The organism is Bradyrhizobium sp. 604_D8_N2_3, assembly GCF_051810765.1.
GTDB classification, from domain to species: Bacteria; Pseudomonadota; Alphaproteobacteria; order Rhizobiales; family Xanthobacteraceae; genus Bradyrhizobium; species Bradyrhizobium barranii.
Map to the genome: position 1 here is coordinate 220,621 of NZ_JBPWPM010000002.1, position 115,343 is coordinate 335,963.

At 59.8% G+C, this 115,343-nt stretch carries 95 protein-coding genes and 20 pseudogenes (1 of these 115 running past the window's edge); 64 read left to right on the plus strand and 51 right to left on the minus strand.

The annotated features are described in order from the left end of the window. The 5 genes in view from virB9 to AB7245_RS45910 are tightly spaced (each overlapping or abutting the next) and all read left to right on the plus strand, a layout consistent with a single transcriptional unit that may run on beyond the window. Positions 1-522: the 3' portion of a P-type conjugative transfer protein VirB9 gene (gene virB9 / locus AB7245_RS45890; RefSeq protein ID WP_162478998.1), read on the plus strand. The gene continues 360 nt to the left of window position 1, outside the view; the window shows 522 of its 882 coding nt (coding positions 361-882); its start codon lies off the left edge, out of view; its stop codon occupies positions 520-522. After that, complete coding sequence (gene virB10, locus AB7245_RS45895; protein ID WP_439035914.1) at positions 503-1,648, plus strand: type IV secretion system protein VirB10; 1,146 nt, start codon at positions 503-505, stop codon at positions 1,646-1,648. The genes virB9 and virB10 overlap by 20 nt, the downstream gene beginning before the upstream one ends. Continuing rightward, on the plus strand, positions 1,645-2,676 hold the full coding sequence (gene virB11 / locus AB7245_RS45900) for a P-type DNA transfer ATPase VirB11 (protein ID WP_439035915.1): 1,032 nt from the start codon (positions 1,645-1,647) through the stop codon (positions 2,674-2,676). The genes virB10 and virB11 overlap by 4 nt, the downstream gene beginning before the upstream one ends. Then, entirely contained in the window at positions 2,642-4,588 is a 1,947-nt protein-coding gene (locus AB7245_RS45905; RefSeq protein WP_439035916.1) for a type IV secretory system conjugative DNA transfer family protein, read from the plus strand. The genes virB11 and AB7245_RS45905 overlap by 35 nt, the downstream gene beginning before the upstream one ends. Next, complete coding sequence (locus tag AB7245_RS45910) at positions 4,572-5,750, plus strand: LPD7 domain-containing protein (RefSeq protein WP_354098412.1); 1,179 nt, start codon at positions 4,572-4,574, stop codon at positions 5,748-5,750. Before AB7245_RS45905 ends, AB7245_RS45910 begins: the two co-directional genes overlap by 17 nt. Before the next feature lie 79 nt (positions 5,751-5,829). Here AB7245_RS45910 and AB7245_RS45915 read toward each other — a convergent pair whose 3' ends face one another. The 3 genes from AB7245_RS45915 to AB7245_RS45925 form a co-directional block, all read right to left on the minus strand. After that, positions 5,830-6,126: a hypothetical protein gene (locus AB7245_RS45915; RefSeq protein ID WP_439035917.1), complete on the minus strand. Its 297-nt coding sequence runs from the start codon at positions 6,124-6,126 to the stop codon at positions 5,830-5,832. 85 nt (positions 6,127-6,211) lie between these two features. Then, a complete protein-coding gene (locus AB7245_RS45920) occupies positions 6,212-7,228 on the minus strand; it encodes an LLM class flavin-dependent oxidoreductase (RefSeq protein ID WP_439035918.1) in 1,017 nt (338 codons plus the stop codon). 96 nt (positions 7,229-7,324) lie between these two features. Beyond that, entirely contained in the window at positions 7,325-8,938 is a 1,614-nt protein-coding gene (locus tag AB7245_RS45925; protein ID WP_439035919.1) for an AMP-binding protein, read from the minus strand. A gap of 669 nt (positions 8,939-9,607) precedes the next feature. Between AB7245_RS45925 and AB7245_RS45930 the strand changes: the two genes are divergently transcribed. Further along, a complete protein-coding gene (locus AB7245_RS45930; RefSeq protein ID WP_439035416.1) occupies positions 9,608-10,642 on the plus strand; it encodes an IS110 family transposase in 1,035 nt (344 codons plus the stop codon). 692 nt (positions 10,643-11,334) lie between these two features. Here the strand turns inward: AB7245_RS45930 and AB7245_RS45935 are convergent. Both AB7245_RS45935 and AB7245_RS45940 read right to left on the minus strand, forming a co-directional pair. Beyond that, positions 11,335-11,772, minus strand: coding sequence for a cupin domain-containing protein (locus AB7245_RS45935; protein WP_439035920.1), 438 nt, complete (start codon positions 11,770-11,772; stop codon positions 11,335-11,337). 900 nt (positions 11,773-12,672) lie between these two features. Beyond that, positions 12,673-12,864 carry a hypothetical protein gene (locus AB7245_RS45940; RefSeq protein ID WP_439035921.1) on the minus strand — a complete coding sequence of 64 codons (192 nt, stop codon included), beginning with the start codon at positions 12,862-12,864 and terminating at the stop codon, positions 12,673-12,675. A gap of 1,000 nt (positions 12,865-13,864) precedes the next feature. Between AB7245_RS45940 and AB7245_RS45945 the strand changes: the two genes are divergently transcribed. After that, the gene (locus tag AB7245_RS45945; protein ID WP_439035922.1) at positions 13,865-14,569 is read left to right on the plus strand and encodes a Crp/Fnr family transcriptional regulator; all 705 of its coding nucleotides are present in this window, start codon (positions 13,865-13,867) and stop codon (positions 14,567-14,569) included. 232 nt (positions 14,570-14,801) lie between these two features. Here the strand turns inward: AB7245_RS45945 and AB7245_RS45950 are convergent, their stop codons facing one another. Further along, a complete protein-coding gene (locus tag AB7245_RS45950) occupies positions 14,802-16,172 on the minus strand; it encodes a transposase (protein ID WP_439035923.1) in 1,371 nt (456 codons plus the stop codon). A 543-nt stretch (positions 16,173-16,715) separates the two neighbouring features. Further along, positions 16,716-18,056, minus strand: a complete 1,341-nt coding sequence (gene nhaA / locus AB7245_RS45955) for a Na+/H+ antiporter NhaA (RefSeq protein WP_439035924.1) — start codon at positions 18,054-18,056, stop codon at positions 16,716-16,718. Positions 18,057-18,658: 602 nt separating this feature from the next. Here nhaA and AB7245_RS45960 point away from each other — a divergent pair. Together AB7245_RS45960 and AB7245_RS45965 are read left to right on the plus strand one after the other, a co-directional pair. Further along, complete coding sequence (locus AB7245_RS45960; protein ID WP_439035925.1) at positions 18,659-20,104, plus strand: DUF1254 domain-containing protein; 1,446 nt, start codon at positions 18,659-18,661, stop codon at positions 20,102-20,104. Positions 20,105-20,316: 212 nt separating this feature from the next. Next, a complete protein-coding gene (locus AB7245_RS45965; protein WP_439035926.1) occupies positions 20,317-21,078 on the plus strand; it encodes an IS5 family transposase in 762 nt (253 codons plus the stop codon). 444 nt (positions 21,079-21,522) lie between these two features. Here AB7245_RS45965 and AB7245_RS45970 read toward each other — a convergent pair whose 3' ends face one another. Next, positions 21,523-22,947, minus strand: a complete 1,425-nt coding sequence (locus AB7245_RS45970; RefSeq protein ID WP_439035927.1) for a PLP-dependent aminotransferase family protein — start codon at positions 22,945-22,947, stop codon at positions 21,523-21,525. 324 nt (positions 22,948-23,271) lie between these two features. Between AB7245_RS45970 and AB7245_RS45975 the strand changes: the two are divergent. The 3 genes and pseudogenes from AB7245_RS45975 to AB7245_RS45985 all read left to right on the plus strand — a co-directional run bounded on the left by AB7245_RS45975 (position 23,272) and on the right by AB7245_RS45985 (position 25,667). Continuing rightward, positions 23,272-24,082, plus strand: a pseudogene (locus AB7245_RS45975) (alpha/beta fold hydrolase). A gap of 81 nt (positions 24,083-24,163) precedes the next feature. Beyond that, the gene (locus tag AB7245_RS45980; protein WP_439035928.1) at positions 24,164-25,150 is read left to right on the plus strand and encodes an MBL fold metallo-hydrolase; all 987 of its coding nucleotides are present in this window, start codon (positions 24,164-24,166) and stop codon (positions 25,148-25,150) included. A 79-nt stretch (positions 25,151-25,229) separates the two neighbouring features. Beyond that, positions 25,230-25,667 (plus strand): DsrE family protein, encoded by a 438-nt coding sequence (locus AB7245_RS45985; RefSeq protein ID WP_439035929.1) that lies wholly within the window; start codon positions 25,230-25,232, stop codon positions 25,665-25,667. A gap of 116 nt (positions 25,668-25,783) precedes the next feature. On the opposite strand, the pseudogene AB7245_RS45990 reads toward AB7245_RS45985, so the two are convergent. Further along, positions 25,784-26,768 (minus strand): annotated as a pseudogene (locus tag AB7245_RS45990) (IS630 family transposase). A 169-nt stretch (positions 26,769-26,937) separates the two neighbouring features. On the opposite strand from AB7245_RS45990, the pseudogene AB7245_RS45995 reads away from it, so the two are divergent. Next, positions 26,938-27,260 (plus strand): annotated as a pseudogene (locus AB7245_RS45995) (alpha/beta hydrolase); the annotation flags it as partial. 453 nt (positions 27,261-27,713) lie between these two features. On the opposite strand, the gene AB7245_RS46000 reads toward AB7245_RS45995, so the two are convergent. From AB7245_RS46000 to AB7245_RS46010, 3 genes are all read right to left on the minus strand, one after another. Then, on the minus strand, positions 27,714-29,225 hold the full coding sequence (locus tag AB7245_RS46000) for a GMC family oxidoreductase (RefSeq protein WP_439035930.1): 1,512 nt from the start codon (positions 29,223-29,225) through the stop codon (positions 27,714-27,716). Positions 29,226-29,267: 42 nt separating this feature from the next. Continuing rightward, positions 29,268-30,218 carry an alpha/beta hydrolase gene (locus AB7245_RS46005; protein ID WP_439035931.1) on the minus strand — a complete coding sequence of 317 codons (951 nt, stop codon included), beginning with the start codon at positions 30,216-30,218 and terminating at the stop codon, positions 29,268-29,270. Between the two features lie 440 nt (positions 30,219-30,658). Then, positions 30,659-31,579, minus strand: a complete 921-nt coding sequence (locus tag AB7245_RS46010) for a LysR substrate-binding domain-containing protein (RefSeq protein ID WP_439035932.1) — start codon at positions 31,577-31,579, stop codon at positions 30,659-30,661. A 143-nt stretch (positions 31,580-31,722) separates the two neighbouring features. On the opposite strand from AB7245_RS46010, the gene AB7245_RS46015 reads away from it, so the two are divergent. The 9 genes and pseudogenes from AB7245_RS46015 to AB7245_RS46055 all read left to right on the plus strand — a co-directional run. Continuing rightward, the gene (locus tag AB7245_RS46015; protein WP_439035933.1) at positions 31,723-32,340 is read left to right on the plus strand and encodes an isochorismatase family protein; all 618 of its coding nucleotides are present in this window, start codon (positions 31,723-31,725) and stop codon (positions 32,338-32,340) included. A gap of 142 nt (positions 32,341-32,482) precedes the next feature. Further along, entirely contained in the window at positions 32,483-32,998 is a 516-nt protein-coding gene (locus AB7245_RS46020; RefSeq protein ID WP_439035934.1) for a hypothetical protein, read from the plus strand. A 91-nt stretch (positions 32,999-33,089) separates the two neighbouring features. After that, complete coding sequence (locus tag AB7245_RS46025; protein ID WP_439035935.1) at positions 33,090-33,494, plus strand: DUF302 domain-containing protein; 405 nt, start codon at positions 33,090-33,092, stop codon at positions 33,492-33,494. 318 nt (positions 33,495-33,812) lie between these two features. Next, positions 33,813-34,763, plus strand: a complete 951-nt coding sequence (locus AB7245_RS46030) for a helix-turn-helix transcriptional regulator (protein ID WP_439035936.1) — start codon at positions 33,813-33,815, stop codon at positions 34,761-34,763. Positions 34,764-34,870: 107 nt separating this feature from the next. Continuing rightward, positions 34,871-36,226 carry an FAD-binding oxidoreductase gene (locus AB7245_RS46035; RefSeq protein ID WP_439035937.1) on the plus strand — a complete coding sequence of 452 codons (1,356 nt, stop codon included), beginning with the start codon at positions 34,871-34,873 and terminating at the stop codon, positions 36,224-36,226. 150 nt (positions 36,227-36,376) lie between these two features. Then, entirely contained in the window at positions 36,377-37,612 is a 1,236-nt protein-coding gene (locus AB7245_RS46040; protein ID WP_439035938.1) for a cytochrome P450, read from the plus strand. Between the two features lie 104 nt (positions 37,613-37,716). Beyond that, positions 37,717-38,235, plus strand: a complete 519-nt coding sequence (locus tag AB7245_RS46045; RefSeq protein WP_439035939.1) for an LLM class flavin-dependent oxidoreductase — start codon at positions 37,717-37,719, stop codon at positions 38,233-38,235. Between the two features lie 169 nt (positions 38,236-38,404). Next, entirely contained in the window at positions 38,405-40,960 is a 2,556-nt protein-coding gene (locus AB7245_RS46050; RefSeq protein ID WP_439035940.1) for an ATP-binding protein, read from the plus strand. 232 nt (positions 40,961-41,192) lie between these two features. Continuing rightward, positions 41,193-42,151, plus strand: a pseudogene (locus AB7245_RS46055) (IS3 family transposase); the annotation flags it as partial. Positions 42,152-42,432: 281 nt separating this feature from the next. Here the strand turns inward: AB7245_RS46055 and AB7245_RS46060 are convergent. The 3 genes and pseudogenes from AB7245_RS46060 to AB7245_RS46070 form a co-directional block, all read right to left on the minus strand. Next, the gene (locus AB7245_RS46060; protein WP_439035941.1) at positions 42,433-42,819 is read right to left on the minus strand and encodes a VOC family protein; all 387 of its coding nucleotides are present in this window, start codon (positions 42,817-42,819) and stop codon (positions 42,433-42,435) included. Positions 42,820-42,823: 4 nt separating this feature from the next. Then, positions 42,824-43,060, minus strand: a complete 237-nt coding sequence (locus AB7245_RS46065) for a hypothetical protein (protein ID WP_439035942.1) — start codon at positions 43,058-43,060, stop codon at positions 42,824-42,826. A 1,120-nt stretch (positions 43,061-44,180) separates the two neighbouring features. Next, positions 44,181-44,704, minus strand: a pseudogene (locus AB7245_RS46070) (IS5/IS1182 family transposase); the annotation flags it as partial. 330 nt (positions 44,705-45,034) lie between these two features. On the opposite strand from AB7245_RS46070, the gene AB7245_RS46075 reads away from it, so the two are divergent. Beyond that, positions 45,035-45,316 carry a hypothetical protein gene (locus AB7245_RS46075; RefSeq protein ID WP_082757289.1) on the plus strand — a complete coding sequence of 94 codons (282 nt, stop codon included), beginning with the start codon at positions 45,035-45,037 and terminating at the stop codon, positions 45,314-45,316. 37 nt (positions 45,317-45,353) lie between these two features. Next, entirely contained in the window at positions 45,354-45,587 is a 234-nt protein-coding gene (locus AB7245_RS46080; RefSeq protein WP_162478990.1) for a hypothetical protein, read from the plus strand. A gap of 522 nt (positions 45,588-46,109) precedes the next feature. Here the strand turns inward: AB7245_RS46080 and AB7245_RS46085 are convergent. Then, positions 46,110-46,433: a hypothetical protein gene (locus AB7245_RS46085; RefSeq protein ID WP_085400065.1), complete on the minus strand. Its 324-nt coding sequence runs from the start codon at positions 46,431-46,433 to the stop codon at positions 46,110-46,112. Positions 46,434-46,776: 343 nt separating this feature from the next. Next, a pseudogene (locus tag AB7245_RS46090) lies at positions 46,777-46,892 on the minus strand (MBL fold metallo-hydrolase); the annotation flags it as partial. Between the two features lie 293 nt (positions 46,893-47,185). On the opposite strand from AB7245_RS46090, the pseudogene AB7245_RS46095 reads away from it, so the two are divergent. The 3 genes and pseudogenes from AB7245_RS46095 to AB7245_RS46105 all read left to right on the plus strand — a co-directional run. Beyond that, positions 47,186-47,410 (plus strand): annotated as a pseudogene (locus AB7245_RS46095) (MFS transporter); the annotation flags it as partial. A gap of 1,170 nt (positions 47,411-48,580) precedes the next feature. Then, the gene (locus AB7245_RS46100) at positions 48,581-48,925 is read left to right on the plus strand and encodes a hypothetical protein (protein ID WP_144030596.1); all 345 of its coding nucleotides are present in this window, start codon (positions 48,581-48,583) and stop codon (positions 48,923-48,925) included. Between the two features lie 216 nt (positions 48,926-49,141). Then, positions 49,142-49,603: pseudogene (locus AB7245_RS46105) on the plus strand (transposase); the annotation flags it as partial. Here the strand turns inward: AB7245_RS46105 and AB7245_RS46110 are convergent. The 3 genes and pseudogenes from AB7245_RS46110 to AB7245_RS46120 all read right to left on the minus strand — a co-directional run. Beyond that, positions 49,590-49,816 (minus strand): annotated as a pseudogene (locus tag AB7245_RS46110) (IS110 family transposase); the annotation flags it as partial. The pseudogenes AB7245_RS46105 and AB7245_RS46110 sit on opposite strands and share 14 nt — an antisense overlap. 116 nt (positions 49,817-49,932) lie before the next feature. Further along, complete coding sequence (locus AB7245_RS46115) at positions 49,933-50,226, minus strand: hypothetical protein (RefSeq protein WP_354100387.1); 294 nt, start codon at positions 50,224-50,226, stop codon at positions 49,933-49,935. Positions 50,227-50,393: 167 nt separating this feature from the next. Beyond that, on the minus strand, positions 50,394-50,552 hold the full coding sequence (locus tag AB7245_RS46120) for a hypothetical protein (protein ID WP_187387704.1): 159 nt from the start codon (positions 50,550-50,552) through the stop codon (positions 50,394-50,396). Positions 50,553-50,608: 56 nt separating this feature from the next. Here AB7245_RS46120 and AB7245_RS46125 point away from each other — a divergent pair. Next, positions 50,609-51,238, plus strand: a pseudogene (locus tag AB7245_RS46125) (transposase); the annotation flags it as partial. Between the two features lie 62 nt (positions 51,239-51,300). Then, a pseudogene (locus AB7245_RS46130) lies at positions 51,301-51,723 on the plus strand (tetratricopeptide repeat protein); the annotation flags it as partial. A gap of 306 nt (positions 51,724-52,029) precedes the next feature. Here the strand turns inward: AB7245_RS46130 and AB7245_RS46135 are convergent. Then, positions 52,030-54,393 (minus strand): PAS domain S-box protein, encoded by a 2,364-nt coding sequence (locus AB7245_RS46135; protein ID WP_354132703.1) that lies wholly within the window; start codon positions 54,391-54,393, stop codon positions 52,030-52,032. Between the two features lie 218 nt (positions 54,394-54,611). On the opposite strand from AB7245_RS46135, the gene AB7245_RS46140 reads away from it, so the two are divergent. From AB7245_RS46140 to AB7245_RS46150, 3 genes are all read left to right on the plus strand, one after another. Next, the gene (locus AB7245_RS46140) at positions 54,612-54,782 is read left to right on the plus strand and encodes a hypothetical protein (RefSeq protein ID WP_439035943.1); all 171 of its coding nucleotides are present in this window, start codon (positions 54,612-54,614) and stop codon (positions 54,780-54,782) included. 82 nt (positions 54,783-54,864) lie between these two features. After that, the gene (locus tag AB7245_RS46145) at positions 54,865-54,990 is read left to right on the plus strand and encodes a hypothetical protein (RefSeq protein WP_256375132.1); all 126 of its coding nucleotides are present in this window, start codon (positions 54,865-54,867) and stop codon (positions 54,988-54,990) included. A 336-nt stretch (positions 54,991-55,326) separates the two neighbouring features. Then, a complete protein-coding gene (locus tag AB7245_RS46150; protein WP_085398671.1) occupies positions 55,327-55,596 on the plus strand; it encodes a hypothetical protein in 270 nt (89 codons plus the stop codon). A 9-nt stretch (positions 55,597-55,605) separates the two neighbouring features. On the opposite strand, the gene AB7245_RS46155 is transcribed toward AB7245_RS46150, so the two are convergent. The 4 genes from AB7245_RS46155 to AB7245_RS46170 form a co-directional block, all read right to left on the minus strand. Next, positions 55,606-55,836, minus strand: coding sequence for a DUF6894 family protein (locus AB7245_RS46155; protein WP_439035944.1), 231 nt, complete (start codon positions 55,834-55,836; stop codon positions 55,606-55,608). Between the two features lie 48 nt (positions 55,837-55,884). Next, complete coding sequence (locus AB7245_RS46160; RefSeq protein ID WP_014494431.1) at positions 55,885-56,085, minus strand: hypothetical protein; 201 nt, start codon at positions 56,083-56,085, stop codon at positions 55,885-55,887. A gap of 353 nt (positions 56,086-56,438) precedes the next feature. Continuing rightward, positions 56,439-56,669: a hypothetical protein gene (locus AB7245_RS46165; protein ID WP_439035945.1), complete on the minus strand. Its 231-nt coding sequence runs from the start codon at positions 56,667-56,669 to the stop codon at positions 56,439-56,441. A 1,047-nt stretch (positions 56,670-57,716) separates the two neighbouring features. Next, on the minus strand, positions 57,717-57,908 hold the full coding sequence (locus AB7245_RS46170) for a hypothetical protein (protein ID WP_439035946.1): 192 nt from the start codon (positions 57,906-57,908) through the stop codon (positions 57,717-57,719). Between the two features lie 622 nt (positions 57,909-58,530). Between AB7245_RS46170 and AB7245_RS46175 the strand changes: the two genes are divergently transcribed. Continuing rightward, complete coding sequence (locus AB7245_RS46175) at positions 58,531-58,893, plus strand: hypothetical protein (protein ID WP_085398674.1); 363 nt, start codon at positions 58,531-58,533, stop codon at positions 58,891-58,893. Positions 58,894-59,826: 933 nt separating this feature from the next. Then, positions 59,827-60,120, plus strand: a complete 294-nt coding sequence (locus tag AB7245_RS46180) for an ATP-dependent DNA ligase (RefSeq protein ID WP_341850584.1) — start codon at positions 59,827-59,829, stop codon at positions 60,118-60,120. A gap of 262 nt (positions 60,121-60,382) precedes the next feature. On the opposite strand, the gene AB7245_RS46185 is transcribed toward AB7245_RS46180, so the two are convergent. Next, positions 60,383-60,547, minus strand: a complete 165-nt coding sequence (locus AB7245_RS46185) for a DUF2934 domain-containing protein (protein WP_371441352.1) — start codon at positions 60,545-60,547, stop codon at positions 60,383-60,385. Positions 60,548-60,914: 367 nt separating this feature from the next. On the opposite strand from AB7245_RS46185, the gene AB7245_RS46190 reads away from it, so the two are divergent. Further along, positions 60,915-61,799, plus strand: a complete 885-nt coding sequence (locus AB7245_RS46190) for a universal stress protein (RefSeq protein ID WP_162478982.1) — start codon at positions 60,915-60,917, stop codon at positions 61,797-61,799. A 363-nt stretch (positions 61,800-62,162) separates the two neighbouring features. Here AB7245_RS46190 and AB7245_RS46195 read toward each other — a convergent pair whose 3' ends face one another. Further along, on the minus strand, positions 62,163-62,579 hold the full coding sequence (locus AB7245_RS46195) for a hypothetical protein (protein WP_144030598.1): 417 nt from the start codon (positions 62,577-62,579) through the stop codon (positions 62,163-62,165). 314 nt (positions 62,580-62,893) lie between these two features. Between AB7245_RS46195 and AB7245_RS46200 the strand changes: the two genes are divergently transcribed. Together AB7245_RS46200 and AB7245_RS46205 are read left to right on the plus strand one after the other, a co-directional pair. Continuing rightward, entirely contained in the window at positions 62,894-63,532 is a 639-nt protein-coding gene (locus AB7245_RS46200) for a hypothetical protein (RefSeq protein ID WP_439035947.1), read from the plus strand. Positions 63,533-63,798: 266 nt separating this feature from the next. Next, positions 63,799-63,972 carry a hypothetical protein gene (locus tag AB7245_RS46205; protein WP_179945624.1) on the plus strand — a complete coding sequence of 58 codons (174 nt, stop codon included), beginning with the start codon at positions 63,799-63,801 and terminating at the stop codon, positions 63,970-63,972. Between the two features lie 188 nt (positions 63,973-64,160). Here AB7245_RS46205 and AB7245_RS46210 read toward each other — a convergent pair whose 3' ends face one another. The 5 genes from AB7245_RS46210 to AB7245_RS46230 form a co-directional block, all read right to left on the minus strand. Beyond that, a complete protein-coding gene (locus AB7245_RS46210) occupies positions 64,161-64,361 on the minus strand; it encodes a hypothetical protein (protein WP_085398676.1) in 201 nt (66 codons plus the stop codon). A 234-nt stretch (positions 64,362-64,595) separates the two neighbouring features. Next, the gene (locus AB7245_RS46215) at positions 64,596-65,627 is read right to left on the minus strand and encodes an ATP-dependent DNA ligase (RefSeq protein WP_439035990.1); all 1,032 of its coding nucleotides are present in this window, start codon (positions 65,625-65,627) and stop codon (positions 64,596-64,598) included. Positions 65,628-65,662: 35 nt separating this feature from the next. Continuing rightward, complete coding sequence (locus AB7245_RS46220) at positions 65,663-67,168, minus strand: FAD-dependent oxidoreductase (protein WP_439035948.1); 1,506 nt, start codon at positions 67,166-67,168, stop codon at positions 65,663-65,665. Between the two features lie 58 nt (positions 67,169-67,226). Then, the gene (locus AB7245_RS46225) at positions 67,227-68,120 is read right to left on the minus strand and encodes a DUF72 domain-containing protein (protein ID WP_439035949.1); all 894 of its coding nucleotides are present in this window, start codon (positions 68,118-68,120) and stop codon (positions 67,227-67,229) included. Positions 68,121-68,541: 421 nt separating this feature from the next. Then, positions 68,542-68,973 carry a pyridoxamine 5'-phosphate oxidase family protein gene (locus AB7245_RS46230; RefSeq protein ID WP_038953432.1) on the minus strand — a complete coding sequence of 144 codons (432 nt, stop codon included), beginning with the start codon at positions 68,971-68,973 and terminating at the stop codon, positions 68,542-68,544. Positions 68,974-69,191: 218 nt separating this feature from the next. On the opposite strand from AB7245_RS46230, the gene AB7245_RS46235 reads away from it, so the two are divergent. The 5 genes from AB7245_RS46235 (at position 69,192) to AB7245_RS46255 (ending at position 73,389) form a co-directional block, all read left to right on the plus strand. Continuing rightward, positions 69,192-69,410 carry a hypothetical protein gene (locus tag AB7245_RS46235; RefSeq protein ID WP_063982882.1) on the plus strand — a complete coding sequence of 73 codons (219 nt, stop codon included), beginning with the start codon at positions 69,192-69,194 and terminating at the stop codon, positions 69,408-69,410. Between the two features lie 796 nt (positions 69,411-70,206). Next, entirely contained in the window at positions 70,207-70,410 is a 204-nt protein-coding gene (locus tag AB7245_RS46240; RefSeq protein WP_439035950.1) for a hypothetical protein, read from the plus strand. 826 nt (positions 70,411-71,236) lie between these two features. Then, positions 71,237-72,280 carry an AI-2E family transporter gene (locus AB7245_RS46245; protein ID WP_439035951.1) on the plus strand — a complete coding sequence of 348 codons (1,044 nt, stop codon included), beginning with the start codon at positions 71,237-71,239 and terminating at the stop codon, positions 72,278-72,280. Positions 72,281-72,325: 45 nt separating this feature from the next. Then, positions 72,326-72,544, plus strand: coding sequence for a response regulator (locus AB7245_RS46250; RefSeq protein ID WP_161495746.1), 219 nt, complete (start codon positions 72,326-72,328; stop codon positions 72,542-72,544). A 323-nt stretch (positions 72,545-72,867) separates the two neighbouring features. Beyond that, positions 72,868-73,389: a YciE/YciF ferroxidase family protein gene (locus AB7245_RS46255; protein WP_085398682.1), complete on the plus strand. Its 522-nt coding sequence runs from the start codon at positions 72,868-72,870 to the stop codon at positions 73,387-73,389. Here the strand turns inward: AB7245_RS46255 and AB7245_RS46260 are convergent. The 4 genes and pseudogenes from AB7245_RS46260 to AB7245_RS46275 form a co-directional block, all read right to left on the minus strand. Then, positions 73,386-73,724 (minus strand): annotated as a pseudogene (locus AB7245_RS46260) (hypothetical protein); the annotation flags it as partial. The gene AB7245_RS46255 and the pseudogene AB7245_RS46260 overlap by 4 nt on opposite strands. Positions 73,725-73,744: 20 nt before the next feature. Beyond that, a complete protein-coding gene (locus AB7245_RS46265) occupies positions 73,745-74,593 on the minus strand; it encodes an IS3 family transposase (RefSeq protein WP_283019028.1) in 849 nt (282 codons plus the stop codon). Continuing rightward, positions 74,542-74,892: a transposase gene (locus AB7245_RS46270; RefSeq protein ID WP_063981905.1), complete on the minus strand. Its 351-nt coding sequence runs from the start codon at positions 74,890-74,892 to the stop codon at positions 74,542-74,544. The genes AB7245_RS46265 and AB7245_RS46270 overlap by 52 nt, the downstream gene beginning before the upstream one ends. Before the next feature lie 382 nt (positions 74,893-75,274). Next, positions 75,275-75,635, minus strand: a pseudogene (locus tag AB7245_RS46275) (hypothetical protein). Between the two features lie 517 nt (positions 75,636-76,152). Between AB7245_RS46275 and AB7245_RS46280 the strand changes: the two are divergent. Beyond that, entirely contained in the window at positions 76,153-76,395 is a 243-nt protein-coding gene (locus AB7245_RS46280; RefSeq protein WP_063982903.1) for a DUF6894 family protein, read from the plus strand. A 426-nt stretch (positions 76,396-76,821) separates the two neighbouring features. On the opposite strand, the gene AB7245_RS46285 is transcribed toward AB7245_RS46280, so the two are convergent. The 3 genes from AB7245_RS46285 to AB7245_RS46295 all read right to left on the minus strand — a co-directional run bounded on the left by AB7245_RS46285 (position 76,822) and on the right by AB7245_RS46295 (position 80,318). Further along, entirely contained in the window at positions 76,822-77,091 is a 270-nt protein-coding gene (locus AB7245_RS46285; protein WP_063982904.1) for a hypothetical protein, read from the minus strand. Between the two features lie 892 nt (positions 77,092-77,983). Beyond that, on the minus strand, positions 77,984-78,265 hold the full coding sequence (locus AB7245_RS46290) for a c-type cytochrome (protein ID WP_049808111.1): 282 nt from the start codon (positions 78,263-78,265) through the stop codon (positions 77,984-77,986). Between the two features lie 118 nt (positions 78,266-78,383). Beyond that, the gene (locus tag AB7245_RS46295; protein WP_439035952.1) at positions 78,384-80,318 is read right to left on the minus strand and encodes an AI-2E family transporter; all 1,935 of its coding nucleotides are present in this window, start codon (positions 80,316-80,318) and stop codon (positions 78,384-78,386) included. Positions 80,319-80,813: 495 nt separating this feature from the next. Here AB7245_RS46295 and AB7245_RS46300 point away from each other — a divergent pair. Further along, positions 80,814-81,941: pseudogene (locus AB7245_RS46300) on the plus strand (TAXI family TRAP transporter solute-binding subunit); the annotation flags it as partial. Between the two features lie 593 nt (positions 81,942-82,534). Continuing rightward, positions 82,535-83,074 (plus strand): annotated as a pseudogene (locus tag AB7245_RS46305) (transposase); the annotation flags it as partial. 5 nt (positions 83,075-83,079) lie between these two features. On the opposite strand, the pseudogene AB7245_RS46310 reads toward AB7245_RS46305, so the two are convergent. Continuing rightward, a pseudogene (locus tag AB7245_RS46310) lies at positions 83,080-83,475 on the minus strand (NYN domain-containing protein); the annotation flags it as partial. Further along, positions 83,358-84,029 (minus strand): DUF6894 family protein, encoded by a 672-nt coding sequence (locus AB7245_RS46315; protein ID WP_439035953.1) that lies wholly within the window; start codon positions 84,027-84,029, stop codon positions 83,358-83,360. The gene AB7245_RS46315 and the pseudogene AB7245_RS46310, both read right to left, overlap by 118 nt. A 1,092-nt stretch (positions 84,030-85,121) precedes the next feature. On the opposite strand from AB7245_RS46315, the gene AB7245_RS46320 reads away from it, so the two are divergent. Beyond that, the gene (locus AB7245_RS46320) at positions 85,122-85,406 is read left to right on the plus strand and encodes a hypothetical protein (RefSeq protein ID WP_162478977.1); all 285 of its coding nucleotides are present in this window, start codon (positions 85,122-85,124) and stop codon (positions 85,404-85,406) included. A 197-nt stretch (positions 85,407-85,603) separates the two neighbouring features. Here AB7245_RS46320 and AB7245_RS46325 read toward each other — a convergent pair whose 3' ends face one another. Then, positions 85,604-87,160, minus strand: coding sequence for an ISL3 family transposase (locus AB7245_RS46325; protein ID WP_135217323.1), 1,557 nt, complete (start codon positions 87,158-87,160; stop codon positions 85,604-85,606). Positions 87,161-87,332: 172 nt separating this feature from the next. Here AB7245_RS46325 and AB7245_RS46330 point away from each other — a divergent pair, with 172 nt between their 5' ends. Together AB7245_RS46330 and AB7245_RS46335 are read left to right on the plus strand one after the other, a co-directional pair. Continuing rightward, a complete protein-coding gene (locus AB7245_RS46330) occupies positions 87,333-87,683 on the plus strand; it encodes a transposase (protein WP_063981905.1) in 351 nt (116 codons plus the stop codon). After that, complete coding sequence (locus AB7245_RS46335) at positions 87,632-88,480, plus strand: IS3 family transposase (RefSeq protein WP_283019028.1); 849 nt, start codon at positions 87,632-87,634, stop codon at positions 88,478-88,480. Before AB7245_RS46330 ends, AB7245_RS46335 begins: the two co-directional genes overlap by 52 nt. 626 nt (positions 88,481-89,106) lie before the next feature. Here the strand turns inward: AB7245_RS46335 and AB7245_RS46340 are convergent. Next, positions 89,107-89,490 carry a DUF1236 domain-containing protein gene (locus tag AB7245_RS46340; protein WP_231145605.1) on the minus strand — a complete coding sequence of 128 codons (384 nt, stop codon included), beginning with the start codon at positions 89,488-89,490 and terminating at the stop codon, positions 89,107-89,109. A 1,739-nt stretch (positions 89,491-91,229) separates the two neighbouring features. On the opposite strand from AB7245_RS46340, the gene tnpA reads away from it, so the two are divergent. The 3 genes and pseudogenes from tnpA to tnpC all read left to right on the plus strand — a co-directional run bounded on the left by tnpA (position 91,230) and on the right by tnpC (position 93,614). After that, positions 91,230-91,661, plus strand: a complete 432-nt coding sequence (gene tnpA / locus AB7245_RS46345; protein ID WP_063980519.1) for an IS66-like element accessory protein TnpA — start codon at positions 91,230-91,232, stop codon at positions 91,659-91,661. Then, positions 91,658-92,014, plus strand: coding sequence for an IS66 family insertion sequence element accessory protein TnpB (tnpB, locus tag AB7245_RS46350; protein WP_063980520.1), 357 nt, complete (start codon positions 91,658-91,660; stop codon positions 92,012-92,014). Before tnpA ends, tnpB begins: the two co-directional genes overlap by 4 nt. Positions 92,015-92,136: 122 nt before the next feature. Further along, a pseudogene (tnpC, locus tag AB7245_RS46355) lies at positions 92,137-93,614 on the plus strand (IS66 family transposase). 1,094 nt (positions 93,615-94,708) lie between these two features. Here the strand turns inward: tnpC and AB7245_RS46360 are convergent. Beyond that, positions 94,709-95,002, minus strand: coding sequence for a hypothetical protein (locus AB7245_RS46360; protein ID WP_439035954.1), 294 nt, complete (start codon positions 95,000-95,002; stop codon positions 94,709-94,711). Positions 95,003-95,453: 451 nt separating this feature from the next. Here AB7245_RS46360 and AB7245_RS46365 point away from each other — a divergent pair, with 451 nt between their 5' ends. The 5 genes and pseudogenes from AB7245_RS46365 (at position 95,454) to AB7245_RS46385 (ending at position 99,581) form a co-directional block, all read left to right on the plus strand. Beyond that, positions 95,454-95,630 carry a hypothetical protein gene (locus AB7245_RS46365; RefSeq protein ID WP_439035991.1) on the plus strand — a complete coding sequence of 59 codons (177 nt, stop codon included), beginning with the start codon at positions 95,454-95,456 and terminating at the stop codon, positions 95,628-95,630. 810 nt (positions 95,631-96,440) lie between these two features. Next, positions 96,441-96,776 (plus strand): hypothetical protein, encoded by a 336-nt coding sequence (locus tag AB7245_RS46370; protein ID WP_354100429.1) that lies wholly within the window; start codon positions 96,441-96,443, stop codon positions 96,774-96,776. Between the two features lie 2 nt (positions 96,777-96,778). Continuing rightward, a pseudogene (locus tag AB7245_RS46375) lies at positions 96,779-97,300 on the plus strand (ATP-dependent DNA ligase); the annotation flags it as partial. A 215-nt stretch (positions 97,301-97,515) separates the two neighbouring features. After that, positions 97,516-97,887: a hypothetical protein gene (locus AB7245_RS46380; protein ID WP_354100430.1), complete on the plus strand. Its 372-nt coding sequence runs from the start codon at positions 97,516-97,518 to the stop codon at positions 97,885-97,887. Positions 97,888-99,203: 1,316 nt separating this feature from the next. Continuing rightward, the gene (locus AB7245_RS46385) at positions 99,204-99,581 is read left to right on the plus strand and encodes a hypothetical protein (RefSeq protein WP_354100431.1); all 378 of its coding nucleotides are present in this window, start codon (positions 99,204-99,206) and stop codon (positions 99,579-99,581) included. A gap of 101 nt (positions 99,582-99,682) precedes the next feature. On the opposite strand, the gene AB7245_RS46390 is transcribed toward AB7245_RS46385, so the two are convergent. Together AB7245_RS46390 and AB7245_RS46395 are read right to left on the minus strand one after the other, a co-directional pair. After that, entirely contained in the window at positions 99,683-99,982 is a 300-nt protein-coding gene (locus AB7245_RS46390; protein WP_439035955.1) for a hypothetical protein, read from the minus strand. Between the two features lie 317 nt (positions 99,983-100,299). After that, entirely contained in the window at positions 100,300-101,358 is a 1,059-nt protein-coding gene (locus tag AB7245_RS46395) for a tripartite tricarboxylate transporter substrate binding protein (RefSeq protein ID WP_354132596.1), read from the minus strand. A gap of 743 nt (positions 101,359-102,101) precedes the next feature. On the opposite strand from AB7245_RS46395, the gene AB7245_RS46400 reads away from it, so the two are divergent. After that, entirely contained in the window at positions 102,102-103,505 is a 1,404-nt protein-coding gene (locus AB7245_RS46400; RefSeq protein ID WP_354132597.1) for an FAD-binding oxidoreductase, read from the plus strand. A 414-nt stretch (positions 103,506-103,919) separates the two neighbouring features. Here the strand turns inward: AB7245_RS46400 and AB7245_RS46405 are convergent, their stop codons facing one another. Beyond that, a complete protein-coding gene (locus AB7245_RS46405; RefSeq protein ID WP_354100436.1) occupies positions 103,920-105,323 on the minus strand; it encodes a PLP-dependent aminotransferase family protein in 1,404 nt (467 codons plus the stop codon). A 225-nt stretch (positions 105,324-105,548) separates the two neighbouring features. On the opposite strand from AB7245_RS46405, the gene AB7245_RS46410 reads away from it, so the two are divergent. The 6 genes from AB7245_RS46410 to AB7245_RS46435 all read left to right on the plus strand — a co-directional run bounded on the left by AB7245_RS46410 (position 105,549) and on the right by AB7245_RS46435 (position 110,884). Continuing rightward, positions 105,549-106,556, plus strand: coding sequence for an RES family NAD+ phosphorylase (locus AB7245_RS46410; protein ID WP_354100437.1), 1,008 nt, complete (start codon positions 105,549-105,551; stop codon positions 106,554-106,556). A gap of 57 nt (positions 106,557-106,613) precedes the next feature. Next, the gene (locus AB7245_RS46415) at positions 106,614-107,255 is read left to right on the plus strand and encodes an HD domain-containing protein (protein WP_439035956.1); all 642 of its coding nucleotides are present in this window, start codon (positions 106,614-106,616) and stop codon (positions 107,253-107,255) included. Positions 107,256-107,339: 84 nt separating this feature from the next. Next, on the plus strand, positions 107,340-108,578 hold the full coding sequence (locus AB7245_RS46420; RefSeq protein WP_354100439.1) for an MFS transporter: 1,239 nt from the start codon (positions 107,340-107,342) through the stop codon (positions 108,576-108,578). A 26-nt stretch (positions 108,579-108,604) separates the two neighbouring features. Beyond that, complete coding sequence (locus tag AB7245_RS46425) at positions 108,605-109,309, plus strand: glutathione S-transferase family protein (RefSeq protein ID WP_354100440.1); 705 nt, start codon at positions 108,605-108,607, stop codon at positions 109,307-109,309. A gap of 41 nt (positions 109,310-109,350) precedes the next feature. Then, positions 109,351-109,785 (plus strand): cupin domain-containing protein, encoded by a 435-nt coding sequence (locus tag AB7245_RS46430; RefSeq protein ID WP_354100441.1) that lies wholly within the window; start codon positions 109,351-109,353, stop codon positions 109,783-109,785. A gap of 142 nt (positions 109,786-109,927) precedes the next feature. Further along, positions 109,928-110,884, plus strand: a complete 957-nt coding sequence (locus AB7245_RS46435; protein ID WP_439035992.1) for an NADP-dependent oxidoreductase — start codon at positions 109,928-109,930, stop codon at positions 110,882-110,884. A gap of 446 nt (positions 110,885-111,330) precedes the next feature. Here the strand turns inward: AB7245_RS46435 and AB7245_RS46440 are convergent, their stop codons facing one another. The 4 genes and pseudogenes from AB7245_RS46440 to AB7245_RS46455 all read right to left on the minus strand — a co-directional run bounded on the left by AB7245_RS46440 (position 111,331) and on the right by AB7245_RS46455 (position 114,525). Beyond that, positions 111,331-111,705: a hypothetical protein gene (locus AB7245_RS46440; RefSeq protein WP_354100443.1), complete on the minus strand. Its 375-nt coding sequence runs from the start codon at positions 111,703-111,705 to the stop codon at positions 111,331-111,333. Between the two features lie 130 nt (positions 111,706-111,835). Then, positions 111,836-112,273 carry a DsrE family protein gene (locus tag AB7245_RS46445; protein WP_439035957.1) on the minus strand — a complete coding sequence of 146 codons (438 nt, stop codon included), beginning with the start codon at positions 112,271-112,273 and terminating at the stop codon, positions 111,836-111,838. Between the two features lie 54 nt (positions 112,274-112,327). Further along, positions 112,328-113,298: pseudogene (locus tag AB7245_RS46450) on the minus strand (MBL fold metallo-hydrolase). Positions 113,299-114,177: 879 nt separating this feature from the next. Beyond that, positions 114,178-114,525 carry a hypothetical protein gene (locus AB7245_RS46455; RefSeq protein ID WP_354100446.1) on the minus strand — a complete coding sequence of 116 codons (348 nt, stop codon included), beginning with the start codon at positions 114,523-114,525 and terminating at the stop codon, positions 114,178-114,180. A gap of 297 nt (positions 114,526-114,822) precedes the next feature. On the opposite strand from AB7245_RS46455, the pseudogene AB7245_RS46460 reads away from it, so the two are divergent. Next, positions 114,823-115,128, plus strand: a pseudogene (locus AB7245_RS46460) (LysR substrate-binding domain-containing protein); the annotation flags it as partial. Between the last annotated feature and the right edge of the window lie 215 nt (positions 115,129-115,343).

The window sequence follows — 115,343 nt, forward strand, 5'->3', positions numbered from 1 at the left end:
ACGCTTGCGGACAGTTATTTCGTCGTCCGCTTCGCCTATCCCGGTGACGAGATTGAGCGCCGACGCATGGAAGCGGCCGCGCGTGGCGCCGAGCGGGAAGGCGCGCTGATCGAGCAGACCTTCGACTTGCATCATGCTTATGGGGCACGCAACTGGCGGTTTTCGGCGCAGGGATCGATCGACCTCGAGCCGGAAGCCGTGTTCGATGACGGCAAGGAGACCACTTTCCGCTTCGCGGGCAACCGCGAAGTTCCAGCGATCTACCTGATCAACTCAGACGGCTCGGAAAGCCTGGTGCCCAAGGATGTCCGCGGCGAGCTCGTGGTCGTTCATGCCACAGCAAGAGAGTTTCGTCTGCGCAAAGGAGGCAACGTGCTCTGCATTTTCAACGAGGCGTTCGATGCGGTGGGAATCAACCCCGGTACCAATACCACCAGCCCCTCGATCGAGCGGCGGGCGAAGAAATCACCTCCATCCCTGAAGTCAGATAGGCGGGCGCGACATGACCGAGCATCACGATGAGACGATTGCCGGCGACCGCGGCATTACCCCTGTGGGAGGCGGGGACAATGGTCGAACGGCGATGCTCAAGCGCGGCTTCGGCGCGCTGGCGCTTACCGCTTTTGCCTTTCTGATCATCTGGAGCACCTGGAAGAGAGATAAGCCGGTGAGCGATTTCGCACGCAAGCTGATGATTAGGCCGGCGGCGGCGTTCGAGCCCGCACCGGAACCGCCGTCTGCACCGATCACCACGGCTTCAATTGCAGCCACGCCGGTCGGGGCCGCGCCAGCGGCGCCGGCACCCGCCTCCGACCAGCTCCTGGAGAGCGCGCGGCGGGCGCCGGTGCTCGCTTATAATCGGCCGATTTCTTCCGGGCGCCCCGCCCGCGATAGCGCCACTGGAAGCGTCCTGACCGAGCCCTATGAGTTTGGACGGGGCGAGCCGCGCAACGATCTTGCCGACAAACTGAAGCCCACCCCGATCGAGGGCGTGCGCGCCGCGCGGCTTCCCAACCGCAATCTGCTGGTCACCCAGGGTACTTCAATTCCGTGCGTACTCGAAACCGCGATGTCCTCAGACGTGGCCGGCTTCGTCTCCTGCGTCGTCATACGCGACGTGATGTCGGATTCCGGCAACGTGGTGCTCATGGAAAAAGGCACGCAGGTGGTTGGCGAGTATCGCGGGAATGTCCGGCGAGGCTCAAAACGCCTGTTCGTGCTGTGGACCCGCGCCAAGACGCCAACAGGGGTGATTGCAGCATTGTCCTCGCCGGCCACAGATGCGCTGGGCCGTGCCGGCTTCGACGGCGACATTGACACCCACTTCTTTGAGCGGTTTGGCTCGGCGCTCCTGCTCTCAATCGTCAGCGATGCCTCATCGATCGGTCGTCAGCAGATGCAGGACGGCTCCATCCAGATTAACAACACCGCGGGGGCCACGAACACCGCCGCCGCCATTGCTGTTGAGCAGTCGATCAACATCCCGCCGACGCTGAACAAGAATCAGGGCGAGCTCGTCGATATCTTTGTCGCGCGCGACGTCGATTTCTCCTCGGTCTATCAACTTCGGCGAATTGAGACCCGGACCCAGATTCTCGACCGCACCATCCCTGGTGGCATCGTGGCCCCGGCTCTGGTGACGAAATGAGCGCGGGTGCATCGAGCGAACGCGACGGTGGCCGCCTGGTCCTGGAGCGCTATCTGGAGCCGCTGGCACCATACCTGGCGGACAAGACCCTGTCCGAAATCGTCATCAACCGCCCCGGCGAGATCTTTGTGGAAGGGCCGGGCGGTTGGACCCGGCATGAGGCGCCGGCTTTGACGCATGCTTATCTGTCGCATCTGGCGACTGCCGCCGCCGGTCACACCCGCCAGGACATCGGTCCGGAGCATCCGGTCATCTCTACCAGTTTGATCGGCGATGAGCGCTGCCAGATCGTGGTGCCCCCGGCTGTCCCGGCCGGGACGATCAGCCTGACAATCCGCAAGCCATCGACCCTGACCATGACGCTTGACGCCTTCCAGCAGGCAAGTCTGTTCGACGAGGTCCGTATCACGGGGAATGAGCTCCGCCCGGACGAGCATCGCTTGCTTGCCTTGAAAGAAGCCGGCGCCTGGCGCGAGTTTCTCGAGCTTGCGGTACGGACCCGCCGCAACATTCTCATTTCTGGCGCAACCGGTTCCGGCAAGACCACCCTGTCCAAGGCGCTGATCGCGGCGATTCCGTCGCATGAGCGGCTCATCACGATTGAGGATACTGCCGAGCTTGTCATTCCCCATCAGAATTGCGTGCGGCTGCTCTATGCCAAGGACGGGCAGGGCGTCGCCAGGATTGGAGCGCGCGAACTGCTCGAGTCGTGCTTGCGGATGCGGCCAGATCGGATTCTGCTGCAGGAGCTGCGGGATGGGACGGCGTTCTTCTATTTGAGGAACGTGAACTCGGGACATCCAGGATCGATCACGACGGTCCATGCCGACAGTGCCCGGCTTGCCTTCGAGCAACTGACCTTGCTGGTGAAGGAAAGCCCGGAAGGCCGTGACCTTCATCGCGACGATATCCGCTCGCTCCTGCTGCTTCTCGTCGACGTCGTCGTCCAGATGCAGAAGCGAGACGGCCGGTACCGCATCTCGGAAATCTATTATGACCCCGTTCGCAAACGCGACCACGCCCACTAGGTTCGCGCTCGGTACTGCGCTTGCGGTCGGCGCCATCGGGCTGTTTCTGCTGGTCGCCTCAAATATTCTGCTGCTCGGGCTCAGGCATCACGACGGAGGCATCCATTGGTCCGAGATCGCCACGGGCTGGCCCCGGTACGGCACGGACCCACGCTTTGACCGCTGGCTGACGCTCTCAACTCTAGCCGGGGTGATAGTCGTCTTTGGCCTGCTCGGCGCTATCCTCCGGCAGCGTCCTCTGCCGCTTCATGGCAGCGCCCGTTTCGCCTCGGCGCGCGAGATCAAGGCCGCTGGCCTGCGATCCAAGGAGGGCGTGCTGCTCGGCCGCAAAGACGGCGCGCTGCTCTGTTTCGGGGGATCCGAGCATGTCCTGGTTTACGCCCCAACCCGCGCCGGGAAGGGCGTTGGCTATGTCATTCCTAACCTACTCAATTGGCCGGATTCAGTTGTCGTGCTGGACGTGAAGAAAGAGAACTGGGATCGTTCGGCGGGATTTCGTGCAGCGCATGGGCAGGAGGTCTATCTGTTCGACCCTCTCGAGGAGAGCGGCCGCACGGCACGCTATAATCCACTAGGTTATGTGCGCAGCGATCCCGCCGATCTCTATGACGATCTGCAGCGCATCGCGGTGATGCTGTTTCCGGCGGAAAGCCGGGGCGACCCATTCTGGTTCGAGGCGGCACGTTCGGCCTTTGTGGCGATCGGAGGCTACGTCGCGGAAACGCCTGGCTTGCCCCTGACGATCGGCGAGATTCTGCACCAGCTGTCTGCGGCCAGCGACTTCAAGTCTCATTTCGAGAAAATCATCTCCGCTCGCAAGTCAGGCCCGTCGCCACTGTCGCGGCATTGCATAACGGCATTAAACGACTTCCTCGCCGCTTCCGAAAACACCCTGAGCTCGGTGCGCAAGACAATCACGGCGAGGCTCGGTCTCTGGCTCAACCCGCGCATCGATGCGGCGACATCGACGAACGATTTTGATTTACGGCAGCTGCGGCAACGACCGATGTCGATCTATCTCGGGGTCACGCCAGACAATCTCGACCGCATGGCCCCGCTCCTCAATTTGTTTTTCCAGCAGGTGGTCGATCTTAACACCCGCGAACTGCCGGAGCAGAACCCCAAACTCAATCGCAAGGTGCTGCTCTTGCTCGATGAGTTTCCAGCGCTGGGTAATGTCAACGTGCTCGCGAAAGCAGTGGCTTTCATCGCCGGATACGGCATTCGCCTCCTCACTGTAGTTCAGAGCCCCGCGCAGCTGCGCGCGATCTACGGGGTCGATGCCGCGCGCAACTTCATGACCAATCACGCCGTCGAGGTCGTGTTTGCACCGAAAGAACAGGACGTGGCGAATGAGCTCTCGGAGCGTATCGGCTACGAGACCGTGAACGCGCGCAGCCGCAGCGGACCAAAAGGGCTGGCGATGCGCTCGACTAGTGAGACGATCTCCGAACATCGTCGCGCCCTGATGCTGCCGCAGGAACTAAAACTTCTCCCGAGATCCAAGGCCTTCATTCTTGGCACCGGTATTCCGCCCATCATCGCCGACAAGATCATCTACTACGAAGACAGGCGTTTTCTAAAGCGATTGCTGCCGGCGCCCGTTCCGCGGATGCCCAAAGGGCGTTCAAATGCGCTGCTCGACGCCGAAATCAAGGAACTGCGCTCCGAGATCGCCGAATTGCGCGCGGTATTCCGGACGCGCCCCTTGACCGACGAGGAGGTGGCCGACCCCTCCGCCATTCCTGCCGGCGCCAGTTTCGACTTTGGCGACGTGGACGTGGACCTCGAGGGGCTCTCCGAGGAAGAGTTAAAGGCCTGGACCCTGAACTACATCGACGCCCAGGCCATTCCGCCGGCGCGACGGTCCGGCCGCAAACAGACCGGGCAGCAGCATGAACGACAAGCGTGACAACGGCGAGGACTTCAGCCTTGAACGGCAAGATCGCACAGGGCGCGATTCGGGAAGAAACGAACCGGGCGACCAGGCGGAAGCGAAGTCAAAGTCGGCTGCCAGGTCGTCCGCCGCGATAGTTGATGACAATGCGCTCCCCGAGCGTATCAGTCGCAAATATTACGTCATTTCAAATGAGACCGGAAGAGACCGGCATAGCGGGGAAACGCGCTTCTATGCCGACGAACGTGGCGAGTATCTGGCCTTCAAAATCACGGAAGATCGACTGGTCACCCGGCTGGCCGCAGCGGAAGTAATCCGGGACATGGTCAGCGTGGCACAACATCGCCAATGGGAGGCACTTCACGTCCGCGGCTCCGCGGAATTCCGACGCGAGGTCTGGCTTGAGGCTGGTACCCGCGGAATCGAAGTGCAGGGGTATCAGCCGACTGATCTCGATCGGCAGGCGCTGGCTGATCGGCAAGCCGTCTGGAACCGAACACGTCCTCGCGCGCATCAGGAGGAGGTTCGTTCAGCTTTTGACAGGGACGAGCCCTCGGCAAGAGTCGACTACGACAAAGGCGTTTCGGGACGTTTGATCGAGCTCGGCCGGGCACCTTACGGCAATCGGAACAACGCCGAGATGTCGACCTACTTGGCTCTCGAGCTCGACAATGGCCAGCAGCATAAAGTGTGGGGCGTGGGTCTGGAAAAGGCGGTCGCAGACAGCAAGACAGGGCCGGGCGACCGAGTCCAAGTGCGCCGCGAGGGCGTCGAACGCGTCCTTAAAGATATCAAGATCATCGACGCAGCAACCGGAAATGCACGGTCCGCGCGCCGGCAGGTGCCCCGCAACCGCTGGCGTGTGACGGCGGAGAAATTCCGCTCGGCCGATCGGCAGACGGCGGCGCGTGATGCCGATTTGATCGCGGCACAATCGAAGATGGTCATCATTGAGAAGCTGGTAGAACGCGCGTTTCCGGAGGACGAGCGGGCGCGGCGAAACATCATGGAAGCGGTCAAGGACCGCATTGCCGGACATCTCGCGCGGGGACATTCGTTCGCGCGCGCGACGGTGGCAGAACCGATTCAAGATCGACATCGATCCGAGAGCGATAAAGTCGATGTCAGGCGAAACCAGACTGGCGGGCGCGAGAGATTTCAGGAAAGGGAACGCTGAGGGCATGCCAGAGAAAGTCGTCGGATCAAAAATCGCGAGTTTGACTCCCACTCTCTCCGCCATATAGGCCGAAAAGCCCTTATTGTTCAGCGCTTTCTGAAACCGCTTGTTTCATGGCCCATATCCCGGCCCATACTTCCGATCGGACGGGAAAGAGCCTTTTGCTTCCGCTCTTATTCCCTAAAGGTTGACGTTTTTGCCCCTCGATTACCATAAAGAGCTTGTCTTCGGTCGACGAGATATGAGCAGGCGCGCCGAAACCAGGCTTGATAGTCATGTCGATGACAGTGAACGGGCTGGGGAAGGGGTTGATGATCTTGGCGGCTATTCCTGCGAATTCCGTCGTTTCAAATTCCGTGGTGACACCAGGTTTCATTTTAGCTCCAAACGTCAGCAAAAGGTAGCAATTGCCTGACGAGAATTGTGTGGGAGAGGTCGACGAATTCGGAACTCCCACATGCTCAGCCAGTGGTTGATCTCGCGGGCTCACGGGTGATGTTCCTGCAGATGCGGGCAACGATCTCGTAAGAGCGGCGGGCAGCAGCGGGGTCGCGGATCAGCGTGACGACCATCAGTTCGTCGGCCAGCGTCTTTCGCACCATTGCCTCGATACCGGATCGCACCGTCTCCGGCGAGCCCACGATAGCATAGGGCAGGTCTTGCTCAGGCGTTGCCGCTGCAGTGGGTGTCGTGACCTTGTCCGTCGCCAATGGCACGCTTGTCTTGCGAAACCACTGCATCAGGATCGGCCGGATCGATGCCAGCAGATCCTGGGCTTGAGTATCGGTCTCCGCAGCAATGATGAAGGCGGAAACCATCGTATAGTCGCGCTGCAGGGTTTTGGAAGCTCGGAAATTCTTGCGATAGGTGTGCAAGGCGACCTGCAGGTCATCGGGCGCAATATGGCTCGCGTAGGAGAACGGCAGGCCAAGCGTTCCGGCCAGCGCCGCCGACGATGTTGACGATCCCAGAAGCCACACTGGAACATCGAGACCTCGCGCAGGGACGTACGCAGCGTCGTCCGCCTGCCGCTCACCGAGCAGCGCCAGAAGCTCGTCGAGGTCGCATTTGAATCGATCGCGCGCATCGGGCGGCTTGCGTAGCATCCGGAATATCTCCGAATCCGCACCGGGCCCGCCCGTCGCGCGCCCGATCCCGAGATCAATCCGACGGGGATGCAGCCCCGCCAGCGTCCCGAACTGCTCCGCAACGACCAGCGGCGAATGGTTGGGCAGCATCACCCCGCCGGAGCCAACGCGGATCAATCTCGTCACGCTGGCGATGTGTGCGAGCAAGACGGCCGGTGCTGCATTGGTTAGGCGTGGGACATTGTGATGTTCGGTAAACCAGAATCGCCGATAATCCAACGACTCGGCCAGCTGTGCCAGCTCGACGGTTCGGCGCAGCGAATCGCTTACCGTCTCGCCGTCACGCATTGGCGAGAAATCGAGGACCGATATCGGGAGCGGCGTGCCCATGGAAAGCTCCTTCTTACGTGTCTCTTACGTGTGTAAAGCGGCGTCGTAACCATGCTGCGCATTCGCGCGGCAGAAATCGAATTCATCCCAAGTGCGTCACGGGACCTTCTCTGCAAAGTGAAGTTTGCGAAGAACGTACTTCTGAATCTTGCTGGATGCGGTCTGCGGAAATTGGTCGACGAACCGCCAGATACGGGGGACCTTGTAAGAGGCCAGGCGTTCTCGACAGAACTCCGACAATTCCTGCTCGGCGACCTCATACCCCGGCTTGGTCTGGACAAATCCGACGGGCACTTCGCCCCATTCGCGGTCCGGAATCCCGACGATCGCGGCTCCCATTACGGCGGGGTGGGTATACAGAACGTCCTCAATTTCGCGGGGATAGATATTCTCGCCGCCGCGGATGATCATCTCCTTGCGCCGACCTTGCACGCGGCAATAACCGTGCTCGTCCAGACTCCCCAGATCGCCGGTGTGAAGCCAGCCTTCGAAATCGATTGCCGATCGCGTCGCTTCGGGATTGTCGAAATAATCTTTCATGATGGAATATCCGCGAGCGCAGATTTCGCCGATCTCTCCGACCGGCAGAATCGCGCCGGTTTCAGTACTGACGATCTTGATCTCGGTTTGCGGCATGGGCCGGCCGACCGTTGAAACCCAGTCAGGGTGAGGATCGTCGGGCAGCGTATGCGTCAAATACGGAGAGGCCTCGGTCTGGCCAAACCCGATCGCAACCTTTACGCCCTTCGCTCGAGCCCGACGCACCAGTTCTGGAGGAACGGGCGCGCCGCCGAGCGTGACTAGCCGCCAGGATGATAGGGTTCTCTGTGCAATGGATGGAGAGTCGAGTATCCGAATGAGCATGGTCGGAACGCAGAGCATGATGGTGCCGCGCTCTTGCTCGAACAAGCTCAGCATAAATTCGGCATCGTACCCCGGCGGCAGAACTTGGGCACCGCCCGTCTGCAGAGCACCGAGCGTGCAAAGCCCGCAACCGGCGGTGTGAAACATCGGCATCGGATTGATCCAGATGTCTTGCGGCCCCGCTCCGATCGTCCGCGCATAGATGCGCCCGTTATTCGCCAGATTACGATGGGTCAGGCGCGCTCCCTTGGGTGTACCGGTCGTTCCGGACGTGTACTGTATTTGAGCGACATCGGCGGCCTTGACTGACGGCAATGCTGTTCGCGCCTCGCCGCTCTTCAGGAACTCCGGCCATGAGGACAGGGCGATGACCTCGCGGAGATCTGGAAGTGTGTCACGGGCAGCATTGACTGCCTGCACAAGGTTCCGGTTCCTGTAGACATCCTGAACGATAATGCCGCGCGCCCGCGATTGTCTTAGGACGAATGCGAGCTCTTCGCCGAGATACGCAGGGTTAACGGTGACGAGCGTCAGACCCGCCAGAGATGCGCCGAGTTCAATCATTACCCACTCCGGGCGATTGGCCGCCCAGATCGCAACGTGTTCGCCTGAAACAAAACGGAGCAATAGTGCCCGCGCGACCTTCTCCGATTCCGTAAGCAACTCCTCGAACGTCCATCGACGACGCGTCTGCTCCTCCGAGGTTCCGTCGATTAGGGCCGTGCGGGTTCGCCATGTTGATGTGGCTGCGCGCAGCGCATCACCGATGGAGATGTCCAGAACAGGCTCGGCCGGATCGGCTGGCCAGTACGACGAGCCCGGTGGAATGTTACTCACCTCTGGCATGTCGCCTCCCCACCACGGGCGATCAGCACGCAATTATAACCTGCATGGTTCTTCATCGCGCCACTGTAGGGAGACGGCGGTTACAGCTTGATTGCAGATCGGCGGGAAGTGGTTACGTTTGCAATGCTGTGAAACGGCGCCGAACAGTGACCTCCGCAAAAACAAAATCGTTCAATCGCTTAATCGGCGCGCATCGTGCGTGGCCCGCCTTCGTACGATCGCGGCGACGCATTAGCCGCCTATTATTAGGTATCGGATTCTGCGCTTCTGAATGCATGTGCGGCGAAACAAACGATAAAGTCGCCTTATGTCACGGTGGTCTATGAAGAGAGTTAGAGAGAGTTTCCTATGACAGGTAGAACGATCGGTAAACAGGCAGTAATAATCGGCGCAGGCATGAGCGGTTTAGCTGCAGCCGGTGCGCTGTCAACCGCGATTGTGTCCGATTTTTGGTTTTGGCGCACACCGTTGCATCGGCGGAGCACTTGCGCGCGACGAACTTGAGGAAATCTCAGCTTGATCACCGCTCGAAATCTGCAAATCCAACTAGATGCCGTAATGGGCCCTGCTCCGTGCAAGGGGGCATGATGGTGGCTGTCCCCCCCGATAGATGATGAAACGGGGTCACGACTTGAGTCGGCCCCAAGCATCTGGAGACGGAGGACAGCCGTGGAGAATTATGCCGGAATTGACGTGTCGTTGGAACTGTCGAGCGTATGCGTTGTGGATTCCCAGGGTAAGATCCTGAAGGAGGCGAAGGTCGCAAGCGAACCCGACGCCTTAGTCGAATTTTTCGAGACGCTTGGCTTTGCAGTGAATCGGATCGGGCTGGAGGCTGGGCCACTGTCGCAATGGCTGCATGCGGGGCTGCAAAGAGCAGGATTCGAGACGGTTCTGCTGGAAACACGGCATGTGAAGGCAGCATTGTCGGCGATGACAGTGAAGACGGATCGCAAGGATGCACGCGGAATTGCCCAGTTGATCCGGATGGGATGGTTCCGCGCGGTGCACGCAAAGTCGATAGGGGCTCAAGAGATCCGAGCGCTGCTGGTTGCGCGCAAACAGCTTCTTGGGCGACTTATCGATGTGGAGTTAAGTATCCGCGGGATTTTGCGTGGCTTTGGGCTGAAGGTTGGCCCGGTGACGCGGAAGAATTTCGAAGCGCGGATCCGAGAGTTGGTTGCGGGTCAGGCGACATTGGAACGCATTGCCATAGCGATGCTTTCGGCACGATCGGCCTTGAAGGCAGAGTACGGAAGGCTACACAAAGCTGTGCTGGCAACGGTGCGTGACGATGCGGTCTGTCGCCGGCTCATGACAGTGCCAGGTGTTGGTCCCCTAGTGGCGATTACCTACAAATCGGCGATTGATGATCCTCATCGCATTGTAAAATCGAAGGCGGCAGGCGCGCTGTTCGGGCTCACGCCAAAGAAATACCAATCGGGAGAAAAGGACGTCACGGGCGGGATCACGCTGGCCGGCGACGAGATAGTGCGTACGGTGTTGTATGAGGCCGCCAACGTTCTGCTATCGCGCATCACGCGATTCTCAAAACTTAAGCGCTGGGGGATGGACGTCGCCAAGCGGCGAGGCTCGAAGCGCGCAAAAGTCGCCTTGGCACGCAAGCTCGCAGTGATCCTGCATCGAATCTGGGTCGACGGCACAACTTACCGATGGACCGACGCGGCCCCGATCGCAGCATAGAACACGAGGAGAAGAATTGGAATGCAACCGGGCTGAACTGAGCCTGGTGCCCGAAGTCCCGTCGCCGGGACGGTGGATCCGGTGAAGCCGTTACACGCCCAGTGGCCGTCTTCTGACGGACCACGCGTATCTAGATAGGCTCACCGCTCCCTCTGACAGCATGATGTGGCGGCCAGGCGTTGACCACGGACAGAAGCATGAGCTCGGCGGCGTGACATTCACTCGGGAGGCTTGACATCATCGGGCCCATTACAGAAGAGCGTGTACTCATAAATCGAGGTTCGTGAGCGAGCCCGACGCATGTCCGCTATCCGGCCTATTGCAGACTCAATCCGGACATCGCCTCAAGTCCGAAAAGGGGCCAGAAGCGGAAGTCGCCCCGGTGTAAACAGGTGAGCGGGATGGGAGCGAAGGCTTGACCTTTTCTCTGCCTCGAAGCTGAAGCATATCTCGGCTAGCCGCCGCGCGAGTACTTCCCCCGCGCGGTGGTTAGGCCCGGCACCGGCTTACGGACGGCGACCGGGCCGCCTCTGAGTGGTGCGATAGAAAAGCTGTTGTCTGTCGATTTTGTTGCCCGGCGATCGAGGGCCAATCTCCGACCTAGCGTCTAAGCCTCCTGGGGCAAATGCTTGAGCACGCCTATCGGTATTCTGCACCATATTTGAGACCAATCGCGTTGATCTGCTCCCGCGTCAATTCCTTTCGAGGTTCGCCCCGTCGGCTGCAGGTTGCGCGGAAGAAACCGTCGAGGCCCGGGGGGCCATGATCCACAGCAGAACCAGTTCCTGATCTGGACTACTGAAACCATGCCACGTGTTCTTGGGTATGAAAATCGTTCCGCCTCTTTCGCAACGATGACGCACCTCGTTGAGGGTGACCGTGCCGCTGCCTTCCAGGACGTAGAAGGCTTCATCCCTGTCGAGGTGCCGGTGAACCGGAATGCCCGAGCCCTTGGGTAGCTGCTGCGTGCCCAGGCCAAGACTATGAGATCCCGTCACGGGGTCGAGCTTGATGAAGATGTTGCCGCCATCGCGAAAATGGATCAGGTGTTCACCCTCTTCGGCGCCAAGCACATAGCCCGGCGGCGTCGGCTTGTGCGACTTCGCCTCGATCTCCTTGCTGTTTGGCATCGCGCGCTCCATTCGCCAATACTCATCGATGAAAACGCTACAATAGCAGAACGCTGCGCCACGAGCGACGGCTAGCCAAAGGCGGCTTTGGGTCAGAAGCGTCGGTTTGGCCGCGAGCGCGCGATGTCCGGTCTGGCCCCGACTACGGTCGTGCTGAACGTCGCCTCCATCTTCGCCTACGGGCCAACAGGCGACATTGGGGGATGAAGGAGGCTGCCAATTGAGGCATTGTTACTCTATGGCCGATGCGCGTATTGTCGACTTTTGCTCATCAACCCTGTGGCAGCGGGGACAGGAAAACACGTGGATGATTTCCGTTGGCTCTACGCCCACCAACGTGGAACGTGACCACCTCATCTCGAGCTGGCAGTCAGGGCAGATCGGCGACTCCAGCTGCTCTAACGAACGCCTAAGCCTGTCCACCATGGAAGCGACTTCTTGGTTGCGCGTGTCCCTCTACAATGCATAAACCCGTGTTGGTTCCTAATCAACAAATTAGGATACTTCATTGCCGGCCAAACGTCGGCTGGGGGCACGAGTCCGCTCTTGTCCTGACCTCCGTTAGCAGGCATGGGATTCATTGCGGTGAGCCAGACGCAGACTTCGAGCTCAATCTCACAAGCGCCATTAAGGGCATCGGAGTTTGCTGGTCTCGGTTGGACGGAAGAAACCGTGTGGGGGCCACCCAACGCTTAGCTCGAAGGTCGCCTTTGGGTCTTGGCTGTGTGAAAACGCCAGGACACTAGGCGGCGATAGAACAAGTTATTCGCTCAAGACCGTCTTCGCGGTCAGACGCGCAAGCGATTGAACTTAGAGAACGAACTGAAGAATGTAATTCTAGCCGAGTTTCGATCTTTCGTGTTTTCACACAGCCAGGGGCAGATGCTGACATTCGGGGTTTCAGTGGGTGGTGATCGCCGGTATCGAACTGATCACCCCCATGTCCTCGCGTCGAACTGTGACGGAGCGGCCAGTCTCTTCAGCGATTTTGCGGGCCACTTTTAAGGCGACATCTTCATCTGTGTATTCAAGCACAATGATGCTGCCTTTCCCCGAAAAAGCGGCGGGGTTCGACACATCGATGATGATCAACGGCGCCTTTTGGTTCATCATGGATTTAGGACGAGCAAAGCCGCCAAGACGGCCGAAAAAATGAACAGTCCAAAAATGGCGACTTGAAATACGCGCTCAACTGTCACTGCGCCCCCTCCCGGCAAAAGCTGTACGGCCTGCGAAACGCAGAAAGGGGGCGTTGGTTCCGACGGTTAGTTCGGTACTCGCGTCACTCCTTCGTTCGATCATCGCCATCTTATGCTCGCAGTCTAGATCGGCCCGGCTACGGATACGGCCGTCCGGCTCCATCAAATAGGCGCGATCCTCGTTCATTTGGGCGAGGCAAGCCCCGGAGAGGTTAGCCACTCGTTGATGTGCGAAGCTGTTTCGGCTTGTCGCGCCCGGCGTAAAAGCAACTCGCGAGCTTTACTACCCGGAAGCTGCTTTTCAGCCGCTTCTTTGAACTGCCGAGCCTCCGCCGCTAGACGCTCTTCAAAGGTGGTTTGGTGTTTTGTACGCTTCCCTATCTGACCCATGGCGCACACTCCGCAACAAAATAAATAGCCAATTCTAAGCGCGTTCCGCCTTCGTCCTCTGTCCCGTACCCGACATTTCAATTCAAGCCACTGTAGATTTTTATAACTGGCCGCTGAAGCGCTTGGCTTAGATGCGGTGGCGGGCACTAACGAGGCAGAAGCTCGAATCTGACTGGGTGCGGGCCGCCAGCTTCAGGACGCGCTGAGCAATCTCAGATTCTAGGGTTTGGGATTTGGAGCCATCCGATAGATCTGCCCAAGCTTCATCGAGCGCCCTTCGGAGGATAATCAAGGTTTCAGGATCATATTGGGCCATCGCGGCGCCTCCAAAATTCCATCCCAATCCCTGATCCCGACGCCTGTCGGTTGAGTTCCCGACACACCTAAAAGAAAGCTCTCGCTATCACCAAGCAAAGGCCTAGGGTGTCCGCATTAGCGGCAGTCTTTCTGGGCGCCGCTGACTGAGAGTTCTCTGCGCTCCCGCCTGTACTCGGGAGCATGACATGCGCAATTCCGGCAATTTGCTCTTGGCCTCTCTGTCCGAGAGTGACGCCACGGCCGTTAGGCCACACCTGAAATCCGTATATCTGGACCATGAGAAGGTTCTGTTTGAAGCGGGAGCCACGGTCACGGACATCTACTTCCCGACTGGGGCGATTATCTCGCATGTGGTGGGTCTCTCCTCTGGAGAGATAATTGAAGCCGCGATGGTCGGTAAGGATGGGGTAGTCGGCGCATTCGCCGCTCTTGGCGGGAACATTCCCGTCAATCGAGCCATAGTCCAACTCGCCGGGCCCGCGCTGACGTGCAAAGTGAGTGAACTCAGAAGCGCGGTGCTTCAAAGTCAATCCTTGCTATCGACGCTTTTTCGTCATGAGCAGACGGTCTACGCGCAGGCAAGCCAATCGGCTGCTTGCATGGCAGCCCATCAGGTGGAGGCGAGACTTTGCCGATGGCTGCTCCGAGCAAGGGATCTAGCGGACACCGACAATCTGCATTTCACCCAGGAATTTCTCGCCGAGATGTTGGGCGTCAAGCGAACCAGCGTGACGTTGCATGCCCGAACGCTTCAACAGGCTGGAATGATAAAATATTCGAGGGGCCAAATACAGATCACCGATCTAGAGGGCCTGCAGGAAACCGTCTGCGAATGCTACGGGACCGTTAAATCGTACTACCAAGCATTGCTCGGGCCGCAGGCGGCGTAATCCTTCCCCCTTGGTTGCACTTCCGCTTCGGGTCAAAAGCGGCGCTCGGCCCAACGACCCGTAACGTCGCGTCTTCCCCGGATAGCGGAAGTGGCGGCGGCTCTTGCGGTATTCGGCTTAGGGCCGATTTTGTTGCAAAAGTCGGCAGTGACTGGTGATGTGGCTCGACCATTTCACTTGGGGTAACGGGGTTTGGTCCCGCGACCCGGACACTCTCTACGCAACTTTTACGCTACGCAGTACACAGAGCCTGAGCGGGTGGCGGTCGCGCAACCAGCGATGCGAGCCGCCGTAGGTTCTGAGCAATAGCGGCCAGAACAAACTCGTCCTGAGCGCCTCGTGGACCACGTAGTCGGAGCCGACCGAGCTTCAGGATACGCTTCAAGTGTGCGAACCTCATCTCGATCTTCTTGCGCTCATGCCGCGACTGCTCGAAGCCCTTGGTGCCAGCCAACGACCGGGCCACGTCTCGAGCGTGCTCATGGATATCGCGTGGGATCTTGCGTGATGGTTCCTTTGGGCAGCACTGCGGTTTGAGCGGGCATGCATTGCAGTCGAGCTTGCTTGCGCGATACAGAAGGGTCTTGCCCTCGTGCACGGTACCGCTCGTCCCAAGCCGCTTTCCGCCCGGGCAGTCGTAGACGTCGCTGGTCGGGTCATATCGAAAGTCGCTGCGCGAGAAGGTGCCGTCATCCCGCTTCGACTTGTCGAACACGGGGATATGTGGCGCGATGCCTTTCTCCTCGACCAGCCAGTTCAGCATCGGAGCTGCCCCGTAGGCGGTATCTCCGATCAGCCGCTCCGGCTTGAGGCCGAAGCGCTCCTCTGTTCGCTCGATCATGGTCTTCGCCGCCCCGACCTCAGCCTGGCGAATGGAGCGGGAGGCCTCGACATCAACGATGACGCCGAACTTCACGTCGATGAGATAATTGTCGGAATAAGCGAAGAATGCCGGCCCCTTGTGAGCCCCAGTCCACTGCGCCGCGGGGTCGGATGGCGAAACGAACTTCGGGACAACATCGCTGGCGGCACCCCACGCCGTATCGTCAAGGGTCGCCAGATACTCCTTCACCGCGCGGCTCGACCTCGCTGGATCACGATCTCTCCGCCAGTCCTGACCTGCGATCGAGCGTTGCTTGTTGGCATCAGCCTGGATCAGGCTCGCATCGACTGCAAAGCCATCGCCGCCAACCAGGCCGGCCGCAATGCACCTCTCGACGACTCGCTCGAACATGTGGCGAAATACGTCTCCCTCGCGGAAGCGCTCGTTGCGGGCGCGCGAAAACGCCGAATGATCCGGGATGGCGTCCTCGATCCCGAGCTTGCAGAACCAGCGATAGGCAAGGTTCACCTGCACTTCACGACAGATCAATCGCTCCGAGCGGATCGCAAAGACATATCCCACGACCAGCATCCGGATCATCAGTTCCGGATCGATCGACGGGCGACCCATGGACGAATAATGAGGTGCTAGTTCACTGCGAAGCCAGGACAGATCGAGAGCAGCGTCGATCTTCCGCACCAAATGATCTTCAGGAACCGCGTCGCCAAGATGAAACTCGTAGAACAGTTGACCTTGGTCACTCTTCACACGGCCCATCATGGATCGACCTCGCCGAGATTCGCGTCAACACAACGGAATCACGGTTCGCGGCTCGTCTCAACCGACTTTTGCAACAAAATCGGCCAACAGCCGACATCCCAAACATCGCACACAACTCTCAACCGAAAATGAAATAGAGAAGGTAGAGCGAGTAGCCGATCGCAAGGAGGCCCGCCACTCCTGTAAGCCAGAATAGAAGTTTATCATCTTTCATTGATGATCTACCGGCGGATTAAATCTTTGGCGAGATGGCGGAGCCCGATAGAGCCGATTCCGACGAACAACGGGAGCAGACAGTCTGACCTCCCCGCTTTGGGTCGAAACAAGCCGAATAGCGGCAGGACCTTCTATGTTGACGCTAGCATATTTCTGCGTGGCCGAAATGAGACCTTCCACGGCGGATTTATTGTACGAGGAATGTTTCGGATTTAGGTGCAAGCCAGTTTCTACGATCATCACTTGGGTAACCCCGGAGGGCAGAATCTCGACGGCAAACGATACACAAGATACGTGGGGATCTTTGAAAGACATTTGAGCCCGCTTTCACTGACGTCGCACGTAAGTGGCGCCCCAGCCAAGGCCGAGTGTGGCGGCGACAAGCGAACCGAAGAGGACGCCCAGTTTCGCCGCCCTCAATAATCCTTCATCGGAGAAGGCGAGCATCGAGATGAAGATCGACATGGTAAAACCGATGCCAGCCAGCAGGCCGACCAGACAGACGCCACCCCACGAAACTCCAGGAGCAAGGCGACACCAGCCCATTCGTACCGCGACCCAAGTCGCACCGACGACGCCAAGCGGTTTTCCAGCGACCAAGGCAAGCGCAGTGCCCATCATCACCAGGTGGCCCCCTGCGGAGAGATCAGTGCCGGTTAAGCTGACGCCGGCATTCGCTAGCGCGAAGATCGGCATGACGCCGTAAGCCACCCACGGATGCATTGCCATCTGCACCCGTGACACCGGCGGCAATAACTCGCGGTGAGCTACACGAAGGTCTCGCAGCGGTTGCTCCAACAGATGCGGATCCCTCGCTTTCACCGCATCGCTGCTTCGTAGCTGTTTCAGCACTCGCGACACAACTTCCAGCGGCGGCTCCCGCATCCGTATGGTGCGTGCCGGAGTAATCAACCCGAGCACGACACCCGCAAGGGTTGGATGGATCCCGGCTACCGTGAACCCGATCCAAACCAAAGAGCCGGGCAATACGTAGAACGGCGCAGAACCGATGCCGATGCGCTGAAATCCTAAAGCCGCGAGAACGCCAATTGACGCGATGATGAAACCGCTAGGCTGAAGACTGGCGGTGTAGAACAGGGCAATGATCAGCACCGCAATGATGTCGTCGATGATCGCCAGAGCAAGCAGGAACACACGCACATTGACCGGGATCTTTCGTCCAAGTAGCGCGAGCACTCCGACTGCAAAGGCGATGTCTGTCGCGGTCGGCACGGCCCAGCCCTGCGCTCTAGCCGGATCGCTGTTGAGGCTCAGATAGATGAGCGCCGGAACGATGACGCCACCAGTCGCGGCGACCAGCGGCAGAATGGCTTGGTCGAGTCTGCTCAGTGCGCCTTCATGGACCTCGCGCCGTATCTCCATGCCCACGACGAGGAAGAAGACGGTCATCAGTGCGTCGTTGACCCAGAAATGCAACGACCGGGAAAAGCCGTATTCGCCGACACCGATTGTGAGCGGAAGGTTCCAGAAGGCGTGATAGCTATGCTCGAACGGAGAGTTGGCCCAGATCAGTGCAGCGGCGGCGGCAACGAGGAGCACGGCACCGCTGACAGCCTCAACATGCAGGTATCGATGGAAGGTGCTGAGGGCCTGCTCCGCCAGCCGCTGGGCTTTCGGCAGATCGTCAAATGAAGGTCTATCATTCATGGGGCGCACGCCTTCCGCGTGGCGGCCCGACCATCGCTTAGCCTGTCGCTGCTCTATGCAGCGAGCACCCTAATGCCATTATACATCGTGGTAATGCCAATTCAACCTTGGAAGAAGGCGCCTGTTAGACTTCGGTCATATTGGTCGAAGCTGACTTTGCTCTAAGATCGCCTAATGCGGGGAATGATTATCTTCATGGTGGCCGTCTTGGCCTTGGCGCTCGCATTCTCGTCGAGAACGCATCAGTTGGTCATCCACCCGACGATGCCGCTTCCTCCCGTAAACGTGCCAGCCAACTAAGGGCAGCCCTCCTGCTTCCTTTTGCGTGCGGATTGGCGAAGCGGCATGTCGTCTTTGGGTCAATCGCGTCGGTTTCGCGCTCGGCTGCAAACATTCCGGTCTGCCCCCATCAGCCGACATGTAGTTGTACCGCGTCAACGGCGCGATGGGCCAACAGAGGTCATGGCACGCTTGGTTTTAGAGTGCAATTAATGGTATGCTTCAAAGATTAAGGTCAACTTGGCGTCGTGTTGAGCCGCTGAATTTTCCTTACGTTCGACGAGCGCTTGTCTCCCCTTTTGAACCAAAGTGAGGAGTTCGCCATGAAATCGACCCGACGATCATTCGTAAACGGCGCGGCTGCGGCCAGCTTGGCATTCACAGTCCTCAACGGAATGCCCCTGCCTGCAAACGCACAAGCAGTCACTCCTGAGGAAGCGCGGCAAATCGCCGAGGGCGCATATATCTACGGCTATTCGCTCATCACGACCGATGTCACCCGGGTTCAGATGAGCAATGTGCCAAAGGTTGAAGGGGTTACGGCGCCGACCGGACAGTTCATCAACATTCCGCGCTATCCGCCGGCCGATTATCGTGGCGTTTCGGCGCCAAATGCGGACACACTCTATTCTCTTGGTTGGCTCGACCTCACTGAACCGCAGGTGTTCAGTCATCCAGATATGGGCAATCGTTACTATTTGTTCGAGTTGACCGACCTTTGGATGTCGGACTCCGAGTCATCGCCGAGCAGACGCACGGCTGACGGCAAGGCCGCCAACTACCTGTTCACCGGCCCTGGCTGGAAGGGCGAGGTACCGGCAGGCATGAAGCAGTTCCCCATGGCGACGCGCTACATGGTCATTCTGGGCCGAACTTATGCCGATGGCACCGAACAGGATTACAAGGCAGTCAACGAGTTGCAGGCACAGTACAAGATCACGCCGCTTTCCTCATGGGGCAAGTCGTATACACCTGTCGCGCCGCCGGTGAATCCGAATCCCGGCTTCAGCATGACCGATAAGCCGCAACCGGTCATCATAACTATGGGAACAGAGGGATATTTCAATCTCTTGGCGACGCTAATGGGTGGGGATGCACCGCCAGCGGCGGGAGATGGCCCCATCCTCGCGAGCATGGCGAAGATCGGTATCGTACCCGGCAAGCCGTTTGAGATGAGCAAGCTCGATCCCGCTGTGCAGGCTGCACTGAAGGACATTCCGCAATCAGCCCTGAAGAAAATTGAAGACAACAAGGCAGCCTTGGGCGGGATCATCGACGGCTGGGTGGTGACAAAGGGACTAGGTACCTACGGCCCCGACAGCTACATGACGCGCGCTGTGGTGGCGGCATTCGGTTGGCCCGCCAACCAGCAGCGGGATGCAGTCTATCCCTACACGGAGACCGATTCGACGGGACAGAAGCTGACGGGCGCAAACAAGTACACCTTGACCTTCGCCAAGGACGCGACGCCGCCGGTCAACGGCTTCTGGTCAATCACCATGTACATGATCGACCAGGGCTGGTGGTTCGTTCCCAACCCGCTGAACAAATTTACCGCCAGCCTGCGCGACAATCCAAAGTTCAATGCCGATGGTTCGCTGACGATTTACTTCCAGAATGAATCGCCGGGTAAGGACAAGGAGGCGAACTGGCTTCCGACTCCGAAGGGCGAGTTCATTCCGATGCTGAGGATGTACTGGCCGAAGAATGAGTCGCCTTCGATCCTGAACGGCTCGTGGAAGCCCCCGGCGGTGCAAAAGGCGAGCTAAACTTGTACCGCGCTGGCGCCAACGCACCGGTGCGGTATTTCCCAACTGCGCAGTTAAATCGGAGACAAATTCGACGTCCGAGTTGGGTCATTAGCGTCGTTTTTGACATATCTGCAGCATGTCCGCTATCCGGCCCATCTCGGACCTGCAATACGGCGTTGCAAACAGGGAGATAGGCGTGATTCAAGCTCCCGAACCGGGGGCCTCGAATCATGAGATACGAACTCACCGACTTTGAGTGGACTGCCATCAGGCCGTTCCTTCCGAACAAGCCGCGCGGCGTACCGAGGGTCAACGACCGACGTGTCCTCAACGGCATCTTCTGGATATTGCGGTCAGGCGCGCCATGGCGCGATCTGCCCGAGAGCTTTGGGCCTTACACGACCTGCTACAACCGGTTCGTTCGTTGGCGGATGGCTGGCATCTGGGACTTGATCATGGAGGCCCTCGCCGAAACCCATGACGGCTCCGTCCAGATGATCGACACTTCCATTGTCCGCGTCCATCAGCACGGCGGTTGCGCGGGAGGGGGCGAAGCAAGGCTGATGGGCCGGTCGAGAGGTGGGCTAACGACCAAAATACACGCTTGCGTCGATACCAACGGAATGCCCGTTCGCCTTGAACTGACCACCGGTGAGGCCCATGACAACCGGCTCGTCACCGAGCTACTGTCTGATCTAAAATCAGGCGCGATGTTGCTTGCTGATCGAGGATACGACGCGGACTGGATCAGAGCATTCGCCGTTGAACAGGGTGCGTGGGCCAACATTCCTCCGAAGCGAAATCGCAAAGACCCAATTTGTTTTAGCCCATATCTGTACCGGGCTCGCAATTTGGTGGAGCGCTTCTTCAACAGGATCAAGCAATGCCGGCGCGTCGCTACTCGGTATGACAAACTCGCCGCAAACTACCTTGCCTTCATCAAGCTCGCAGCCATTCGGGTTTGGCTACGCGTTTATGAGTCCACGCCCTAAATGCGGCGCGAAGATCAGGGCCATTACGGAATCGATCGCTGCGGGTCTCTCCGAAGCGGTGACACGGAGGACTGCACTCTAATTGTTGCATAGCGCCTTGGCCCCGATCCGTGTTTCCATCGCCTTGCGCAGCTCGGCAGCCGCCTCGAAATTATGGGCGATCCGTCCGCGCTTGCGAAGCCACGTGACGGCCGGCCTCGTCCATCAGCTAAGTCTTTGAACTAGGACTTGGGATTGCTTCGACCTGCGAGATGACTTTCGTGGCCCGTTCGGTATTGGGGCGCCCAACCGATCCGGCATCGAATGACGGCACTGCCTCGTGAGCGCAAGCGACCTCGTCCTTTCGGCGAAAGCGATTTAAGCGGACACCACCAACTATCGACGTCCGTTAAGTACCAAGCAGCAACGCGACTCTCGCTGAGCAACAAAAGGCACTATACGATTCTACCGCATCAGATCAGCACTAAGGCGGCCCAATGTCCGCACCGCATTCACAGTCGATTTGACATCAAAATGGCCATAGTTCAGGCGGACAAAATTCTTGTATTTTCTTTTAACTGAAAAAAGAGGTCCGGGGGCGATGCTGATCCCTTCCGCCAAGGCCAGTTGGTGCAACCGCAATGCGTCGATCGACTTTGGCATTTCGACCCAAAGCATATAACCGCCTTGGGGCTGCGTGAGCCGGCAGCCCGCAGGAAAATGCGTCGTCACGGCCTGCGTCATGGCTGCAAGTGCTTCCGTTAGACGTTGCCTAAATCCGCGCAAGTGCCGCTCATAGCCACCGTATTTCAGGTATTCTGCCAGGGCAGCCTGCGGCAACGATGATGTTGAAATGGTACTGATGAACTTCAAACGCTCGACTTCCGACTTAAACCTGCCGGGTATGACCCAGCCGATGCGGGAGCCCGGCGCGAGACATTTGGCAAAGGACCCGCAGTGTAAGACGAGCCCTGACCGATCAAAGGACTTGGCCGGTCGAGGTTTTGTTTTGCCGAAGTAGAGTTCCGCATAGACATCATCTTCGATGAGGGGAGTGTTGGTTTTTGCCAGCATAGCAACCAATTCCCGTTTCTTCTCATCCGGCATCGACGCTCCAAGTGGGTTCTGGAAATTCGACATGGCGAGGCAGGCTGCCACATCAAGGGTATCCAGCGCATTTTGCAACGAGACAAGATCAATGCCGTCGCGGGGGCTCGTCGCGATCTCAACCACCTTCATCCCCATTCGCTCAATCGAGAGCAGAGACGAGTAGAAGGTTGGCGACTCAATGGCAATGATGTCGCCCGGTTTTGCAACGGCATTCAGGCTGAGATTGATGGCCTCCATAGCGCCACAGGTTATGACGATATCCTCGGGTGCGATGTCTACTCCCGCTTCCGCGTAGCGCAACGCAATGAGCCGACGCAATTCAACGTTGCCCGGCGGCAAATCTCTTACGCTGCTCCACACGGGCAATCGGCGTGCCGCATCGGCCGCCGCCTTATTCAGCTTCTCGGTGGGAAAGTGTTCGGGACTTGGGAAGGCCGATCCTAAAGGCACGATTTCGGGCCGCTTGATTGCCTCAAGCACGTCGAACACCAAGTTGGCAACGGTGACCTCTGTACTCGCCGTTGGAGGCGATGACATCACAGGCTCTGCGGCCGGCCGTGACAGACGTGAGCGCACGTAGTAGCCGGACCTCGGCCGTGCCTCGATGAGACCGTAGTCTTCGAGCCGTGCATAAGCGTGCATTATGGTCCCCAAACTGGCTCCGCATTTTTCACGCGTCTCTCGCAGCGAAGGCATACGATCGCCGGGCCGCAGCACGCCACGCTCAATCAGGCTGCTCAGCGTTCGCACAATATATTCGTGTCGATACGTCTCAGACATATCCGCCTTTCTGAAAGCCCCACAACGGTATCTGTTCCACTAGAAACTTGCATAACTGACTCAGTCTGTCACCCATCTGCATCTGTGTAAGGGCCAACGTTGCTGATTATGTGGTTGCGCTGGATCCGTGGATACACGTGAGATCAGGCTCTGATCTCGACCGGAACATAGTGGACTCAAAGGTTGAGATCGATGAGCTTAAGCGCCGAAGCTGGTGAAGCATTCGCCACATTCGAATGGGCGAACCCACGCGGAACAATCAAAAGGACAGTCGGTACAGATCTCCGCCGTTGAAGACGGAAATCGTAAACAGAGTGAATCGACATGCCGTATGTCGAAACCGAAGACGGTACCCAGATTTTCTATAAGGACTGGGGTCAAGGAAAGCCTATCGTCATTCATCATGGCTGGCCATTGAGCGCCGATGACTGGGATACGCAAATGCTGTTTTTTGTCCAGCGGGGATACCGAGTCATCCGTGGCCATGGGCGTTCAGGCCAGGTTTCGGACGGCCACGATATGGATCACTACGCTGCAGACGCGGCCGCAGTTGTAGACCATCTGGCTCTGCGCGATGCCGTCCACATTGGGCATTCCACCGGAGGAGGAGAGGTGACGCGCTACGTTGCGCGCCATGGCAAGGGTAGGGTCGCCAAGGCGGTATTGATGTCGGCCGTGCTACCGATCATGGTGGAAACGCCGAACAACTCGGATGGTCTGCCCATCGAAGTATTCGATGGGCTGCGCGCGGGCCTCACGGATAATCGCGCCCAGTTCTATCGCGACGTCGCGTCCGGTCCGTTTTACGGGTTCAATCGGCCCGGCGCGAAACCGCTGGAGGGCGTCATCGCGAATTGGTGGCGCCAAGGCATGATGGGGGGCTAAGGCGCATTACGAGGGCATCAAGGCCTATTCCGAAACTGACTTCACCGAGGACCTGAAGGTCATCGCAGTGCCAACGCTCGTGATGCACGGAGACGACGATCAGATCGTGCCATACAATGACGCTGCCCTGTTCTCGGCGAAGCGCCGTAACCGCGCGACGCTGAACATCTCTCCCGGGTTCCCCCATGGAATGCTCACCACCCATGCTGATGTGATCAATCAGGATCTTCTGGCGTTCATCGAGGCATAAAACTAGGCGCGCCAAGGAGCAGCAGCGCAGCAAGGACGACCGCCACCCTGGAAACCATCCAATCTATCAGAGGAGTCTCCGATGTCCGTGCGCACCCCGCAGACACTGTCACGACGCAGCTTTTGCATATGCTGCGCCGTCGCCGCCGGTCTCGGTACGAATCGTGACTGGTTGAAGCCCGCCGAAGCGTTCGCCGAAGCACGCAACATCGTCGATACGATCCGTGACTCCGCCGCGACGATGCCCATCGAGATTCACAAGCTGCGCGGCAATGTCGCGGTCATCGAGGGCTCTGGCGGCAACATCGCCGTTCTGACAGGCGGAGACGGCAAGCTGTTCGTCGACGCCGGCATTACCGCTACCCGCCCGCGCATCCTGGAGGCTGTCAACAGCCTTAGCCGCGATCCCATCAAGCATCTTATCAACACTCACTGGCACTTCGACCACACGGACGGCAATCAGTGGCTAAGTGAGGAAGGCGCTGCCATTCTGGCTCACGAGAACACGCACAAGCATCTGCTTTCCACCCAGAGAGTCGCGGACTGGGACTACACGTTCCCTTCGCCGCCCTTGGCCGCGGTGCCGACCGAGGTGTTCTCTTCGGACAAGCGCATCACCATCAACCGCTCGACCCTCAATTTGAAGCACTATGGCCCCGCGCATACGGACAGCGACATCTCGGTCAGCTTCGCCGAGGCGGAAATCCTCCATTGCGGGGACACCTATTGGAACGGCATCTATCCGTTCATCGACTATTCGACCGGCGGCAACATCGACGGGATGATCAAGGCGGCTCAGCAGAACATCGCCGCCGCCGGAAGCAAAACCATCGTCATCCCCGGCCACAACCTGCCCAACCGTGCCAGTGCCGTGAGCAACAAGGACGAGCTGATCGCCTATCGCGACATGCTCGTCGCCATCCGGGATCAAGTCGCAATGCTCAAGCGCTCGGGCCGCTCGCTCGATGAGACCATCGCGGCCAAGCCAACCGAACAATTCGACGCGAAATGGGGCCAGTTCCTGATCACGCCCGCCTTGTTCACCAGGCTGGTCTATGAGGGCGTCTGATACCCTCAGCGCGAGCGCCCACGCTATCGCCTTCGCTTCCGAGGAAGCGCAACAATTCAAACCTGACAGGAGCCTTGACATGTCCGTGCCCGAAAAGCCGCTTCACATCGACATCCCGGTCAAGCTGTCGGATGTGAAGATCGTATTCAGCATCGGCGCCCTACAGTTCGAGGGAGACCTTCCGGCTTCGATCTTTCACATGCAGCTCATTAAGAACGACATCGCGGGTTGGAGCGCGACCTCGGAGATTGTCGCAGTCTTCCATACGAATGCTGGGCATGTGACTCTGCACGACACGGCGTATAACGCGGATCGCAACATTGCGACGGGCAATCCCTACAAGGATCTCATTTCCGGTCTGCAGAAGCGCGGCGTGAAGGTTGAGCTTTGCGGCGCGACCGCAAAGGCCCACGGTTGGGGAAACGAGGACTTGCTTGCGGACATCAAGGTCAATACGGATGCTATGGCGAGAACGTCACAGCTCGTCCAGCAAGGATTCGTGAAGATCACGGAGTAAGAAGCAAAGATCGATGTGAGCACAACTCCGCGACCCCGCAAACCAATGCCTTCAGAACTAGTCACGTGAATCTAAAAGTCGCCACATAAAGTCTGCTAGGCATTGTGGCAGAAGCGTTAGACGGAAGCCAAAATCTGGTCTGCGGACTTGGTCCATTTGAAGTGTGAACACCTCGCTGGATCTGCTTTCTGGTGAGCTCAGCGAACCAGCGCTCGACCTGATTGATCCATGACGCGGAAGTCGGCGTGAAATGGACGTGATAATGCGGCCGGCGGGCGAGCCACGCTTTGATCTTAGGCGTCTTGTGGGTGGCGTAGTTACCCATGACGATGGACATCGAGCCCTTCAGGGATTTGAGCGTCGATCTCTTTGAGGAACTTCAAGAACTCAACTGCCCGGTGGCGCTTGTAGCATTTGCCTATGACGAACCCCGAGGCGACATCGAGCGCGGCAAACAGCGAGGTCGTACCATGCCGCACATAGCTGTGCGTGCGACGTTCCGGTACGCCAGGCATCATTGGCAAGACCGGTTGCTCGCGATCAAGTGCCTGGATCTGACTTTTCTCATCGATGGTGAGGACAAGGGCTCGGTTCGGCGGGGACAGGTAAAGGCCGACGATATCGCGTACCTTGTCGACGAACAGCGGATCGCTCGACAGCTTGAATGTCTGGCTACGGTGCGGCTGCAGGCCGAACGCCGTCCACATTCGGCGGATCGTGGTGTGAGAAAAGCCAGTTTCCGCAGCCATCGAGCGGATCAACCAGTGCGTCGCGTCGCGCGGCGTCGTACGCAATGTCCGCTCGATTACCTCAGCAACCTGATCGTCGTCGATGGTTCGAGGGCGGCCAGGGCGGGCTTCGTCAAGCAGGCCAAGCGATCCTTCAAAAATCGGCGGCGCCACTTGCCAACGGTGTGTTCATGGATGCCAAGTTCGGCAGCCACCGACTTGCTTGGCAAGCCATCCACCGCAGGATCGCGCGGCAGCGCTCAGATAGCGATCGGGCAACGCGATGACGACGAACTTGCCTCTCCAAGTACGCCCGCTCCCGCGGACTAAGCACCGACGGCGCGATCGGCCGGCCTCGCTCACCATTCGCCACGAGCTCTCTCCTCTGTAGAGAATCGAGCTATCAACTAATGTGACGAACTTGCGTTACAGATGACTAGATGCGACGCGCGGCCATTTGCGTCGCTGGCATTGCTGAATGCAGGCCAGGCGATGGCATCAAGACTGTCCCCTCCCAACCAATGATCAATGGAACAGGCATCATGATGATGCACAGACGCACTTTTTACACCGCTAAGGCGCAGTAGCTTCGCTGATCTCCACTCGCGGCATGGCCGCAGATGCCTCCGCCGAAGGCCCGCGCCGTCGCGCTCGTGCGGGGCTCTTCGCCGGCGGGGCGTGCTCGTTCGAAGTCATCGCCCCACTGAAGGCACAAGGGCTTCAATGCTACCTCCGTGCAAAATCCGCTGGCCATGCTGCCTGAAGCAGTCGCTTTGGCAGAGCGCGTGCTGGCACGGCAAGACGGCCGACGGTCCTGGTAGGTCATTCCTTTTCTGGCATGATCGTCACCGAAGCGGGGGTGCATACGGCCCGCATTGTCTTTGACGCGTGGATCGAACCATGGCATGCGATGAAGACGCGCCGCGCCGTTGCAGCGTGATGGTGATGTTGTTATTCGGTTCGTGGAAGCCATCTAGATTCTGAATGTCGTCCCCGGGGCATGCCTCGCCGCTCGACGATGAGTATATTCGAGGCGAGCTTGCCATGGGGCACCGCGTGAGAAGCTCACGCCTGGCCTCTGCCGCCAACCTACCAACGAAAACGTATTAGCATCGCAGGTAGCATCGTTCGCTGAGGGCGCTGGTGCATCTCTTACCTAGGCCGAGGAAAAGTGGCAGGAGAGCTCGCCGATCCGCGCGCCGAAACGGCCGATGTGCTGGTCCTCGAGTACTCGCGGGCCGGAGCGGCGGCGCTGCCGGCGCGGAGGGGCGCGCCAGAGGAGACGACGATGCTCGACGGCTGCGAGATGACATAGGGGTCAGAAGTGCCGGCTGAGGGCTTCCGCGATCATGATGGTCGTGATGTTCGTCGGCGCCGAGACGGTGTCCGGCATGATCGACGCGTCGATGACGTGCAGGCCATCCGTTCCACGTACCGCGCCCTTCGCATCGACGACGGCGCCAGGGTCCGCGCGACCGCCCATAGGAACGGACGAGGTCGGGTGAGAATATCCGTCGACAGACGCGATCACCGCCGCCTCCAGCGCGTCGTCATCCTGTACCTCGTTGCCGGGCGTCATCTCGCGTTCGACCACCTCGCTGAACGGCGCCGTTCTTCCGATTTTGCGCGAGAGGCGCACGGCCTCCATCATCCGGCGCAGGTCACTTCGATCTCGGAAGAAGTTGAAGCGGATGAGCGGCATAGCGCGCGGGTCGCGGCTCGCCAGGCGGATTGATCCGCTCGATTCAGGAAGCGTGACCGAGCAGGCAAGGACGATCGCCCCTCCGGTCGGGCTTTGCGCTGGATCGAATATGTGCGTACCGGAAATATGCAGATCAAGTTCGGCGGGCCCAGCCTTGCTGGATCTGGTCCAGATGATGGCGCCCGCGGCCGGCGCCATCGACTTCGCTTCCGGCTTCAGGGCGTAGATGTTGTAGTAGAACGGATGCTCTTTCAGCCGCGCGCCGACCGGGGCATTGACGAGGACGGGAATGCCGAGTTCCTGCAGATGTGAGCGCGGACCGATCCCCGAGCGCATGAGAATCGCAGGGCTACCGTACGCGCCGGCCGACAGGATCACCTGTCCGGCCGCTATCGTATCTTCGTTCGCGAGACGAACGCCGGTCGCCCTGCGGCCGCCGAAGACGACGCTGTCGACCTCGACGCCACCCATGATCGTCAGGTTCGGTCGGCGGCGCACCTCGTCGGTGAGGTAGGCCATACCCGTGTTGATGCGCTTGCCGTCGACCACGTTCAACAGATAAGGTGACACACCGTGTTGCTCCGCTCCGTTGAAGTCGCTTACGCGTGCCAAGCCGCACGCTTCAGCGGCGAGCACAAAGGCTCGCATCGACGGAGTATTCTCTTCCATCGTCCGCTGTCGGATCGGAAAGGAGCCTGAACGCCCGTGCCAGGCATCGTCCCCTGTGGGAGTGTTCTCCATCGCCTTGTAGATCGGCAGAACGTCGTCGAAGGACCAGCCCTCGATCCCGTGCGCACTCCAGCGCGCGAAATCGGACGGTCTGGCGCGCATCGCGACCGCAGCATTGATGGCTGAACTGCCCCCGAGCACCTTGCCGCGAAGCGCCGTCACATCGTGACCGAGTCCGACGTGATCCTGGGTGTGGTAACCCCAGTCGTGCGTCTGGTCGCCCCCGACGCGGTTCGCGTTCGCTATCACGTCCGGATATTCCGTAGGCGCGTATGTCTTACCCGCCTCCAGCAGGAGAACACGCCTCGCGCTGTCCTCGCTCAGGCGGCTCGCGAGCACGGCGCCTGCGGATCCGCCACCTACGATGACGACGTCGGGCGATTTAGGCTCCTTGACCATAACACGTTCCTTTTTCCTGATGGATGACCCCGCGAGGGAATGTCATCGGCCGTCGAAAGCGTCGCGAAGGAATCGGGTTGCGCGATCGAGCGCGACGCGGCTACTTTCGAGATGTGCGACGTCGAGCTGGAAGACGTGATGCATCCCTTCGAATATCTCGAGCTCGACCGAAACTCCGGCCTGCGTCGCACGGTCGGCATATTGCCGGGCGTCGTCGAGCAGGCGCTCATCAGTACCCACCTGAATGAGAAGTGGCGGCAGGCACCGCAGATCGCCGTAAAGGGGCGAGGCGAGGGTATCGCGGGAATCCGCGACGCCGAGGTACTTGTGCGCGCAATCCTTCAGGTATTCGTAGCCGATCAACGGATCAGCGACGGCCGGATTCTTCATCGATGCGCCCGTGAAAGCCAGATCCGACCACGGCGAGAAGACCACGCCTGCGATCGGCGCCGGGCCATGGGGCTTCTTGGTCAACTCTGCCAGCGTCACGAGCGTCAGACCGCCGCCCGCCGAGTCGCCGGCAATCGCTATTCGGTTCAGGCCTTGTGCGACCAGCCATCGCCAGGCCTCTATAGCTGCTTCCGGAGGCGCCGGCACCGTGGCCTCCGGAGCCAGCGGGTAGTCGATGACGAGCGTCGGAATCCGTGCGCGGCTGACGATCTGGCTGACGAAACCCTGGTATGCTCTCGCGGAGCCCTTCACGTATCCGCCGCCATGCAGGAAGAGGATGGCCTCGCCGGCCTCGGCCTGTTGTGGATGAACCCACCACCCCCGCACGCTGCCTTCGTAGACCGCCTCGAGATCAACATCATGGGTCAGGGGGCTGGCAGAAATGAAGGCGTCGTAGATCGCCCTCGGCTCGGCGCTCGCCGTCCCCCAGAAGTCCGCGAAGCGCTCGCGTAAGGCGCGCTCACGGTCACGCTCGTCCGTCGAAATTCGAACGAACTCCGTCTTGCTCTGCTGATAATTCCTCAATCCGGGAGCTGACATCATTAATTTCCTCTCCAGAAGCTTAAACACGTAGCAAGGGGGCATTTGGGAGAAGTGGCAGGTCGGGATGCGGCCGAGCTTGCCGTCGGCGCAGGAGGCGGACATCCCGTGCGCGTCACAAGCGTTCCGCGGTTGTCGGCTCGGATTCCAGCGCGAGGGTCTCAGGTCGGCGCCGTCATCACGAAGTCGTCCGCTATCTACAACGGATCTATCCGCCGATCATCGCTTCCAAGACTTGATCTGCGGTAAGCCGTTTCCGATCGATGCGGGCCGCCGAGACGATCTTGCCCAACGTTTCGGAGAGACACGTCCAGCTCAATTCCGGCAATATGTTCATCGCTCATGCTCCAGACGAATTTCGTCTTCGACACGCATCTAGGAGCAAAGCCCGACAGCTGAACAGATGCCAAATTTGGAACCTAGCGTACGACAGGCTGGACGACCTACATCAGGACGGCTTTCGGAAATTCCGTGACCAGATGATCAAGGAAGGCCCGAACCGACGGCAGCAGTCCCTGCCTGTACGGAATGAGCGCCGTAATCGTGGAGTCGCCGGCGATCCAGTTCGGCAATACCCGCCGCAGGGCTCCGGATTTGACCGCAGTGCGGCAGATGTAACCGGGCAACGCCACGATCCCGAGACCTCTGATTGCTGCTTCCTGGAGCCCGATCTCGTCGTCGCTCAAGAGCCTCGGCGTCAGCGGCATCACGACTTCATTCCTCGCCTGGTTCGCCTGGCGGGCAGGGCGCAATCGCCAGACCGGGTCCACGCCGGGTCTCATCATGAAGAGCGAAGGATGATCGCGGAGATCCTGAGGCTTCTCCGGTTCTCCGTTCGCGGCGAGATAGTCGGATCCTGCGAACAAGAACCAGGGGGCCGGTGCGAGCGTCCGCTTGACAAGGTTGGAATCGGGGAGCGGGCCGGAATGGGCCCTGATGGCGATATCGAAGTTCTCACCAACAATATCGACCGGCCGGTCGATGGCATGCACCACGATGTTCACCTTCGGATACTGTATCAGGAAGTCGCTGATAATGCCGGTCATGGCGAACTGCATGGTCGCCACGCCACCCGTACACCGTATCGTGCCGCTCGGTTCGCTCAGCCGATGCCGGACGGTATTCTCGGCCAGTTCCGCCTCCCGCAGCACCGCGACTGCGTGCCGGTAGAAGTCCTCACCTGCATCGGTCATCCCAAACTTGCGCGACGTCCGGTTGAGCAGCCGTACGCCAAGACTGCCCTCGAGCTGCTGGACGCGGTGACTGAGCGTCGATTTGGGGGTCCGCAGAGTTCGACTCGCGGCCGTGAAGCCGCCCCTGTCGACCACCTGCACGAACAGAAAGAAATCGTTCAGATCCAGCATAGGTCCGTCGTCCAACCATTGGGACGCTGGGTTCGGATTTTGATGACTTTTGGATCGAGCGTCCAGTGGGTAGCTCTAAGTCGTCACTCCAGAGCCGGCTTCGCCCGGTTTGGGAACCGAATAGAACTAACCAGGAGGACCTAATGCCCAGCCGAACCTATGAACCGCTCACCGCTGAGAACGCCGCTCTTGTACTGGTCGATCAGCAAATTGGTCTGATGACCGGGGTCCGGGACATCTCGATCGGGGAGCTCAAGCACAACGTGGTGGCTCTTGCCAAAGCCGCGAGGGCGCTCAAGCTGCCTATCGTCGTCACGACGACCGCGAGCGACAGCATGTGGGGACCGATCTTCCCCGAACTAGTCGAAGCGTTGGCCGGTGTCGAGGTCATCGATCGTCCATGGGTGAACGCCTATGACTGCCACCTCGTCGTCAACGCTATCGCGGCCACCGGGCGGAACAAGCTGATCTTCGCCGGCATCTCTCTTGAAGTGTGCGCGGCCTTCGCGGCGATGACGGCCGTGGCTCGTGGATCGGACGCGTACGTAGCCGTCGATGCTTGCGGAACGTTCAGCGAGACCAAGCGCCAGGCCGGATTGCTGCGCATGATGCAGGCCGGCGTCGTCGTGTCCGATTACGCCACGTTGATGGTCGAGATCCTCAAAGACAACAGCCGGCCGGAGGCCGGCCTCGTGTATGGCGCGCTCGACATGCCTTGGGCAACGCTCGTTGCCCAGTTTGCAGGCGGCATGCGCAAGTGAGCGAAGCCGAGGCGGTTCGACGCGGCTGCAGGTGGCACCTTGAACCGCGTCGAGGCGCTCTGTATGCGGCTCGATCAATGCCGTCGCCTATTCTACCCGCACATTCGAACACATTCAGTCTGAGTTCTTTGGAGTAACCATCATGGAGGCGGCAATTGCGCGATGGCGGGTGCTGGATAAGTCGTCCGGTCCTTTTTCCGAGATCTTCGGCAATATGCCGGCCAGCTATTTCGGAATTGTACTGGGCCTTGCAGGCCTGGGCAATGCTTGGCGGGGAGCCGAGCGGACCTGGCAACTTCCCAAGTTCATCGAGGACTGGATCTACTTGATTGCCGGTGTTGTCTGGGCGGTGCTCGTTGTCATCTACGTGCTCAAGGCGTTGCTCATGCCCGACAAATTGCCGGCGGTGGCCGCGCATTTCCAAGGCTGCTTCATCGGACTCGCAGGTGCAGCGACCATGCTGGTCGCCGGAGGACTGGCTCCGGATGCGGAGACGAGCGCTTGTGTTCTTTTCGGGATCGGCTTCGCTTCCATCCTGTGTTTCGCCCTGCGGCCCACGGCTGCTTATCGCGCTGCTGATATCGGGAAGATGTTTGATGTGCTGCAACGGAGGAGCTGCGGCCACCAAGAGCGCGCCGTGGAAAGCGAGATCGACTAACCCGAAACCCTCGAGGAAACGAGAATTGCCAACCACAAGGACTGTCGTCTTTGTGTTGATCGCAACGACGTCGTTATCAGGAGAGCATGCAATGGCCGCTGATGGATTGATCACGCTGCGCAGCAGCTTTGGCCCAGAGGAAACGATGAGCCGGTTTGAGGCGGAGGTCCGTGCCAAGGCCATGACGATATTTAGCCATATCGACCACACCGCTGGCGCCGCCGCGGTCGGGCTGCCGCTGCGGTCGACGGATCTTCTGATCTTCGGTGCGGCTAAGGTCGGAACTCCGCTGATGCGATCGGCGCAAACAATCGGCATCGACTTGCCGTTGAAGGTGCTGGTCTGGCAGGATGAGGCCGGCAACACCATTCTTTCCTATAATGATCCTGCCTTTGTCGCAGATCGGCATAGTATCGGTGAAACCGCCAAGCCTGTCATCGAAGCGATGACGCGCGTGCTGAAGAAGATGGCCGCAATGTCGACAACGGCTCCGTAAGATCAGCGGGACAGTGGCGAGGCGCGCCCCGGCCTTGGAATCCCCGCGCCAATATCGGATCGCCGCGATTTGACTTGCCGCGATGTCTCTCATCGTCTGAGCGACGCAAAGTGCTAGGATCGAATTTCATAGCCTCACTATCCTCTCGCCTTTCTGTGAATGATTGTGCAGGCGTGCACCCGCACGGACACACGTACGACTCATCACGCCCGTTAGCAGTAAGGCAGAAACGCACAACGAGTTGAGTTCATCGGGTCTTAGCCTCCGCTATCATCCGATTGCGTCGTGGTCTCGGCGACGCTGATATCGGAGATGAATGTGTCGCAAGTCGATTTCGAGGAAGTTTTAAGTCGCGCCGGCATGCAGGCCCGAGGAGGAAATCTGACCCAGGCCCCATGGTCAACCGATGTTGGCAACGTAGCGTGGGCAGGACGAGGTATGGGCATCTTCGTAGTCGATTGGGCGAATTCGAGAACCGTCGAACTGAAGGCGTTGGCAAGGAAGGACGTGATCGTATGTACTGCTGTACTCAATCAGGATGGAGCCTGGACGGACTTCGCCGTCGGCAATAGTCGTTTTGATGCGAAGGGTGCAGATATGACGATGGTCTTCGTGCCGCAACACGAGCGCTTCCAATTTGCAACGAGTGTTTCGCGAGGTCTCAAGGCCGTTACTGTCGTCGTCAACCTGATGGCCATGATGAAAGCTCGTGGCCTTCCTGCTGCGACATTGCCGGACTCGCTTCTGCGCATGATCCGAGGGCGGAAGATCGCGATGGAGACGCTCGACTCCGGTCATTTTGGCGCGATCGCAAGGGACGTTGCTGCCCGACGTGCCATGTTTCCGTCTCTCGCGACGCTCTATTATGAGGCCAAGACGTTTGAGCTGGTTTCCGCTCTGTTGAGCGAGGTCTCCCGACGCGATGCTTTGCGCGCGGGTGCCTTCGATCCGGGCATTCTTGATCGGTTGGGCTTGGTGAAGCAGATCATCGACCGGGAGCCGCATCGCATTTTGGATGTTGATGATCTCGCGCGCGTTGCCGCCATGAATCGAACCAAGCTCCGATCCGCCTTCAAGCAGGTCTACGGCACGACACTATCCGGACATCGCACAACACTCATGCTGCAACGGGCCGACTGTGCTCTCAAAGAAGCAGGAGTAAGCGTTAAACAGGCGGCCCGCCATGCGGGCTACAGTACGACTTCCAGTTTCATCGTCGCCTATAAGCGGCAATACGGAGTTTGCCCAGGAATCGTCCTGCCAGATTGAATACTGGGTCGCGAAAGGCTGCGGCGCCAACGATCCATCCTGCGATCTTCGACACCGTCTTCCGGTATTTCTCGACCGTCGTACAATCACAGCCGGGAGTTCGAAGTATGGTGCAGAGTGTTAGTCGATCTGAACAATCGGTGCACGATCTACAAACCCAAATGCAAGGCCGGGTCATCGCGCGAGGAGACGAGGGCTACGACAGCGCTAGACGGGTATGGAACGGCGCGGTGGATCACTATCCGGTTGCGATTGCCCTCTGCGAAAGCGTGGAAGACGTGCAAGCGGCCGTGCGAACAGCGCGTGCCCATAACATGCCAGTATCGGTTCGTAGTGGTGGATACGACGTTACCGGTCGTTCGGTCCGGTCGGAAGCAGTCGTCATCGACCTGTCTCAGCTGAACCACGTCCATATCGAGGGGCAAATCGCGACTATTGCCGGGGGCACCACGGCCGCCAAAGTTATCGCTGCCGCGACCGCGAGCAACCTCATTGCCGTCACGGGCTGGAACGGTTTGCCGGGAATGACCGGATTGACGACCGTCGGCGGTTATGGCCCTCTGATTGCAAGCCACGGACTGGCGTTGGACAACCTGACTGGCGCCGAACTTGTCATTGCCGACGGGCGACGTCTCACCGTCGATCACGATGAAAACCCGGACCTGCTTTGGGCCCTTAAGGGCGGTGGAGGCAATTTCGGCGTAGTCACGTCGATGAAAGTCCGCTTGCACCGCGCTCGCCGGGTTCTGGGCGGCATGATTTTGTTTCCATGGGGTGAAGCCGAGACAGTGCTGGGCCGGTATGCCAAGGCAATAGCATCTGCCGACATCAAACTGTCAGTCGTTATCGGGTTCATTTCTCTACCGGACGGCAGCCCGGCGCTATTCTTGGCGCCAGCGTGGACGGGGGAGATATCCGACGGTGAAATCGCAATGGAGGTTCTGAAGCGCTGCGGTAAGCCCATGCACGTGCAGATCGCTTCAATGAGCTATCAGGATTTAATTCAGAGCTTTGATGCGCGTGTGGAGAACGACCGGTGCTATGCAGTCGAGAGCCGCTGGATTCCGAAACTCAATCCAGAGACGGTCTCTGCGTTGATTGCAGGTGGCACCAGTCGAACGTCGCCATTCTCGACCATCGTCCTTCAGCATTTCCGTGGCCTTCCCACGCAAATCCCGCCGGACAACACCGCCTTTGGACTGCGACGTGAACATGTCATGGTTGAGATCATAGCGTGTTGGGACCCTGCTACTGGTGACGGCTCCGTCCACAAACGCTGGGCACGCGATCTTAGTCAGAAGTTAGCTCCGATGTCGTTGCCGGGCGGCTATCCCAACCTTCTGGGCCCGCAGGCTCAGGACCAAATCGCTCACGCTTACGGCAACAACCTCACGAGACTTCAGGCGGTGAAGCGTCGTTTCGATCCGGATAACTTCTTCTCAGCGACGCCTCTAACCGTCTGATCGAGGCGGCGACGTTGTGGTGGCGGCCGAAGACGGGCTCACAGAGCCCTTATTTCCGAGCGGCGAAGGCGACGAAATCGCGACCGTGAGCGGGCTGTCGGGCTCGAACTGTGCTTTCGCGATCGAACACTCGAACTAAGGAGACTGATGGTGGAGAATTTTGCGGCGACGGGGTCGGGGAGCCTGCATGGCGCAGCGCTCCCGGTCCTCACCCTCAAGCAACTGGATGTGGATCCGCATGGTGTCTTCCGCCAGTACCGAAAGGATCACGCTGTCGTGCTGCACGAGACTGGCGGATATTTCGTCTTGCGTTTTGCCGACGTCGACCGGTTGGGAAAGGATCCGCGAGCCGGCGCGAGCGGAACGAGCTTTCCGGAGGCTTTGGGCGTCAGCAGCGGAGCGATATTCGATCTCTTCACATATAGCATGATAACAGCCGACGGTGATGTCCATCGGCGTCGCCGCGCGCCATTTTCGAGACTATTTGCCCCCCGCACAATCAATGAGATGCGTAAGAGCATTCGCCGTACGGCAGATGATCTCATTGGCGAGCGTTACGGGCGGGGCGAGATGGACTTCTTCGGCGAGTTCGCCTCCGAAATGCCTGCCCGCATGATTGCCGACCTTTTGGGACTTCCGAGGCAGGACATTCCGAAATTCACCCTGCTGGTCTATGAGGTGACGAAAATCTTCAGCTTCGGATTGAAACCGGACGAGCTCGGTGAGATCGAGAATGCCATACGGCAGTTGCGTGACTATGTAGACAAGGTTCTCGGGGAACGTCGCCGCAGGCCACGCGACGATTTCCTGTCGGCGTTCCTGGCTGCAGCTACCGAAGCCGGGGAGCTGTCGCCAGAGGAGATGCTTTACCAGGTTATGCCGCTGATCATCGGCAGTGCCGATACGACGCGGGTGGCGATCACGATGCAACTCGCCCTACTGCTTCAGCATCGCGAGCAGTGGGCAGCGGTCTGTGATGATCCTTCATTGGTTCCGGCTGCCGTCACTGAAGCAATGCGGTTTGAGCCTAGCGCTGCCGGGACCGCGAGGCTTGCGCGCGAGAATATCGACGTTGGCGGGAGTGTAATACCGGCCGGTCAACTTGTAGTGCTTTCGATCATGTCGGCGATGCGGGACGAAACTGCCTACCGCAGTCCTGACACGTTCGACATTCGTCGTACCGATCAACCGCGATTGCATCCGATCTTTGGCTTCGGCGCACACCGTTGTATCGGCGAGGCACTCGCGCGCGCCGAACTTGAGGAAAGCCTGAGCGTGATCACCGCTCGAATTCCGCAACTCCACCTGGATGCGGCGCCGAAGATCAAGGGCCATTACGGGGTTCGTCGCATCGATGCTGCCATGCGAGTCTTCTGGAAGCCGTGACTTCGCCCGGCGCAGGGTGCTATTCGGCAGTGCCACCAGAGGTGTCGTGCGAAACGGAAGAAGCGAAGAAATGAAGAGGCGTGCTTAGATGCGGGGATTGATCAATGGCGAAATTGAGGTTCGGCGCTTTCCTTGCGCCTCATCATCCCGTGGGCGAGCATCCAACGTTGCAGCGCGATTTTGGCCCAGACGAATTTTGGAGAGGAGAACACCATTTCTTTTGGGATGGGAGACGATCGGATCGCCTGAGCTGTTCCTTGCGGCGGCAGGAGAACGAATACAGCGCATTAGGCATCGGTGCTGGCGAGGTATCTGCCATATCACCATCCGTTCGCGTTGCTGATCGCATGGTGCAACTCGATCACCTGACGAACGGTCGAGTCATCTTTGGCTCGGGGCCAGGCGCTCTGACCGCATACGCTCGAGCATTTGGCATCGACCCTACGCTCCTTCGTGGACGACAAGACGAGGCCCTTGGCGTCATTATTCGCCTCCTGAATGGCGAGCATTTCAAAAGATCCCGCGAAGCCCAGTTGTTTGACGTGTGCGGTCGGCATCTGATGCTCGCTCTCCCGTCTTTAGGTCTGGGTGAATATCTGCGCGTCAACGATGCCGACGCTTGAGTTCGAGCCGGTCATTCATGTCGATTGCGCATAAGCGGTACTGGCGAGGGGGAGGGGCTCCCCAAATTGAAGGATTTCCGGCCGAGTCGGCGGCTCGGGGGAAATGCTCGCAGAGTGATGATCCTCAGCGCTCTGAGGACAACGCTAGAGGATTGGGGTCGGTCGAGAAGTGACCATTTTATCGCGTTTTTTCTTGCTGGTGGCTGTCGCGCTACTGCCCGCGATCGCAATTCAGGTATACAATGAACTCGATCTCCGTCGTGCGCGCCAGGTCGAAGTGCAGAACCAGGCGCTCAGCCTGGCCAAGCTCGCCGCGGCAGAACAGCAGCAGATCGTACAGGGAATTCGTCAGGTTTTGATCGCGATGTCGGAACTCCCCTCGATAAAAACGAGGGACAGCCAAGCGTGCGACGCTTACCTGGCCGGTATGCAGCGGCGATTTCCAGCCTTCATTACCTTTCTTGTCGCCGACGTGAAAGGCTGGTCTTTCTGTGACACGAACAGTGTCCATAGACCAATTTCCATCGTTGGGCGGGCCTACTTTGCCAGCATGTTGAAGACCGGCAAATTCTCGGTCGGAGAATACTCGGCAGGTCTGTCGACCGGCCGTAAAGTTATTCAGTTTGCGTTGCCCTTCTATGGCGACGATGGTCGGTTGGGCGGGGTCATCGTCGCGGGTCTCAGCCTCGATTGGCTCGCTGACTACATCGCTCAGAAGGGCACCCCCCGCGGAGCCGCACTCGCCATCACGGACCGCAACGGTACCTATCTCGCCCGCTACCCCGCTAACGGCCGGTTCGTCGGCACGAAGATGCCCGGTTACAAATACTTGAACATGGACGACCGGGATGCGGTCGATATCCTCGACGTCGATGGCACGGAGCGGATCGAAGGCTACTCGGCCCTGCAGGCCGATTCCGGGGCACTCGTTGTCAGCTTTGGCCTCAACAAGGCGCAGGCCTTCACCGAGATCCAGGATCGCACGCTACGCGACATCCTCCTGATAGCTCTAAGCACCTCGCTGGTGTTGGTCCTCACAACTTTGGGCGCCCGCCGGTTCATCCATCGTCCGCTTGGTGAATTGGCCCCTGCCGCAAACCAATGGCGGCTCGGCGAATATTCGCGGCGCGTGGACATCCGGGACAAATCCGAAATCGCCCGGGTCGCCAACGCGTTCAACACCATGGCCGACGCACTGGAGCACCGCGAGCAGGAATTGTCTGAGGCGAAGGAAAAGGCGGAGGATTCCGCGGCCCGGCTCACGATGATCTTTGAGAGTACGACCGACAGCGTGATCACGGTCGATCGGGACTGCCGCATCAGCTTCTTCAACCAGCGGGCCTGGGCGCAGATCGCCGAAGGGGGCGAACTCATCGGCATGGAGCTGCAAGAGGCTTTTCTGGACGCTGCCGGAACGGAAATTATTAGCCGAATTCGAGAAGCCATGTCAGACCAGCGCCCGGCCTCGTTCGAAGAGTTCTGCCCTCGCCGCCGTGTCTGGTACGCGCTCAATGCGTTCCCCTCCAGCGAAGGCCTCGCAATCTTCTTCCGAGACATCACCGAGCACAAGCAGGCCGTGGAGGCGCGCCGCCTGACCGAAGAGCAGCTTCAGCAGAGCCAGAAAATGGAGTCCGTGGGCCAGCTCACGGGCGGCGTCGCACACGACTTCAACAACCTGTTGACGGTGGTCTCCGGAAATCTCGAGCTCATCGAAAATTCGGCGGATATTGGCAGGGTCCGGCAGTTCGCCGCGGCTGCACGGCGTGCCGCTGATCAGGGAGCAGCGCTGACGGCGCGTCTTCTCGCCTTTTCCCGGCGGCAGAAACTGAACCCAAAACTGGTCAGCCCAAACGAGCTGATTTTGAAATTCCAGGGGCTCATCCGCCAGGCGGTCGGTGGTGGATGCGAGCTCAGGCTGCGGACCGATGAGCAACTATGGCTGTGTCACATCGACCCGCCGCTGCTGGAGGCCGCTCTCCTCAACCTGGCCCTGAACGGGCGCGATGCCATGCCGGATGGCGGCGTACTCGAGATCGAGACGCGGAACGTCGTTCTGGACGAGGGAGGTGTGGCCGGGTGTGTGCCCGGACGCTATGTAAGGTTGTCCGTCGCGGACAACGGCTCCGGGATGGCTCCGGAAGTACGAGATCGGGTTTTTGAGCCCTTCTTCACGACCAAGGAAGTCGGCAAGGGTACCGGCCTCGGCCTCAGCATGGTCTATGGCTTCGTCCGGCAATCCGATGGGCATGTAACCATAGAAAGTACGCCCGGCGCGGGAACCACGGTCGCTTTGTATCTGCCTAGAGCCGAGCAAACAGCGGAGGCAGAGATGGAAACCATCCAAACGCAGGCCGTACCGGGAGGCCATGAGCAAATTCTTGTGGTCGAGGACGATGAGGATCTCCTGGAAGTTACATCCGCAATGCTAACCACGTTTGGCTATCGGGTGCTTTGCGCGCGGAATGGTGCGGAGGCCATCCAGATGTTGGAGAATGGCCAACAAGTTGAACTCTTGTTGAGCGATGTCGTGATGCCGAACGGAATGAATGGCGTTGAGCTTGCCCGGCAAGCCAGACAGCGGAACATTAAGGTCCTGCTCACTTCGGGCTACGCGGGGGATGTGTTGGAACGATATCGAGCGGTAGACGAGTTTCCGATCATCGACAAACCTTTCCGCCTGCCAGACCTGGCGCGGCGCCTGCGGTCAATCTTGCAGGAGGCGTAAGATACCCGTGGCCACTTTTGTCTTGTGCGGGAACGCGCCGACACGTTGCAAGGTGCCACAAGCCGGCTTCGCGTTCGGATGTGGCGCCATCGAGCCCGCCTCGGAAAGCACGAAGGTCGTGAAGATGAGTTCTGGCACGCGGCCGAACAAGATTGCGGAACGAGGATAAATCCTCGTACTTACGCACTCCCGAAAACCTTTAATCAGCCGACGGGCGCTCCTGGGGTGATCCAACGCAGCCTTGAAGGACCTCGTGGGAAAGAAATGGTGACGCCCGCGGCCAAGCGGAAAGCTGTCGACCATCGTCGAGACGCCTTCGGGATGAGCGAACGGCGGGCGTGTAAAGCCATCGGCTGCTGTCGCATGACCATGAGATACCAAACGACCCGGGCGGACGATGCCGGCCTTCGCCAACGCATGAGGGCGATCGCCGAGGAGCGCCGCCGCTTTGGCTATCGGCGCTCCACGTTCTGCTCAAGCGGGAGGGCTATGTGATCAACCACAAGAAGCTGTTCGGGCTCTACCGGGAAGAGAAGCTTGCGGTGCGTCGCCGTGGCGGCCGCAGCGGGCGATCGGGACCCGGGCGCCGATGACGGTGCCGATGGCGCCGACCGACCGCTGGTCGCTCGACTTCGTATCGGATCAGCTCACCGATGGTCGCCGCTTCCGTATCCTCACCGTGGTCGACGACTGCACCCGCGAGTGCCTGGCGCTGGTGGCCGACACCTCGCTCTCGGCACCCGGGTGGCGCGGGAGCTGGACCGGCTGATGATTGAGCGCAGCAAGCCGAAGATGGTGGTCAGCGACAACGGCAGCGAGCTCACCAGCAACGCCATCCTGACATGGGCTGATCAAAGCCGCGTGGCATGGCGCTACACCGCGCCGGGCAAGCCCATGCAGAATGCCTTCATCGAAAGCTTCAACGGCCGGCTGCGCGATGAACTATTGAACGAAACGCTGTTCACGTCGTAGGCCCAGGCCCGCGTCGCGCTCGGATGCTGGCGGGCCGATTACAACGAGGCACGACCACACTCGCAGCTCGGATGGAAGACGCCGTCCGAGTTCGCCTTCAGCTGCCATCCGCGCCAGGAGCTGGCGCTGCGCTATGCCGAGGGCTCCGCGCCAGCTCGCGCCGCTGCCACCGCCCAACCGGGCAAATCCAACAGCCGGGGCGAACTCAGGACTGGATAAAACTTGATGTGGTGGAACGGCCCGCTCCAACAGATGTATCGGGCATACGAAACCTCCGAAAATGTTCCAGAAACGAACGCGGTGCCGGCCCGAAGGTTGCAATATCGACGGGTGATGGACACGGAGGCTTCTCGGATGTCACGAGCGCGCCGGGCTTTCCAGGATACCCGCAAGGCTGGGCGCATTGTGGAACTGTTCAGCAGATCGATCGCAGTTCGCACTTGCTCCGGGAAGCTCAGAGTGAGCTGAGCGCTGACTACGCGCCGCTTGTCGGTCCGACTTTAGAATCTCTCTCGTGCGGTGTAAGTCACCGCTTCGATCTTGTTGCCATCAAGGTCGCGAACAAATGCGCCATAGTAGTTGGCATTGTAATTCTCCCGAATACCGGGGGCCCCTTCGTCGACGCCGCCGTTCGCCAGGGCGGACGAGTGAAAGCGTCTGACCGTCTCGCGATCCGGCGCCTGAAAAGCTACGTGAACGCCATTTCCGACGGTTGCCGGCTGCCCGTCTGTGGGAGTTTCAATGCTGAAAATGATGTCGGAGGCGCCGTAGTGGAGCGAACGTTCCGAGTGCTTAAGGAGCCGCAGTCCAATGAGGGACATGAGCGGATCGTAGAAGGCCCTAGCGCGCTTGACGTCATTGCTGCCGAGAGAAACGTGATGGATCATCTGGTCACCACTTGAGGCAATACCGTTTCAATCTATCAGTTGTGATCTTCGCGGCATAGTTGATGCGGCGGAGCTCGGCTTCATCCTTGGCGATCACATTAAGTCGCCAGCCCATGTCGCTGTCCTCTTCTGCGCCGCATTCGATCTCGACGGACACAACATGCTCCCCACCTGGAAAGCTGCGGATCTCCTGAAGCGCGACAAGCTCGAGATCTTTCCTCAAGATCGCTGTTCTGGCCACCGCAATACTCCCTTCGCCGCATCAAGCGACACTCTGCGACGATCATCGGCCCAACATGAGTCGGACGGAGATGTTCCTCCATAGCGTGCAAACCAAGACCCAATCGTCTCAATCGCGATTGCGCGGCTCCCAGGTTCGAGCCCTGGTGCGCCCACCAAGTTCGCTAAATTTCACAGTGGTCTTCTTGGAATGTCCTCGCAAGGATAAGTACAAATTTCGCTGGGTCACTTTGGGGTCACAAAGCGATCGCGCATGGCCCGTCGCTCTGTACGCTTGCGCGCGATGGCGGCGCTCTGTCGGCAGAGTGCCGCGCTTCATCCTGACAGAAGCTGGAAACTGCTCACCGAGACAGAATACTGGGAGCATTTGGCGCCGACTCCTCTCCCGACCGACATTGAAGGCTGCTTCACGCCTGGTCAGCATGACTTAGCTGCTGCCTAGCGCTCACCATTTGTCGTTTCGAAAATCGGATTGGGGTAAATGAGTATTCTTTGGGGCCAGCTAGCTTCCCATACATTTCGCCTGCACACCTCCAACGATGAACGCCCGCAGCTCGAGCTCAAATTGCGGAAATTGGCTGAACACGTTTACGACGATCATTGCCTGCGGCTCGGTGCGTTGAAGGGGACAGACTCAAAATAGCCAAAACAGACTCGGATAGAGAGAAGGTTCACCGTGCCAGCTTCCTCCAAATTATAGGAATATATTCCATAATGAAGGTTATGCGAATAAATAAAGCTTATTGGAATCAATGATTTACGCGTCATCTGCGCCGCGTCAAAAGTCGAGTCCAGCCCCGACCGACCTTCCTTAGGACGCGTTCGTTTGTCTTCGCCGTACAGTGTCCCGCTGGCGCCGGTTTCGGTCGCGCTTGCGCCGAACTAGCGTTATCGAAGGCATCGGTGACAGAGTCGTGGCCAGCGTCGGCTCCTCGACGGCGCGGACGGGAGTTAACTCAGTTGCTTGGGCGGGTGCGGACCGCGCCTCCATAATCTCGAGAACCGAGCGCCCCTTGTCTGTGACACGCCAGCCGCCGTTCATCCGCTTGATGATACCTTTTGATGGAGCTTCTGATCGTGGTCGAGGGAGCATCTCGTCGGCGTGGACTGGGTCGGCGCCTGTGCTCGGTATCAACGGCGACCTGCACGTTGTAGCCGACGACCCCGGAGCCGCGGCCGCTCGTCGCCATCGAACGGCCGTCGGAATCGGTCAGCGAGATTTGCTGGTCAGGCGAAGCGCGCATCTGCTTCTCGTAGACGGCAAGCTTGCCCATTTCGTCCTTCAGCTTCGTCAGCTTCTCCTTAAGCCTCGACACCTTTGCAGCCAGCGCCTCCGTCGGCTCTTGCCGATCGGCCGTGTCGAGCTGGCTCAAATATCGCGCCACACTCTCCCCAACTGGGCACGCCGCCGCTCCACCTTTGCCCGCGTAAAGTTCTTGTCCCGGTTGTTGACGGCCTTGAACTTGCTGCCATCGATGGCGACGCTCGCCGTGGCGAGAAGGCCCATCTCACGGCAAAGCTCGACGAAGCGCGCGCAGACCTTGCGCAGCGCCAAGCCGTTGTCCTTGCGGAAGTCCGCGATCGTCTTGTGATCTGGAGCAAGCCGACCCAACAGCCACATCACCTCGACATTGCGTCCGGCCTCTTCCATTGCCCACGATCCGCCTCTTCAACGAAGCGCCTCATCGATTCCTCCCGCAGAATCACGAGAGAATCCTAACAGGGCACGGCGTTTTCACACAGCCAGGGTCAAAAGGCGAAGAACTCAGCGTGAGCAAATCTCGTCCGCTACGCCCCAGCGGCGCGCCCGAGCTCGACGCTTTTCGAACAGCCAATCGCATTGACCGTTATGTGCAGCGATCGACATCGCCCGCGTGTAGTCCATCTTGCGGCGCAACTACGGAACAACGTTACATCTGCGAGATTCGCGGAACGAAAGGGATCGTCAGTCTTTCTCTGACTTTGGGATACGCCCATGACATCTCAGGCCGTAGATGGTGCGTGCGCGTTCGCGTGGCGGAACTACTTGCTGCTCCACAGCGGCATCAGCGAGAACGACGACAGGTGTTCCGCCCTCTATCGCTACGTCGCCCATCTTCGCGATACCGGCGAAGATGATTTCGATCTCTTGCAAATAGCGGCAGTCGCCTATTTGAGAAAACTCGACGAATTGCATGACGACCGATGTGCGAGACTCGCGGCAGATCAAGTTTTGGCCGAGTTTTCAGCATCACGCAGTGCACAACCTGACACGTAGCTTTAGGCCATAGCACCAGAGCGAAGGAGCGAACAGCATGGCAGACAAGACCGCTAATGCAAACCGCTTCGCGCGCGACTCACAACGGGGCATCACCGCAGTGACAACAATCGGCATGAATGCCTTGAAGCCGATTATGCACTTTCAGGTCTCAATGCTGAGGATGTGGGCCAACAGCATCAAGAGGTTCGCGGGCAATTACGAAAAGGGGTTGGAAGAAACCACGACCACTGTCGAGGGGCAGTCAGACAAGGAGGAACGCGCCGCGTAAACTAACGCGAATTATTAGGCGGAGTCCGAGTTGGGTCAAAATGCGAAGAACTCAACGTAAGCAAATCTAGCCCGCCATGCCTTACTGAGCGGACCTCAACGAGGTGCGCGGCTACTTCGCTGATGTGCCAACAGGGGAAACGCGGCTTGACCCGTTCACTGAACAAGCACGTCCTCATGGCGTCCGGCGCGGCCGGGGCCTGGAATGCCTCATTAGCGGAAAAGCCGACGCCGGTTTGGAACGGCGACGGCTTCTTCTTTACGCGCTCAGACGGACGGCCGCGGCTACCCGCCGCGTCGCATGAAGGAAACGGTTAGCGGGCGCTGCGACGCCATCAATTGGAGGACGCTCCTGTTTGAGCAACTCATCGACTAGACGTTCGAGATAGGGCGGCAGAGGCGAGGCTTCGAGAGATAAATTCTGTTGCAATCTGTCACCCACCTCGTCACAGATCGAGCGGGCAGTCTTATGGTCGATGTGGTCCGATATTCGATTGGTCGTTTCCATATCCCGACCTTTCGATTAGGCCCCACGTTCACTCCGAAGAAGAAGCGAGTGCGGCCGGCGTTCGAGCGGTAGGAGTAAGGCCGTGTTGGTCGTATGATCCAAGATGCTCTTAACCGAATTGAAAATGGAGTCGTCGAACTGCAGATGATCGTTCTTCACATCGAAGTCGAGAATGGTGTTGGCACCAGACTCAGGCCGGAAAACAAATTGATCGGGCCCCTTGCCTCCAGCCAGGATGTCGCCTTTACCGCCGATCAGCACGTCAGTGCCTTTGCCGCTATATGCAACAGCATGGCCTGCAGATCCGTCGAGCGCGCTCTTCCCGTTATCGCCCCACAAGATGGTGTTTGAGCCGGCTTTATAGGTGAAGGAAGGATCAAAAACGGAAAACGTCAGGGTGGAGGTGTCGCTACCGCCATGACCATCAACCGTTGTGTAGGTGAAGGTATCCTGAGCAACAATCTGTGACGGCAGGGCTTTAGCTGTAGCGACATAACGCGTCGTAGCCCAAAGCTTACCCCTGAGCTAAAAGTGCGAATTGGGTGGTGCGTCCGGACGGGTTCTGAACGGCCGACCTCCGCCATGTCACAGCGGCGCTGCTACCAACTGAGCTGCGGACGCGGGCCGGTATCGACTCTCTGACGCCTACGTCGCTGGCGTTTACCCCAGCGGCCGATCTCCGGCTCTTTCCCTTCCAATTCACATATTGCCCCTCGTCCTCGCAGATCAGGCACGAGACAGGTGGATTTCCGCTGTCTGAAATCGGGCGCCGCAGGTTTCGCAGGTCCAGAGAGGCATGGCCATGATCCAGGAGAAGCAAGGGGGCACCCACGAGATGACGCCGTAACCATCCCATCGCAGAGGCGGAGGAACCACCGCGATTGGCCCATGTTATCCTCTGGTCCACCCCCGCGCCAATTGGCTGGTCATGTCATCGCAGCTTGTCAGCCCTGCGTGTACGGGACCACATTCTGTCGGAAGTCGTTCAGCGTCTCGATGGCATCGCGCTCCCCTCCCCGCCTCTGGCCCCTCTACGCAGTCAACTTCTTCATGGCCGACATGCAGTCGGGCATCGGACTGTTCGTCGGCGTGTTCCTCCAATGGTGGCGCGCTCGCTTGACGGCACCGGCCGCATCAATCTCGGCCAGGGCGCCGTCATCACCGTGCAGGGCGTCGGCGCAAGCCTGAGCCCCGCGCTTGGCGGCTGGATCGCGCAGTGGATCGGCTACGGCTCGACCTTCTTGCTGCTGGGCGGCTTCGGGCTCGCATCGATGGGGCTGTGGCTGGCGTTCGGTGCCGCAGTGAAGAAGTATTGAGGCAAGCGGCCGGCCGGACATCACGGCGCGAATTGCTTTTGCCATCCGGGCAAACCAAGCTGCGGCACCTTTGGCACAAGACCAGCCATGCGCCGAAGTCTCGCCGGTACCAATGGCGGCGACCACGGCGGTCGAGATCAGAGGGCCGACGCCCGGAATGCTCATGATGCGACGGCAGTCAGTTTCCTTCTCACCGATCTGGTCAATCTCGCCGGAAAGGGCGACCCGTTCATCGAGAGATATCCAGTCTTCGTACAAGCCAGCAATCAGGCCGCGCATTCGTGGCGATATCTCATCCTGACGGCTCTCCAGGATCGCCAATGAGCGCGGGGGCGCGAAATGCCACTGTTCCCCAGAGATACGTGAGTTGGTTCAGGCGCCCTTCATATTCGGCCCGCTAAACTGGCGGACTGGGATTTGAGGCCAGCGAAATAAGCGCCGCCAGGACAATGTATTTTGAGCCTGGCGGCGTTCAATTTTAAGGCCAATGAGAAGCCCGCCCGCTGAACCGGCGCATACGAAGAGGCCGCCAATTGAGGGCTTCTTTATTTTGGCGCCGTTTCACCGATCAGATCGAATAACCGCGTTCAACGCACGACTCATGTACTGGGCGCGCGCCGGATTGGGTTATCCCGCCCGCTGGCGGTTTTCGGCGGTGCACACATTGGCGAAAGCTCGATTCTTCCCAATTCCGTTGGCTCCATCAGGACGCGTGTGCCGTCGATCTTGCGGCCGGGCGCAATCAATTTCGTGCGCCATAAGAACCACAGAGACCTAGAGCCGCGCCCGTTCGATACGAAAGTGAACTTAGCGGCGTCGTGCCCGCCGTCCTAGGCTTTTCGATTTCCTCGGCGGTCCACTCCTGCTTCCAGCGCGCCATTTTTCCCGACCTACGAATTTCGCCGGTTCCAGTGAATTCACCATCGGTACACGGCTTTCCGTGAGCGCGACATCGCTTGGCACAAACTGCACTTGTCCAGGAGCGCGATGTCTGCACCATCAGTGGGGTTTCCGCCCAGGATGTTCTATCTCCAATAGCACGATCCGACGGCGGGGAACGCTGGCCCCGGCGTACAAACAGCCCCCTATCCCCGGCGCTGGGGCCACGTTCCGCGAGCGAAAGTTCGCTCGTGTCCGCCACCAAAGTTGAGGCTTCGGCGGAGTGAGAGTATGAGAAAGGTTCCGCTATTCACCTGCACGCACTGCCGAGTGCAAGACGCGGATGTGATCAGCATTACGGTCTCCTACAAGAAGGGAGAGTCTGTCCATGGCAAGTGGCACCCAGCATGCTTCGAGGAGGTCAGGCCGACGCTGAAACGAAAGGGCGACCCCATGATCGCCATCAGCAGCAACGTACCGCCGAGCGACCCGCGTAGTCTTGATCATCTTAGCCACCGTGAACAATGGTTGGCGTTGGCCAGGGCAATCGGGCAGCACATCGCGAGAGATGAACGTAATGGCGTCAGCGGGCCGCACATAGGAGACGTGGATCTCGACGAGGATAAGTCATCATGACATCGCCGCCCCCGAACCCCTGATGATGGCACGACCATCGCCGTCGCCATGGTCGTCGTCGCGGAATGGAAGAGGCCAGAGGCGGGCCCTCCAAATGATTGACGAACGGCTAGTTAGGCGATCATCTAACCGTTCGGTATCATCAATTAAGGGAGACAATCTTGCAAAGCGCCAAATTGTTGTTGGTCATCGTTGCTCTGTTTGCTGTCTCGCCTCGACTGGGTTGCAGATGACAATCCGGTTCGCGTGATCGACGCCTTCGTTGCAGGCCTCGATCTGGCTGAACTTGGGTTCGGTGGCGTTGAGCCTGCCGGCACAGGTAGGGCGTCGTATCATCCGGCCGCGCTCTTAGGGCTCTACATTTACGGTTATCTCAACCGTGTCCATTCGAGCCGCCGGCTTGAGCGTGAAGCTGGCCGCAACGTCGAAGTGATGTGGCTGCTCGCCAGGCTTGCGCCCGATCACAAAACGATTGCCGATTTCCGCAAGGACAATGGTCCCGGCATCAAAAAGGTCGGCGCGCGCTTCGTCGAGGTGTGCCGCAAGATGGGCTTGCTCGCGACAGCCAGCGTTGCCATCGGCGGCAGCAAATTCAAAGCAGTCAATAATCGCGATAAGAACTTCACGCGCGGCAAAGTCGAGCGGCGGCGCACGCAATTGCCGCCTTCGATTTCGCGATGCGATGAGGATCATCAGTCGCCGATTTGTAGGTAATAGCCACTAGGGGACCAACGCCTGGCACTGTCATCAGCCGGCGACAGACCGCATCGTCACGCACAGCTGCCAGCACGGCCTGTGTAGCCTTCCGTACTCTGCCTTCAAAGCCAATCGTGCCGAAAGCATCGCTGTGGCAATGCGCTCCAATGTCGCCTGACCCGCAACCAACTCTCGGAAAGGCTCTTAATCGTGCACGTACAGAGCGCAGACCAATGCGGTTGACGTCAGCGTCACCATTCACGCCATTAATCTAATGGGATTCATGCGGCCTCGCCGCTTGGCGAAGCCCGTCACTGCCCTGGTGCAGCTACGGTCACTGTCTTTTCCATGATCTTTGCTCGGTCACCTTCTCGCACCACGATAGCGGTATAGTAGCCGTGTTGCGGTTGATCGCCGAACTTGGCCTGCCACTCGCCAGCATTGAAGACGAAGTTGCCGAAAGATCGGGATACGTTGCGCTCTACGGAGTAGTCGTGCAGGTCAAGGTTGAGGACATCCTGCAGGTTACGGCGAATCGCTTCTCGGCCTACGAAGATCCCGCTCGGCGTTACTCTGATGGTATCCTCGGTGAACGCTGCAGCCATGGCATCGACGTCTTTGCGATTGTAGGCGTCGGCAAACTTCTTCTGCAGGTCGGCATATTGATCCTCGACAACCGGCTGAGCGACAGCACCAACGCACCGACCATCATCAGAGATGCGGCAAGTACGATCGTACGCACCGTCGGTATCGCCATCATCAAGGCGATGGTTCAGAACCACTCGCCCGGTATGTACTTGTCGGCGACGATGATGCTCACTGACACGAGCAGGCCGCCGAAGCAGAACAGCGCGAGCGATACGAGCGTCTGGAAGTCAGCAATCGCCAGGACCGATGCCCTGGGAAACATACGGGTAGCCAATGCCGTCATGTCACCCTCCAACTATCACGGCTGAGCCAACTCTCGCTTCAGCCCGATCACACGGCGCGGAAGTCGGTACCGCAAAGACAATGATCGAACGAACAGAGGAGCGTTTTGGCCTCAAACCGGAGCGGCTCGCGGCCGATACCGCTTATGGATCCGCTCCGATGCTGAACTGGCTGGTCGAGAAGGACATCGCGCCACACATTCCGGTCATCGACAAGTCAAAGCGAGAGGATGGCACCTTCTCGCGCACCGACTTTCGATATGACCCGGCCGGCGACGTCTACCTCTGCCCAGGCGGAAAGCGGCTCGGGACGAGCGGCACAGTATACGAGGGCAAGACGCTTCTGTACCGCGCAAGCAAGCTCGACTGCGATGTATGCCCCCTCAAACCGCAGTGCTGCCCAAAGGAGCCCTCACGCAAGATCCCGCGCGACATCCATGAACACGCCCGAGACGTTGCACGGTCCTTCGCTGGGACCGAGGGCTTTGAGCAGTCGCGACGTGAGCGGAAGAAGATTGAGATGCGGTTCGCTCACCTGAAGCGCATCCTGAGGCTCGGCCGACTTCGACTGCGCGGCCCACGGGGCGCCCAGGACGAGTTTGTTCTGGCTGCCATCGCTCAAAATCTGAGGCGGCTCGCGTCGTTGGTTGCGCGACCACCACCCGCTCATGCTCTGTGTATTGCGTAGCGTAGCAGTTGCGTTGAGAGCGGCACGGTCGGCGGATCAAAGCCGGTCGACCTTAGCGAATGGCCGAAAGACATGCTGCCCTTGGTTTTGCCAAATTCTATATGGGGCGCGCTGCCGAGACCGAAGGCCATATACTCGAGGCTTTACGTCTCTCCCCTCGCGACGTTGAAGCCTACCAGTGGACGTGTTTTGTGGGTGTGGCCAAGCTACAGCTTGGTTCGGACGTCGAAGCCGTCAGTTGGCTACGACGAAGCACTGAGGCGAACCGCAACTTTCCTCTCGCTCATGTGTTGCTCGCCGCTGCGTTGAGCCTGACCGGCGCGCTCGACGAGGCGCGAGCTGCTGCAAGATCGGGACTTGCGCTCAACTCAGGTTTCACCATCCGTCGCTTGCTCGCTGCTCAACAAAGCGACAATCCAATTTTCCTTGCTGGGCTCGAGCGCATCTGTGAAGGCCTGCGCCTCGCTGGCGTGCCGGAAGGGTGATGAGCGTTCGGGTCAGAAGTCGACTTCAGCGCGTTCCTGCCCTACGTCGGCTTTGGGTCAAAATGCGAAGAACTCGGAGTGAGCAAAATCAGTCCGCTCCACCCCACCAAGCGGACCTCGTTGAAAGGTGTCGTCACTTCGCTGATGGGCCAATCAGCGGACATTGCGCCGGCCTTTCTGTAATTCGGCGCGGCGTTCGCTCCCATTCGGCGCAAAGGCTGACCCCGGCCAGAATGAGCGCGGACCTCGACTATCATGTGGGGTCAACGTTGAAAGCCATATTTCACCCAGTGAGACCCCATCTATTCAGCGACGCTTCTTCATCGCATGTTCCAAACCCTGGCGAAGAGACGCCGGTGTGTAGGGCTTCACGATGAGTATCGCGCCCAGTCGCGCGGCTTCAGATTTCACTCCGCTGTCACCTGTCGCGAGAATTAGGCTAAGATCGGGCCGGCGCGCGTAGACGTCCCTTGCGAGCTGCAGACCGGAAACCCCAGGGAGGCCGACATCCGTGAGTAAGATGTCCACGGGCTGCTCATCCAGGATCTTCAGGGCCTCTTGAGCCGTGCCTGCCTCTGTTACCTTGCATCCGATATCGCTCAGCATCTCCATCGTGGTGAAGCGGATGAGGTCGTCGTCCTCGACGAGCAACACGGTCGCGTCCTTGAAAGTCTTTTCGTTGGCCGAGTGTTGCGATCCCTGAGCGACGCGCCTTTGAGCTTGATTGGCCAACACGTGTCTGATTTTCCGCGCGAGTGACTCCCGCGTGTATGGCTTGGCCAGGAGCTCCACTCCGGGATCAAGCCGCCCGCCATGCACGATGGCGTTCTGAGTATAGCCGGATGTGAAAAGCACGGCGACATTGGGCAAACGTTCCTTGGCTTTTCGCGCCAAGTCCGGGCTACGCAGGCTGCCAGGCATCATGACGTCGGTGAAGATAAGGTCTATCGGAATGCCGCTGTCGACGACGACGAGAGCGCTCGCCGCATCTCGCGCCTTGACCACGCGGTACCCTAGCTCGGTGAGCATCGAGACCGCGACCTCGCGAACCTCATCGTCATCCTCAACCACGAGGATGGTTTCCTCTCCGCCTCTAATCTCGTCGGACGTAGCCCCGACCAAAGTGTCTTCGCTGGCCACCTCTCGCGGGAAGTACAGCTTCACAGTGGTTCCGGCACCTACTTCGCTGTAGATTTTGATGTGTCCGCCGGACTGCTTGAGGAAGCCGTAAACCATGGCGAGGCCCAGTCCCGTGCCCTTGTCCTCCGCCTTGGTTGTGAAGAATGGCTCATAGACCCGTTCTAGGATGTCAGGCGGAATGCCGGTGCCCGTATCGGTCACCGCGATCATCACGTATTGCCCCGCAGACAACTCGTCATGCTGGCGGACATATTCGTCGTCGAGGAAGGCATTGCTTGCTTCAATCGTCAGCCGGCCTTCGCCGTTCATCGCGTCGCGAGCGTTGATCGCGAGGTTCAAAACCGCATTCTCCAGTTGATCCGGGTCGACGAGGCTATTCCATAGCCCACCTGCAACCACCGTCTCGACTTCGATCTCCCCACCCAAGGCGCGACGAAGCATCTCATCCATGCCTCTGAGCAGACGGCCGGCGTTCACCACTCTCGGCTCCAGCGGCTGTCGCCTCGCGAAGGCGAGCAATTGTGAGGCAAGTTTTGAACCGCGGGCAACACCCCCGAGGGCGCTTTGGACCCGCATCTCGGCCCGGGCATTGCCCGCGATATCTTTGCTCAGCAGTTGCAGGTTTCCGCTGATGACCTGCAGCAAGTTGTTGAAGTCGTGGGCGACGCCGCCGGTGAGTTGCCCGATCGCCTCCAGCTTCTGCGAACGGATCATTGTCGCCTGCGCCGCTTGGAGTGCCGCTTCCGCCTCGCGGCGTTCGGTGATATCCCGTGTCACCTTGGCGAAGCCGAGAAGCTTGCCGGCGTCGTCCCGGATGGCGTCGATCACGACGTGTGCCCAGAACGCAGTGCCGTCCTTTCGGACCCGTTGACCTTCGTTCTCCCAGCGTCCGTTTCGGGTTGCCGTCTCCAGGCCGATACGCGGAAGCCCGGCGGCACGGTCGGCTTCCGTGTAGAAGTCGGAGAAGTGCCGGCCAATGATCTCTTCAGGGGCATAGCCCTTGATGTGCTGCGCACCGGCGTTCCAGCTTGCCACGTGGCCGCCGGCATCCAGCATATAGATGGCGTAGTCGGTAACACTTTGAACCAGCAATCGGAACTGTTCTTCGCTTTCGCGCAGTTTTGTCTCGGCGGCCCTTCGCTCGGTCAAGTCGCGGGTGATTTTGGCGAAGCCGACAAGGGCCCCCTCAGGCGAGCGGATCGCGTCGATGACAACATGGGCCCAGAAGTGCGTGCCGTCTTTGCGGACGCGCCAGCCTTCGCGCTCGAAGCGGCCGGTGCGCTCGGCCTCCGCCAGCGCCTGAGCAGGGACGTTCTGCGACCGCTCAGCGTCGGTGTAAAAGGTCGAGAAATGGCGACCGATAATCTCATCCGCCTCATAGCCCTTGAAGCGCCTGGCGCCAGGGTTCCAACTGGTCACGCGACCCCCGCGATCCAACATGTAGATCGCGTAATCAGTGATCGCCTCGACGAGGAGCTGGTAGCGGCCGTCGCTAGTTTGTGCGGCTTCGAAGCGGTTTGAGGTTTCCATACGAATCCTATCCCAGCCCCAGTGTGGGTTGGGACACAGTCTACTGAAACACGGCTCGATCGATTCGGTTCCATTGAATCGCGGCGCCACAATTCCGATAGCCGGACTGAACCACTGCGGAGCGGCCCTCAGCCGTCCCTAAGGCGCGCGCGCCCAGTATAGGAACGACTCATCAAGCCTCGCGTTGCCGTCGCCGTATCTTGCTATCGCGCGCGAACATGGCGAGCGTCGCCTACGCTGACGTGCTGTTGCTGTCCGATCGGCTGGAGGAGTGCGGGCCCGAGGCCGTGATCTTCGCGAGCGGCGCGCGCTGGCGCGATCACCGCAGCGCGACGCACCGCCACGATGACGAGGTGGAGATCTGGCAGCACGAAGCGCTTAAGCGTTGACCAATAGATAGAGCCCTGAGACCAGAGCAGGCTCAAAATCCAGCGGCTGGTTCCGCGACTGGCTCGCTCCTATTCTTGATGCATGATCGCCCTCACCCGCCGGCGCAGCGACAACCCGCACCAGGAGACCTGGCGTATCTACTTCACCGATGTGTGCGTCGGGACCATCAGCGTGCGCGCCGGCGTGCCTGTGCATGCCGATCAATGAGAATGGTCGGTCGGCTTCTATCCTGGCATGGAGCCAGGCACATGGCGGAGTGGCATAGCCGCCACCTTCGAAGCCGCGCGCGAGGCTTTCGAGACTGCATGGTCGGAGCTACAGCCGAGCACCCCCGACAATGCCTTCGCCGAATGGCGCCGCGATCGCGACTGGCGGGCCGAGGTTGCGGCCAAGCGGGGCGCGGGGCGAGAAGCTCGATAGCGAGATACGGAGCACGCTGATGCGCTGCGTCTGCGGCACCACATTCGACAGCTGGAAACCGGCGGAGAGCTACCAGCACCGCGCACACTTCACCGCCGCGCAGGCGGCCAATGGGACACGACGATGAAGCACACCGCAGAACGACCCTATGCAGACCCGGATGCGGCCGCGCGCAAGCTCGTCGAGCTGGCGGCCAGCGTCGCGGCCGTGCAGGACGGCCGCATCTACATCGAGCGGATCAACGGGCAGTTCATGATCGAGCTGAAGGGCAGCGGGAGCGAGTTCGGCGCCGGGCTCAGATACGCCATCGAGCGCGGCTGGTTATCGAAGCATGAAAGCGGCACCTACGTGAAGCTGATGCCGCCCGGGGAAGATCTGCTGACTCGCAAATAGGAACCGTCCTTACTGCTTCGTCCTACTTCTGTCGAAAATGAATGCGGCTTGAAACACCCGCTCAACGTCTGTCCTCACTTCCACGGAAACGTCCTGCCGTATGGTGGCAAAGTCCTTTGCCAAGTTCGCAAGCGACCTAGCGGCTTCGACCTCGGCCTCTTGCTGAGTGTCGAATTCCAGACCTTCCTCGTCCGGGTACAAACCAGTGTCGTCCCGGATGTTGAAGTAGTACCGGGTCATAAGCCGCCCTCATTCGAGGGAGAGCATAGAAGAAATGTTCGCGTGTTCCTATTCTGGCGGCTGCAGTCCGGGTGATCTCAACCACTCGCTCAAGTGCGAGCCGGTCTCGGCCTGTCTGGCCTTGCGGAGGAGAGCTTCTCGCTCGAAGCCGGCAGGGAGCTTCTTGGCTAGCTCTCTTAAGCGTGCGGCTTCTTGGGCAAGACGTTCTTCGAGGGACACAGTTTGTTTAAAACGACGGCGTCGCTGCATGACACACCTCGATCTTACGGGTCCTAACCGTTGGGTTTGAGTTCTTGCAGCCTAACGCGCGGGCAGTTCCGTGGTCTGTGCCCTAGTGAACACAAGTTCCACGCGATAACGCGGGAACCTCGGATCACAATTGAATGTTACTTATCGCGGGCAGCCGGAGGGGAACGCCATGGAAATGGACCTTGCCGAGCGCTTCTTTTTGGGTCTCGCATTCATAGGTGCAAGCTGCCTCTGTGTCGTTTTCTCCGTCTGGATGCTTACTTGAAGTTCTGGCCCGCCAGCGTGAACCGGCCGCCGGACTTGCTTTTCCGCACCCAACGACCAGCAGTAGCCCGCGCTCTCGACGAGCCACCTCACGCCCTGCCGCCTGCCGGATAAGCACGGGTGAGCTCTCCTTGGCGCTTGATGCGGCGAAAAGTGCAGCCGTGCGCCCGGGCAAAGACCTCCGCCTCTGCAATCGCGATGGCACGCGTGCCGCCAAACGCACGCTCGATGTAACGGTCCCGAATTATCAATTTCTGGTTCGACCCGACGTCATCCAAAACCGTCGCTAGCTTAAGCAGGAAGTCTTCGCGCGTCAGCAAGGAGCTATGAAAGGCGAAACCTCGCCGCACAAATAGCCCGTCCTCAGTCTTTGGGCGGGAATGGATGGACGACGGCTTTTGCGTCCGTCGCCTGTGCGATCAGAACTGCGATTCCCTCGAGCGTTTGTTGGTCGTTAATTCGGAATGACAGGCGCCGATATCGGGCGATCTTGTCGTCGTACTGAGTGCACTTCTCACACATGACTTCCGCTCGGCATAGAGGGCGGGAGCGTGAAGCACTCTCAGTCACCGATAGGCGCCTCGGACTGGGCGGTGATTTTGCAATTATATACCTTGCACCGGGTTCCCGACATTCCCGACATAAGGAACATCGGCGCAAAAGCTCAACGCCATAAGTCTGCCCAATCAGCGAGGGTTTTAGGAGCTTTGCTGTGATTGCCTAACGGGTCCGACGATTAGGCGATAGGTTGGCACCCACGCTGTATTCCAGCTCTCAAGGGTGGTGCCGCAAACTGCGCATTCGAAGCTGGCTATCTGGCGGCCGGGCGCCATGGACTCGACACGGCTGTAAACGGCGCCGCACTGGCAGGATCGGTGATGTGATTCTGACATGCCTATTTTATGCGCTCTAAGAGCCAAACAAGCCAGTACGAAACTTTGGCCACCAAGCGGATCGGGGCTGAACCTTCATGGCCGACGTCTGGACCAATGATTATCCGGGATTTTGTTGATCCCTCTCGGGGCTGGACTGAACCGATCGCCGCCAGGACAATGTATTTAGAGCCTGGCGGCGTTTCTATTTCAGGAATGATGGGAGGCCCCAGCATGAACCAGCGCAGGCTGGCAAAAAGCGGCCCCAGGGTGCAAGGACCTGAGGCCGAAGATTACCTTCTCTCATTGCTTCGGGCCTAACCGCAGACTGGCGGGCTCCGTTCCTCAGTCCCCATCCGCCAGCGTGAACCGGCGGGTCTCACTTGGTCGAAAATAATTAGTGTCGCCCGACCTGCGATTACCGGCGCGCTCGCCAATTGATCAACGCGCCCTTCATGTTCAAGCTCAAGAGCCGCCAACTCAGGCGGCCTTAATTCACGTCCATTGTGGATTTGCGGGCAGGCTCTTGAGGCGCCAGTGCCCGACCAACGCGCGCCACTCGAATACGATGACGATGATGCCGATCAGCGCAGTCCGGATGCCTGACATTATCAAAATCATTTGGAGCGTCGGATCATCGGCTGTCATGTCGATGTTCCAAAGTATCAATGTGAACAATTGTTCCAAGGTATTATTTGGGTGGCTGCGAACCCGGCGAGCGCAGCCAATCAGTCATATGGGCGCCGATCTCGGCGATCCTAACTCGCCTTAGGAGCGCCTCGCGCTCGGCCCCGGCCGGCAACCGATCGGCCATCGTCTTGAGTTTGGCGGCCTGCTAAACGACGAAAGGCGAGGACGGTTCCCCTAGAGGAACGAATTAGCCAACTTCAGTTCAACTTGCGACGAAGGGCCTTGCGCGCCATCTCCATCCATTCTTCCGCAAGGTGCAGCCACGCCTCCTTGTCCACCTCGCGTGTCGCCTTTTCAGCCCGATGCAAGCAATTCTGCGCTTGATGCAGGTACCTAACAAAATCAGCGTCGCCCATCGCGTACAATGCGGGGGCAAAAAGAAGGTGCCAAATGAGAGGCCGCAGGCGCCGCCTTTAGACAGCTCCTGCGGCCTATGCTGCGACGTTCCGCACGATCGGCGCGGCACGGCCCACCGGTTAGCACAGGAACCACAAGGGCGCGCGCATATTTGAGCCGTCGCTGCCGCGCCGCCAGAGCTGGCGGAGCGGCCCCGGCCTAACCTCCTTGACCCCCTGGAGCCGGCGGCCATCTCTCAGTCCTCATCGTATCGGAGTAGCGTATGCGTTCCTCGCCCTCGATCGTGCCGGCCGACCGCCTCGACCGCGACATCTATCTGGTGCTTGAAGACTTCGGCGCGCGCGCCGGTTGCGCCTGGCGTGAGACGGATGAGGCTGACACTGATCTTGAGGGCGTCCTGCAAAATCTCCTGTCCGGCCAGTACGCCTATCCGGTCCGAATTGTATCCTTCAATCCCGTCGAGGGGTGGTCGCGGGATGCGACTTCCGACGTCGCCGACGCGCTGGCCCAGCGCGCGGCCGACACCGACGCCGAGATCTCCTCCGCACTACAAGCCTTCATCGCCGCCACCGCCACAAGGCGCTTCGACGCACAGCTGGCGCTGCCCCTGCGCGGGGTCGCCTGATGCCCAGCGAGGAAAAGCCTGTGTCCGTTGGTGCAACGACCACGACATGCGTCAACTGTGACGATTTCGGCTGGGTTTGCGCGAGACCCACCCGGACCGCCCCTGGGACGGCCCGCGCGCCTGCACCTGTGGCGGCGCCGGCGCACCCTGCCTGCCCTGCAACGCTGCTGGCGAAGGTGAAGTGCCGCGCATGCCAGAAGGCTTTCAGATCGAGGTCAACAAGGACGGCTGGCGGCACTGTGGTGCCTCTATCGATGTGAGCGGCCCAGGCGCCTCCGGGGCTGGAGAGGAACGGAGACACCGGGACCGCAACGACGCACCGGCTCGAAGTTGGGGCGCCGTGGATATTCTCCGCCCCGGGATTCATCGCAGGCTCTAACAAATGTTGAGTGTCCCAGATTAACTTTGCGGGCTTCCTCCGTTGCGCAGTGTTCCTTCGCGGAACAGAGCCCACGAAATATTCCTGACACAAACCGCTGCTTCCATGCCTTCAACCGGGCGCGGTGTTTGTATCCTTAGTTGTTTTCATTCCCGGGGCTGGCTTTGCTCGAACCTATTTTTTTTGACCGGCGTCGATAGACTTTGGACAGGGCCGCCCCACAAGGGCGGCCCTTTCTTCTGGAGCCTTCAAGCCCTATCTGCGGTCTATGCGTACTGCGTTCGAATTTTGCCGGCTTACCGCCGCCTAGATGGTACCGGCCGGGCCCGACTGGATCCACGAAATCAAATACGACGGCTAACGCCTGCGCGTAGAACGGCGAGGCCGCGACGTTCGGCTGCTCACCAAGAATGGTCACAACTGGACCGACCGCTTCCCTTGGATCCTCCAGGCAGCGTTGAAGAACCGCGAGGAGCAATTTGTCATCGACGGTGAAGCCGTAGTGCTCGGCGTCGACGGCGTCTCAGACTTCAACGCCCTGCACTCGCGCCGAGGTGCAGCTCTATGCGTTCGACATTCTGGCGCTCGGCGGCGAAGACTTACGTCAGCTGCCGTTGACGATGCGCAAGACCAACCTGGCGCGCCTGCTACGCGGCCGCCCCGATGGCATCTTCGTCGCACCGTTTGAGGGCGGAGAAATTGGGCCGGACCTCTTCAAAGCAGCCTGCGGCATGGGCCTTGAGGGATTAGTCTCGAAACGGCGGAATCGCCGCTACGTCGCCGGCCGCACAAAGGAATGGATCAAGATGAAGAACCGAACACACCCCGCTATGTCCAGAGAGTTTTGACACGAATACCGGATTAGGGCGTGCACTCATATTGCCGCTTCTCGAGATAAAGCGGACCTATGCAAAGAAGTCCGGCAATTTCGCCATTTGACCCAACTCGGACATTTGCGCGAGACGGGTGGCCGCTAACAAATGCGACGCATGCACGTTCGAGTAACCCACCTCAGCGCACGGTCGGAGCATGCTCCCGCTCGGCTAACGCCGAGGGCGCGGCGCACTAAGACTGGTGCGGTGCCAGCGTAGGGCGACAACGGAATTATTATTAAATGTCGGCCCCTTTGTTGGGGGCACCACGCTCTTCTGCGCCCTGTAATTCCCTCTGCGCTTGGTCCCAGAACTCGTCTTCGCGTCCTTCCGGTTTGCCCGCCTGCTCCCACAGCTCGAACGCGCGCTTCCGTATCTGCTCCTCGGTTGGGTGGGCCATCATGAAATCTCCCAGAGCGCAGTCCTGCCTTGGGCAGGAGGCACAAAGGGCAGGACCGCCGGGCCAATTTATCTCAAAGAGCCAATTCGGGCTTCGGAGTCGTTCCTTCGCCACGCGCCTTCTCGGCCGCATCATCCGCCAAGGCCCATAGCAGCCGTATCCCGGCCGTTGGCCCGAAGTCGGCTTCTGACCACACCGGACATCGACGACCAAAGTCGGCAACCGGCACACCTGCGGGTCTCCGGAACTTTGGGGTGATTCCGGGAGTTTATAAATTAGGCGGTATCGCGATTTCGCTTTCGGCTCAACACACGCTCAACACACATATGCCGTCTGTCGTCGCAAACCGCGGCATCGCAGGAGGCTCTTCATGAGTATCAAGCGAATCTTGGTTCCACTTCCCGGCTCAGCCGGCCTCACCGGTCAAATTGAAACGGCCCTGTCTGCCGCCAAGGTGCTGGTGGCTCACGTCCAGGCACTGTTCATCAGTGAGCCGCCGCCAGTCACGCGCGACCTAATGGCCACCGACCTAATGGCCACCGAAATGGGACGACGAACGGCGACCGTCCCGGTAAATTGGCACGCCGAGGAACGGGAGCGAACTGCGCGGGATGCGCGTGAGGTTTTCGCGCGGGGCTGCGCGGTAGTCGGCATCCCGATGCTATCGGCGAGCGACGAGCCCGGCCGCCCGCTCGCAGCATCCTGGCGCGAAGCCGAGGGATCGTATGTGGAAATCGCGGTGCAACGGGCCGCTGCCTTCGACCTAATGGTCGCCGCAAGCGCCAGCGTGATGGAATCGCTCATGGCTATTGCCGAGCAATCGCTGCTGCGGACCCGTCGCCCCGTGCTGTTGGCGCCGGCTCGCCCGCAGAGTGATCTGACCGACAGCGTGATGATCGCCTGGGACGAGAGCCCGGAATGCTGGCACGCGGTCTCGGCTGCCATACCGTTCATGCAACTTGCCAAATCAGTGCGGGTCATAAGCGTTGACCGGGACGGCAGCAATCGTCAAGCCTCGCAGGCGGAGGTGCTTGCCTATTTGCGCTGTCATGGCATCGATGCGACCGCGCAGGTGGTTGCACCGGAATTGCGCTCGGTGGGTGATACGCTGCTCGCGGTGGGGGCAGAGCATGAAGCCGGCCTGCTGATCATGGGCGCCTATTCCCATAGCCGCCTACGCGAGATGTTTCTGGGCGGGGCCACGCGCCACATCCTTAAGAACGCTTCGGTACGCCCCGTTCTCTTAGCGCATTAGCCCTCGTCAGAGCGCAATCCCAGCTCAGGTTGCCGCCAACGCCAACGCTATGGCCGGCTTGCTCACTCGCCGAAGGCGGGTTGGGGGGACCGTGCGATTAAGCACCGACGCTGCCAAACGCACCACCCTCCTCAATTGGGTCTCCCGAGTTCGGCACTTATGGCAGATCGTGCTCGGGTCGATTTGATTGGATGTCGGTTTGTGGGCCCTTAACGGACCTCGTGCAATGTCCTCTTCTCCGCCGCGGTTGGGAAATAAGCGGGCATCGCGGATTTATGAGTGCACGTGCTTGCGATGAAACCTTACGCCTCATTGCCGAGGTGCCCATCTCCTTGGTCGGTGCTATTGATTTCCCAGGGAGGATTATCCCGCCGGTCCGGGAATGAAGCACCGCCACAAAGGAGTCATTCTTCCATTGTCGTATGACGGCCACCACCAAACCATCGCCCTGCCGCTGAGGTTCTGCCCGTTGACTACGACAGAGTTTGGCACGTCAAACCATTGCCCGGGTTCGTTTGGCCGATGCGGATGCTTCAGAAGGACTCTATAGCCATTTTTTGCCATATCCCACTCGGCCTCCGCCTGTTGGCCGTCCCCACCATCACAGCACGGCTCACCTGCCCTATTCTTGAGACTTTTGAACCAAGCGTTCAGTTCTGGTCGCATCAGGTCATGTGAATAGGCTGTGTTGATGCCGAAAAATGTGACCGCACACAATCCCACCGTGCCGGCTACGATCAACCGATAAAGATGCACTGGGTGTCCATTGGAACTGGTCATGGAAACCTCCGTTTCCTAGCCCGTTTGCGTGGGTCATCGGAAACGAGCGAAGGTTCAACCGGAAGTACACTTAGGTGCCGGCCAGTTCCTCGGCATGCTTTGCTTTTTGACGTGACGCCGAGTCAATTTGGCTTCTTGCCCTAATGGCGAAGTGGCGATGCCCCTCACTGTGGTCAGCTTAGTGGGACGCAGCGGACGAGATTTGCTTACGCTGAGTTTTTCGCTTTTGACCTGAGCGGAAGTCCCGGCGCTGATCGTTCCGCAGCGGCCAAATGGCGCGTTTCAGGAGCTCAAAAGGAGGCTAGGATAACTACGTGCAAGACCTCAGCGCAGACGCCGGCCTCCGGCTCCCCCGCGGCTGGCATCAGCGAAAACTCATGGAGGATTTCGCGATGAAATCGCTGGCCTATGTAACTCTATCTGTCCTCGCGCTTATGCCGAGCTACGCCTTCGCTCAACAGTCAACCGGCCACAAGATGAGCGACGAGGAGCTGATTAAGCTGTCCTTGTCCGCGGCACCCGAGGCCATCGCCAAAGACGCAACGATCGTCGCTATGGATCACGACGGCAAGATGCGGACGTTGCGCAAAGGAACTGGGCAGTGGACGTGCATGCCGGGCCATGCCGATCCGGCCAACCCCGACCCGATGTGCGGCGATCAAAACGCGATGGAATGGGCGACGGCATGGATGGAGCACAAGGAGCCACCGGCGAATAAGGTAGGGTTCATGTACATGCTGCAAGGGGACGGAGGTGCAAGCAACACCGACCCCTATGCAACAAAAGAAGAGCCCGGCAACAATTGGATCAAAACCGGCGCACACGTAATGATCGTGGGCTCTGGCGCTAAGATGTTGGATGGTTATCCACGCGACGCGAAGGCCGACCCAACGAAGCCCTATGTGATGTGGCCTGGCACGCAATACGAGCATTTGATGCTGCCGGTCCGCTGATCTCGCGATCCTGCATCCGCGCCAGGACGGTTCTGTGCGGGGCGCGCGCGATGAAACGCGCGTCCCTATCGGTCCTGCTGCCCCGATGAGTCCGCTTGCGGCCCCTTAGCGGACTTCGTGAAGAGTCGGCTTCTGCGCCGCTGTTGGCGAATAAGTGGGTACTGGCCGAAATAGGCCACTCGCGAAAGTGAATTAGTGCCACTGGTAGGAACTAAGGGATTGCCCGCCCTGTTGCATGTTGTTCCTCCCTCTAAAGGAACAGCCTTATGGCCGACGACAACAACAAAAATCCAAATGAGAAGCAGCCCGGCGAGAATCCGGACGGCAAGTACCATTTCAATCCTGGGAACATGGCCGGGAAGAAGCCCGGGGATTCGGAGCAGACTGCCGAAAACCGTGGCGAGCAGCCGCACGCGGACAAAGAAAAACCCGCCGGTTAGGTGCTGGCCACTCGGAGGCCGCCAACTGAGGCGGCCCTACCCTTTTGATTTGACCTCGCAAATCCTGCGTTTCAGGTGGCACGTCATAGTCGTCCACTAGCCTTTCGGTCTGCTCCTTGGCCTCTTCATGGGATCGACAAGCCGCTAACTATGGCCATCCGGGCCTAGGATGTAGGCGCGACATCCAATCATTCCGGTGGTGCCAGACCGGGCGACCTGAACCACTCGCTCATATGCGCGCCGGTCTCGGCTTGCCTGGCCTTGCGGATTGTGCGCTCCCGTTCGATACCCGGTGGAAGCGACTGAGCCTTCTCACGAAGACGCCTTGCCTCTTCTGCAAGGCGTTCCTCAAGGGACATAGTTTGCTTGAAACGGCGACGGTGCTGCATAGCGCTGCTGCATTCCTGAGGAAGGCGGGAGCGCTAATGGCGTTCTCATCCCCGATAAGAGCCAGGACAAGGCGATATCGCCCTGATGAACTGCGCCAAGGGGAGGACCGCCGTAGTGCTCGCAATCCAAACATGTCCGGCGACAACGTCAACAAGCCGGATCGCGGGCTGCTCGCGAGCGCATTATACCAACGGTAGCGCCCGCTCATTCCGGAGTAACGGTGCGCAACCTCTTTACCGAGACAAACGTCCACCAATCCCGAGCCTGGATAAGAGGGTGCGATCGGCTCTTTGCCTAACCTGTTCGAACGTGCATTGAGAAGGCTTTTTGTCCGGTCGCCACCTGATGATCGAAGTCCCGTGACGGAAGCGACCGCCGGTGAAATGATCGTAGGACACTTCGACCACATATTTCGGCTTGACCGGCTGCCATTCTGGCGATCGCTTCGTGGACCAGCGACTGGGACCGCCAGGGGCATTTCCTGTAAAGCTCTGAGCTTGCTTGACGGCTTCGAGCTTGTCGGTCAAAGCCGGCTTGTCCTTTGCTTTGATCCCCGACGAGAATCCAACGTGATGCAGCAACCCGTCGTCATCGTAGAGCCCGAGAAGAATCGACCCGACGACCTGCCGGCCCGCCAGACGGTTTTCGCCGTAGCGAAAGCCGCCGATGACACAGTCCGCACTACGATAACGCTTGATCTTTTGCATACCCTCTCGATTGCCGGCCTGGTATGGAAGGTCGAGGCGCTTCGCGATGACGCCATCGCTTCCACCGCCCGCCGACGCGAGCCAACGTTGGGCATCCCTCAGCTTCGAGCTGGCCGGCGAAAGGCGAAACAGGTTTGTCTTCGAGAAGAAACGAGCGGCGAAATTCTCCAGAAGTGGCCGCCGCTTGGCGAGAGGCTCACCCGCCAGATCGCTTCCGCCTTTCAACAAGAGGTCGAACGCGAGGAACAAGGCCGGGCTCTCTGCCGCCAGTTTCTTCACGCGGCTTGCAGCAGGGTGAATGCGCTGCAACAAATCATCGAATGAGAGTTGACCGCCGGTCGGAACGACGATCTCGCCATCGAGGACAAAGCTTTTTTCGCGGACCGCAAGCGCGCCGGCCATGACTTCGGGAAAGTACCGGTTGAGGTTCTGCCCGGACTTCGAATGGAGGTCGACTTGCTCGCCCTCCCGCACCAGAAGGCAACGGAAGCCATCCCACTTCGGTTCGTACAGCCATAGCTCGCCGATCGGAATGGCGTCGACCGAACGGGCCTCCATGGCCTTGATTGCGATGCGGCGCTTTTTCACGCCGCTCAGTCTTCCACACGAGCAAGAGGCCCGATGGCAGGAGCGTTGATTGGCTGTCCGTCGACATCGAACATCGATCCATGACAGGGGCAGTCCCAACACGTCTCAAAGCTGTTCCAATGCAGGTGACAACCCACATGCGTGCAACTCGCCGACCTCAGGTGCAGCGCACCTGCCTCGTCTTTAAAGGCTGCAAGTTTTTTCAGTCCACGCCGCACGACCGCGCCTTTGCCAAGCTTGAGATCGTCCAGTGAGTTAATCTCGCCAGGCGCCGCATACTCAGCAAAGCTTTTAAGTGCGGTAATGTTCTCAGTCACAAAGTTCTTCGCGGCCTTAAGAGGAACCCGGCCCGGCTCGTAGATGTCTTTCCAGGGGTGATCCTCACCAAAAACGAGGCTCGTATTCAGCATCGCGCCGGCGACACCGTGCGTCAGGCCTTGCCCGGAATCGCCCATCGCGACGTAGATATTCTTGCCGCCGGAATCCCGTCCGATGAAGCCGGCATAATCGATTGTATCGAGCACCTGCCCGGACCAGCGATGCGTCTCTTTGCCGAGGCCGGAAACCAGGCTGCGGGCCCAAGCTTCCAGTCTGTCAAAACGCTCATCAGCGTCGTCTGCCTCTCCGGTTTTGTGATCTTCGCCTCCCACCAGCACATAGTCGGTATTGGCGGGACCGGGCTGCAGGCGGACATAATGGTAAGGATCTTCAGTATCCCAGTAGAGCGCGTCAGGTAGCGCACCGCGCTTGATCTCGAAGGTGATAACATAGGTCCGATAGGGAGCCGTCTTCGTGTGGATGGCAAAGCGGTCGGAGATCGAAGAGTTGGTTGCGACAACGGCATGTTTGGCGCGAATGGCGCCGCGCGCGGCTTTAACCGTCACGACACCATTGTCTTCAGTCACTTCGTCGACCGGACTGTCTCGGAAAAAGGTCACGCCATTCTCACTGCAGGCCTTTGCCACCCCGGCCAGGTATTTGAGGGGATGAAAAGTCGCTTGCCTGGGATAGCGCAGAACGTGGCGGCCCTCGCACCCTTTGAGGGATACGCCCATCAGCCGGTGGACGGGAGCTCCGACCTCGCGGACCGCATCCATTTCCTGGTCGATGATATCGGACGGCATGTCCCGCCCCTGAAAGAGATAGCCGTCAAGCCTGCGAAAGTCGCAGTCGATCTTCTCTATGTTCTGGATTTCCTCGATGCGGTCGATGGCAGCCGCCTGGCTGTCGCAAAAGAGCTTTGTCGCCTCGTGCCCCCTGATCTTCGTCATTTCGCTGACGAGATCGTCGCACAAAGGAGCAAGGTGAGCCGACGTCCTCGACGTCATGCCACCGCAAATGCGGCCGCGGTCGATGACAATGACGGACCTGCCGCGCTGGCAAAGCTCATAGGCCGTTGATATCCCGGCGATCCCGGAGCCAATCACGGCGACGTCGCACTCCTGGGCGCCATCGAGCACGCGCGCATCAGGTGCGACGTCAATATCCATCCAGAGCGATTTGCTGGTCATGATGTTCTCCAAACACGTGAGAACGTTCCCATGTCAGGCCGAGTTCCAATTCTAAGTGTCAGACCTTGAGCACAACGGCCAGTATGCGCCTGAAGGTTGTCGCGTTCTTGGGAGCGTGCGCGTCGTTGTCATTGTTGAAATAGACCCAGGCCCGCTTCGCACCGCTCGCCTTGATCCTTTTGGCCCAGATCTCCAGCTCGCTCTTGGAATAATCGTGACGATACCATCGCTTTGGGCCGTGCAGGCGGATGTAGAGTTCATCGCTCGTCCGAACGAGTTCGTCCGGCAAGCGTGGCCCGCTGCAGGAGCAGAAGATAATCCCCGCGCTACGAAAAGCCTCATAGACCTCTTCATTCCACCAACTCGCGTGCCGAAACTCCACGACGTTGCGACGCTCGGGATCCAGCTGGCTGACAATGTCATTAAGCCGGGTCTTGGTGTAACGATAGCTCGGCGGCATTTGAAACAGAAAGCAGCCCATCCGGTCACCCAGAATGTCGGCGATCATTCCAAAATCCCGGATGAGCGTCTTTGTCGCTTTGAATCGTTTCACGTGGGTGATGAGTTCGGAGACTTTGACGGTGTAGATGAACTTCTTTCTCCCGGGCTGCCGCCGCCAGGATTGAACACCGGCGACTGTCGGCCACGAGTAAAAGGATGCATTGATTTCGACAGTGTCGAAACGCTTTAAATAATGATTAAACCACTCGGTCTGCGGCACGTCTGCATAGAATGAGTCCCGCCATTTCCAATAACGCCAGCCGGAGCATCCGACGTGGACAAACTGTCTGTGCCGCGGCGAATCCTTTGGACGGTCAGTTTTTGTCTTGAGGCGAGCAGCATGCATCTTTGCGGCACGCTTGATATTGTCCTCGCGCTGCTTTTCGCGTCGCAGACGTCTTCGTTCTCGGAGCTCCTCGGGCGTCAATTCGATCCGCGTCGGTGGTGCCATCTGCGAACGAGCCTCGATTGCCTACCGCTACAGCCTCGCGAGCCCTGCTGGCGCCGTTACAATGCAAGCCCGCGGCGACATCTGGGCTCCCGCTCCCGCGTGCGGAATCTTTACCGTCGTTTAAAAAGGGTCGTGAATTCGTAGAGAAGAACGACTGCACCGAGAGAGCGCCGCCAAGGATTGACGCCACGGACGATTTCATCCACCGTCCAGAGAACGAGGCCACCGTTGGCCGCGATCGTCAGGGCCAAGTTTGCTTTGCGTGCTGATGGCCATACCCAGAGCAAAAGGCCGGCCACGATCACAATCCACAGAATGAGATTGGGTGACTGTACAATCGTGATAGCGCCGGTCTTGCGGTTGCGGAAAAATCATCGAAAGAGCTGGCCCCACTAGGGTTTCGCCCCGGTTGAATCTTCAGTCAGAGTCCAACCTCACCTTCTTCGCGACCTTTCCAATAGGTCGCGCGGTTGGCTTTGACCTTGATCAGGACAATGCCTGGAGTATCCACGCCATTTTCGAACCATTTGTCGAGATCACTTGTCCAGTGCTGATGAAAGACGGCCTTGTCGCGGATCAGTTCGGCAGTCCCTTCGACGGCCACATAGATCCCTTCGGCGAATAGACCGGCCTCGGATGAGAATCCGAGCGCGACATTAGGATTCCGTTGGATGTCAGAAACTGTCCGCGTCTTTTCGTAAGTGAAGTAATAAGACGTGCCGTCGTAAGCCACGTCGCCGTTGTTACTCATGGGTCGATTGGCGATCTCACCGTTTTCTGTGTGGGTCGAAAGAATGGCGATGTCGATGCCGGCCATTTCCTTCGCGATTTCAGCGAGCGATTTCTTGGACATCTTTCCTTCTCCATTGGCCGGGGAGCAACTGCGGGGGTTCAACCCATGTTCCCTTGAGGTCCGCAACTGGTTAGCCGTGGGAGCGACGACAAGCGATTACGCCGCTCATTGCTCTCGGACGCCGGCCGATGGCAAATGGGATGCATCTACCTCGACCACGCATTGCGTCCTCCGAGGTGGCCTAGGAACCCTGGGAAGGAGCAAGCGTTCGGCTCACTATGGTCGACACCCCACTTTCTCATCTTGTTGAACATTCGGTCCAGATCGCTTGGGAGTTCCTCGAGCGCTCGGGCGACCTCGGCGACGCTGCCGAAGCCAGCCAATTTCTCTCCCATAAGATCGAGCAAATGGTCCGGAACGGTGAACGTAGCAGGTTGCTGCTCTCGAACCGGGCGATCGATGCTTACCGGCGGCAATTCGGCGTCCTCGACGCCTAGCACGCATAACTCTACGAACGAAACCTCGAGAGCCCGCTTGGTCGTTAAAGGTGTCGCGACATGAAGCTCTCTCGTTGTGCCTTGGCCTTGGCGATTATCCTTCCCTGCGCTGCTTTCGCTCAAGGTGGCGGTGGTGGAGGCAGTGGCGGTGGGTCCGCGGGCGGAGGAGCCGGCGGCGCAGCCTCCTCCGGGGCGGGCGATACAGGGACATCCTCACCTTCAGCTACAAACGCCGCTGGCACTGCAGGGTCTGGCCCAGCAAATCCCGCCGGAACCGTTGGCTCTCCCGGCAACTCCACCGTCGGCAATGCCCCCGCAACGGCGCAGCCCGGCGTCAATCACGAACCGGGGCAAAGGATCGACACCGAAAGCGAAGCCCGGACGCGCGGCACCAATGCGGCCGGCACCGCTGCTTCCTCGGGCTCTTCGGCCGCGGCTGCGAAGACCGCGCCTGCCGGAGGGATCGGAAGGCCTGCGACCACCAACCAGCAGGATAGCGACGCCAAGATCGATCAAGAGAACAGCAACACGGACAGGATGGTGGGGTCGATCTGCAAAAACTGCAAATGAGCATCGTGTTGATCCTCATGTTGGGGCCTTTTTTGATGGAGCCGATTTCCGCTAGTGGAAAACGGCCCGGATCGCATAGGCAATACCCGCGGGCGGCGGAGCAAATCGGTACGATTAGACCCAAGAAGGATCTGTGGGACCCGACCGACCGCGCCCTCGAGAAGATCAGAAGCATCTGCCGGGACTGTTAGCCGCTCGAGTGTGATGCGCCTGGAGAACCCGCCGGATGAAAGCAATCGTGTATCAACATGAGCTCGCCGACGAACTCGAGAAGCGGTCTGGCGTAACCGGCCTCAAGCTGATCCGCGTAAAGGGTTACAGCCCCAGTTGGCAACTTGGCGGTATCCGGCAGAAGCCTCTGGAGGAATCCGCCGAAGCGGCTTTGGGTGAGGAAGTGCGGAAGTTGCAGACAGAGTTTGACGTGGCCTAGGCTGGCGCTCGCCCATCACGGCTTCTCTTTTCGGCAACCTCTAAAGGAAGCGGCACCGGCGGACGGATTGATTTCTCCGACAGGCGGAAGTGACTTTAGACTTATTCCGGCGCCCCACCCCGACCCGTAGATTTTCCGCTGACACTTGCCGAAGCGTCCAGCCTTCGGCTCGCAGCCGATGCGCGCCCAGTCCACGGAAAAGAGTGACCGGACTTTATCAAGCATCGACTGCGGATCTCATCTCTCAAAGCGTCAAGCGGTTGGACAAAGGCTCGCATGAAGGCACGGTGCTGGCGAGTAGGGTCCGATGCAGGTGAGCGCTCACAAGGCCTCCCTTTTTCAACGTTACGCTGAAGGCGGTGACGATCCGAAACAAGGATGGGGCGAACAAACCCTTGCATGCTCTGCAGCATCATCTTGGCCTGGCGCAGGAACTCGACAGAAACCGAAAGTAAAAAGTAAATCGGCTTACCTAGATGCCGGCATAGGGCAGCCCACGTGGGCAGCCCGGCCTTGTTAAGGCGGCGCCCGCCTGTTGCGTGAACAATGGTCTTTTCTGCCGTAAGAGCGATGAGAGGCCCCGTACATTGGATGGAACCTTGATCAAGCCTCGGATGTTTTCTGACGAGCGGCGCCTACTTCACGGCAAGATTAGCGACCCCGGTAGGATCGACGAGCGCCGGACCGCCAAGCGAGGTAGCAAGTGGGTCGCCCGAACACGGTTAGCAAGCGGATAGCAAAGCCCGGCACATCGACAGCTTCGGATCGCGACGCATCTCGCAACCCGGTGCAGCAAAAGCCGCTCCCACTTGGTTCGGGCGCGCGCATGAACGCCCGGGTGGTCTTTGCCGTAGCGGTGGTAGCGCTCTCCCTGTGGACAGCGAGGGGATTCCTGCCACCTTTGATCTGGGCAACCATTCTCGCCGTCACCTTGTGGCCTCTCTACATCAAGTTCGCTGCACGGCTCACCTCGGGCCCAACAAGGCTGGCAGCCGTCGCCTTTACGGCGATCGTCGCGCTCATCCTGTTTACGCCCATGGCGCTTGCCATCTACCAGGTGGCCGAGCAAAGCGGTGACATCGCGAACTGGCTGAAGAAGGCCAGGGAGAGCGGAATCGAAGTGCCCGACTGGATCGCTCGCCTGCCGGTCGTAGCAGAAATCGCGCAGCAATGGTGGCGCGATAATCTGTCGGATCCGAAAGCCGCGACTGCTTGGCTCAAGACCATCAATGCGGATGATGCGTCTGGTCTATTCAACACTTTCGGCGGTCAGCTGATGCGTCGCCTGTTCATGCTCTTCTTCTCCCTATTTGCCTTGTTCGTGCTGCTCAGCAACGGCCGCTCGGTCGCTAACCGTACCATCGAGACGTGCGATCGCATCCTGGGGCACCCCGGCGAGGGCGTGGTGCAGAAGATCGTGGATTCGATCCGAGGGACGGTGAACGGTACCGTGATCGTCGCTATCGGCAAAGGCTCGTTGATCGGCGTCGGATACCTTGCTGCAGGCGTACCAAATGCCGTGATGTTTACCATCATAACCACGGCCTTTGCGATGCTCCCATTCGGTGCCTGGGCAGTGTTCACGGCTGCCGCCGCGACGCTTTTGTCCGGCGGTGGCAGCGGGATCGCAGCCGCAGGCGTCTTTTTCTGGGGCGCGGCCGTCATGCTTGCAGGGGATCACTTTGTGTGGCCAACTCTGGTCGGGGGCGCGGCGCGGCTCCCTTTCCTCTTTGCGTTCGTCGGAATTTTCGGGGGGCTGGCTGCCTTCGGCCTACTCGGTTTGTTTTTAGGACCAGTCATCATGGCCGTACTATTGACGGTTTGGCGAGAGTGGATTTTTCGGCCTGAAGAGCGAAGCAGGTTTGACTGATTGCGCCGGCGTGCGGGCTGCCCATTACCTCGGCGCGTACTCGTCGTGGAAGATGATCCTCTCATCCGTGAATTCGTTGTCGACGCTCTGCGCGAGGAGGCCTTTACGTGTTCCAGCCGATGGCGACGAGGCGCTTGCCTGTTGCAAGCGGCGGTCGCGGAGGTGCTCATCACCGACATCAGGTTACCCGGGAAGATCGACGGATGGCAGATCGCCAAACGCTGCCGCGAGCATCACCCGGAACTGCGATACCGGTGGTCGTGATGGTGTTTCCAGCCATCTTCGCCCCCATGTACGCTATCCGCAGCGACATCATATATCTACCGCGCGCCGGGTGTTCCTGGGAAGGGTTGACCGGATGCAACGTGCGGGATGACGATCGTGCAGCAGGTGCGCGAGTTCTTCGCGCTCGGATTCTCTATCGAACAGGGCTTTCTGAATATCCCGGGCATGTCGCCCCATACGTCTATGGCCGCCCGTCCCAGCAGGACGGCGAAGCTTCCGGTCTTGTCTTCATCGGCGTCTTAGTGGAACAGCGGAAGACCTCCCGCGTTCCATTGCCATCATTGCGAGAGGAGAAATCGATTATGGGTATCTTCACCAAGGACATCAAAACCATGGATGACTTGCTGATCCATGGGCTTCAGGACATCTACTATGCTGAGCAACAGATCACGAAGGCGCTGCCGAAGATGATCGACAAGGCCACTAACCGCGATTTGGTCACGGGCCTCAAGAACCATCTCGAAGAGACCAATAAGCAGATCGAGCGGCTTCAGAAGGTCTTCGAGAAGCTAGGCAGGGAACCCAGTGGTGCGCAGTGCCCGGCCATCGACGGCATCATCAGGGAAGCCGACGAGACCGCGGGCGAGATCGAGGACAAGGCGGTTCTGGACGCCGCCATCGTCGCGAATGCGCAGGCGGTCGAGCACTACGAAATTTGCCGGTACGGGACACTGATTGCCTGGGCCGAGGAGCTCGGCCACGACGAGATCGTACGCTTCCTCACCACCAACCTGAACGAAGAGAAGGCGGCGAATACCAAACTCAATACGGTGGCGCTGCGCAAGGGCGTGAATGCCAAGGCCTCCAGCTCCAGCGCCGCCTAAGACGTGTCTCCCGGCCCTAACGACCCCGACATCGCGGGGTCGCTATTTCGTCGCGGCCGGTGGACCGCTCGCAGCTTGCGTCTTGCGAACCAGCACGTGATCGAGACGACGAGCCAGGCCAGCGACGCCGCGGCGAACGCGCCGGCCACGCTACGCTCGACGATCCACCAGAACACGGCCGCGAACGCCAACATCCCGACAGCCCCAAGCGCTGCACCGGCGGCGTCGAGCGCGGCGGCCTCCTGCCCGCGCCTTTCGCCGACGAGCCCGGCCTCCCGCTTGCGGCGGATCTCATGTTTTTCGATGAGCGTGGCGCTGGCGCAGAAGTGGAGTGGGCGCCTCGGAGCAGACGGGGTCAGGCTGCTGGTTTGACCGTTCGCCGGGTGTGTTGATCCTCGAATTGCATAGGACTGAGATAACCGAGTGCCGAGTGAAGCCGTCGACCGTTGTAAACCTCCTCAAGGAAGCGCGGAAGGTTTTCGGCAACGTCGATGAAGGTTTCGAATGCCATCGGATAAACGGCTTCGACCTTGAGTGTCTTCATGAAGCTCTCCGCCGTGGCATTGTCGTATGGGTTGCCGCGCCGGCCCATGGAGCCGATCAAGCCGTGGGCGGCAAGATGATCGCGATAGGCAGCCGCAGCGTATTGTGATCCACGATCGGAATGGTGCACGCAGCCGGGAGGTGGTTTGCGGCCTTCGATCGCGGCGGCCAGGGCCGCGAGCGTCAGCCGGGCGTCGATCGAGCGGCTGATGGCGTATCCGACCACTCGCCGTGACCAGGCATCCAAGATGACGGCGACATAGACAAAGCCGCCGGCGATGGCGACATATGTGATATCGGCCACCCAGAGTTGGTCGGTACCGGTGGGAGTGATGTCGGTGGCGAGATTCGGGAAGGTCGGCTGACCGTGATCGCTGTCTGTTGTCACCATGAAGCGGCGACGTAATCTCGGCTGAAGGTCATGCTCACGCATCAGGCGGCGGATCTTCTTGTGATTAACGATCAGGCCCTGCTGGCGAAGCGCAGCCTGGACGCGACGCCAGCCATAGTGCTCGAACTCGTCGCAGATAGTGGCGATCGCCTCAACGATCGCAGTATCATCGGCCGCCTTCTCAGAGCGGTCATAGTAAGTCGAGCGCGCAATCCCCATCAGCCGACATCCTTCCGTGACGGAGAGGCCGCGGGGCCGGTGATCGCGGATGTAGGTTCGCTTCTCCTCCGCGGTCGTGCATGCAGAGCCCCCTTTAGAAACTCGAGCTCCAGGGCCTGTTTCCCGACCAGCCTCTCGAGGGCGGCAATTCGCGCCTCATAATCCTGGAGAAGATCGGCCGCCGCCAAATCTTCATCGAGAGCGCCTGCCTGAAACTTCTCGACCCAGATCCGGATCAGATTGCGGGAGATGTCATGCCGCTTCGCGAGCCCGTGCAGCGTCTCGCCGCTCAGATACTCTTGCGACACCTGCCGTTTGAACTCGACGCTGTGGGTTCGGTGCTTTGCCATGGGCCTTCATCCTCTGAAAGCCCGGCCGTCCGGTCAATTACTGAAAGCCAACCTGTCCCCCCTGGAGGGCCCACTCCAGCATCGGGCCAAATTTTCGTTTCGGAGGATCGGCATATGGCCAATTCTGTTCGCCCATGGACCTCAGAAGACCTTGAGAAGCTCAAGACGATGGCCGGGAATCACCGCCGCGAAGAGATAGCCGCTGAATTGAACCGAGGCGTTTCGTCGGTGGCTGTCAAAGCGCATCAGCTCAGTATCTCTTTGCGATACCACGGGCTGCCAAAGCGTCGACCTTCAACAGCGGCGTCAGCGCCGGGCCATTGACCCGATTGTTTTCGAACCTGCGTTGCCCTCTTTGACCTAGAGCGGAAGTCCGCCACCGTCAGGCGACACCGCGCAAGGTCAGGGCTAGCTGCATGTCGAAACGCTGTGTGGCATTGGCGGATGAAGTCTTGCAGCGCAGACGAGATCTCGGGCTCCGTGTCGGGCTGCGCGCTGGGCCAGGGCGTCCGCGACGTCGGAAGTCGCATCCCGCGACCACCCCTCAACGGGATTGAATGAAACAATCCGGACCGGATAGGCGTACTGGCCGGACAGGAGATTTTGCAGGATCGTCTCGATGTCAGTGTCAGCCTCATCGGTCTCGCGCCAGGCGCAACCGGCGCGCGCGCCGAAGTCTTCAAGCACCAGATAGATGTCGCGGTCGAGGCGGTCGGCCGGCAGATCGAGGGCGAGCCACGCATACGCTAGTCCGACATGACAAGGGCGAGAGACGGCCCCGGCAAAGGGGTCAAAGGGGGTAGGCCAGGGCCACTCCGCCAGCTCGGCCAGCGAGCCAGCGACGACTCAAATATCAGTCGCCTTTGTGGTTCCTTTTCCAAACTGAAGCGGGCGCTTCCGTATTTAACCAGTGTCATAAGACTGATTTTAACGGGGCCTAACTTGGTAGTAGGCAAGCCAGCGGGGAAGGCGCTCCTGTGACGCGCACGGCCAACAGAAGGCAGAGCCAGTGATCAACATTGCTGAGTGCCGAGAACATGCTGACCTCTACAAGAGACTTTCTGGCGCGAGCGGCATTTCCAAAGATCGCGCCGACATCGCCCGAACTTATGTCGGTTTGGCTGGCTAGCTGGATAGACTTGCTTCTCTCGCGAGGAACGAGCAGAGGTGGGGGGGCCGGCCTGCTTGCGGCATCAGTCGCCTAGTTGAGTGGCCCGTTTTACGAAAGAAACAATTTGAGGTTGGCGTCGTTCAGGTCTGATGAGACGGTATTACTTTGACATCAGAGAGGGTGACGAGATTTTCTCGGATGAGGAAGGTCTGGAACTCTCGACCGTAGAGAAGGTGCAAGAAGAGGCGGCGCGCTCGCTGGCCGATATGGCCCGAGATGCCGTTCGGACCCCGGGGGACGGCAGCCACCAGATGTCGATTGAAGTCCGGGACGACGGCGGTCCGGTGCTCCAGCTCAAATTCACATTCGAGGTCGAACGGCGCGGGCATTGAGGCCGCCTCGCTAGAACGTTCCGGTCTTTGCACCGCGGAACCGAATTAACTCGACGCCGTCTCATAAAGGGATTTTAGTGGTTCCACTCATCGGAACTGCCGGTTGAGCTCCAAACGCAGGAGAAGCCGTAGCATGATCAGGGAACCCCACTTCCATACGTATCCGATCCCGGCGCGCGTCTGTTTTGCCATTGCGATGTTTGGTGGCGCACTACTGGTCGCCATAGCGATTACGAGCATCTACTTCATGAATTAACCCGCTTGAAACGGTGGTGCATGACGTTGGGGCCCATGCCTAGAGAGACTGCCATAACGCTCTGGTCCCTAGCCGTCGCCTGCATAGTGGCATTCAGTGTGGCTGCGCTCGTTCCCCGCATTAGCAAGTAAGGCCGCCTCAGTTGGCGGCCAATCTCGCCTGGTACCTTCCTATGTGCGAGGCAGCAGATCTTCCCCAGGCGGCGTCAGCTTCACGTAGGTGCCGCTTTCATGCTTCGACAACCAGCCGCCCTCGATCGCGTATTTCAACCCGGCGCCGAACTCGCGCCCGCTGCCCTCCAGCCCGATCATGACCAGCGCGTTGATCCGCTCGATGTAGATGCGGCCGTCCTGCACGGCCGCGACGTTGGCTGCGAGCTCGAGGAGCTTGCGCGCAGCCGCCTCCGGGTTCGCATAGGGGCGTTCTTCGGTGTGCTCCATAGGCGTGTCTCATCGGCCAGTCCTGGCCTATATTTGATCTCAGTAGCCTAAGTTAAAATGGCGCGGCAGGACTTTGATTTTCCTTTGGCCATCAGGCCTGCTCTCGCTAGGATCGAAACCCGGATAAACCGCTCCTTGGAGTTTATGATCCACAGCGGGGTGCCATGTTCGAAGATGCAGCGAAGTTTCCTCGTGGGTATGAGGAGTGCCGCGAGCAGGCAGACAAGACTGACGTCTTGTCGTCTAAAGCTCAATGGCGCTTGTTTGCCGACGAGTGGTTAGATCGGACGCTGGCCGCAGAGGCTCTGACAAAACGCTAGGCTGAGCCTGTCGCCGCGGAGTAAGGCCGCCTCAGTTGGAGGCCTACTTCGGCCAGTACCCAATGGCCGCCTGCGCGGCGGTGATGTGTACGCGGTGCGGGTAGCTCTCCGCCGGTTTCCAGCTGTTGAATGTGGTGCCGCAGACGCAGCGCATCAGCGTGCTCCGGATCTCGCTGTCGAGCTTCTCGCCCCGCGCCCGCTTGGCCGCAACCTCGGCCCACCAGTCCCGGTCTTGGCGCCATTCGGCGAAGGCGGTGTCTGGGATGGTGAGCCGCAGCTCGGACCACGCGGCCTCGAAAGCCTCGTGCGGCTTCGAAGGTGGCGGCTATGCCACTGGGCAAGGCGATCCCGTTGTTTTGGTGACGTCGATTGTTCAGGCAAAAGGACGGTTTGGCTCTTTTCAAGGCATCAAATTGCGTCGCTGACCGCACATGGTGGGTGTACAGTAGACCAATCTTCGGCAGCAGATGGGCGCGCTGCGGACTTCTTGAACTCGACCACACTTTGTCGGTCATCAAGCGCGGAACGTTCGGGATCGCGCGTGCTCCGCGTCGGCGGCGTGTTTTCTGCTGCTACTTGAGTGTCGCGATATAGGCGGCGATATCTGACGCTTCATCCCTGCTGAGCTGCATATTAGGCATCTTCGGGTGTGGATCGAGCAAGAAGAACGCTAGCTTGGCGGGGTCGAAATCCGGCCTCGCTGCGATGGACGCGAACGTTGGAGCGTCGGCTCTCGCGCCCTTCTGATCGGCTGCGACAAGATGGCAGCCTGCGCACCATCGTTTGACGAGGTTTTCGCCTTGATCAGGGTTAGCCGCGAAAGTCGAAGTCGTCGTGATTGTCGCGCACACCATCAAGACGCAGCGAATTCGATTAGATTGGTTCCACACTCAAATAACCTTTCCAGCATTGGACATATGCCGACAACGTCTGCCTGATTTCACGACGGGAAATCTCGCCATGATGGAAACTTCACGCAGCTACTGTTGCGGACATTTCCTGCTTGGAGGCTTCCTGGTCCTTCACTCCCGTCGCCTCGATGCACAGCTTGACCGCCTCACCGAGGCTCGCGGCAACGAGGTCGGCTTTCGCGCCTTCCCGCAACAATTCCAGCGCAGCCGGGTCGATTTCCTTGACCCAACAGCCCAGGATAATGGTTGCCTTCGGTAACTTTCGCCTTAGGCGTCGAACGGAGTAACGCATGTGCGCTGGTCCATTGGCATCGAGATAGACCAGGCATACGATCGCAACGCCGCTGGTATCAAGGCGGAAGACATTCGTCGTGGAGAGCGCTTCCGCCCCTTCCACTCGCGCCGCCAGGCCGTGCGTCGTCGAGAGCTGAGCCAGCATGATCGCGGCCGCCTCATCGATGCGACTGCGCCCCGCCACGCAGAGGACGGGATGTTCACCCTGCCATCCCGGCGGGAGGGATTCCTTGCTGAGAATGGGCAACGTTTCATTTGTCGCATTTTCTGCAACGCTTTCCACCGCAGACGATGCTTCCGCGTCGGTGGTTGAATTGCTTTTCGCCGGCGGCCGGTCCTCCTGATCCGAAAGGTCGCTGGCAAATTCGTTCACCGCGTCTCGAATCTTCGTTAGACGTTCCTGGTCAAGCGCGCCGCGCTCGGCATCGGCTTGCGCTAGCTGCAAACCCTTCAAGGCGACTTCATCATAGTACGAGGCCAGCGACCGTTCTTTCAGAAATTCTTCGGCCTTTTCGGCGGCTTCCGTCGGATCACCAGCCAGCATCCGCTGGTAAAATATTTCGGGGGGAGAAAGGGCCGGCCGGTCCCCGAACATGACATCAAGAAATTCCAGACGTTCCACATGACGCCCTAGCACGACAAGGCACACCGTCAGCGGCGTCGCGAGGACGAGCCCGATTGGACCCCATAGTGCAGTCCAGAACGTTGCCGACACGACCACGGCAACTGGAGAAAGCCCTGTGCTGTGGCCGTAAACCATCGGCTCGATGACATGGCCCACGACCGGCTCCACAACTAGGAAAAGCGCGAGCGTCCATAGCAGCATCGACCAGCCGGGATCGATGGCTACTGCCAACGCAAGCGGGAACGCGGCCGCGATGACGGCGCCGATGTAGGGAACGAAGCGGAGAGCTGCCGCCAGGATGCCCCAAAGGATCGCGCTTGGAATCCCGATGAGCCACAGACCTATCCCGATCACCACGCCAAATGCGCCGTTCAAGATGAGCTGAGTCAGGAACAGCCGGCTAAGGCGGCTCGCCGCGTCGTCGAGCGCCGCCGTCGTACGTTGGAGATCGGATGACCCCGCCAATCGAATGAGACGATTACGAAGATCTTCGCGTTGAAGCAGAATGAAGATGACGAAAATAATGATGATGCCGGTTGTCGCGAGAGGATGAACCAGCGGCGAGATCAAAGTCCGCAGGCTTTCCAGCGCGCCAGGATCGGGCTGGCGTACTTCTACCGGAACCGGCGCCAGCGGCGCGGGCGTGTTGAAACCAGCGACAGAGCCTGAGCCACGTGCGGATGGTGCATCCTTTGGCTTATCAAGTTCTTTGCTGAGATCCTTCAGCATGTCGGAGGCGCGTTCCAGCGTGCCCCTGCCGGCTTTTGTGTCCCGGAAGGACTGAATTTTTTCGCTTATCGTCGATTGGTAACGCGGGAGGTCTCCCGCGAGTTGCGTCAGTTGCGTGGCGAGGAGACTCCCCATCGCGAAAATCAGCGAGAAGGCAAGTATAACCACGCTCACGACGGCTAATCCGCGGGGGACATGGATACGCTGCAGTATTCCGACCAGCGGCGCCAGCACGAAGCTTAGTAGAATAGCCAAAGCAACGGGCACGAAGATATCCCGGCCAAAATAGAGCATCGAGATAATGATGACCGCAAGAATTGCAGTAGCTACTGCGCTGAGCAGCGCCATAAGTTCTTCGGTGGTACGTGCCCTAAATGGCTGTCTCGCTAAAGGCCTCATCTGCTTTCGTCCCAAACCTCGGAGCCTGCTGATGCGCTGATAAGGACACGGCGCGATCTGCATGAAAAAGCCGCTCGGGCATTACTCCGCGCGGCTTTCTCAGACGGCTGCCGTTTTCCGGTTCGCCGCTACACACACCAATAGATGAGCAGCGTAAAGGTTTCGTGCTGCGAGAAAGATAAAGCCGCGCTCGGCACTGGCCGGTCTCGGGAAGACTTTTGCTGGTGAGCACGTCTCCTATTGGCCCATCAGCGAAGTGGCGACACCCCTCACTGAGGTCAGCTTAGTGGGGCGTAGCGGACGAGAATTGCTCACGCTGAGTTCTTCGCCTTTTGACCCGGAGCAGAAGTGTTCGGTCCCAGTGTTCCACTGGGCGCCATGGGAACGATCAACGATTCGAGAGGTTGTGTCCGTGTGGCAGGTTCCACACGCCAGGAGGATGTTGTGCGTCAACTCCTTGGAATGATTGCCGCGATGATCTTGATGGCTTCTGGATTTGCGGCCCATGCCGGACAGACCGAGTATGACCCGGCCAAGGTTAGTGACAGCCTGAAGGCAGTCTTCCAATTCGGCTCGGTCTCGACCAAGAAGGCAATGAACGCCAACACGGTCACGCTGCTTACTGGTACGATCGGCGGCACCTATGTGCAGTTCGGTGCAGACCTCGCTTCCGTGCTCGACGACGACGGTAAGCTGCGCGTCCTGCCGATCACCGGTCGAGGCTCGGTGCAGAGCATCGCCGACATCCTCTTTCTTAAAGGCGTCGATCTCGGCATCGTGCGCGCCGACACGCTCGACTATCTCGAGAAGAAGGGCTTCGCCAACAACATCAAGAAGCAGTTCACCTATGTGACCAAGCTCTACAATGAGGAGATGCAGGTCATCGCACCGAAGGCAGTCAAGACTCTGAGCGATCTCGAAGGTAAGACGGTGAGCGTCGACCTGCCCAATGGCGGCACGTTTGTGACTGCACTGACAGTTTTCGAGCGGCTCGGGATCAAAGCGAACTTCGTCTATATCGAGCAGCGGATCGCAATGGAAAAGTTGAAGAAGGGCGAGCTCGACGCCGTCATCGTGGTGGGCGGCAAGCCATACCTGTCTGTCACTGCCTTCAAGAATGACGGCCCCTTTCATCTTGCTGCGGTCGCCTATTCGAAGCCCCTGCAGAGCGATTATCTGCCGGCGACGTTGACCTCGAAAGACTATCCGAACCTGATTCCCGAGGGAGAAACGGTGGAAACGATCGCGGTGCCGGCGGTGCTCGCAGCATACAATTGGGCTCCCAACACTGAACGCCGTCGCAAGCTCGCCCTGTTCGTTGACGCCTTCTTCACGAAATTCGCCGCTTTGCAGAACCCGCCCTTTCATCCCAAGTGGAAGGAGGTCTCCCTGACGGCACCACTCGCCGGCTGGAATCGCCTGCCGCTCGCACAGCAATGGCTCGACCAACACGGCCTCGAACCGGTAAAGCGAGAACGCTTTGAGGCATTCCTGCAAGAGACCCCCGCCGTCGCCAACATCCAGTCGGAGGCCGATAAGGAAGCGCTATTCCGGCAATTTCAGACCTGGGAACAAGGGAGAAACGCGCAGGCACGGATGAACTCCCAGGTGGACTCCAAGAAGGTTCGAGACCGGGACTATACCTCCCACTCCGCAATGCAAGCTGCACCTCCACGCCACCCGCCCCGCCGATCACATCCTGCAAGGCGGGCACTCGGTAGCTTGACGGGGCAAGACTCGGTGAGCAAATGCAGCCATCCGGATTTCTGCAATCGCACAAGTGAGGAAGCTTGGCGGAACCCATTCCCCGGCGCCACTCCGCCCCCCAATCGAGGACTCTCAACTTCCGATGATCCGTTTCGGAGCTCCGCTCCGACACAGCCTGTCTTCAGATAACGGAAGCCCTCCGATCACGCGCTGATGTTCGTCGACGGGCGCTTGTCGCCAGTTATTGCGCCCTCCTTCAAGACACGCGCGCCGCGCGGCGCGTGATGTTGCCGGAGGTCCGCTGCTCGCCCATCTGCGAAGTAGCGGAGCGTTTCGTTGAGGTCCGCTTAGTATGGCAAGGCGGACGAGATTTGCTCCTGCTGAGTTCTTCGCGTTTTGACCCTGGCTGTGTGAAAACGCCGTGCCTGCTATGATTCCCGTGAATCGGCGGGGCTGGCATGACTCGTTTCGTTCAAGGAGCTGATCGTGGGCAATCTACTTTGTTGCCGGAATGCCTGGACGACCGGGTTGCAGATGACAATCCGGTTCGCGTGATCGACGCCTTCGTTGCAGCCCTCGATCTGGCTGAACTTGGGTTCGGTGGCGTTGAGCCTGCCGGCACAGGTAGGCCGTCGTATCATCCGGCCGCGCTCTTAGGGCTCTACATTTACGGTTATCTCAACCGTGTCCATTCGAGCCGCCGGCTTGAGCGTGAAGCTGGCCGCAACGTCGAAGTGATGTGGCTGCTCGCCAGGCTTGCGCCAGATCACAAAACGATTGCCGATTTCCGCAAGGACAATGGTCCCGGCATCAAAAAGGTCTGCGCGAGCCTCCTCGAGGTGTGCCGCAAGATGGGCTTGCTCGCGACAGCCAGCGTTGCCATCGACGGCAGCAAATTCAAAGCAGTCAATAATCGCGATAAGAACTTCACGCGCGGCAAAGTCGAGCGGCGGCGCACGCAATTGGAGGAGAGTGTTGCGCGCTATCTCGCTCAGCTCGGCCGCTACTGGCCCATTCGCGAATTCGCAGCGCCCTCACGAATGTCCGGGTGAGCCAGGGCAGACCTGATTTTCTCACATTGAGTTCTTCGCATTTTGACCCTAAGCGGCCCTCGAACAGCGTTAGCTGGAAATCTCTGATGTAGCCCCAACGCACGCGAGGCGGGGCGTTCGGACGGGTCGCGGCCGAGCTTGGATTGTAGCTCGACGAGGTCGGTGAACACGTCAGCTTGGCGACGCAGCTCGTCGGCGATCATCGGCGGCTGGCTCGCGATCGTGGAAATCACGGTGACGCGAACGCCGCGGCGCTGCACCGCCTCCACCAGGGACCGGAAGTCGCCGTCACCCGAGAACAGCACCATCTGGTCGATATGCTCGGCGAGCTCCATGGCGTCCACGGCGCGCAAAGAAGCGCACAACAAAACGCGCAGACGGAAGGAATGGCATAAAAAATGGCGGCTCGCCGCCTAAGCTGCCTGAGCATAGAATAGCCAGGCCCAACGTGTATCGGTGCCTCGAAAATCTCTACACCGTGTTCATCCCGGACCCTGATGTAGTTGCCAGGCTGCGCGAAGGGTGGCTTCTCACCGCCTATGCGATGAGCGATGAACTTGGCGTGCTCCTTCGCCTCGCGGCGGGACGCACATTGATGTCCCACCCTGTCGCAGGCCGTGAACGCACCGGCTAGATCGAAACAATCGTTCCTGCGCCGCGTTCCTATGGGCCGCCTCTTAATCTCAGGCCGACCGTCTTGCCTGCCGACAAACGCTTGACGTTGAAGGCCACGATTTTCTGTAGGGATCGAGAACCTCGCCGCTGTCGCCGCCACGCATGAATATCGTTCGGGCCTCCGCCGCAGCATCCAGCTTTTCAGTGACCATAAGGAACATTTCGCCGGCAGTGCTGGTGCCCGCCGCGATCTGCCGCGGCCGAACGTCGATGACCTAAAGGGCATCGGCCATAAGTGTCAGCATCGAATACCAAGCAAGCATAACAACTCCGGTCCAGGGCTGACGATGTTGCGCGGCCGCAAAGCCTTGCGGAGCGCGCAGATTAAGCTTCCGTGGCAGCCCGGGTTATCGATTTCGCCTTGGCGAAGCCGCGTCGGCGATAGGAACGAAATTACCGGAGGCCGCTTGGTCGCTAAAGGAATCGCAGCATGAAACTCCTTCGTCTCGCTCTCGCCATGACTATCGTCCTTCCCTGTGCCGCGTTCGCTCAAGGCGGAGGAGGTGGAGGCGGTAGCGGCGGAGGCGGCGGCGGCGGCGGGTCCGCTGGTGGAAGCGCCGGTGGAGCAGCCTCTTCAGCTGCGGGCAGCGCCGGCGCGACCTCTTCTCCTTCAGCCACGGGAAGTGCCGCCTCCGGCGCAGCAAATTCCGCCGGCACAATTTCGGGGATGACCGGCGGCCCAACCGGCACCGCGGCAGCTCCCGGAGCAGCCCCGTCAATTAACCAGGGGACGGGAGAAAGAAACGGCTCGGCCACGGGCGTACAGGCACCCGGCACCAATGCCGCCGGTACCGCGACCTCATCCGGATCTCCAGGCGATAGCGCGCGGAGCACGGCGCCTGCAGGCGGCATCGGTAGAACGACGACAACCAACACCCAGGACAGCGACGCTAAAATAGATCAAGAGAACACCAAGGCAGACAGAACGGTGGGGAAGATTTGCAAAAACTGCTGAAAGTCGTTTTGTATACGCTCCTTATTGCAGCACTCCCCGTCGTTCAAACGGCAGATGCGAAAAGCCGGCGCCACTATCACCGCGCGCAGCCCGCGGCTGCCGGTCAGCAAGATCCTAGACCTGCTGCGGAGCTTCGCGATCCCGCGGACAAGGCTCTGGATAAGAAGATCAAAAGTATCTGCCGGGGCTGTTAAGCCGTGTGCTCATCAAGCGGCTGACCGCAGAAAGTCCGCTCAACCCCAACAGGGGCGCCAGCCGAGAGCCGGGAACTAGCTGTCCGGTCCTAGGTTATTTTAGTTCAATGAACGCCGCGCCGGACGCGTTGGCTACGACGTAAATTGCACAATATCAAGGAACACTTCCGTGCATCGATCGATCGCAATTGCTTTCTCACTGACCTTCTCTTTCATCCCCGCCACCACGTCGGCCGAGCAATGCGAGGACAAGCTCCAGCAGGACAAATCCCAGCAGAACTCAGCCGACGAGGCTCAGGTGAGGGGCGATCTCAAGGCCGGTTCGCAATGCGCCACTCCAGGCGATAAGGAAGAGTCAGCAAAGAAGAACGAGGACAGAGCCGCAAAGCTCAAGAGCGAAGGGAAGGTGGAAGACGACCTCACTGCCAGCGGTCAGCCACATACCAAGGAATAGAGGCAAACCGCGTTGCTGCGTGCCTCCTCCGCAATTTGCGTCTGCTTAGGGGCACGAGCGGCAGAAAACTGAGCAGAATAAGACCCTAGCCGCCCCTTCGAAAAGGACTTCGGTCGGCTGGTCGACCGCGCTGCCGCCGACAAGGCTGTCAATCGGCCTGTAAATTTGGCTCTGACGCAATTTTGGTGCAGCTCCGATTATTCTGCACCGATTAGCCTGGCCTGAAGGAGATCGATTTTCCCGCGACCGTACATCTGCCTTCTCACGAGCTTGAGGCGGGTGATCTGACCTTCAGTCTGTCCGTTGGACCAGGGCGAAGTGATTGCCGCCCGAACCGCCGCTTCATCCTTCGTGACGCCGCTGGCGAAGGAAGTCACGAGACTGGCGCGGGCGCGGTCGATCCACGGCGTGAGCCCTGCTTCGGCTCTGCGTCGGATCATCAAGTGGAATTCGGCGATGATCTCGCGAGCCTCGACCAAGGATGGTACGCCAGCTTCGATTGCCGCGACCGTGACGGTCTCTGCTTTCGTGAGCAGATCTCCGCCGATTGTCATGAGGCGCGCGATCGTTCTGGCCGATGGAATCCGCTGAAGGTTTCGTGCGTCGGGCTTTTCAGCCCTTCGTCTGCGGGTCGCCCACTCGCTGATGACGCGGAGCGAGCCTCTGAAGCCACGCGCCGTTAAACGACGCCAAAGTTCAGCCCCGTTTCGGCAGCCGGACGCCCACTGATCGTCGAGCCACGGCAAGTGTAAGTCCAACGAACTTTGCCGGGTCCGGAAGACATCGTGTCGTTCGCCGCGAATCGCCTGCCGTACCAGCTGCCTGCTGTGACCAGTCTGACGCACGATCTGCTTGATAGGTATGCCATTCTTCGACAGAGCCAGGATAGCCGCATTGGTCTCCTCGCGGCGCAGATAACCCTCATACTGGATCCGCTCTGCGGCTGTTAGCAGCTTGGGATCAATCGTGGTCGCGCCGATCACTGTGCGTATCTGGCGCATCGATTTGCGAACGGCATCGAGGAAGGCCCGACTGGCGTTCTCCATCAGATGCCAACGATCTGCAACCTGTACCGCATGCGGTAAGGCTCTTGCTGTCGCTTCGCCATATCCCCCACCACGGTCACGGGCAACGATCGCGATCGTGGGATGAGCAGCGAGCCAGGCTTGGGCAGTTGCGGGCTCCCGATCCGGGAGCAGGGTGACTACTCGGCGCCGCTCCAGGTTGCAGATGATGCTGGCGTATCTGTGGTTGCGCCGCCAGGCCCAATCATCAATGCCGATAACCCTGAGCGGATCAGCTGGCGGACGGCTACGGCGTCGGACCACGCGAAGGAGCGTATCCTTGCTCACCGGCAGCATTAGCCGTTTTGCGAAGCCTGCTGCCGGTCGACCGCCAAGTGCCAGACCGAGGTGATGGACGATAGAGTCCAGCCTTGCCGTGCGTCGCGCCGACGGTGCCAGCACCCCTTCGGCGAAGCGCTCGGTGAAGATTTGGCGCCCGCATAGGACGGCGCCGCAACGGAAGCGACGAGCAATCACCAGAAGCTGTACGATCCGCCCCGAAAGGGGAAGATCAGTCACACGACGCCGGTATCGGCTATGGACGCGTCGGGAAACCGTTCCGCAAGATGGGCACAGACCAATGCTTCCCGACGCCCGGACCGCAATAACAGCCTTATCACCTTCGTAGTACGCACTCTCTACAACAAATCCACTCGGCACCAGACTGGAGCGCTGGAGTGCCTGCTGCATGGCGCTGATTCTCCCCCAAATCAAAGCGCCAGACATCCCTCGAACTGCATCAAAAGTGAGTCAGAGCCAATTTTGGACGCCGATCCCCCGGCTTATGGAGTGGGCCCTCCAGGGGGACAGGTTGGCTTTCAATAATTGACCGGACGGCCGGGCTTTCAGAGGATGAAGGCCCATGGCAAAGCACCGAACCCACAGCGTCGAGTTCAAACGGCAGGTGTCGCAAGAGTATCTGAGCGGCGAGACGCTGCACGGGCTCGCGAAGCGGCATGACATCTCCCGCAATCTGATCCGGATCTGGGTCGAGAAGTTTCAGGCAGGCGCTCTCGATGAAGATTTGGCGGCGGCCGATCTTCTCCAGGATTATGAGGCGCGAATTGCCGCCCTCGAGAGGCTGGTCGGGAAACAGGCCCTGGAGCTCGAGTTTCTAAAGGGGGCTCTGCATGCACGACCGCGGAGGAGAAGCGAGCCTACATCCGCGATCACCGGCCCCGCGGCCTCTCCGTCACGGAAGGATGTCGGCTGATGGGGATTGCGCGCTCGACTTACTATGACCGCTCTGAGAAGGCGGCCGATGATACTGCGATCGTTGAGGCGATCGCCACTATCTGCGACGAGTTCGAGCACTATGGCTGGCGTCGCGTCCAGGCTGCGCTTCGCCAGCAGGGCCTGATCGTTAATCACAAGAAGATCCGCCGCCTGATGCGTGAGCATGACCTTCAGCCGAGATTACGTCGCCGCTTCATGGTGACAACAGACAGCGATCACGGTCAGCCGACCTTCCCGAATCTCGCCACCGACATCACTCCCACCGGTACCGACCAACTCTGGGTGGCCGATATCACATATGTCGCCATCGCCGGCGGCTTTGTCTATGTCGCCGTCATCTTGGATGCCTGGTCACGGCGAGTGGTCGGATACGCCATCAGCCGCTCGATCGACGCCCGGCTGACGCTCGCGGCCCTGGCCGCCGCGATCGAAGGCCGCAAACCACCTCCCGGCTGCGTGCATCATTCCGATCGTGGATCACAATACGCTGCGGCTGCCTATCGCGATCATCTTGCCGCCCACGGCTTGATCGGCTCCATGGGCCGGCGCGGCAACCCATACGACAATGCCACGGCGGAGAGCTTCATGAAGACACTCAAGGTCGAAGCCGTTTATCCGATGGCATTCGAAACCTTCATCGACGTTGCCGAAAACCTTCCGCGCTTCCTTGAGGAGGTTTACAACGGTCGACGGCTTCACTCGGCACTCGGTTATCTCAGTCCTATGCAATTCGAGGATCAACACACCCGGCGAACGGTCAAACCAGCAGCCTGACCCCGTCTGCTCCGAGGCGCCCACTCCATGCACAATTTCCGCCGGGACAAAAAGTTTCATTGGGATCAGCCCGCAGACCGTGCGCAAACGATCGCGCCAGCGCGAGCCGCTCGAGATCCGCTGCTGACGCCGGCGACGTTCGCGAGCTGCCGCTATTCGAGCGCAAGGCCGAACTCGGCAAGCTGCTACGCCGGCGGCCCAGGGCATCTTCGTGGCGCCCTTCGAGCCCGGCGCGATCGGTCCGGATCTGCTCGATGCGGCCTGCCGCATGAACCTCGAGGGATCGTTTCCAAGCACCGCGAAAGGAGCTGTCGGCCGCGGACGTGCGACTGGATCAAGGTCACGAACCGGGCGCCTCCGGCGATGTCGCGCCGGTTCGAACAAAACAGGGCCGCGCCAGGACTCGCCGCGCGGCCTCGTGGTGCGTTTAAAAGCACCCCGCCCGCACCTCGACGGCCTCGAGCACGAGAAAACCGCCACAGTTGCCTGGCGGTTTTCTCGCAACGCCTGATCTCCCAACCAGGGCAGGCGCCGCGGTTTCGCGGCAATTCGGTCTGACGAACTAAGGCCCCGCGGAGTGACGCTCCGCAGGGCCCGGCTGTTCAAAGCCTTCACGCTCTGACCGATCAGTCGATGATCTTGACGACGCGGCGCGTGCGCGGCTCGACGATGACGCGGCGATCATTCACGACCGCGTAGCGATACTCGGTGTAGTTCGGCACCGGGCGCAAGACCACGGTTGGGGGCAACGGCTCGCCGACGACGACGCGCTCGTGGATCACGACGGAGTCGTCGCGCGGAATTCCGCCGAGCACGGCATTCGGAATTTCGAGGCCGGCGCCAACGGCCGCACCGACGGTGCCGCCGACCATCGCGCCGACCGGGCCACCGACGTCGCCACCCGCACGTGCGCCGTCCCTGGCGCCCTGTTCAGTCGTCGACTGGGCAAAGGCTGCACTCGACGCCAGCAGCGACACAGCAGCCAACGAAATCGCAAGACGGGTTTTCATGTCCACACTCTCCAGTGGTTGTTGATGCGCCGTCAACCACGGGGTCGGACCATTGTTCCGGTTCCCGCATGATGAAAGGCACGTCAAATCTGGAGACTGTTACCGCGTAACAGTTCAGGCCGCGGCGATCTCGTGCCCGTCATCAGTTCCAGTGCGCGCGCCATTGCGGAATGATCCGAGGCCTTGGCGCCATGCGCGGCGCAGAACGAGAATAATTGCTGTCACCGCTTGCAGCGACAGACCGAGCGCGCGCGCCTACCGGGCCGACAGTGCAACGCCGCCGGCTATCAATCCGCCCGACCATCGAGCGAGGTCTCGACCGCCCAGGGCCGGTGCAAGTTGGCGGCTGTCCCACTAGTCTCGAAATAAAACGCTGCCGGGCTCGAAATACATGTCCCGGCAGCGTCTCATTCTCAAACTGAGCTCTGAAATCCCAGTTAGCTTGAATTGTGCAATGGCCGTGCCACACGTCTCTGACGCTTGCGAAGTGCACGCTGGGGGCGCATCCCGGCTGGAATTCAGCGCCTCCCCGTTGCATATTTTCGCTCATGGAGACGCGTGAAGATTTCTTGCTCCGGCTGGCGGGCGTCCTGGATGAAATCGGGGCGGACCAGCAAGTGATCATTCACAGCCGGTACGTTGAACACGCATTCGGCGGAAGGGGTGCGATCGCAATTGCAGGGGCCCAAGTGTTCGCCCGCGCTCACGGCTGCACATTCTCTTACGACCGCATCAAGCGCCAAGGTGTATTTTCCCGGTCTTATCCGGCGGGCGGGCGGGCGTGAAGCTTTCGATTCCCGCGGGGCGACGCCAGAGGCCCCAGCCGAGAGGGCACGGCCAGGGCCTTTGCGTCAGCCCTGCCTGGACGGTTGCAGGACCGAAGACCGACTCCTTCGCTAAGACCAGCGCAAGCGACCTCGCCGACATGTTGCGCATGGGCGAGGCCGCCTGCGACGCGGGCTCCGCGGCCGGGGGTAGGCTCGAACCCGGTGCCAGATAACGTTAACGGACTGGAGTGAGAACAATGATTGCTCGAAGGGGGGCACTCAGTTCGGCTTAGCAGAGGTTGGCCCGGTCTTTTAAGGGGCCGGCCGTCGGCGCGAGCTACTGCCGGTCGTGGGTGTTGCGAGCGGGCCTCAGTGCGCCGAAAAGTGCGCTTAGGTCAATGTCGCTTTCTTTTCGCACACAACCAAGCACGATATAGCGTCACCACAGGTTGCATAAGCAGGGGATGCTTGTGGGTTGGGCGGAACATTCATATCGGTTCGGCTTTGTCGTGCTGTCGATCTTCAGCGCTTTGGGGGTGGTATGGATGATTCTATCGCTGTGAGCCGTGCTACGCGGGGCCATAGCACATATCTTGCGGTTTGGTCTTGGTGTGTGTTGTTCGGCTGGATTGCGCTTCTAACGTGCGCTGCCGACGCGATCGCTAACCTTCCCTGGTAATGCCTCGACCGCTCAACACAATGGCGTTTTCTTTGCTCAGCGTAGCCACCAGCACCGCTGCAAAACCCAGCCGACATACGTACGACAGTCATAGGACCGCACCCCGAAGACTGTCAGGGTAGTCCTTCGGCCCCTTCAAAATTTTCGTGTCATCGTTGGCGCGTGCGGTCGCTAGTTCGTGACTGGAAGCCAAGTCACATGCTTGATGAGTAAGCGTCGTTCCGCTCCCACCTTTTCGGGGCAGATGGGATAGGCGAGTTTCACGATCTCTTTGAAGGGATCGGTTTGTGTCTATGTTTGACCATACGCTTAAGTCGGATGTAACGGCGCGCCGGCTGGAAGTGATCACGGAGACGGGACGACGTCGTTGGTTCTCCAAGGACGACAAGGCCCGGATTGTCGAGGAGACGCTGGTACCAGGCGCGGTCGTTTCCGAGATTGCCCGGCGACACGGGCTGACCCCACAACAAGTGTTCACTTGGCGCCGGCAAGCGCGCCGGCAGCCGGCGCCGATGGCTAACGATCCGCAGTTTGTACCTGCGGTGGTAGACGCCATGGCGCCGGTCGCGGTTGCGGGCCGTGAGCGCAAGACAGCGCGACGGAAGGCCAAGCCGGATGTTGGGGGCATCGAGATCGAAGCCGAAGGCGTCACTATCCGGGTCGGCCAAGGCGCGGACGTGGCGATGATTGCGGCCATCGTCCATGCGTTGAAGGCAAGCCGGTGATCGGCCCGTCCGGCACTGTCCGGGTGATGGTGGCAACCAAGCCAGTCGACTTCCGCAAGGGAATGGAAGGGCTTGCTATGTTGGTACGCGAGCACATGAAGGCCGATCCGTTCTCGGGTGCTGTTTATGTCTTCCGTGCCAAGCGCGCGGACCGGATCAAGCTGATCTTCTGGGATGGTACGGGTTTGTGCCTGTTCGCCAAGCGGCTCGAGGAAGGCGTCTTCCGCTGGCCGAAGATCGAGGATGGCGTGATGCGTTTGTCAGCGGCAGAATTGTCGGCGCTGCTCGAAGGGCTCGATTGGCGGCGTGTCCACGCGGCACGGGAGACGGTCGTCCCGACGCAAGCCGGATAATTGTGGGCCGCGCTGCGGCGAAGTGAATCAGAGGCATCGAGTACGTCGTCAGGCGGGCGCGAATATGCTCTGATTTGCCCGTGAGCGATAACCTTCCTGATGATCCCGAGACGCTGAAGGCGATGCTGCTTGCCGAGCGGCACGAGAGCGAGCGGCTGCGCCAGATCATCAAGGAATTGCAGCGTCATCGCTTTGGCCGGAGGGCGGAGTCGCTTCCTGAGGAACAGATGCTGCTGGGCCTCGAGGACGTCGAGCAGGTCGCGGCCTCTGCCGAGGCCGGTCAGGACGAGACCGCCCCGGAAGGTCGGGCGGAACGGGCGCGCAAGCGCCGCGTCAACCGCGGGGCACTGCCGGCGCATCTGCCGCGGATCGAGGTCGTCGTCGACATCGACGACAAGACCTGCCCCTGCTGCCAGGGCGAACTGCATCGGATCGGTGAAGACAAGAGCGAGCGGCTGGACATGGTGCCGGCGCAGTTCCGCGTTGTCGTTACCCGGCGTCCCAAATACGCCTGTCGTGCCTGCGAGGATGGTGTCGTGCAGGCCGAGGCTCCGGCCCGGCTGATCGAGGGCGGCCTGCCGACCGAGGCCACGGTCGCCCAGGTTCTGGTGTCCAAATATGCCGATCATCTGCCGCTCTACCGGCAGGCCCAGATCTATGCCCGCCAGGGCATCGCTCTCGATCGATCGACGCTGGCGGACTGGGTTGGGCATGCCGCCTTCCACCTGCGCTCGCTGCATGAGCGCCTTCTCACGATGCTTCGAGCGAGGTCCAAGCTGTTCGCCGACGAGACGACGGTGCCGGTGCTCGATCCCGGTCGAGGGCGCACCAAGACCGGCCAGCTCTGGGCCTATGCCGCCGACGACAGGCCCTGGGGCGGCCTCGATCCGCCCGGCATCGCCTATGTCTATGCACCCGACCGCAAGGCCGAGCGGTTGTTCAGCCATCTTGCCGGCTACAAGGGCGTCCTGCAGGTCGATGGCTACACCGCCTATCCAAAGCTTGCCGAGCGCGGCGAGGTCGAGCTCGCCTTCTGCTGGGTGCACATGCGGCGCAACTTCTACGAACTCGCGACGGCGGGCCCCGCGCCGATCGCAAGCGAGGCGCTGAAGCACATTGCCGCATTCTACGCGATCGAGAAGGAGATCCGCGGCCGCAGCCCGGAGGAGCGCCGTCTCGTGCGTCAGCAGAAAAGCCGACCGCTGGCCGATGCCTTCGAGGCTTGGCTACGCGCCAAGCTGGCTCTCATCAGCCAGAAGATCAAGCTCGCCGCCGCCATCCGCTACGCTCTCTCGCGCTGGCAGGGGCTGACGCGCTTCATCGATGACGGTCGCATCGAGCTCGACAACAATACGGTCGAACGATCGATCCGCGGCATCAAGCTCAGTCGCAAGAACGCGCTGTTTGCCGGATCCGACGGTGGTGCCGAACACTGGCGGTCGTCGCGTCCCTGGTCGAGACCTGCAAGCTCAACGACGTCGATCCGCTTGCCTATCTCACCGACGTCCTGACCAGGATCGTCAGTGGTCATCCGAACCGCGACATCGACCAGCTATTGCCTTGGGCCTACCGCACTCAGTTCCTCAAAGCCGTGGCCTGATAACGACGCTTACCTTGATGACGCATTTTGCCTGGGAACATCGCGCCCAATCGTAGAGGCTCCGAATGCGCGGGCTGCTGGCGATTCGTGGGTGTGCAAAAGGAGTGATCCGATGTGCCGATTCAGCCACAGCAACAGAGATTAAGACTTGGACTGGGAACGTCCGGACGGAGCCCGGCTTGTGTTCCGCGACGGTCTCTGTCCCAAGACCAGAGCCTGTCCGGAGGCCCCAGCATCATCATGCCCCGGGCCCCGATGCTGGGGCCGTTTTTTGTGCGAGGCGCCGATTGGACGAGACCTGGAGAGTGGTGCTGGCGATCGGTGCGACGGCTATTGTCGTCGGCGGCGCCTTCCTTGCCATCCGGTTTATCATCGGATTGCACCTTTGATTCGATCCGGTGCACGAGCGCGAGCTACTGCCTGTCGTGGGTGTGAAAGGCCGATTGCACAGGAAGCGCGACCGGCAGCAGCTCACGACCCCGATGTGGACTTAGGAAGTTGGAGGTCTAGGGCGTTTGGGATGATGGGTCATTTGGTTCTCTGATAGGTCGATTATCAGGCGGTAGCTTGGGACTAGAGCAGAATGCCATTTTTCAATTGTCTCGCCGCAGACGGCGCACTCGAAACTACTGAACTCTCGCTCGCAGGCCATGCGTTCGGTACGGCGATAAACCGCACCGCACTTGCAGCGCCTCTGGTCCTCTCTTCCCACGCGCCGAATATGCGCCTTGAATTGATCCTGTGCCAGCTAATCCGTAATTGGATCGGCGGCCGGGAGTATCCTAGACTGGTTCCGCGCACGCGCGCATGAACGGGAACGTGCGGACCAACGATGACAGAGGCAGGCAAAGAAGCTCCTCCCGAACCGCAAGAGCGAGGCCCGCATCCTTCATGCCCCCATTGCCATGGAGAGTTGGCTGTTGCGTTTTCGGCATTCGATCCCCGCAAGAAACAAAACGTCCGGGTGTTTGAATGTCGGAGGTGCCACAGGCAAGTTTGGGAGGATGAGATAGCGTGAGGCCGCCTCGGTAGGAAACGGCTATACATTCTCGGCGCTAGCTCGTCGGCAAGGGCTCCTTATGTTCGACTTCGATCTATTTTCCAAACGCGAATGGGCGACGATGATTGTCGCTTTCGTGGCTGTAACCGCTCTCGCCCTCTACGGTTTTTTCACGTTTCTCGACTACCTGGCGCCGCGCCTGTAAGGCCGCCTCAGTTGGCGGCTTTCTCTGGGCGGGAAGATGGCCCCACACGCGCCGGGGGCCTATCACGTCGTACTCGAACGCTACCCCCTCGGGATCGTTCTCATCGAGCCAATCCTTGGCAGCGTCTTCGGTCGCGAAAACCTTGAGATGCTCGACGTCACCGACCTGCTTGGCGGTGTTCACGTAGATGAAAACCTATTGATCGTTTTTACCTTATGGCGTGCCAAAGGCGGAGAGTCGGCCCCGACTGCAGGGGTGATTGCGGGGATAGGTCGAGGCCGCTCCGCCAGCTCGGCGGCGAGCCGGCAAAGCCGTAACAGTGTCTGAGGTCGCTGGTTCCTGAGCGGCCATACTCCGCCGCTAAACTGTGAGAACACCGGCGCGATTTAAATACCAGCCAATAGCTGTCCCGGATGGCCGCAGTGGGGGCTGGAACCACCCTGCGGCGCGCCGAATGCCTTTGCGCCTTGTCGCCGTCCGTCCTGGCGGTCTGGTCTGTGTCCGGGCGTTGTGGCCTCATTTTGAAGAGGGCCGCTTTCGTAGGAATAGACCAGCCCACCATCGTTCGTCAAAAATGCCGCGGTAGTATTTCGACACCAGAGATAATCAGAACTTCATTGCCGATGACGTCGGAATAGAGTTCGAAACCTTCGACGAGGTCAAAGCGGAGGCGTCCCTTGCTATGGGATGTTTTGCCCGGATCCGAAGTGCGAAACCTGGCAATCGAAGTACGCGGCGAGATCGGCCCTGTCTTGATCGTCAAACTCCGCTTCCAGATCGAACATATAGCTGCACGGTAAGCAAAACTTGACGTTCGGATAGCAACTCAATGGGTGGCCGGCAGTTGACCGTCATCACCGAGCGGACCGTGGCAGACATCGGTGTGAGATTGCGCGTAGCGCTTCCGTCAAACCCAAGGGAGCGGCTATGTCTAACAGCAAGGCAAATATCGCGATCATCGGGACCGGTCCCCGAACGAACTCCTTGATCTCGCTCGATCTGCCGGACGTTGAGACGGCGCTGTCGCTCGGTCGGAAGCTCGTGAGCGATACAGGTCGCAAAGTGATAGTCCACGATCAAGACGGCGCTGTGCTGGACGAGTTCGAACCGCCACGACTTGATCTATGTCGAACTAACAGCCAATCGGCAGCGCGACGTTCTTACCATCCCCGCGACCGCCTCTACATCGGGTCGCTGGTCTGGCTCGTAGTCGTCGCGGGCTACGGCGCGTCGGTCACTCCGAGACTGCGACCAATGGCGCCGCTTATGTCCAAAGGCATACAGACCCCACTGCCGAATCTTCCTAGAGCCTAGTATGCCTTGGCGGCCCCCCATTACCGTCGAGGCCTCCAACGGCTCCGGCGGGTTGTGCCGCGGCCGTTTTTTGCGACCTGCAACAATGAGTGTGCGCGTCGTGGGTGTGGAAAAGGTGTCGCTTGCGTCTGCCTAGCGTCTAGCCGCACCGAGTCGATGGCTCCGGTCCAGGCAGATGGCCAGCTTTGAATTGCGCTCTTTGCGACCAGGCGCGGCTCAACGAGCAGTTCCCGTTGCTGGAACGAGACCGCTCAAATCAAATTGAATCCGGGTTCTGTTGCATGGAGTTGCGTATGCGTCAGTCCGGATGGCTCCTTCCATCGTGCCGGCCGATGAGCCGACCGTGTATCTGGTGGCGGATGATTTCGGACGCGCAGGCAGCGCCTGGCGCGAAGCCGATCTGGAAATGGCAGACCTCGAAACTGTCATTCAGGACCTGCTCGCAGGCGAGTATCGCAGGCCTATCAAGGTCATCGCCTTCAACACGGCAGAGCGCTGGTCTGAAGACGTCTCCGAATACGCCGCGCTCAAGATCCAGCACCGCTGTAACCTGCAACTGAGCGACGTCCCCTCGCTCCTTCAGGAATTCGTCGATCGCTACGCTGCCCAGAACAGCCGGCAGTACAGCTTGCGCGTGGTGTAACCGTGGCGTTTCAACGAAAGAAGCCGGAAGCAGTAGGCGTCAAGGCGCCCTTCCCCGGCTTCATCGAGCCGCCCTGGCATCCTCGATCGACCGCGTGCCGTCGGGCGAACGCTGGATTTACGAGATCAAGTTCGACGGCTATCGTACAGGTGCATCTCGCCAACGAAGCCGTCGCCATATTCACCCGTCGTGGGCAGGACTGGACCAAACGCTTCAAGAAGGTCGCCGACGACGCCTGGCACATCAAGGCGAGCTCGGCCATCATCGATGGCGAAATCGTAGTTCCGGCCGCGGATGGCAGCACCGATTTCTCCGTCTTGCAGAACGAGCTAAAGGGCACCTGATCGTCTTCGTTGCCTTTGACCTGTCTCAATGGCAAGGACCTGCGGAAAGTCCCTCTGCTCCAGCGTAAGACCGCGCTGAAGAAGATCATCACTGGCAGCGACGTCCAGTTCAGTGAAAGCTTTGAGATCGACGGCCGCGAGATGTTCACGCACCCCTGCAAGGTCGGGCTCGAAGGCGTGCGTGGTGTCGAAGGTGCGCGACAGTGACCGGGAAAAGCCTTAGCGCGCCCCTGCCTGAAGCGCGCTGAGGTGAGTCCTTGGTCGAGCCGCCCCTTGTGTGGGGCTCGGGGAAACCCGATGGGCAAGCGAGCGACCGTAGAACGAAGGGAGCGTCCCAGATACGGAGCGCTAACTGAAGGGAATTGAGCTAATATAGTGATTCTGGAGGACGCCCCATGGACACCGAAAAGCAACCGCCTCAAGGTCAGGCCAAAAACTCTTCTGAGCAGAGGCCGATCATCGACCAGATGACCGACCTTGCTGCCAACGCGGCCGGAGTGCTGGCCGAGACCGCCGTGAAAACGGTGGCGGACAAAGCAAAAAAGGCGGCGGCTAGACGCATCCCCAAGTCAGTCAAGAAGGTGGCGACAACAGTCGCCAACGCTGCCGCGAAGAAGAAAGCAGTCAAAAAAGCCACCAAAAAGAAATCTGCCAAGAAGTCCGCAAAGAAGTCGGCCAAGAACACTGCGCCCAGGAAATCAAAGAAGGTCGCTAAGAAGACCTCGAAAACATCAGCAAAAAAGAAGGCCGCGAGATCGAGGCGCTGATCACCAGCGGCACCCGCAACCAAGTGCTGTCGTCAGAGCGTGTGCCCGCGCACCGACGATAGACGCCTCAAACGGGTGTCTGAGACATTTCTCGGCTTCTTGTTTTGCCAACACTCTAATCATTTCGATGCCTATCTCGCCTTCCTGCGGCGACCTGATGAAGTCGAGCTTGCCCACGGACTGTTCGACGGTTGCGATGACTGCAAGCGCATGGTTGGCCGTCGGGCACTTCGGTCGTTAAACCTCGACATTGCTTCGCTTGCGAAATCCGATGGTGTAAGACAGCTCTGCTTCCGAAGTGTCGGGACGGTCATGACGTCCACCTGCTGAAAGGGCGGCCCCAGCCTACGGTCCCTGCTGCTAGCTGGAGCCGCACTTCGAGCAAACGTTGTGATGCTGGCCCGAAGCGCGATGCCAATGCGGCTCGAGGGCCCGCGTTCCTACTGAAGATGTGTTGGAGGCGGGCTACCCGGGAATTTAATGTGGCGACGTATCATTTGTTAGCGCGCGAGCGCGCCGAAAGCGGAGGATGGCGTCGGTGCGCTGGACAAGCCGCGCGCTCGCGGCCCCAGCGTCCCCGGCCTCCTTGTCACAAAAGCCCCCGGAGACGCGTGGGGCCGTTGCGCGCTGCGTCACCGATAGAGCAGTGCAAGGATGATCAATGCCGGTGTAGTCATGCCCACCAAGATAATTAGCACGATGAACATTCGCTCGTTCACGGCGGCCCTCGCCGGATGAGAATAGACTTAGGGCGGGACGCCTTTGGTATACAAGTGAACAGAACAGAGGGATGAGGGACATGCTCGCGTCGGTGCGCTGGGCCCGCTCGCGGCCCCAGCGTCGGCCCCGCCTCTCGGACGCTTGAGGCTGTCGCGCGCTGATCAAGTACGGCGCTGCAAAATGCGCGTGGTTATCAGCGAGAGTCCGATGCGCGACCTGCTTAGTCCGCGTGAGAAGCGATTATTGAGGCGCTTGGCTGCCCGGGAAGACTGACGCGCAGATCGCGGAGCGGCTCGGCGGCACCGCCAAGCAAGTCTGACAGCAGAAAGTCAGGCTGCTCGCGCGATTGCAATCAATTCGCCCGACGAGATCGCCGATGCAGCTGAGCGATGGGCGGCCTGGCCGCGCTATCGAGGCATCACGTAGAAATCTCGCTGGCGAAACCACGCCCACGCCTCGTCGGAACGGTCGGCGCACACCAGACGATACATTGACCTAAGGATCAAAGATGCGCCGCTGCCGCTGGTCCAGGGTTAACGAATGGTTAAGCCGAATCTGGGAGGTTGCAATGGGGGTGACCTAAAACGAGGTCCACCATGTTGAGGCTGAAGAAAGCTGCCCCAGTATCCCGCGATTTGAACATCGGCCAGATCGACACCGCCGAGTTGCTGCTGCACCGCGTGTACGCCTTTGGAGCGGCCGAGGGACATGCCTCCGGCGAGTCAGTGGGGCAAGACGCTGCGGGCTGGGAACGGGCAGAAATGGCTCTGCTACAGGCGCAGATCGACACTCAGCGCCAAATTATCAAGCTGCTCCGCAACGAATTGTCAGACGTGCGGAAGGAACGGGATGCTTGGCGCAGTCGGGCTCACAGGCTGTATCGATCGGTTTCGACTGACCTCATAGCCACCCCGCGCCCCGGATCGTTTGCGGCATCACTCCAGCAACGTCGAATACATTTCCGGCAGCATTGACTTAAACAACTGCCGCAGGGACCGCACCTCGCCGCCACCGGCTGCTAAGATAGACCTGCGCGATGTCGGCCAGATCGCGCAACTACACTCTTCCAAGCCACCTACTTGATCCCAGTAAGGCTCTTTGCCCGCCGCTCCGCCTGCTCCAGCGCACTTTTCGCAGCTTGAATAGCGCGGTTGTGTGCCGACTCCACTTTCGACAGCGCATCGTTAACCCTGTGCCCGGTGTCCCTGTCCTCCTTTGGCAGAGCCTCCCAGGCTGCACTCTTGTCCTTATTCCTCGCGTGCTCGGTCATGATCTCCCGCTGCGCTTGCTTCTGTTCTTCCGTCGGCGCATTCCACCACGCCTCCTCGCGCTCGAACTCGCGGCGAAGTTTGTTTGTGTTGGGATTGTTAGCCATGGTTATCCTTTCTGCTGCAGGGGTGAGCCGCCGGACGTCGCCAACCGCCTGATGGAGGGGCAGTACAGCAGCCCGATCCGCATCGTCAGCTTCAACACCAGCGAGGGCTGGTCGCGCGATGCATCGGAGGACATTGCCGAGGAGCTACAGCGGCGCAGCGCTGAGTGCGGTGAGGTCCCGCCGAGCCTCGAGGCTTCCTCAAAGCCCACGGGCGCGGCCTCGATATCCAGTTTATGCTCCTCTAGCATCGCGCTCCACCGACTCCCATGATGCGGAGAGCAAGCTCGGACATTAATCGGAAAGAAAAAGCCCTTGGCTCAATCCACCACCAATTGAAGTTGTTTGGTCAAGGCGCCGAACGTCTCAATCTCCTTCCTGATCTGAGCGGCCATTTCGACAGAGGAATTTCCGACCGGTTCGGCCCCGAGTTCTAGCATGCGTGCTCTCGCCTCCGGCGAGTTGACGATCTCGACCACCTGATGATTCAGTTTCTCGACGATGGAGGGGGCCGTATCTGCGGGCGCCAATAAGCCGAACCAAGTCCCGACATCAAATCCAGGTATAGGACCCTCGGCGAGCGTGGGCACGTCGGGCAGTGCCGACGAACGCCGCGCCGTCGTGACAGCGAGCGCCCGCGTCATGCCGTCCCTGACCTGCGGTAAACCGGACGTGACGGTATCAAACATGACCTGCACCTGCCCCCCCATCAAATCGGCCAGTGCGGGCGCGCTTCCGCGATAAGGTACGTGAACGATATCCGTCCCAGTCTTCAACTTGAACATTTCGCCGATGAGGTGATGCGCGGTGCCGGCGCCAGCAGTGCCGTAGTTCAAGCTGCCGGGCTTCTGTTTTGCCAGGGTGATGAATTCTTCGATGGTCCTCGCCGGCACCTTGGCGTTGACGACAACCATGTTGGGCACAAGAGCAATGACCGTTACCGGCGAGAAGTCGCGCCCGAAGTCATAAGGCACTCTGGAGTAAGCACTTTGCGCGATGCTATGATGGGTGGCGCCCATCAACAATGTGTAGCCATCGGGAGGTGATTTCGCGACCATGTCAGCGCCGATAGTAGCACCAGCTCCAGCACGGTTCTCGATGATAACGGGCTGCCCCCACTTAGCGGTCAGCGCCTGCCCGACGATTCGGGCAAGGACGTCTGTCGTCCCTCCAGCGGCGAACGGAACAATGATCTTGATCGGTCGATTGGGATAGCTCGCGGCACCATCCTGTGCAGCGACGACAGTCGCGCCCACGATTACGCCGACGGCTGCTGCAAGGATCGTCCTCAGTACGCGCATCGTTTCCTCTCCTTTTTGTTTTTTAGCCGATACTTGAAGGCGGGCGTTTAACCGGGCTTCAAGGTCGCCCGCGGCCAACCAAGCTTCAGGTCAACACACCTCGTCGCCTCAAGAAGCGACGTCGGATCCTAGTCCCGCACGGCGGGCCAAAAATCTCAAAGCTTGGCGACAAGCTTGAAAAAATTGGAACAGATTCCCAAGATCACCTTCCAAATGCCGGTTTCATCCTAATGCCTCACCGCCGGCCCCGATGTCCGCTTTCAGAATCCCGCGCCTTGAGGCCCCGCTCCTCCAGCCACTGCTTCGACTTGCGTCGAAGCTCCATCGGCAGCGACCGCACAGCGGTGATGCGCTTGTGCATCGTGTTCTCGGCCTGCAGCTCGTCGTGAAAAACCACGCCCTTGACGGTTGCCCATTGCTTGAAGCGCTCGACAGCAGGATGGCGTTGCGCTCCTGGTTGTAGCGCGCGACATCATCGGTGTCTGACGCATCGGTCATCAGCTTGTGGTGGTTAGCCGGCCCCGTCGATGGCGTCCCGGACCGCCCGGTAGATCTGCGTCGCCAGCGGCGTCCTTGCGGCGCGGTCGAGATAGATGGGCAGAGCGGCCATGGCGCAATGGTACGATCATTCCCGCCAATCTTGGTTCTGTTTCATGAGCAGAGCCGGCCACACCTACCAGCCATCGACACGTGGGAAGCGCGTCTTTTGGTGCCCGCCCTGTTCTCACCCGCTGCAGCCGTCATCGCGAAAGGCGGAGGCTTTTCGGATCCGTCCGAGATGTCTTGGCTCCGGGGATGGCGCCAGTAATAGGATGTATGTAATGCCTTTCAACGATAGGTCGCTGCCGCCGGTATCGCCAGAGGATGCGGCGCGCCTCCTGGCCACGGTCGCGGGTTCGGTTCTACTGCCGAACGACGCGGGATACGACCATGAACGCGCCGTCTGGAACTTGAATCACGAGCTGGTGCCCGCGGTGATCGTGGTGCCGGAGAGCGCGGCCGATGTTCAGGCCGCCGTTGCTTTCGCGGCCGGGCAGCGCCGGCCGGTCCTTGTGAAGACAACCGGCCACCAGATGGTCGGCCAGGCGCACGGCGCCGTCGCGATTGCGACCCATCGAATGAACGACATAACGATCGACGCGGCGGGCCGCACGGCCCGGGTCGGCGCCGGAGTGCTATGGTCCGAGGTCATCGCGAAGGCGGCCAAGGCCGGGCTGGCCCCGCTGAACGGGTCGAACCCCACCGTGGGAGTCTCCGGCTACACTCTGGGCGGCGGCCTCAGCCCGACCCTCGGCCGCTCCCAAGGCTACGCCGCCGACCACGTGCGCTCGCTCGACGTGGTCACCGCGAACGGAGAACTGCGGCACGTCAACGCGGAATCCGAACCCGACCTGTTCTGGGCGCTTCGCGGCGGCAAGGGCAACTTCGCAGTGGTCACTGCCTTGGAATTCGACCTGTTCCCGGTGTCCCGCCTCTACGGCGGCGGCATCTACTTCACCGGTGAGCGGACGGCCGATGTCCTGCGAGTCTGGACCAACTGGCACCCGAGCACCCCGGAGACCATGGTCACGTCGATCGCCGTGATGCGGATGCCATCGATGCCCGGAGTGCCTGAGCCCTTCCGCGGGAAGTTTCTGGTGGCGGTGCGGATCGCCTACAACGGCACGACCGCGGACGGCGAGCGGATGGTAGAGCCGCTGCGGGCGGTAGCTCCGGCAGTCCTAGACACGGTGCGGGACATGCCGTACGCCGAGGTAGCGTCGATCCACAGCGAGCCGACCGAACCGGTGCCATACTACGAACGGGGCATCATGCTGCGAGAGTTCCCCGCGCAGGCGCAGGACAAGCTGATCGAACTCGTCGGTCCGGACGCGGAGACCACCCTGGTGATCGCCGAGCTGCGTGCCTTGGGCGGGGCGTGGGACCGGGAGCCGGCGGTACCCAACGCCGTAGCGACCCGGGGCCTGCCGTACAGCCTGCTGGGCGTCTCGGCCGGTCCGCTGTCGCAGGAGCAGCAACTCAAGAGGTCGGTCGCGGAGCTGCTCGACGGCATGAAGCCCTGGCAGGGCGACCGGCGGGTGGTGAACAACCTCGCGCCGGATGAGGCGGCCGACGCCGCGGCGATTTACGGCCCGGAGCGCTACGAGCGCTTGGCGTCCATCAAGAAGACCTACGACCCGGCCAACATGTTCCGGCTCAATCACAACGTGATACCGGCCGCCTGATTAGACAATGGCCGACCGGGCCGGGCCGGACGTTATCAATTCGTGGATAATGTCAGGGGCCACCGATGTCTCGGCCTGGCCCAGGCGCGCAGATATCCCGGCTGCCGCCGCCAATCCCATGGACGAGGCCGATCCGCCTTCGGTAACGAAAGTTTTAGCCGCAGCGGCGCAGTCGCAATTCGAACATCGCCGCCTCGAGGCGTGTTGCGTACAGGCCTTTGATGGCGAGGATCGGCGATGAAGACACAACGGCAGCCGTTGAAGTCACTCAAGACCACACGCGATAATACGCCTATGCCGGCGTCACGAATGCTTGGTGAGGACGCGGGCTCATAGAGCTCTGTTCAAATGTCGGAGTACGACGCAATGGGTTCTTCGCGGAACTCTTGGCAAGCATGCGTCGCGTCCACAGTGCTATCGCCCCAATTCCAAGAGCCGACGACAGTCCGCCTTCAGTCGTCGTTCATTGAGATTTGTCACGCCGAGCAGCAGCCCCTGCCGCCTGGAAGGCCGCATGTACCACGGCGACAGCGGAGCCGGCGCCATGCCGAGTTGTAGAGCGCGTGAAGCGATGTCCACGTCTGACGCATACTCGGGAAGCGAGAGCACAACTGCCAGACCGGCGGTGGCTTTTACCTTTATCGAGTCTAACGCCATCTCTCCGAGGCAACGAAGCAGGGCCTCCCGTCGGGCGGCGTAAAGCCGCTTCATGCGACGCAGATGGCGAAGATAGTGCCCTTCCCGCAGAAATTTCGCCACAGCGCGCTGCACAGCCGCGGCTGGCGCAGGCGCCAAGCAAGCAGCGAGCTCACCGAATCTACGACCCAGTTCCGGCGGCACGACCATGAAACCCAAGCGCAGCGCCGGGCTGATCGTTTTGCTAAAACTGCCGATGTGCAGCACCCGTCCCCCATGATCGAGCGATGCAAGAGCCGGCGCCGCCCGACCGTTCAGCTGCAGTTCGCTCAGGTAATCGTCCTCGATGATCCAGGCGTCGCTTTGCCGAGCCCAGGCGAGCAATGCAAACCGCCGCGGCAGAGACATCGTCATCCCGAGCGGCGCCTGCTGGCCTGGTGTCACGACTGCCAGTGCCGCTCCGGCGGCGTTCTGGACACCAGCGGCGACATCCAGTCCTTCCGCATCAACCGGGACAGCTGTCACAGCCATGCCAGCCAAGCCGAGCGCGGTGCGAGTGAGCGGAAAGCCTGGATCCTCGATCCAGGCTCCCATCCTTCCAAGCTGAAGCCCTCGGGTCGCCAGACCGAGCGCCCCGGAGAACCCGCCCGTGACGAGCACCTGAGAGGCACTGCACCGAATGCCGCGGGCCAGCCCCAAGTAAGCCGCCACCTCCTTTCGCAGCTCCGGATCGCCACGCGGATCCGGATACGTCACCGGCGCCTCCGCGGCCCACCGGGTCTCGCGGGTGAGGAGGCGTGACCACAGCTTGAACGGGAAGGCATCTTGCGAAGGTACGCCCATCTGAAATGCCAGCGGCGCGGTTCCGAACTCGTAGAAGAGGTCTGGCAGAAGCGGGGCTTCCGGCGAACGGTCGTGCGTTGAGGATCGGGGCTGCCGCTCGGCCACACGGGTCCCTGCTGGCCCGAGACCAACCGCGAATTGCTCCGCGATGAGACGTTGGTAGGCCACACGCACGGTGCCGCGGGAGACGCCCAGCTGAGCGGCCAGATCTTGCCAAGAGGGCAACCGCGCGCCCGAGGCGAGCCGCCCGTTCTCGATGCCCTCTCGGATCGCCGAATAAATCTGGGCAGCCAGCGAAATCCTTCTGGCACGATCGAGTTGAATGGGAAACGCAGCCATCGCGCGATGATACAGTCAAAGTTGGCAATCTTGGTACTTTTTTTTGACCGGGCGCAGCGCATCTATTCGTCTTGAACAACGGCCAGAGCGATAGATCGGGTCTCGCAGCAGCAGACGACAAAAAGCCCAACCGCGCAGGCGGCACCCGCACGGCTTGTCGCGGTTGGTGCTCCGGTTGCGCAGATCGAAGGCGCCGCCTGGCGAGGTTCCCAAAGGAAAACGCAGATGACACGCATGGATTGGCGCAGCTTCGAAAATTCACTCAAAACCGAGGCGCGCTTTTTCAGTCGGACGGCAGCAAATCATCTCACATCAATCTTCGGTGGTGTTGGCGAGTTGCAAACGCGCGACGGCCGTCCACTCGTGGTGGACGCGGGTCCCGGAACGGATTTTCATACCCTCTATCGCGCTCGGGTCTTTCGATCTGACGACAAACTCGAAACTGCCCTCGGCAGGCCGGACATCCATCTCGGCTCGCCACCAGCACCCCTGACGGCGGCCGGTCCCATGAACGCGCGTGGTATCTCGGTTTTCTACGCCGCAAACAATCAGAAAGCGGCTATTGCCGAGGTCCGCCCGCCTGTTGGTAGTCAGGTCGTGGTAGCCCAATTCGAGATCATCAGAAAGCTTCGACTGCTCGATTTGACCGCCCTCAGCGACATCCGCGTCACCGGAAGCCTTCTGGATTTCGGGTTAGCCGGGAGGACGGAGGACGCCGTGTTCCTGCGGTCGCTGAGTGAGCGTATCACGCGGCCGGCAATGCCCGATGACGAACCGTTTGAATACCTCGCAACGCAGACCATCGCCGACTTTCTCGCGACGGAAGCTTCGGTGCCGATTGATGGCATTATTTTCCCGTCGGTGCAGACCGCCGGAGACGCTCTCAACGTCGTCCTTTTTCACAAGGCTGCCCGTGTCGAAGCCATGAACGTTCCCGAGGGAACGGAGATCGGCGTGAGTACGGGCCGCTGGGCCGAGGATGGTTGGCAGGAAGATTACGAGGTGCTTGAGAAAGTGCCACCGTTACACAAGGTTGATCAGAACGCGCAAGAGCCGGGATCGCCAGACTTCGCCTCAATACCTCTTGACCCGCGGGATGCCGATCGGCGCGACACAAGTCTCCGCATCGTGTCCGAAAGCATCGAGGTGCATCGCATAAAGCGCGTCGAATTCGCCACGGAGGAATTCACGGTGAAACGGCATCGTCGGAAAAGGGATAGCATCGATTTTTAGGCGGGCAGAAGCGCGCGCGGCAGCGCAGATCGCAAACAAGGAAATAGGAGTTCGACAATGACTGACGTTTTTTCTGGCATCAAGATCCCCGATAGCAAGATCGCTCGGGAGGCCACTGAGCTGGTGCGACAACAGGAAACGGAGATGCTGTTCAATCACTCCGTTCGAGTGTTTGCGTTCGGCGCAATGAAGGGGGTCCGCCAAAATCTCAAATTCGATTCTGAACTGCTCTATGTCGCAGCGCTTTTTCACGACTTAGGGCTTGTCGACGCTTATCATACCGACATAAAGCGATTTGAAGTTGATGGCGCCGACGCAGCGCGCGAATTTCTCCGAAGCCACGGCATCCCCGAGCCGAATGCGGATCTGGTTTGGGAAGCCATCGCCCTACATACCACGCCCGGTATCCCCCAATATATGCGGCCCGAAATCGCGCTCACAAACGCGGGGGTTCTAGTGGATGTCGTCGGGATTGGATATGATGAGTACACGCCAGAGCAACGCGACCAAGTGATCGCTGCATTTCCGCGCGGTGATAATTTCAAAAATGATTTCATTCAAGTTCAGACTTGCTCCGCTTTAAAGAAGCCTTTGACGACGTTCAGTACCGTCAATTTCGATTACATCAAAGATCACGATCCCACGTTTCACAAACCGAACGCGTGCACTCGCATCCGCAATACTCCCTGGCATAGCTGAGCCGTCGTGCGCATTCGTCTGCCTGAAACGGCGGTTGCGGAAACCACATAACTCATCAGTACCGCTCTTTTTGGTATGGCATCGATGTCTAACTCGCTTAGCTCCCTCCTGTGGTTAACTCTCGGCGCCTTTTCGATTGGCACCGAGGGTTTCATGATCGCCGGGCTGTTGCCTGCCCTCGCGCGAGACCTAAACGTCGGCTTGTCCGCCGCCGGCCAACTAGTCACCGCCTTTTCCCTCGCTTACGCCGTCGGGGCTCCCGTCATGGCAGTGCTGACAGCCAGGCTGGAGCGGCGCCGCCTGCTGGCCCTCGCGATTGCCGGCTTCAGCATTGCCAATCTACTCGCAGCGCTCGCGCCGAACTACGCCGGGCTGTTGGCGGCTCGGCTCCTATTGGCCTTCGCCGCCGCGAGTTTTATGCCTGCGGCCAGCGGTTATGCAGCCGCATCGGGCGGGCTGCAACGGCGGGGCCGCGCTTTGTCCATGGTGACCAACGGCCTGTCGTTGGCAATCGTCGCCGGCGTGCCGCTCGGGGTGCTGGTTGGCCAGAGGTTCGGCTGGCGCGCCACCTTTCTCGCCGTGGGCGGGCTGGCGGCGCTCTCGCTCGTCGGGATCCTTTTCGGAATGCCGAGACAAGTGCCCGGTACCACCGCGAGTCTGGGCGAGCGCCTGGCACTAACCAGGCGCCCCGATATACTGGCGGTCCTAGCGACCAGCGTGCTGACGGTAGCCGGCACATTCACGGTCTACACATATCTAAGTGTCTTCCTTGCCGGCGTCGCTGGGATTGGGCCGCAGGAGCTGGCGCTGGTGCTACTCGGATTCGGGGTCGCCAGTGCCGTTGGCACCCAGCTCGGCGGCACCGCCGCGGACTACTGGGGCGCGCGCTACACCGTGATCGTTGGTTGTGGGCTCACCCTTTTGGCGTACCTTGTCCTATCGCTAGGCGCCGCGCTTGGCCCGGCGCACGCGTTACTGGCCCTGCTACCGGCTATCCTGCTTTGGGGCTTGTCCAGCTGGGGCTTGATTACGGCGCAGCAGGCGCGGCTGGTCGCGCTGGCTCCAACTCTGGCCGCGGTCAGCCTCTCCCTGAATTCGTCGGCTATCTATCTCGGCAGCGCCATGGGCGCGGCGGTGGGCGCGCTGGTCATCGCTGATGGCCCAGTGGGGCGGCTCGGCTGGGTGGCCGCGGGGTTCAGCCTGGCCGCGCTGCTGACGGTGCTGGCCAGCACAGCGGGACGTCAGGTCGAGGTTGGTGCCGTCCGCGAGGATGGCGGTCGGCAGGGCGACGCGGCCGAAGGCCGGCCGCTGCGCCGGTGGTGAAGCACTTCGAAAGAACGAGTTGAGAGATGAAAGATCTTTCTGCCTTCCTCATCACACAACGCTGGCCCGCCAAACACCCGAACCGCTTGCAACTTTATTCATTGCCGACGCCCAACGGCGTCAAGGTGTCGATGATGTTGGAGGAGATCGGGCTGCCGTACGAGGCGCATCTGGTCGACTTCAACCAGAACGACCAGCGCACGCCGGAATTCCTCTCGTTGAGTCCTAACGGCAAGATCCCGGCGATCCTGGCCCCCAACGGTCCGGGCAGCGAGGCGTTGCCCTTGTTCGAATCCGGTGCGATCCTGCAATACCTCGCGGAGAAGACCGGCAAGTTCTTGCCGGTCGATGCGGCCCGCCGTTATCAGACCATCCAGTGGGTGCATTTCCAGATGGGCGGGATCGGGCCCATGTTCGGCCAAGTCGGCTTCTTCAACAAATTCGCCGGCCGTGAGCATGAGGACAAGCGGCCACTTCAGCGTTACGTCGCTGAGTCAAAACGCCTGCTTGGCGTGATGGAAGCGCGTCTGGCCGGACGGCAGTGGATCATGGACGATGAATATACCATCGCGGACATTTCGATGCTTGGCTCGGTGCGCAACCTGATCGGCTTCTATGAGGCGCGCGAACTCGTCGAATTCGACCGTTTTCGGGAAGTGCCAGCCCGGCTCGAACGCGGCCTGGCACGTCCCGCTGTGCAATGCGGGCTGACTATTCCACGAAGACCGTAAACAAGTGAGAGTTCAAACTTCTTGGACAAGAGGATACGAAAATGCCAGCTTCGTCGAAAATCGCACTGTTCTGCACTGTACTTGGCTTGACGTTGGCAGGAGCGCCGGCTGGATATGCGCACGAGCCTGAGACGGTAAAACCGGTTTTCCAGCACGCGATCCCAAACATTCCGGGAAAGAAATTGGTCGCTGTCGTTGTGAACTATCCACCCGGCGGGAAATCCCTGCCTCACCATCACGCAAAATCCGCCTTCATCTACGCGTACGTGCTTACGGGCGCCATTCGAAGCGTCGTGGGCACCGAGCCCGCCAAAGTCTACCAAGCGGGCGAGAGCTTCCACGAAGAACCTGGAGCGCATCACCGGGTGAGCGAAAACGCCAGCGAGACCGACCCTGCGAGTCTTCTGGCGGTCTTCGTCGTCGATGCTGAGGACCAGCCACTGACCATACCAGACCCGAATTCAGACGCACGATAGTGCCCTGAGCCGATCCCATCGCCCGTGGAGTCCGGGACTGCAACTGGGCGAATAGCCGAACCTAAAGATTGATGGCAATAAGGAGACCAGGATGACAAGTACCCTTGTCGGCAACGCGGCACAGAGCCCTGCTCCCTCCACGATGAGAGCCTGGCGCGTGCACGAGTTCGGCCCGCCGGACGTGATGATATTTGAACGGGTCCCAAGGCCAGATCCTGGTCCGGGCGAAGTTCTTGTCGATGTTCACGCAGCAGGCGTCGGTCCCTGGGACGGCTGGATCAGGGCCGGCAAGAGCGCGTTGCCGCAGCCTCTTCCTCTCACGCTCGGCTCCGATCTGTCCGGAACGGTCGCGGCTGTGGGATCGGGCATTTCGGACCTGGCTGTCGGAGATCAGGTTTTCGGAGTGACCAACACTCAGTTCCTTGGTGCTTACGCACAATACGCGGTGGCCTCTGCTGCGATGCTCGCGCAGAAACCACTCTCGCTGAGCTATGCCGAAGCTGCTTCCGTTCCCGTCGTTGCGGTCACGGCGTGGCAAGGTCTGTTCGACCACGCTCGCCTCGAAGCCGGGCAGACGGTGGTCATTCATGGAGCTGCGGGAAACGTTGGAGCCTACGCGGTTCAGCTCGCTCGTCGCGCTCGGCTTCGTTCAATCGCAACGGCTGGGGCGAAGGACGTCGAGTACGTGCGTTCCCTCGGTGCCGACGAAGTATTGGACTATCATACGCAACGCTTCGAGGAAAAGGTGAAGGACGCGGACGCGGTACTGGATCTCGTCGGGGGCGAAACGCAAATGCGTTCTTTTCAGGTTCTTCGCCCGGGCGGCAAGCTAATCTCCGCCGTGTCCCAGCCCGATCAAGACCGCGCAAAGTCCCGCGGGGTCACCGCAGCCTTCTTCTTGGTGGAAGTGACCACCGAGCGGCTGCGCACAATCGCCGATCTCATTGACCGCGGCGAACTGAAAACCCGCGTCGGTGTAGTTCTGCCTCTCGCCGATGCGCGAGACGCGCACATGATGCTAGAAGGCCGACGATCACCGCCGAAAGGAAAGATCGTTCTCAACGTAGAGGCCACGGGCGAAGTCACCGCGCCCGCTTGAATTCGGGCTAACGATGAGCGTCGCGGCAAGCAGGTGTGGAGGGCCGCCGGCTCCCGCGGGGACCGGGATCAATTGCTGAGAACGCTTTGGCTTGTGGGCTCTGCTTGTAATCACCCATCGCTGATGCCGTCGTCAACGCAGGTTTCAGCCCGTCGACCCAACGCCGAGCACATCATCGCACTCAATCGCCAAGCTAGGCGGAGGGACGTACCTCATTCGACGTCGACGACAACAGTCTGGTTTCGGCTTCAAGATCTTCTTGTGAAACTCCGAAGCCTCTTCGAACTGAAAGCTCTCCATGTGGGAGAACCGGACCACTGAGGGATCGCTTCGCCTATTGCCCGACAGCCCAGCGCGACTTCCGCATCAGATTGCTGAAGTCCCTGCGACGGAAACCAGGGTCCTTGTAGGCCATTACATCGGCCAAACCGGTGCCTTGGGTGGTTTCAGGACGGTGCTTGAGGCTGTCGTAAAGGGCCTGCAGGAAGCCTTCCGCGAATTGTGGCGGACGCGGATAAACTGTCTCGACAGCGCTCCGCTGCGCGGCAGTGAAGACCCTTGCGCTTGCCTGCCAAGGCAGCCCAATAGTAAACGCGCATGGAGTGCTGAAACAGCAAATCGTTTTCGTTATCGCGAATGACCTGAGCTGCATCGCGCGACAATCTGCTATCCGGAATTCTTATCTCCGAAACCTCCTCGACGGCGAGCGGAACCGCTTCCGCGACTTTAGGCGTGACCGTTTCGGCCTGACCGTTTGGTGCCAAGGCGGATCCGGCGACCAACGCGAGGGCGGCCCAGGTGAAAGTGGTACGAACATTCATGTCGTTCTCCTCTAGCCGGAGATGGCGTGTATGGGGCTAGAACGTGCCTTCGCCCTAGCATCGGCCATTAGAGTTTCCCTGTTGGAGGTCGAAAAGACTCGCCTTAGGCAAACAACACGCGCTCTTGCGCTTATTCCGTAATCTTCACGAATCCCTGCTGAACGAGCTGCGTCGTCCTCGCCATGGCATCCGTGTTGACTTTGATGCCGGGGAGCAGATCGGCATTGCCCCAGTTGTGAGCCTTCGCGGTCGCTCCGCATAGCTCGATGCGCACACTGCGCTTCATCAGGTCTGCCACAAGGTCCTTATAGGGATTGCCGGTCCCGATGTTTCGATCGGCGTTGTAGGCGATGTCGTGCAGCGTCACGTGGCCGGCATTCGTGTGAAAGACGGCGATAACCTCCGATTCGGCCTTCGCGTGGGCGATGTCGTTGGTGATCAGCTGAAGGTGGAAAATGGAAGCCGGCAGATCGCCTTCGAACGTTAGCGCGCCGATGCTATACACTGTCTTCACGTCCTTGAGCGTCACCGCAATATCGATGTGAAGCGGCTTCTCGGAGGCAGACATATCCATACTCCTTTCACTGGAAGAACGGGTGATGGCCATCATTTGAGAGGACCGTCAGACGCCCTCGTAAACCAGTCGGGTGAAGAGCGCCGGGGTGATGAGGAACTGGCCCCATATCGCATCGAACGCCGCGGTCGGCTTGGCGGCGATCGCGTCATCGAGCGATCGGCCCTGCTGCTTGAGCTTGCCGACATTGTCCCGGATTGCGATAAGCATGTCGCGGTAGACCGCAAGTTCAACCTTGTTGCTGACAGGGTTGCCGTGCCCGGGATGACGATCGTCTTGTCGGTTACGGCGGCAACATTCGCCTCGGCCGCCTTGATCATCCCGTCGATGTTTCCGCCGGTTGAATAGTCGATGAACGGATAGATGCCGTTCCAGTAGGTATCGCCACAATGAAAAATGTCCGCTTCGGGGATCGTCACCGATAAGTCGCTATCGGTGTGCGCGGGACCGTAATATTTAAGGAGAAGCGTGGACCGGTTGAGCTTCAGGGCTTTCTCAGACGAGAAGGTTTCGGTCGGAACGGCCGATAGCGGAGGAGACGGGAAGTTGAAATCCCAGTCCGCAACTCTCTGGGCAACTAGCAGATGCTTGTGGGTGTTCTCATGGGCGATGATGGCTGCCCCTTCCGCATTTAGCCATTGATTTCCGTCCGTGTGATCGAAGTGCCAGTGCGTGTTGATCAGGTGCGAAATTGGCTCGCGGCTCAAACTGTTCGCAGCCTCTAGGATGCGCGGACGGGATGCGGTGATGCCGGCGTCAATGAACACCTTGCCGTCGGTGCCCGTCATGATCGCTATATTGCCGCCGGAACCCTCGAGGATGCTGACATTGTCGCGCAGCTTATGGACTTTGATGGCCGCTTTGGCGGCGTCGTCACGGATGAGGTCCACAATGTTGCGCGCTTCCGCGAAAGCCTGTCGCGGCGAGAGCCAGCCGCCCGTGGCCGCTACTGTGGTCGCCGCCACGCAGCACAGGCAGAATCCGCGTCGTGACATGATATCCTGATTGAGGCTCACCATGGCTCTCTCCAATGGATGTCCGCAAACGGTCTAGCGCCACAACGCGGCGTCGCGCATGATGCTTGGGACGTGAATGATGGTCATGCGGAAAACGTTTGTCGGGCCACCATCATCTCTTCTGCAATAATCTTCGTAGCCTTAATTGCTATCGACTCAAACTTGCAGATCCGGAGCGATAAACGCAGATCCGTCGCCGAGCCGCTCAGTCCTCGGAAGGAACTCTCGGTGGCTTTGCGGCCGCCGTGCATGCACAGAACCATGGGACCCTGACGTAATGAAGCGTAACACCATTTGTCTTGGTCCGCTTGTGAATCGTTTCCACGGAGCTGCTATTGCACTCCCGCCCTGGACTTGCTTGAGGACAGAGTTACTCAGCTTTGGCAATCCCGTCAGCCCCCGCTGGTGCCGCTCTTGAGTCGTACCGCTTCTAGTTGGCTCCTTCTCGAAGGTCTTTCGAGATCGCATGATCCAGTGTGCCGACTTCATTATGACAGCGCTCTGACATTTCTCCGACATCGGCGAGCTCAGAGTTCAAGATCCCATGACTGCTTACGCAGCCACTCATCCCTTGATGGTATTCTCAAGTTTTAATGACAGCGCTTTGTCTCTTGCTAGACGTGGTCACCATTTAGACCCAACATTTGAATTGCAGATGCCGGTGAAAGTGGGGGCCGCCGGTTTTTGAAAAGCGATTTCTTTTTTTAAAGCTCCTATACCCCTCCCCGGTCACAGCGCCACCAGGAACGATCGCCTGCAACGCTGCAGCTCGAGGCCAGAGGCAAGCGCAACAATCAGATCGAGGACATTACCATCCCGGGGTGACTCCCGGCGCACCAGAAGGCAGAAGGCGAGCCTCCCGTAGCGCCTGGAGAAACTGGATCAAATCATGCTGCCGGGTATGAAGCACCTGACGCGAGGATGGCCGTCGATGTAATGCCTCCAAACCATTGTACGGCCGAAACGGTTTGGTTGTGTGAGAACCGCGCCTTCAGGCACGTCGACCCATTCGTTGTCAATGCGGACGCGGTAACGCCCGCGATTGGACTCCCAATCCGCATCAGAAACTATGTACCCGTCCATATCGGTACAGCACTTTCCCAATTCGCTCTCCAAACTTTCAAACCATGAGTTCAGCGGAGAGTTGTCGTAGTGGCCATCATCGCGGCCGAGTGCAGGCGTCACCAAGACCGCTAAGGCAAGTAGCTGTGTCGCAGCTTTTGCTAACATCTCATTGCCTCCGTGATCTTCACCAGCTGGTCCGCTCGCTTGACGCGGACAAAGCTGGCGCGCGGAAAACAAGATGGTGGTTACAGCTGCGACCCCGCGATGAGCCCGACAGCCACAATCGTTCGACGATTCGGGAAACCTTCGTCCCGACGCCTACACAAGTGAGTCCGGTAGTCCGGGCAAAAGTTCAATAAAGGTCAGTGTAACTTCTCCTTTAGACAAAGCGATCGGGAGATCCCGCTTAAAGGCCGACACGATTGGGACACGCCTAGTCGTCGGGCGCGTCCCCTAGCCGCAAACCTCTATGCATGGGAGTTCGAGAGGAACGGGCGCGACGTGAATGTGCGCGTGGACGGGCAACTGGTCTTCAACAGTTCGGGCGCGCTGCTGCACGCCGCGCTGCAGGGGCTTGGCTTGGCCTACCTAACCGAAGGTCAGGTTCAGCCCTACTTGTCGAGCGGCGAGCTCATTCGGGTGCTGGGGGACTGGTGCCCGCCATTCTCAGGATATCACCTATACTATCCGAGCCGTCGGCAGCCATCGCCGGCATTCACGCTGCTGGTCGACGCGCTTCGATACCGAGGCAGAGCATCGCGGGGGTAAAGCTGTGGCTCAGGTTGCGGTGCGCTTTTGGCCCGCAGCTGGCCTCAAACTCGCCCGGGGTTGCCGAACGGAGAAGTGCCCATGACGCGAGGCACCTGGAGATTCCAACGTGACGACCCCGCGCCGGAAGTGGTAATGCTTGTGCCACGGCGCCGCTCAAGAGTGCCACACAAAAACAAATCACTGGACCGAAAACGCAATAATATCAAATGCAG

Excerpts from the sequence above, each read along its gene's own strand:
- virB10 (WP_439035914.1), top strand. The coding sequence starts at position 503 with ATGACCGAGCATCACGATGAGACGATTGCCGGCGACCGCGGCATTACC.
- virB11 (WP_439035915.1), top strand. The coding sequence starts at position 1,645 with ATGAGCGCGGGTGCATCGAGCGAACGCGACGGTGGCCGCCTGGTCCTG.
- AB7245_RS45905 (WP_439035916.1), top strand. The coding sequence starts at position 2,642 with ATGACCCCGTTCGCAAACGCGACCACGCCCACTAGGTTCGCGCTCGGT.
- AB7245_RS45910 (WP_354098412.1), top strand. The coding sequence starts at position 4,572 with ATGAACGACAAGCGTGACAACGGCGAGGACTTCAGCCTTGAACGGCAA.
- AB7245_RS45915 (WP_439035917.1), bottom strand. The coding sequence starts at position 6,126 with ATGAAACCTGGTGTCACCACGGAATTTGAAACGACGGAATTCGCAGGA.
- AB7245_RS45920 (WP_439035918.1), bottom strand. The coding sequence starts at position 7,228 with ATGGGCACGCCGCTCCCGATATCGGTCCTCGATTTCTCGCCAATGCGT.
- AB7245_RS45925 (WP_439035919.1), bottom strand. The coding sequence starts at position 8,938 with ATGCCAGAGGTGAGTAACATTCCACCGGGCTCGTCGTACTGGCCAGCC.
- AB7245_RS45935 (WP_439035920.1), bottom strand. The coding sequence starts at position 11,772 with ATGCCAAACAGCAAGGAGATCGAGGCGAAGTCGCACAAGCCGACGCCG.
- AB7245_RS45945 (WP_439035922.1), top strand. The coding sequence starts at position 13,865 with ATGCGCAATTCCGGCAATTTGCTCTTGGCCTCTCTGTCCGAGAGTGAC.
- AB7245_RS45950 (WP_439035923.1), bottom strand. The coding sequence starts at position 16,172 with ATGATGGGCCGTGTGAAGAGTGACCAAGGTCAACTGTTCTACGAGTTT.
- nhaA (WP_439035924.1), bottom strand. The coding sequence starts at position 18,056 with ATGAATGATAGACCTTCATTTGACGATCTGCCGAAAGCCCAGCGGCTG.
- AB7245_RS45960 (WP_439035925.1), top strand. The coding sequence starts at position 18,659 with ATGAAATCGACCCGACGATCATTCGTAAACGGCGCGGCTGCGGCCAGC.
- AB7245_RS45965 (WP_439035926.1), top strand. The coding sequence starts at position 20,317 with ATGAGATACGAACTCACCGACTTTGAGTGGACTGCCATCAGGCCGTTC.
- AB7245_RS45970 (WP_439035927.1), bottom strand. The coding sequence starts at position 22,947 with ATGTCTGAGACGTATCGACACGAATATATTGTGCGAACGCTGAGCAGC.
- AB7245_RS45980 (WP_439035928.1), top strand. The coding sequence starts at position 24,164 with ATGTCCGTGCGCACCCCGCAGACACTGTCACGACGCAGCTTTTGCATA.
- AB7245_RS45985 (WP_439035929.1), top strand. The coding sequence starts at position 25,230 with ATGTCCGTGCCCGAAAAGCCGCTTCACATCGACATCCCGGTCAAGCTG.
- AB7245_RS46000 (WP_439035930.1), bottom strand. The coding sequence starts at position 29,225 with ATGGTCAAGGAGCCTAAATCGCCCGACGTCGTCATCGTAGGTGGCGGA.
- AB7245_RS46005 (WP_439035931.1), bottom strand. The coding sequence starts at position 30,218 with ATGATGTCAGCTCCCGGATTGAGGAATTATCAGCAGAGCAAGACGGAG.
- AB7245_RS46010 (WP_439035932.1), bottom strand. The coding sequence starts at position 31,579 with ATGCTGGATCTGAACGATTTCTTTCTGTTCGTGCAGGTGGTCGACAGG.
- AB7245_RS46015 (WP_439035933.1), top strand. The coding sequence starts at position 31,723 with ATGCCCAGCCGAACCTATGAACCGCTCACCGCTGAGAACGCCGCTCTT.
- AB7245_RS46020 (WP_439035934.1), top strand. The coding sequence starts at position 32,483 with ATGGAGGCGGCAATTGCGCGATGGCGGGTGCTGGATAAGTCGTCCGGT.
- AB7245_RS46025 (WP_439035935.1), top strand. The coding sequence starts at position 33,090 with ATGGCCGCTGATGGATTGATCACGCTGCGCAGCAGCTTTGGCCCAGAG.
- AB7245_RS46035 (WP_439035937.1), top strand. The coding sequence starts at position 34,871 with ATGGTGCAGAGTGTTAGTCGATCTGAACAATCGGTGCACGATCTACAA.
- AB7245_RS46045 (WP_439035939.1), top strand. The coding sequence starts at position 37,717 with ATGGCGAAATTGAGGTTCGGCGCTTTCCTTGCGCCTCATCATCCCGTG.
- AB7245_RS46060 (WP_439035941.1), bottom strand. The coding sequence starts at position 42,819 with ATGATCCATCACGTTTCTCTCGGCAGCAATGACGTCAAGCGCGCTAGG.
- AB7245_RS46075 (WP_082757289.1), top strand. The coding sequence starts at position 45,035 with ATGACATCTCAGGCCGTAGATGGTGCGTGCGCGTTCGCGTGGCGGAAC.
- AB7245_RS46080 (WP_162478990.1), top strand. The coding sequence starts at position 45,354 with ATGGCAGACAAGACCGCTAATGCAAACCGCTTCGCGCGCGACTCACAA.
- AB7245_RS46100 (WP_144030596.1), top strand. The coding sequence starts at position 48,581 with ATGAGAAAGGTTCCGCTATTCACCTGCACGCACTGCCGAGTGCAAGAC.
- AB7245_RS46115 (WP_354100387.1), bottom strand. The coding sequence starts at position 50,226 with ATGGCTGCAGCGTTCACCGAGGATACCATCAGAGTAACGCCGAGCGGG.
- AB7245_RS46120 (WP_187387704.1), bottom strand. The coding sequence starts at position 50,552 with ATGACGGCATTGGCTACCCGTATGTTTCCCAGGGCATCGGTCCTGGCG.
- AB7245_RS46135 (WP_354132703.1), bottom strand. The coding sequence starts at position 54,393 with ATGGAAACCTCAAACCGCTTCGAAGCCGCACAAACTAGCGACGGCCGC.
- AB7245_RS46140 (WP_439035943.1), top strand. The coding sequence starts at position 54,612 with ATGGCGAGCGTCGCCTACGCTGACGTGCTGTTGCTGTCCGATCGGCTG.
- AB7245_RS46145 (WP_256375132.1), top strand. The coding sequence starts at position 54,865 with ATGATCGCCCTCACCCGCCGGCGCAGCGACAACCCGCACCAGGAGACC.
- AB7245_RS46150 (WP_085398671.1), top strand. The coding sequence starts at position 55,327 with ATGAAGCACACCGCAGAACGACCCTATGCAGACCCGGATGCGGCCGCG.
- AB7245_RS46155 (WP_439035944.1), bottom strand. The coding sequence starts at position 55,836 with ATGACCCGGTACTACTTCAACATCCGGGACGACACTGGTTTGTACCCG.
- AB7245_RS46160 (WP_014494431.1), bottom strand. The coding sequence starts at position 56,085 with ATGCAGCGACGCCGTCGTTTTAAACAAACTGTGTCCCTCGAAGAACGT.
- AB7245_RS46175 (WP_085398674.1), top strand. The coding sequence starts at position 58,531 with ATGCGTTCCTCGCCCTCGATCGTGCCGGCCGACCGCCTCGACCGCGAC.
- AB7245_RS46185 (WP_371441352.1), bottom strand. The coding sequence starts at position 60,547 with ATGATGGCCCACCCAACCGAGGAGCAGATACGGAAGCGCGCGTTCGAG.
- AB7245_RS46190 (WP_162478982.1), top strand. The coding sequence starts at position 60,915 with ATGAGTATCAAGCGAATCTTGGTTCCACTTCCCGGCTCAGCCGGCCTC.
- AB7245_RS46195 (WP_144030598.1), bottom strand. The coding sequence starts at position 62,579 with ATGACCAGTTCCAATGGACACCCAGTGCATCTTTATCGGTTGATCGTA.
- AB7245_RS46205 (WP_179945624.1), top strand. The coding sequence starts at position 63,799 with ATGGCCGACGACAACAACAAAAATCCAAATGAGAAGCAGCCCGGCGAG.
- AB7245_RS46210 (WP_085398676.1), bottom strand. The coding sequence starts at position 64,361 with ATGCAGCACCGTCGCCGTTTCAAGCAAACTATGTCCCTTGAGGAACGC.
- AB7245_RS46215 (WP_439035990.1), bottom strand. The coding sequence starts at position 65,627 with ATGGAGGCCCGTTCGGTCGACGCCATTCCGATCGGCGAGCTATGGCTG.
- AB7245_RS46220 (WP_439035948.1), bottom strand. The coding sequence starts at position 67,168 with ATGACCAGCAAATCGCTCTGGATGGATATTGACGTCGCACCTGATGCG.
- AB7245_RS46225 (WP_439035949.1), bottom strand. The coding sequence starts at position 68,120 with ATGGCACCACCGACGCGGATCGAATTGACGCCCGAGGAGCTCCGAGAA.
- AB7245_RS46230 (WP_038953432.1), bottom strand. The coding sequence starts at position 68,973 with ATGTCCAAGAAATCGCTCGCTGAAATCGCGAAGGAAATGGCCGGCATC.
- AB7245_RS46235 (WP_063982882.1), top strand. The coding sequence starts at position 69,192 with ATGGTCGACACCCCACTTTCTCATCTTGTTGAACATTCGGTCCAGATC.
- AB7245_RS46240 (WP_439035950.1), top strand. The coding sequence starts at position 70,207 with ATGAAAGCAATCGTGTATCAACATGAGCTCGCCGACGAACTCGAGAAG.
- AB7245_RS46245 (WP_439035951.1), top strand. The coding sequence starts at position 71,237 with ATGAACGCCCGGGTGGTCTTTGCCGTAGCGGTGGTAGCGCTCTCCCTG.
- AB7245_RS46255 (WP_085398682.1), top strand. The coding sequence starts at position 72,868 with ATGGGTATCTTCACCAAGGACATCAAAACCATGGATGACTTGCTGATC.
- AB7245_RS46270 (WP_063981905.1), bottom strand. The coding sequence starts at position 74,892 with ATGGCAAAGCACCGAACCCACAGCGTCGAGTTCAAACGGCAGGTGTCG.
- AB7245_RS46280 (WP_063982903.1), top strand. The coding sequence starts at position 76,153 with ATGAGACGGTATTACTTTGACATCAGAGAGGGTGACGAGATTTTCTCG.
- AB7245_RS46285 (WP_063982904.1), bottom strand. The coding sequence starts at position 77,091 with ATGGAGCACACCGAAGAACGCCCCTATGCGAACCCGGAGGCGGCTGCG.
- AB7245_RS46290 (WP_049808111.1), bottom strand. The coding sequence starts at position 78,265 with ATGGTGTGCGCGACAATCACGACGACTTCGACTTTCGCGGCTAACCCT.
- AB7245_RS46295 (WP_439035952.1), bottom strand. The coding sequence starts at position 80,318 with ATGGCGCTGCTCAGCGCAGTAGCTACTGCAATTCTTGCGGTCATCATT.
- AB7245_RS46315 (WP_439035953.1), bottom strand. The coding sequence starts at position 84,029 with ATGCCCTTTAGGTCATCGACGTTCGGCCGCGGCAGATCGCGGCGGGCA.
- AB7245_RS46325 (WP_135217323.1), bottom strand. The coding sequence starts at position 87,160 with ATGCAGCAGGCACTCCAGCGCTCCAGTCTGGTGCCGAGTGGATTTGTT.
- AB7245_RS46330 (WP_063981905.1), top strand. The coding sequence starts at position 87,333 with ATGGCAAAGCACCGAACCCACAGCGTCGAGTTCAAACGGCAGGTGTCG.
- AB7245_RS46340 (WP_231145605.1), bottom strand. The coding sequence starts at position 89,490 with ATGAAAACCCGTCTTGCGATTTCGTTGGCTGCTGTGTCGCTGCTGGCG.
- tnpA (WP_063980519.1), top strand. The coding sequence starts at position 91,230 with ATGTTTGACCATACGCTTAAGTCGGATGTAACGGCGCGCCGGCTGGAA.
- AB7245_RS46370 (WP_354100429.1), top strand. The coding sequence starts at position 96,441 with ATGGCTCCTTCCATCGTGCCGGCCGATGAGCCGACCGTGTATCTGGTG.
- AB7245_RS46380 (WP_354100430.1), top strand. The coding sequence starts at position 97,516 with ATGGACACCGAAAAGCAACCGCCTCAAGGTCAGGCCAAAAACTCTTCT.
- AB7245_RS46385 (WP_354100431.1), top strand. The coding sequence starts at position 99,204 with ATGTTGAGGCTGAAGAAAGCTGCCCCAGTATCCCGCGATTTGAACATC.
- AB7245_RS46390 (WP_439035955.1), bottom strand. The coding sequence starts at position 99,982 with ATGGCTAACAATCCCAACACAAACAAACTTCGCCGCGAGTTCGAGCGC.
- AB7245_RS46400 (WP_354132597.1), top strand. The coding sequence starts at position 102,102 with ATGCCTTTCAACGATAGGTCGCTGCCGCCGGTATCGCCAGAGGATGCG.
- AB7245_RS46405 (WP_354100436.1), bottom strand. The coding sequence starts at position 105,323 with ATGGCTGCGTTTCCCATTCAACTCGATCGTGCCAGAAGGATTTCGCTG.
- AB7245_RS46410 (WP_354100437.1), top strand. The coding sequence starts at position 105,549 with ATGACACGCATGGATTGGCGCAGCTTCGAAAATTCACTCAAAACCGAG.
- AB7245_RS46415 (WP_439035956.1), top strand. The coding sequence starts at position 106,614 with ATGACTGACGTTTTTTCTGGCATCAAGATCCCCGATAGCAAGATCGCT.
- AB7245_RS46420 (WP_354100439.1), top strand. The coding sequence starts at position 107,340 with ATGTCTAACTCGCTTAGCTCCCTCCTGTGGTTAACTCTCGGCGCCTTT.
- AB7245_RS46425 (WP_354100440.1), top strand. The coding sequence starts at position 108,605 with ATGAAAGATCTTTCTGCCTTCCTCATCACACAACGCTGGCCCGCCAAA.
- AB7245_RS46430 (WP_354100441.1), top strand. The coding sequence starts at position 109,351 with ATGCCAGCTTCGTCGAAAATCGCACTGTTCTGCACTGTACTTGGCTTG.
- AB7245_RS46435 (WP_439035992.1), top strand. The coding sequence starts at position 109,928 with ATGAGAGCCTGGCGCGTGCACGAGTTCGGCCCGCCGGACGTGATGATA.
- AB7245_RS46440 (WP_354100443.1), bottom strand. The coding sequence starts at position 111,705 with ATGAATGTTCGTACCACTTTCACCTGGGCCGCCCTCGCGTTGGTCGCC.
- AB7245_RS46445 (WP_439035957.1), bottom strand. The coding sequence starts at position 112,273 with ATGTCTGCCTCCGAGAAGCCGCTTCACATCGATATTGCGGTGACGCTC.
- AB7245_RS46455 (WP_354100446.1), bottom strand. The coding sequence starts at position 114,525 with ATGTTAGCAAAAGCTGCGACACAGCTACTTGCCTTAGCGGTCTTGGTG.